The organism is Amycolatopsis sp. NPDC052450 (genome assembly GCF_044547565.1).
In the GTDB taxonomy this organism is placed as follows: domain Bacteria; phylum Actinomycetota; class Actinomycetes; order Mycobacteriales; family Pseudonocardiaceae; genus Amycolatopsis.
This window is the reverse complement of the sequence record NZ_JBIUAQ010000002.1, coordinates 1-114,953: the sequence shown is the minus strand read 5'-3', so window position 1 is coordinate 114,953 and position 114,953 is coordinate 1. Positions and strand designations below refer to the sequence as shown.

Here is a 114,953-nt window from a genome sequence, read left to right as displayed (position 1 = left end):
AGCAGTACACCGATGAGAAGCAGTTCTGGGTCGACGCGGCCTTCGCGCGGGCAGACGCCTGGGCCGAGTCGACCGGCTGGACTCCGTAAGCCCTGGTCAAACCCGGAATTCCCGCAGGCCCGGCCACGCCGTCGCCCAGGCTTCGGTGTGGCCGGTGACCAGCCAAATCGGCATCCCGCGGCTCACGTTGCGGACACCGGCGGCGTTGTCCACGCGGGCGACGATGCGGGCGTCGGTGAACGAACGCAGCAGCCGCGCCGGATCGGGCCCGACGAACAGGACGCTGTCCGCGGTCTCCGGCGGATGCCCGAAGTACCAGAAACCCCGGCTGGGGCTGTACACGGCGGGCAGCCCGTAGTCGGCGCCGTACCGGTCCAGCGCTCCGGCCTGCCAGTACCCGGCCGTGACGAGTGTGGTGCGCTCCCGCTGTTCCGGCGGGAGCCGGTGATAGGCGTCCGCGACCGAACGGGCGAGATCCGGCCAGCCGATCTCCTCCAGCGCGTACGCCGGGCGCGGTACGTTCCTGCCTTCCGCGAGCCAGGCTGCGGGCCACACCGGCAACGCGTAGGGGAGGGTGTACAGCGCGGAAAGCAGGAACACCGGCCAGGTCGGGACCCAGCGGAACCATCGGGACGGCGTCAACTGTCCGAAATGGACGGCCGCACCCGCCCAGAGGACGCCGAACATGCCCGCCGCGTAGTAGTACCGGCCGTTGGACAGGATGAAGAGCGCGATCACGCCGACGGCGGTCCAGCCGAGGAAACGGAACTCGCGCATCCTCGCCGAGAACAGCAGGACCCAGAGTCCATAAAGGACGCCGACGACGCCGATGCCGAGCCCGGCGCCGGTCAGCAGGGCGGGCAGGAAGCCGGCGCGGCCGCTCCAGCCGCCGGTGGTCTCGTGGGCGATGACGTCGCCCATCTCCAGTTGCGGCCAGCCGTTCGCGGCCTGCCACCAGAGGGTCGGTACGAGGGAGAGCGCGGCGATACCCGCGCCGATCCAGAGTTTGGGCCTGCGCAAGAAATCCCGCGGTCCGAAGAGCAGGATCGCGATCCCGGCGGCGACCCAGAACGTCGCGACGAGGAGCTTGACGTTGAGCGCGACGGCGGTCGCGACGCCCAGCCACAGCAACAGGTTGTCGTCGCGCGTCCGCATCCACCGCACCAGCAGCCACACGATCAGCGCCCACAGGGCCGGGTCGATCGTCGAGGTGGCCAGGTAGTGCCCGCTGCCGAGGAACTGTCCGCAGATCGCGTACGCGGCGGCGGCGCGGGTCTGCGCCCGGCGGTCCCCGCCCATCTCGTAGGCGATGAGCCCGGTGAACACCACACCGGCGGCCGTCGCGAGGACAGCGGGGAGCCGGAAGACGAAGACGTTGCCCGATGCGAGCGAATCCATCGCCAGCGCCAGGAACGGGAGCACCGGCGGCTGGTCGGCGTAACCCCAAGCCAGCCTCTTGCCGGCCGAGAGGAAGTACAGTTCGTCGCCGAAGTAGCCGTATCGCCACGCCGTCGCCAGCAGGGCGGCCGCGGCCGCGGCGGCGAGCAACGCCACCGGGAGCCGGGCGAACGCCGCGCCGGACACGGTCGGTGTTTCGGCCGCGTGGGCGGCTTCCATCCAGTCCTCGCAGATCACTCGGGTGCCGGTCCTCTCGCACCTTACGTGCCACCGACGTGGCGCGTCGGTCGCGAGAGGACCGGCGAGGCTCAGAAGCCCCAGTCCGCGAGCTTCGGCCATATCGTGTCCCATGGCCCGTTCCGGCCGGTGGCCAGCCAGATCTTCATGCCCTGGCTCACGTTCCGGATCCCGGCCCGGTTGTCGAGCGCGCCGACCTCGCGCACTCGCGTGAAGTACGGCACAAGTCCCGAAGGGTCGTTCCCGACGAACAGGATGTCGCGTGCCGATTCCGGCGGCCCCGGCAGCGTCACGTAGCCGCGGTTCGGACTCGACGGCGATGGAAGTCCGAGCTCCGGTCCATAGTGGTCGATCGCACTGGCCTGCCAGTACCTCGCCGCGATGATGCCCGTATGGGGTGGATCGGGAACGGCCCGGTACGCCTGTGCCACCGACTCCGTGATCTCCCGCCAGCCGATCTCCTCGTCGGCGAAGACCGGCCGCACCCATTCCGGTGCGGTCGCCATGGCCGACCGCGGGAGGATCGGAAGCGCCTGTGGGATCGCGATCACCGCCGCCACCAGATACACCGGCCAGGTGGCGATCCAGCGCCAGTACTTCGACGCGCGGCCCGCTTCGATCTCCACCGCCGCGGCGGCGAACAGCGGGGCGAACATCCCCGCCGCGTAGTAGTAACGGCCGTTCGCCACCAGGAACACCGCGAGTACGCCGAGCGCCGTCCACCCCAGGAACCGGTACGGCCGCAGGCGTTCGGAGCGCAGCAGCCTCCACAGCCCGTAGCAGACCAGGACCATCCCGATCGGCACTCCCGCGCTCATCACCAGGGTCGGGACGAACGTGGCCCGCCCGCCCCAGCCTGCCGAGACCTCTCGGGAGATCGCCGCGCCCATCGTCAGCTGTGGCCAGCCGTTGGCCGCCTGCCACACGAGGGTGGGCGCGATCATCGCGGCGGCGATCAGCGCTCCGAGCCAGAGCGCCGGACGGCGGAGGAGATCGCGGGGACCGAACGCCACCGCGGCGACCAGCGCGACGGCCCAGAACGCCCCGATGAGGAACTTCGTGTTGAGTGCGAATCCGGTCGCCACGCCGCTCCAGACCAGGAGCCCGTCCGCGCGGATCCGTACCCATCGGACGAGCAGCCACAGCAGCAGCGTCCACAGGAACGGGTCGATCGTGCTGGTCGCCAGGTAGTGCCCGGTGCCCAGCATCTGGAGGGACACCGCGAAGGCCGCCGCCGCGATCATCTGCGCCTTGCGTCCGCCGCCGAGTTCCCTGGCGATCAAGGCGGTGAGCACGACGCCGGCGACCATCGCCAGCATCGCCGGGATCCGCAGGACGAAGGGCGAATCGGCGCCGAACGTGTCCATCAGTCGCGCCAGGAGCGGCAACAACGGCGGCTGGTCGGCATACCCCCAGTCCAGATGCCTGCCGGCCGCCAGGAAGTACAGTTCGTCGCCGAAGTAGCCGTAGCGGCCGGCCGTCGCCGCGAGTACCGCCCCCATCGCCCCGGCGATCGCCAGCACCGGTGCCCTGGCGAACGGCGCGACTTCCGCGCGTTCCCGCTCACCGGACCGTTCCCGGAGTCCCTCGGTCTCGATGACCACGGGTATCCGCCCCCTCTCGATCGGTTTCACCCGTGATCGAGAGTCCCGCGTGGGCGGCTTCCCGGGAATCCGCCGGCCGGTCGGGATCCGCTCACCGAAGGGATGAGGCGGAATCAACCGAACGATGGATGACGGCCGGTCAGTGCCGTCGCCAGCCGAGCGTGATGTCCTTTGTGGACAGCCAGTCGCGCAGGTCGTGGCCGTGGGTGGCCAGCCCGTCGACGGTCGTGTGACTGACCCCGAGCGCGCGTTCGCCGTCGGCGGGGGAGAGCAGCCCGCCGGTGACCGCGGCGAGGAGTTCGTCGGTGTCGATCACCTGGACGGATTTCTTGTCCCGCAGGACGAGGTCCAGATAGAGATCGGTGGCGACCCAGACGCCGCCCTCGCGGCGGACGTCGACGACGTCGAGATAGAAGTCCTGATCGCGTTCGTGGCCGGGGTTGAACCAGAAATCGGTGATCCGGAGGCCGAGTTCCGGCAGCAGCCAGGACTCGATGTAGTGGAACTGCCGCCGCCCAGGGGCAGGCCGCGCCATATAGAGGCCGAAGGGCTCTTCGCGGTATTCATCGACGTCCCTCACGACGCCCTTGGGGTCGGTGTTGGTCTTCGCGGCCGGGTCGAAGTACTCGACCTTGGGCGGGTGCAGCGCGGTCATGCGCCCATCTTGGAAGGCGCCGACGCCCGCGAACACCGCCCAACCGGGTGGACGATCACGGTTTCGCGGTTCCGGGGGAGTAGCGCCGCACGGCCGGATAAGGTGCGCTGGTTCCGCCATAAGGGTGAGTGGGAGTCAAAGTATGTTCGGGATCATCAGGCCGTGCCGCCACCGGCTTTCCGCGGGTCTGCACGCGGACTGGCTCGCCCACCTGTGCGGCCTTTGCCTGGCGCTGCGCGACGAACACGGACAACTCGCCCGAATGGTGACGAACTATGACGGCTTGATCATCTCGGCGCTCGTCGAAGCCCAGTCGCCGCGTGCGGAGGGACGGCGCGACGCCGGCCCTTGCCCGCTTCGCGCGATGAAGGGGACGTCGGTCGCGAAGGGCGGCGGAGCCCAGCTCGCGGCGGCGGTCTCCCTGGTGTTGGCGTCGGCCAAGATCAGTGACCACGTCGAGGACCGTGACGGTGCCTTCGCGCGGCGTTCCGTCGCCCTCGCCGCGAGGCGAGTCGCGACGCGATGGGCGGATCAGGGGAGCCGCACGGGCATCCGGGTCGGATTCGACACGGCGGTCCTGACCGAGGCGGTCGACCGGCAGGCCGAGATCGAAAACGCCGTCCGCCTCGGTGATTCGGCCGTCCTCGCCACCGAACCCGCCGAACTGGCGACGGCGGCCGCGTTCGCCCACACCGCCGTGCTGGCGGGCCGCCCGGAGAACGCCGCGCCGCTGGCCGAGGCCGGACGCCTGTTCGGCAGGGCCGCGCATCTGCTCGACGCCGTCGAGGACCTCGCCGAGGACGAGGCCGCCGGCGCGTGGAACCCGCTGACGGCCACCGGGACCGGGCTCGCCGAGGCTCGGCGGCTGTGCGACGACGCCGTGCTCGGCGTCGAACTCGCCCTTCGCGAGGTGAGGTTCGATCAGCCCAAGCTGGTGCACGCGCTGCTGGTGCACGAACTGCGGCAGGCGGTGCGGCGCGCTTTCGGGCACAACCTCACCGGCCACGGCCACGGTCCGCAGCAGCCGCCGCCGGGCTGGATCGGGCCCGGCCCCCAGCCTCAGCAGCACCCCCACCAGCCCTATCCGCCCCAGCAGTACCCGCAGGGCGGCTACCAGCCGCCGCCTCCGCCGCCGGGCGCTCCCGGTGGTGGAGGCCCGCCGCAGGAACCGCCGAAGAAGAAGCGGAAGCACGGCGGCGCCCCGACCGACGGTCAGGGCGGTTGCTGCTGGACGCCGAAGTTCCGGGTGCCCGCTCAGCCGAGGGGGTTCTTCTTCGGTTGCGCGGTGGCGACCTACATGTGCTGTTCGTGCCAGTTCTGCTGCCGGGACCCGTTCCCCGGGGCGTGGAGCGGGAAGCCACACGAGGCCTGGTGCAACAACTGTGACGGTTGTGACTGCTGCAACTGCTGTGACTGTTCCTGCTGATCCGACCAGGCGAAACGAAAACTGTCGGACCCAGCGCCTACTCTTGAGGACGTGGCTTTCGCAACCGAACACCCCGTACTCGCCCACTCGGACCACCGGCCTGTCACCGACATCCCCCGGACCGGCGGCCGGTTCGAGGTCGTCAGTGACTACAAGCCCGCCGGTGACCAGCCGGCGGCCATCGACGAGCTCGAACGCCGGGTCAACGCGGGCGAGAAGGACATCGTCCTGCTCGGCGCCACGGGTACCGGCAAGTCGGCGACGACGGCCTGGCTGATCGAGCGCGTCCAGCGTCCGACGCTGGTGATGGCGCCGAACAAGACGCTGGCCGCGCAGCTGGCGAACGAACTGAGGGAGTTGTTCCCGCACAACGCGGTCGAATACTTCGTCAGCTATTACGACTACTACCAGCCCGAGGCGTACATCGCGCAGACGGACACCTACATCGAGAAGGACTCGTCGATCAACGACGACGTCGAGCGGCTGCGGCACTCGGCGACGATGAACCTGCTGTCGCGGCGCGACGTCATCGTGGTCGCGAGTGTCTCGTGCATCTACGGCCTCGGCACGCCCCAGTCGTATCTGGACCGGTCCTCGAAGCTGAAGGTCGGCGAACAGCTCGACCGGGACGTCTTCCTCCGCGCGCTGGTGGACGTGCAGTACACCCGCAACGACATCGCCTTCGCGCGCGGCACCTTCCGCGCCCGCGGCGACACGGTCGAGATCATCCCGGCGTACGAGGAGCTGGCGATCCGCGTCGAGTTCTTCGGCGACGAGATCGAGAAGCTGTACTACCTGCACCCGCTCACCGGCGACATCGTGAAAGAGGTCGACGAGGTCCGCATCTTCCCGGCCACGCACTACGTCGCGGGCCCGGAGCGGATGGAGAAGGCCATCCACGGCATCGAAGCCGAGCTGGAACAGCGGCTGGCCGAGCTGGAGAAGCAGGGCAAGCTGCTCGAGGCCCAGCGGCTGCGGATGCGCACCGCGTACGACATCGAGATGATGCGCCAGGTCGGCTTCTGCTCCGGGATCGAGAACTATTCGCGGCATATCGACGGCCGCGGCGCGGGGACCGCGCCGGCCACCCTCATCGACTACTTCCCGGACGACTTCCTGCTGGTCATCGACGAATCGCACCAGACCGTCCCGCAGATCGGCGGCATGTACGAAGGCGACATGTCACGGAAGCGGAACCTGGTCGAGTTCGGGTTCCGGCTGCCCAGCGCGGTCGACAACCGGCCGCTGACCTGGGAGGAGTTCAGCGACCGGATCGGGCAGACGGTGTACCTGTCGGCGACGCCGGGGCCGTACGAGATGGGGCAGGCCGGTGGCGAGTTCGTCGAGCAGGTCATCCGGCCCACCGGCCTGATCGACCCGAAGGTGGTCGTGAAGCCCACCGAAGGCCAGATCGACGACCTGGTGCACGAGATCCGCGACCGGGCGGAGAAGGACGAGCGCGTCCTGGTCACCACGCTCACCAAGAAGATGTCCGAGGACCTCACCGACTACCTGCTGGAGCTGGGCATCCGGGTGCGGTACCTGCACTCCGAGGTCGACACGTTGCGCCGGATCGAGCTGCTGCGGCAGCTGCGCGCGGGCGATTACGACGTGCTGGTCGGCATCAACCTGCTCCGTGAAGGTCTCGACCTGCCCGAGGTCTCGCTGGTCGCGATCCTCGACGCGGACAAGGAGGGCTTCCTCCGCAGCGGCACGTCGCTGATCCAGACGATCGGCCGCGCGGCGCGAAACGTGTCGGGCGAGGTGCACATGTACGCGGACAAGATCACCGACTCGATGCAGCACGCCATCGACGAGACCGATCGCCGCCGCGCCAAGCAGGTCGCCTACAACGAGGAGCGCGGTGTCGATCCGCAGCCGCTGCGGAAGAAGATCGCCGACATCCTCGACCGCGTTTACAGCGAAGCCGAGGACACGGAATCCGTCGCCGTCGGCGGTTCGGGCCGGAACGCCTCACGCGGCAAGAAGCCTGAGCAGGGCGATCGCGTGCGCAGCTCCGGGATGCTCGCCGACAAGAACGTCGCCGGGATGCCGCGCGCCGAACTGGCCGACCTCATCCAGCAGATGACCGACCAGATGATGCAGGCCGCACGCGACCTGCAGTTCGAACTGGCCGCCCGGCTGCGTGACGAGGTCTCCGACCTCAAGAAGGAACTGCGCGGGATGGACGCGGCCGGCATCAAGTAGCCGCACGGCTCGTGAGTGGTAGGGACGGTTAGGGCCAGATGTCTTAGGTATCTACGTGGTTGAGGCTGCGGTTGATGCCGGGCCCGGTCCGTGAAGGTCTCCAGTCGGGCGCTCACGTGAGTTTTCGCGATCGCGGGGATGTCGTGAAGGGTCTCTTTGAGACGTTGAAGGTCTCAAAGGGACCCTTCACGACATGAGAGTTCGACGTCGGGCGGTCGGGAGCGCTGAAGTAGCCGCCCGCTCCTCCTCGTGTCTCGTGGGTGGCGATTCGAGTTCAGGTGTTTACGGCGGGTGGACCGGGTTCACGGCCCGGCTGCCGCGGGCTGGCCGGAACGCCACCGTGAGCCTTGGCCGCTACAACGACAGCGCGTGAAGCCCAGTACATGAAGGACCCCTTCCTTGCGCCTAGCGCAGTGAAGGGGTCCTTCATGTACTTCAAACCTGGCATCACGCAAGAAGCGCCGCAGGTCACGCAGTAGGTACCTACGAGGAGGCTCGCCAGAACCGTCCCTGTCACTCACGAGACTTGACCGGCGATGTCACGTGACTGACCGGCCGACACGCGTGATCCGGCGGACGACACGTGTGACTGGACGGACGACACGACCGCGGCAGGGTTTCGCCACGAGTCGTCTGTCCGATCACGCGTGTCGTCCGTCTGATCACGCGTGTCGTCCGTCCAGTCACGCGAAACCGCCGCCCGCGCACCGGCAGTAGGTACCTAAGCCACCTTGGTTCTAACCGTCCTTACCGCTCACGACGGCCGGTCAGAGGCGGCGGCGTTCCAGCATGGTCAGGTCGGCGTCGAAGTCCGGGAAGCCGGCGGGCGCCGAACGGGTGGTCACGCCGGGCGAAACCGGAGGCAGTCCGGCCCAGCGCCGTACGGTGTTCGTCGCCTCCGCGGCCTGAGCCGCGGGAAGCTGCGAGATCCGGGCGCCGTGGTTCCCGCCCTCCACCGTGTAGCTGTAGGAATCCTTCGTGCCGAAGCCGAGCCGGAACGGTTCGGCACCCCACGGGTCGTTCCCGCCGTAGACGAACATCAGCCGCTTTCCCTGCGACTTCACCCAGAAGTCGATGTCCGGCATCGCCAGGTGGTCGAACCGCGGGATGTCGACGGACTTCGGCACGAACGTCCGTGACACGTTGGAGCCCGGGTAGCGCAGCAGATCCCGGAGATAGCCTTCATAGGACTCGGGGGCGCCGAGCTGGTAGGAAGCCTGGAAGTAATAGGGGATATAGATTTCGAGGTTCTGGTCGGAGTAGGTGTTGAGACTCTCGACGCGCTCGAACCAGGCGTAGACCTCGGCCGCCGGAGCCCCGGCCTTCGGGATCGCCGCGCAGTCCGCCTGCTTCTGGTACTGCCAGAAGGCGAAGTACGAGTCGATCACCGAGATCTCCAGCGACACATCGGCCGAGCCGACGGTCTTGAACGTGTAGCCGTTCTTGGCCGCGTCGGCGGCGGCGAGTGCCGCGAACTCCGAACGCCGGGTCAGCACGTCACGCTGGATCGCCTTCAGCGCCGAACGGCAGGCCGGATCGTCGCCGACGCCTGCCAGGAACCGGTTGTAGCGATCGTGCGAGTTGATGACGTCGTTGGGTGCGACGTACGGGATCGTCGCGTCGACGTCGTCCGGGAAAAACCTACGGAAGTAGGTCGCCGTCATGCCGCCCTTGCTGCCGCCGGTCGCGAGCCACTTGCCCGGATAGATCCGCTTGAACGCCTCGACGGCGCGGTGCTGGTCGGCGGCGGCCTGCCAGATCGTCAGCTGCTTGCCCCAGTCCGGATGTTCCGGTCGCGAGGGGGTGAAGAACCGGTATTCCATCGACAGCTGGTTGCCGTCGACGAGCTGGGTCGGCTCCGAGCGGTTGGGCGATTGCGAGACGTTGTACCCGCTCGTGTACACCACGGTCGGCGAGCGGAATTCCTTGTGCAGCAAGGTGAATCGCTGCTGGAAGCTGCCGCGGCCGGGCTTGCGGTGGTCGACCGGCTGGGTGTAGGTGAGTTTGAAGAACCGGTACCCGGTCGGCGCCGGATTCTCCGAGACGACGGTCAGGCCGGGGATCCGGCCCAACGCGTCTTTGACGTCCTCGGGTGCCGCCTGCGCGGCCGGGGTGAGCCCGGCCAGTGCGAGAACGGTGATCGCCAGAACCGACCACGCGGCCGTGAGCTTCCGCATCCATGCCCTCCCCATCGGGACCTGTTGAGCGGTCGGATACTCACAGAGTCGCCGCCGGTGGGCAATCGCCTATCCGGTCGAGCCTGAAGATCAGGCCCGGCCGCCGAGCACCCGGTCCACGTAGGCCTTGATGGCCGCGAGCGCTTCGGGGGAGCTCCACAGTTCGAGGACGTGGGCGTCGTCGCCGGTGCGGTGTTCGGCGATCCGCTCGTGGAACGGCCGGTGCAGCTGCGCCTTCGTGTGCGCGTACGCGGCCGCGGGGATCTCGGCGAGCTTCTTGGCCACCTCCACCGCCCGCTCGACGACGTTCTCGGGCGCGGTCACCTCGTTCACCAGGCCGAGCCGGAGCGCGTCCTCGGGAAGGTGTGTTTCGCCGAGGAACGCGAGTTCGGCGAGGACGTCCGCGCCGAACCCGGAGCGCAGGATCTCCAGCGCCGCCAACGGGAACGGCACACCGACCAGCAACTCGGTGATCCCGACCCGGCTCGGACCGTCGGCGAGGATCCGGCGGTCGCAGGCGGCGGCGAGCACCGCCCCGCCGGCGATCGCGTGGCCGTTGACGGCCGCGACCACCGGACCGGGGAAGCCGAACACCGAGAGGAAGGCGTCCGACAGCGCGGGCAGGAAGGCTTCGAGATAGTGCGCGCCGCCGTCGTGCACTCGCCGCAGGTCGACCCCCGCCGAGAAGATGCCGCCGGTACCGGTCAAGACGACACCGCGATACCCGCCGAGCTGTACGTCTTCGAGCCGGAGGGCCAGTTCCTGGCAGAACTCGGTGTCGAGGGTGTTCGCCTTGCCGTGCCGCAGGGTGACGACGGCGATCCCGCCTTCGTCGTCCACTTGGATCGAGGAGGTGACCATGGGCCGACCGTACCGGAGCGGGCGGAGATCTACAGTGGACCCGTTCTCAGTCTGTGTCTCTCAGGCGCGCTTTCGGGTTTCCGCAGCCGGGCAGCGGCCCGCCTCCGCAAACCCGAGGCCTCCGGCCGAAGAGAAACGCGCGCGCGTGCCCTCACCTGACCGGCCAACCCAGTTCGAGGACCCGTTCTCAGTCCGCGAGGCGCACGGTGATGGTCGGGCTGTAGGACCGCTTGCGGTTCCAGCCGGTCTCGGCGCCGATGCTCAGCTGGATGGCCCGGTCCGCGGGCGCCCAGTAGCCGGTGCGGACGAAGTACGCGTCCATCGCGCAGAGCCTGCTGCTGGACTTGCGGTTGCAGATGGTCTCCCAGCCCCACTGCCTGCCGCTCTCCTCGACGCCGTTGCGGCGCACGAACAGATGCGGGTTGCCGATGTCGCGGCAGTAGGCGCTGCCCTCGGAGATGTAGAGGACCCCGTCGATCTTGTAGAACCGCTTGTTGTCGAGGAGTGTCACCTGGCCCGAGACGGCGAAGCCGACCCGGCCGCCCTTGCCGGAGCTCATCGTCCAATCAAGAGAGAATTCCTGGACCGGGATCTCGATCGACTGGGTCATGGCGTGAGTCCCCGCTTTCTTCTCGCGTCGGCACCTTTCACTGAAGATAAGGATTTCCCGGAGGTCTCCGAAGATGAAAGCGAGGTTTTCACCCAATGAGTCGATGATCGGAAAATCGATGTTCTCATGCGCATGAAACACCGGTTACCGGCGCTAATGGGTGAAGGTCGCCACGGCCAGTGAAAACCGGGGCCCACCTGGGAAGAGGTTTTCGTCTTCCCGGTGGACCCCGGTGCTTTTCCGGTGCGGAAACGCTCTCAGCTGGTGATGTCCTTCGTCGCGAACCGGCGGCCGGCGAGGAGGAAGAACACCGTGCCGTACAACGCCGCCGACAACATGCCGTTGGCCATGTTCGTCCAGTCGATGTCGGTCGAGATCAGGTCCATCCACGAGAACGCGAAATGCGTCGGCAGATAGTCTCGCAGCCCTTCGAGGGCGGTGATCTGGTCGAGGATCTGCGAAACGATCGCCACGATCACCGCACCGCCGACGGCGCCCAGCGGGGCGTCGGTGGCGACCGAGAGCAGCATCGCCAGCCCGGCCACCCACGCCAGCTGCAGGATGATGTAGATCGTCGCCAGCCCCATGGCCACGAGGCTGTCGCCGAACGACACCGCGTCGCCGGTCGGGCTGATCGCGTCGCCCGCGCCGTACCAGACGACGCCGACCACCAGCGACACCAGCGGCAACAGGATCAGCGCGACCGCGGAGAGGATGCCGGAGACGATCGCCTTCTGCCGCAGCACCCGATGCCGGGGGACCGGCATCGCGAGCAGGTACTTCAGGCTCGACCACGACGCCTCGCTCGCGATCGTGTCGCCGTAGAACAACGCCACGATCATCGGGAGCAGGAACGTCCCGGAGACGAACAGCGCGAGCACCACGAAGTTCGGCGCGCTCGCGGTGGCGAGGTCGACGAAGCCGCCGCTGCGGCGGTTCGGGTTGGCCTGCCCGATCTCGAACGCGATCACCAGGATGAACGGCAGCAGCGCGACGAACCCGAGCATGAACTGGGTCCGGCGGCGTTTGAGCTGACGTTTCAGTTCGACGCCGAGCCGCAGCGTCCGGTCGGCGCGGTAACCCGCCACCGCCCCGTCCGGCCCGACCTCGGTCGGTTCGTGCGACGCGACCTCGGTCAGCTCCAGCAGTGCCGCCGGATCGGTGTGCACGCCGTGATCCACCCGGGTCGCCGGGCCGGAACCATTGGTCTTACTCACCCTTCGAGTCCTCTCCGACCAGCTGCAGGAACGCGTCTTCCAGACGGCGCCGGGGTCCGGCCTGCTCGACCGCGACGCCGGCCCGCACCAGGGCGGCGACCGCCTCGGCGCGCGCGAAACCGTCGAGATCCGCGTGGACCAGTTCGCCGTCGACGTCGACACCGGAAACACCGCCGACCTTCCGCAGCGCTTCGGCCGCTTCGGCGGGCTTGTCGACGCGGAACGTCGCTTCACCGCTGGACGCGGCCAGTTCGCCGACCTCACCCGAGGCGACCAGCATGCCGCGGTGCATCACGACCACGTGCGTACAGGTCTGCTCGACTTCGGCCAGCAGGTGGCTCGAGACCACCACGGTGCGTCCGGTCGCCGCGTAGCGCTGGAGCACCTCGCGCATCTGGTGGATCTGTGGCGGGTCGAGTCCGTTGGTCGGTTCGTCGAGCACCATGAGCTCCGGCAGGCCGAGCATCGCCTGCGCGATCGCGAGCCGCTGCCGCATGCCCTGGCTGTAGGTGCGGACCCGCCGGTTCACCGCGTCACCGAGCCCGGCGATCTCCAGTGCCTCGGCGAAGTGCGCCTTCTCCCTCGGCCTGCCCGTGCTCGCCCAGTACAGCTCCAGGTTCTCCTTGCCGGACAGATGCGGCAGGAAACCCGAACCCTCCACAAAGGACCCGATCCGGGACAGCACCGGCGCGCCGGGCGCGATCAGGTGGCCGAAGACGCGGATGGTGCCCGCGGTCGGCGTGATGAGCCCCATCAGCATGCGCAGGGTCGTCGTCTTGCCCGCGCCGTTCGGCCCGAGCAGGCCGAGCACCTGGCCGGGTTCGACCCGGAAGGACAGATCCTTCACCGCGACGAAACCGCCCGCGTAGGCCTTGTGGAGACCTTCGATCACCAGCGGCGTCTTCGCCAGGCTCTCGTCGACGTCGTGGGCACGGCGGCGGCGGAACGCGGCGATCACCGTGATCGCGATGCCCGCGAGCAGTGCGCCGCCGATCCCGAGCAGTTGTGCGACGGGAGCCGGCGCACCGACCGAGTTGCCGGGGACGACCGGGACGCCGAGCTGCCCGCCGTCCGCCAGTTCGATGCGGAACACAGCGGGCTCGACCGGTGTCGAGAACGCCTGGTCCGTCGTGCCGACGACCAACCGGAGCGTGTGCCCGGCTTCGAGCGGCCGCACGATGCCCGGCAGGGTCACCGTCACCTCGACCGGACTGCCGTCGGCGGGCAACCCCGAAACGCGGAAGGGTGCGACGGCGTTGGCCGGAAGCGCGCGGACGCCTTCCGAGTTGACGTCGTAGAGCTTCGCGAACAGGACGGCTTCCTTCTGCGGTGCCGCGGCGGACGGGTCCGCGGAGACCCGCAGCCGGACCGTGGACGAACCGGCCACGATCGTCTGCGCGTCGAGCGGCGGCGTCGCGAACTGCGCGGCCTGGCCCGGCGGGTCCAGGCTGAACAGTCCGGACAGCCGGGACGAACCCGCCACCGCCCCGTTCAGTCCGGGGATCCCGCTGACCGCGGCGGGATTCCCTCCGGCGGGCCGGACGACCGGCTGGGCCGGGCCGGCCAAGGTGAACGGCCGCCGTTCGGTGGCTTCGCCGGTGGCTCCCGGGTACGCCGGGGCGGTGACGGTCCGGACCGAAGGGGCGCCGTTGGCCCGCAGGGTCCCCTGGATGTCGTAGCTGAACCCGGTGCCGGGGTCGGTGCCCTGGCCGGTGAGCGAGAACTTGAGGAAGTCGGCGATCTGCGCGCGCAGCTTCTGTCCCGGTTTCCCGCCGTCGTGGCCACCGGTGTACCAGATCGTGCGGACCTTGCCGCCGGCCGCGCTGATCTGCCGGGCGGTCGCGTCGGACTGGTCCAACCCGAACAAGGTGTCGCTTTCGCCCTGCACCAGCAGGGTCGGCACGGTGATCTTGTCCGTCACGGACGCGGGGGAGACGCGGCGGAGCAGGTCGACGGTCTTTTGGCTCGCTTTGCCGGTGGTGGCGAGCTCGGTGTAGGCCTGGCAGACGTCGGCGGTGAACCGTCCACAAGGGTCGGCGGGGCCGGACGGCGGCCGCTGGCCGTTCGGGCCGCCGAGCGGCAGGGACTGCGCCGCGGCAGCCGCCGCGCCCGTGCCCTGTGCCGCGCCGGATTCACTCGTCTCGTCACCGGCTTCCGGGGCGTCGTTCGCGGGGGAGCCGCTCTGCGCCGCGCCGGAACCGGCGGAGAAGAAGATGCCAGCCCACGACTTCTTGAAGACGCCGTCGGCGGTGAACGCGCCGGCGGCCGGGGTGGTGGCGGCCGGCGGCGAGGCCGAGGCGGCGTTCGGGAAGAGTCCCTGCGCGAGATCGTTGTAGGTGATCACCGGCGCGATCGCGTCGACCCGCTTGTCGGTCCCGGCGAGCAGCAGCGAAAGCGCGCCGCCGTACGAAGCGCCGGACACGGCCACCTTCGGGTCGCCGTTCTCGCTGAGGACCTCGGGCCGCGCGGCCAGGCTGTCGATCAGCTTCCTGGCGTCGGCGACCTCACGGTCGGGGTCGTTCAGCGCGATCTTCCCGGTGCTGCGGCCGAAGCCGCGCGCGGACCAGGCGAGCACGACGAAGCCCTTTTCGGCGAGTTCGCGGGCCTCGGTGGCGACACTGTTCTTGTCACCGCCGAAACCGTGGGCGAGCAGGACGGCAGGGGCGGGTGTCTGCTCGGGGAGGTACATGGTCGTGTCGATCTTGACGACTTCGGACGAACCCGGGGTTTCGGGCAGGTCGAGGGTCGCTTCCTGGGTTTTGACCGCGGACGGGGCGGGTTCGCTGTTCGTCCACACGACGGCCGCGGCGGCCAGGACCACCACGACCGCGGCGAGCGCGATGAGCTTCGCGCCTCGCGTACGAGGGAGCGGGATTCGGGGCACGGAATGACCGTATTTCACCGAACCTGAGAGTCGCTTCCCCGGCACACACGGACCACACAAGCGTGACGTTAGGTCGTCACCAGAACGGGTATCCGAGGTGGGAGAAGAGATGGATGTGACGGGAGTTACGCCATCATCTTGGTGACAAGGGCAACCTTAACTGGCGTCATGCGTACAGACAGGTCAAACTAGACCGGCTGTGAGGGGAGTATTCCTTCGCGGCGGTGTCGTCAGCACGGTGGTCTTCATAGGCCCCCGGCACCGTCGGCCGGTTTCACACCGGCGGAAGAGACCTCCGGTTAGTTGCTGCTGTGCACTTTCCGGAGGGTTGGTTACATGTCTGTTCCCCTGTGGCTATGGATCGCCACGGTCGGCGGTCTGCTCGCGTTGATCGCACTCGACCTGGTCATCGTCGATCGCAAGCCGCATGAGGTCACCACGGGCGAAGCCGCCCGGTGGGTCATCTTCTACATCGCCGTCGCCGTCGCGTTCGGCATCGGTGTCTGGGTCTTCGCGGGGCACGACTCGGGTGTCGAGTTCTTCACCGGGTACATCACCGAGTACTCGCTGAGCGTCGACAACCTGTTCATCTTCATGATCATCATGACGTCGTTCAAGGTACCCGCGATCCACCAGCACCGGGTGCTGCTGATCGGCATCCTGCTCGCGCTCGCCATGCGCAGTGTGTTCATCGCCGTGGGCGCCGCGCTGATCGCGCAGTTCGTCTGGGTCTTCTTCCTCTTCGGCGCCATCCTCATCTGGACCGCGATCAGCATGGTCCGCAACAAGGACGAAGAAGAGGAATACGAGGAGAACGCGCTCACCCGCTGGGTACGCAAGCTCTTCCCGGTCACCAACGAGTGGCACGGGCACAAGTCCTTCGTGAAGAAGGACGGCAAGCGCTGGATCACCCCGATGTTCCTGGTGATCGTCGCGATCGGCAGCGCGGACCTGCTGTTCGCCGTCGACTCGATCCCGGCGATCTTCGGCATCACGCAGGAGGCATTCCTGGTCTTCACCGCCAACGCGTTCGCGCTGATGGGCCTGCGCCAGCTGTACTTCCTGCTCGGTGGCCTGGTCACCAAGCTGGTGTACCTGTCCTACGGCCTCGCGGTGATCCTCGCCTTCATCGGCGCCAAGCTGTTCCTGCACGCGCTGCACGAGTACCACGTGGTGCCGGACTGGCTGGACATCAACAACTGGGTCTCGCTGGGCGTCATCGTCGTGGTCCTGACGGTGACCACGGTGGCCAGCCTCTCGAAGGCGAAGAAGCTGGAAGCCGCTGAGCAGGACTCTTCAATCAGTAGTTAGAGCTGCTAAGGATCGGGTACCGTCGGGGCCGTGCGTCCCGTTGACATCGAAGCCCTGACGGTCCCCGGCATCCCCGCGTTGCGCGGCGACCTGCTGCTCACCGCGGTGAGCAGGCCTGATCTGAAGACGAACAGCTACCGCGGCGGCCTGCGCAGGGTCGACCAGGGCGGCGGCGGGGAAGGGCCTTGGACCCACGGGACCAAGGACTCCGCACCCGCCATCTCCCCGGACGGCCGGTGGGTCGCCTTCCTCCGCGCGGGGGAGGGGTCCGGGCGCGCTGCCAAGCCGCAGGTGCACGTGATCCCCGCGGCCGGGGGTGACGCGAAGCGGATCACCGACCTTCCCCTCAGCGCGAGTGCCCCGGTCTGGGCACCCGATTCCCGCCGGATCGCCTTCGTGGCCCGCGTGCCAGAGCCGGGCCGCTACGGCACGGAGAACGCGGACGGCGAAACGCCGGAGCCGGGCGAAGAAGCGCCGCGGCACATCACGAATCTCTTCTACCGGGTCGACGACGCCGGCTTCCTCAACGACCGTCCACAGCGTCTGTTCGTCGTGGACGCGGTCGCCGCGTTGGACGAGGAGGCGCCCGCCGAGCTCACCCCGCTGACCGACGACCGCGCCGACGTCGACCATCCCTCGTGGACGGTCGACGGCGAGCACGTCCTGATCACCGCGCCGCGCGACTGGGCCGCCGAAGACACCGTTCGTACGGACGTCTACGCCGTGCCCGCCGGTGGTGGTGAACCCCGGCTGCTGGTCCGGACCCCAGGCACCGCGGACCGGCCGGTCGTCGCCCCGGACGGTTCGATCCTGTTCTACGGCACCGAATTCCCCGGTCTGGAGGACGTCGCCCGCAACACCGGGCTCTGGCACGCGCCGTGGCCTTCCGGTGCTGAGCCCTCGCCCGCGCGGCGGCTGACCGACGTCGAAACGGTGGACTGCGACAGCGCGGCCAGCCCTCCGGTCGTCCTCGGTGACGAGGTCCTCGTCGTGGTCCGCACCCGTGGCGCCGCCGAACTGCACGCCGTTCCCCTTGACGCCGAGCTCGCCGAGCTGAAGTCGTTGCGCTACCTGGCGGGCGAGCGCGCTGCGGTGAAATCGTTCGCCGTCGACGGCACGCGGATCGTCGCGGTGATCGGGACTCCCGAGAGCTCCGGTGACGTCGTGCTGCTGTCGGACGAGGGCCCCCGCGTGCTCACCGACTACTCGAAGACGTTGCGGGACACCGGGATCCTGCCGCTGGAGGAACTGGACACCACCGCGCCCGACGGCTACCCGGTGCACGGCTGGATCGTCCGGCCCGAGGGCGACGGGCCGCATCCCGTGGTCCTCATGGTCCACGGTGGACCGTTCGCGCCCTACGAATGGAAGGTCTTCGACGAGGCACAGGTGCTCGCGGAAGCGGGCTACGCCGTCGTCCTGGGGAACCCGCGCGGTTCCGCGGGCTACGGCGAAAGCCACGGCCGGAGCATCGTCCACGGCTTCGGCACCGTGGACGCCGACGATCTGCTGGCACTGCTGGACGAAGCGCTGAAGATGTCCAATCTGGACAGTGATCGCGTCGGCGTCATGGGCGGCTCGTACGGCGGTTTCATGACCAGCTGGCTCGCCGCGCACCACGGCGGCCGGTTCCGCGCCGCGTGGAGCGAGCGCGCGGTCAACGCCTGGGACTCGTTCGTCGGCAGTTCCGACATCGGCTGGTTCTTCGCCGGGGGTTACGTCGGCGACGACCTCGACGAGCAGCGCAAGCGCAGCCCGCTGACCTACGCGGGGAAGATCGACATCCCGTTCATGGTCGCGCACTCCGAGCAGGACTGGCGATGCCCGCTGGAGCAGGCGCAGCGGATGTACGTGGCACTGCGGCAGAACGGCGTCCCGGCCGAGTTCCTGCTGTTCCCCGGCGAGGGGCACGAACTCACGCGTTCGGGGCTGCCGCGGCACCGGGTGCAGCGGTTCGACGCCGTACTGGAGTGGTGGGGGCGGCACCTCTGATCTTTCGGTCCCTGTAGTGCAATGAAGGGGCCTTTCATAGCAAAATTTGCTATGAAAGGCCCCTTCATTGCAGTGGGGTCGGCCAGGGGTCTGCAAAGTCGCGTGACCGGGTCTCTGTTGCGAGGCCAGCTTCGCTGGCTCGGTGGCAGGGGACCTTCGCGGTGCGAGTACGGGCTGGTTGACGAAGCCCAGCCACTCCTCGACTATCCACAAAGGATGCCCGCCGGTAGGCGAGTGTCCGATCAGGGCCTATATGTGCGGTTGGGTGAGGGGTCGTGAGTGGCAATGAGGATTCTGGCGAGCGTCCTTTAGGTACCTACTGTGTGACCTGCGACGTTTCTTGCGTGATGCCGGGTTTGAAGTACATGAAGGACCCCTTCCTGTACCTAGGCGCAAGAATGGGGTCCTTCATGTACTGGGGTTCTGCGCGTGAAGGCCCCCTTCCCTGCTCTTCGGCGCTTCCCACGGCCCTTCACGACATACCCACGAACTGCGACAACTCACGCGAGCGCCTGACTGGAGTCCTTCAGGTACTGGGAGAAGGTGTGAAGGTCGAGTTTCCTCGGCTCAGCCGAGGAAAGGGGGCCCTTCACGCGCAGTCGCTGTGACTGCTGGTGTCTGTGGGGCGTACGTGGCGATTACCGAGTCCGAGGCCTGGCATCAACCGCAGCCTCAACCACGTAGGAACCTAAGACATGTTCGGGCTCTAACCCCGAAACACCACTCGCGACCCCCTCTCGAAATCGCGCACCTAGCCCAATTCGGGCACCCGCGTCTCGGGAAGCGTCCTTTGTGGATAGTCAAGGAGGGTCGTGGCTCACTCACGAGTCGCCGCCGTCGAACCTGGCAAGCCATGTTCGACTTGCCCTCAATAGCCGTCATGCGAGTCATGGCCGGCGTCCAAGCAGGTCCGAATCGTCACTCGCCACATACTTGACCACCGAGACCACGAGGGGTCAGCTGAGAAGCGTGTAGTTCAGCTCTTCGCACACCCGGCCCAGCGGGACGTCGAGCCCCGGATGGTCCAGCGGGAGCAGCACGTCCGGCGCGACCGGCAGCGAGTTCCCGGCGGGCGGGTCCCACAGCGCGAGCGCGGGGCCGCCGGAGTCCATGGACGATCGGTACCAGACACCGTCGAGGTCGCCGAAGGCGGCGCGGATGGCACGCGCCCAGGCTTGGGTGATCTTCTTCGGGCCGCTGGAGATCTCCTGTGAGGCGCCGACGCGGGTCGGCCACAGGCCGGCGAGGTCGAGCAGCCGCAGCGTGCGGGTCGGCCGCACGACGACCAGGCGCGGGCCGCGGGATTTGCGGTCGACCGTCGACGTGGTCTGGAAGACCTCCGCGATGCTCGTGCGCACGGTGAGGCCGAAGTACAGGACGCCGTTCCCGGGGTCGGTGACCGGGCGACCGCCGCGACCGGGGGTCTGCGGGTCGAAGCGGCCGTGCGGGAGCGGGCCGCTGTAGCGGAACGAGTTCCACTGCTGGGGGTGGTTGCCGTGCGCGGTGAAGATCCTGACCAGCCTGGTGCCGGGGTGCACCGTCACCACGTCGTTGGTGCGGTGCAGCTCCTTGACCAGGACAGAGCGTGCGGGCGGCAGGGGGAGCCGGGCCATACCTCGGGAGTCGTCCGTCCTTGTCGGGTGATCTTGCTCGGTGGGGTCAGCCTACGGCCTACCCCCGACTGAAATTTTCCGTCGTCGGGCAAAACACCTTAGAACGGCGACCCCAGCATGGCCACCAGCTTGGCGACGTGCTCGGGATCGCCACCGGAGAGGAGCCATTGGCGCGGGGTGGCGGGATGGTCGTTGATCACCAGATCGGCCTGCGGGGTGCTCATGAACGCGGCGACGACGAGCGCGGGCTGGTCCTCGGGGACGGCGCGCAGCACGACCTCCAGGCCGGGCAGCACCCCGGAGCCGGCGAACTGCCAGGCGGGCAAACGCCAGCCCTGGTCCTTCCAGCCGGTGAGCCTGCCCTCCTTCAGACGGTGCCTGATGCGGCTGTCGTCCACGCCGAGTGCTTTCGCCGCCTCCAGCACGCTCAGCGCCGAATCGGCGAGCACGGCGTGCGCGGCGACCGTGCGGGCGCGGAAGTCCGGCTCGGCCTCGTCGCGCGGGGAGAGGTCCAGTCCGACGTCGGTGAGCGCGGCACGCTGGTCTGCCGAGAAATAGTGCGACGGATCGGGGTTCGGTGGGGTCAGCCTCCGCGCCGCGTCCTCGACGAGGGTCAGGAACTCGTTGGCGTCGACCTTGAGGCCCGCCTTGGCGAGAACGTTCTCGAGCGCTATCGACATAGCGCCTAGGGTAACGCGTCTGTGCGGGTTCGTGCGGTCTCATCTCGGTTTCGTGGGGGAATTCACCAGAGATGAACACAGAGTGCACGGAATCAAACACGCGCAGTAGGCAATGTCGCCATAGTCTGCCCGGGTCGGGTGAGCTTGTCCAGGGCTTCGGCTTGACAGGTCGTAAGTAGGAATTTACCGTCCGGAAGGTAAACGATTTCTTCCCACCGCTTCGGAGAACCCGGCTGGTGTGGGGCCGGCTTGGGGGAACAAGGGGGTGGGGCGTTCCTGGGCGGCCGGTGCGAACCGGTCGCCCAGGCACGTCGTGCAGCGGGATCTCCGGTCTCAGTCGCGCCGTGAACTCCGGCGCACGATCAGCTTCGCCTGCAGCGTGGTCGTCGTGGCCTTGCGCGTGCTGTCGCCGATCCGGGCGAGCAGCAGTTCGGCGGCGACCTTGCCCACCTCGTTCGCGGGCTGGGCGACCACCGTCAGCGGCGGGTCGATCAGGGTCGTCCACGGAGCGTCGTCGAACGACACGATCCCCACGTCCTGTCCCGAGCGCAGGCCGCGTGCGGCCAACGCCTCGAGAACACCGATCGCCATCGTGCTGTTGCCGACCAGCAGCGCGTCCGGCGGCTCGGGTTCGTCGAGCAGGCTGAGCGCGGCGAGCCTGCCGCCCTCGGCGCGGAATTCGGCCCGCCGGGTGAGGGCGTTCTCCTCGCCGACGGCGTCGGTGTAGCCCGCCAGCCGGTCTTCGGCCGTGCGCACCCCGGCCGGTCCGCTGACACAGGCGACGCGCCGGTACCCGCCGTCGATCAGGTGTCGCGTGGCGTCGCGGGCGGCCAGCCGGGTGTCGACCAGTACCTGGTCGCCGGTGTTCTTCAGCAGCGGCCGGTCGACGGCGACCACGGGCGTGCCGCGCTCGGTCAGCCGGTCGACGTTGGTGGCCCGGCCGGTGGGGGAGAGCACCACGCCGGCGACCCGCTCCTGGAGGGCGACGTCGATGTAGCGACGCTCCTTCTCCTCGTTGTCGTCGGCGTTGCACAGCACCACCGAATAGCCCGCGGTCTGCGCGATGTCCTCCACGCCGCGGGCGATCGCGGTGAAGAACGGGTTCTCCACGTCGGAGATGATGAGCGCGAGCACCGCGGTCTCCTGACGGCGCAGATTCCTCGCGAGCCCGTTCGGGTGATAGCCCAATTCCGCGGCGGCCGCCTGCACCCGTGCCGCGAGCACCGGGTCCACAGTGGACTTCCCGTTGAGCGTTCTCGACACGGTCGCCGTCGAAACCCCGGCCTTCGCCGCCACGTCGTTGATGGTGGCCACCGTGACCTCCCCTTCTGCAGGTGTGTTGACACCTTCGCACGGGAAGAATAGCTTGGCCGACAATCGTTACCATCCGCTGATCGCGCTACTCGCGCGGAGGAGTGAGGACGTGCCGTGAGGGATCCGGGCCTGGTGCTCGGCATCGACATCGGCACTTCGAGCGCCAAGGGTGTCCTCGTCGATTCCCGGGGCACCGTGGTGGCACGGGCTTCCAAACCGCACGACACTTCCCGGCCCCGGCCAGGCTGGTCCGAACACGACGCCGAAACCGTGTGGTGGCAGGACTTCCTGGCGCTGACAAGAGAACTTTCCGCGGGCGCCGGGGATCATCCCATCATCGGAGTGTCGGTCAGCGGGATCGGGCCGGTGCTGTTGCCTGCCGACGCTTCCGGGAAACCGTTGCGCCCGGCGATCCTTTACGGCGTCGACACCCGCGCATTCGACGAAATCCGCGAACTGAACCGGGAATTCGGCGAAGAATCCATTGTGGAACGCGGCGGGAGCGCACTCGGCTCACAGGCCGTCGGGCCGAAATGGCGCTGGCTCGCCAAGAACGAGCCGGAGGTGTTCGAACGGGCGGAACTCTTCCTGATGGCGAGTTCGTTCCTCGTGCTGCGGCTGACCGGTGAATACGTCCTCGACCACCATTCCGCGAGCCAATGCGACCCGATGTACGACCTGCGCGAGGCCCGCTGGGCGCCGGACCGGGTCGCCGCGATCGCCCCCGGCATCGAGCTGCCCCGGCTCGCGTGGCCGACCGAGGTGGTCGGCTCGGTCACCGCCGAAGCGGCCGCGGAAACCGGCCTGCCGCGAGGAATCCCGGTGACGGCGGGCACGGTGGACGCCTGGGCCGAAGCGACCAGCGTCGGTGTCACCGCGCCCGGGGACACGATGCTCATGTACGGCACCACGATGTTCCTCATCCAGACGCTCGCCGATCCCCGTCCCGCGCCGGGGCTGTGGACGACCCGCGGTGCCTTTCCCGGCACCTATTCGCTCGCGGCGGGGATGGCCACCTCCGGAGCGATCACCGACTGGCTGCGGGACCTTGTCGGCGGCGACTTCGGGGAACTGGCCGCGGCGGCGGGCGAGGTCCCGGCGGGAAGCCGCGGTTTGCTGTTGCTGCCGTACTTCGCGGGAGAACGGACACCCGTGCCGGATCCGGACGCGAGGGGCATCATCGCCGGGCTCACGACTTCCCACGATCGCGCTGATCTGTATCGCGCGGCGCTGGAAGGCACGGCGTACGGGGTGCGGCACAACCTCGAAGCCATGCGGGAAGCCGGTGGCGGCACGCGCCGCTTCGTCGCCGTCGGCGGTGGGACACGGGGCGGTGTGTGGACGCGGATCGTCAGCGACGTCGCGCGGATCGAGCAGGAGATCCCCGCGGAGACCATCGGTGCCGCGTTCGGTGACGCAGTCCTCGCGTCCTTCGCCCTCGGGCGCGAACCGGATATCGAAGCCTGGAACCCCGTCGCCGAGATCGTCCGCCCGAGCGCGGACGCCGATGTCTACGACGAGTTCTACCCGCACTACCGAGCCCTGTACCAGTCCACAGTGGACACCGCTCACTTCCTGGCGCGGAAGAATTCGCTCGCCTTCACCCCGGAGAATTCCCGGCAATCCCGGCTCAAATGAGCTTGATCGGCGTAGCCCGCCGAGTACGCCAGCGAGGCGAGATCCGGCGCCGTTTCCGCGAGGCCGACGGCGCGTTGGAACCGGCTGACGCGCAGGTACGTCGCCGGGCCGTAGCCGACCGCGAGAGTGAACCGCCGCCGCAGCTGCCGTTCGCCGGTGGTGAAGCGCTCCAGCGCGGCCGAAACGCGGGGAACGCCGTTGTCCAGCCTGGCGATCAACGCCGCGACCTCCCGATCGGCTCGGCCTGCCCGGCGTTCCCTGACGACGTCGGTCAGCGAAGCGGCGCCGGAGAGCACTCGCTCGGCCAGCAGTTCGCCTTCCCCGCCCCACAGGTCGCCGAGGGGGACACGCTGATCGCGCAGCTCGTCGGCGCCCAGCCCGAGGACGTCGCCCGCCCTGCCGGGCGTGAACCGTACGCCGCGAGCCTTGGCGCCGGGCTGCGTCTCCCAGGTCCAGGCCGTGGTGTCCGGCCCGGCGACGAAGACCTCGCCGCCGCATTCCACGAGGTCCACGCAGCCGTCGGGCACGATTCGCTTCGGTGCCTCACCCGCGTCCTCCCAGAGGCAGCGCGCCACGCCGCCCAGCTCGCCGGGTGCCGTCGTCTCCCGATACACGGTTGCCATGATGCACCCGGGCTACGACAGAATCGGGCCGTGTCCGAAGGAGAGATCGATTCACTGGCCTGGATCCACGTCCGCGACCGCCGCCTGCTGTCGGTGCGGACCGAGGGAAAGGCCAAGTTCTACCTGCCAGGAGGCAAACGTGAGCCGGGGGAGGGCGACGTCGCCGGACTGTGCCGGGAGATCAGGGAGGAACTCGGCGTCGAGCTCGACCCGCTGAGCTTCCGCTTCTTCGCGGTGCTGAACGAGCAGGCCGACGGCTACGCGGACGGCCGCCGCGTCCGCATGACCTGTTACACCGCCGACCATCGCGGGGAGCCCGCGCCCGGCCGTGAGATCGCGGAGTCCGCCTGGCTGTCCTCGGCCGACGCGAACCGCTGCCCGCCGGCGGGGCGGCGGATGCTCGGGCTGCTCGCCGACGCGGGCCTCGTCGACTAGCCGGGTCACTCAAAGTGAGCTGTTCGGCTCACTGCGTTTACGCTGATCGCCCCATGACCAGCGACTCTCCACTCACTGGGACACCCAAAAGGGTGAATATCGGGTTTCTTCCCGATAACGGCTAACGCGGAGTCACCTTCGTGCGAGAAGTAGTCGACGCACTCGACGGGAGTGCGCTCGGACGAGAGAAGACCTCTCCATGGGTGTTCCCACCGTGACCCCTCCGGCATCGGCGCCGGGGCAGGGTGCCCCCGGCAGGCTGAAGCCGCTGGGGACGGTCGTGGTCGTGCTGGGGGTGATGGCCGTCGCCGTCACGCTGACCGGGTACGTACTGCCGAAGGCATCCTCGCGGCCGGTGCAGAGCCCACCCGCGCCGCAGGTCGAACAGGCCGCGGCCGCCGTGCGCACCGTGCTCCACTCCGTCGTCTACGAACTTTCCGGCGCGAAGGGCGCCCAGAACGTCACCTACGTCGCGCAGGGCTCGGAACTCATGCAGAAGACCGAGGTGACGGCGCCGTGGAGCACCACCTTCGAACGCGAGAGCCAGGAAGGCCGCGACGAGTTCTACAGCGTCTCCGCGCAGGGGTCGGGCAGCGGCGCGCTGCGATGCCGGATCCTCGTCGACGGTGAGGTCCTCAGCGACCGCACCGCCCCCGCCGCGGGCGCTTCGGTGACCTGCACGGCCTGACCCGGCCCTGCGGCAGGATCATCCGCATGACGGATGGTGCGATCGCGTTCGGCCCGGTGCTCGCCGTGGTACTGGCCGTGCTGGCGATCTTCGGCGCGGCCGTGGTGCGGTTCGGCCGATTGGGACAGGGCAAGGCGGTGCTGTTCGCGGCCGCGCGCGCCGTCGTGCAGCTCGCCGCCGTGTCGCTGGTGATCGTCGGGATCCTGGAATCGGGCTGGTTGACCGGCGGTTTCGTACTGCTGATGTTCGCGATCGCGGCGGTCACCTCGGCACGCCGGATCGGGGTGGCGAAGGATCTGGCGTGGGTCGCGCTCGCCATCGCCTCCGGGGTGGTGCCGGTGCTGACGCTCGTACTCGCGACCGGGGTGGTCCCGTGGCGGCCCATCGCGGTCGTGCCGATCGCCGGGATCGTCATCGGCGGCGCGATGTCCGCGACCTCCCAGGCGGCCAGGCGCGCCCTGGACGAACTCGTGTCCCGGCACGGCGAGTACGAAGCCGCGCTGGCGCTGGGATTCCTGCGCCGCCCGGCCGCGCTGGAGATCTGCCGCCCCTCGGCGGGGCAGGCGCTGATCCCGGCCCTCGACCAGACCCGGACGGTCGGCCTGGTGACCTTGCCCGGCGCCTACGTCGGAGTCCTCCTCGGTGGCGCCGGGCCGGTGCAGGCCGGGGTGACCCAGGTGCTGGTGCTCATCGGGCTACTCGCCGCGGAGGCCGTGGCGGTGCTGGTCGTCGTGCACCTCGTCGCGGCCGGCCTGATCAGCCGAAAGGCGACTGAAGATGCGACGTGTCGTTGAACCGCCGCACCATCCAGTCGTCGCCCGACACCACCAGATGGGAGATCGAGCCGTTGTCCACACCGAGGAACGCGAACCGGTTCTTCGCGGCGCTGGCCTGCGCGAAGACCTCGCCGATGACGCCGCCGTGGGTGAACACGGCGATCCTCCGGTCCGGGTTGGCCGCCGCGAGCCTGCCGATGGCGCCCCTGATCCGGCCGCCGAACGACTCCATCGTCTCCGCGGCGGGGATGACGTCCCAGCGCTGCTCGCGCCACAGCTGCTCGACGATCGGGTGGCCTTCGTGGGTGTAGCGCCGGAAAAGCCCGTTCTCCCAGTCGCCGAGGTGGATCTCCCGCAGGTCGGCTTCGAGTTCCGGGGTGAGCCCGAGTTTCGCCGCCAGCGGCGCCGCGGTCTGCGACGTCCGGCGCAGTGTCGTCACGTACAGAGCGGAGATCCGCTCGTCCGCCAGACGGCGGCCCACCCGCTCGGCGTGGTCCCTGCCCTCCGGCGCGAGGTCCGGATCGGCCTGCCCGTCGACGAGGTCGAACGGCGTGCTGCCCTTCGCGGGAGCCGATTCCCCGTGGCGGACAAGGAAGATCTCGGTCGCTCCGGGCGGGGGTGAGAACCGGTGCTGGCGGTATTCGACTTCCTGCTCAGGCGTGCTCATACTCCGGACCCTACCGAGCTATCCCAGCTGTTTGTCCACGAAGCACCAGCGCCAGGTCTCGCCGGGTTCGTGGCTGCGCATCACCGGGTGCAGGCTGTCGTGGAAGTGCTCGGTCGCGTGCTTGCCCGGCGAGGAGTCGCAGCAGGCGACGTTCCCGCATTTGACGCATTCGCGCAGATGCACCCAGGTCATCCCCTTCTCGACGCAGACGGCGCATTCGTCAGGTGAGCTGGGTTCGACCGCGGGCCACTTCTTGGTCAGATGCTTGCAGGATCCCGCCGTCGCGGCGGGGGTGCGCAGTTCCCGATCGGAGTCCGGCACGGCCTCCTCCTCCCTGTCCAGCATGGATTCCTCGATGTCGAGGCGTTCGAGGATCCGGCGCAGGACATCATCATCGGCCATCCCGGAGTCACGCGCCTCCAGGAACTTCTCCCGTTCGACCTCGAGCAGCCGCAACCGCAGGCGCCGATACGCGTCGCTCGGGGTTTCGGACAGCGCGCTCTGCCTGCCGAGTTCCTCCCAAGCCGAGTCCGAGCGGTGCTGGAGCCGGCTGCGCAGGCGTTCGACGATGTCTTCCGGGTCTTCGGGAGTCCGGATCTTCTCCAGCTCTTCGAGTGCGGCCCTGGTCATGTCGTGGAGCACGGCAGCCTCCTGCAACGCGTCCTCGGCCGGGTCGGGCGGCGGCAGTTTCAGGCGGCGCACCAGCACCGGCAGCGTCGTCCCGTGCAGCAGCAGCGTTCCCGCCACCACGACGAACGCGACCAGCACCAGCACGGCTCGTTGCGGGGTGTCCGCGGGCAGCACGAACGCGGCCGCGAGCGTGACGACCCCGCGCATCCCCGCCCAGGCGATCACGGCCGAGTACCGCCACGGCCAGGCGTGACGGCCGAACAGCCGCCGCGCGAGGCCGATGCCCGCCATCCAGATGATCCGGGTGACGATGGTCGCGGCGAGGGTGGCGGCACAGATCAGGACCAGTTCCAGCGCGGTCAGCCCGCTGTCGCCGACCTCGGACATGATCCGGCGGACCTGCAAGCCGATCAGCAGGAAGACGATGTTCTCCAGCAGGAACTGGATGGTCTGCCAGTTCAGCCTGCTGGCCAGCCGGGAGCGGCCCGAAAGCATGCTCGGCGCCTTGTGCCCGAGGATCAGCCCCGCGACGACCACGGCGATCACGCCGGAACCGTGGATCGCCTCGGCGGCCAGATAGGCGACGAACGGGACCACCAGCGAGAGCGCGGTGTCGGTGACCGGATCTTCGAGCCGGGTGCGGATCAGCGCGGCGAGCGCGCCGACGGCGAACCCGATCACCAGCCCGCCACCGGCGGCGAGCAGGAAATCCCCGCCGACCTGCAGCAGGCTCACCGAGCCCGCGATGGCCGCGATGGCGGTCCGCAAGGCGACCAGCGCGGCCGCGTCGTTGAACAGGCTTTCGCCCTCCAGCAGCCGGGTGAGCTTGCGCGGCATCCCGACCTTGCGGGCGACGGCGGTGGCGGCGACCGCGTCGGGCGGCGCGACCACCGCGCCGATCGCGAGCCCGGCGGCCAGCGGCAGACCGGGGATCACCAGCCACGCCACGACCCCGACCGCGGCCGTGGTGAAGATGACGAGCCCCACCGAAAGCAGCAGGATCGGCCCGCGGTTGCGCCGGAAGTCGATCAGCGAGGTGCGGATCGCGGTGGCGTACAGCAGCGGGGGCAGCAGCCCCAGCAGCACGACCTCCGGATCCAGTTCGTACTCCGGGACGCCCGGCACGTACGAGGCGACGACCCCGACCGCGATCAGGCACAGGGGCGCCGACCAGTCGAGTTTCCGCGCCGCGGCGGTGACCAGGAGGACGGCCACGACCAGTGCCACGAGTTCTACCGCGATCTCCACGCCGTTCATCATCACCCGGGAGCCTCGGTGCGCGCGCACCGAGGCCGCGCTACCGCTCCTCGAACCGCACCAGGTTGCCCGCCGGGTCGCGGAAAGAGCAGTCGAAGGCGCCGTAGGACTGCTTCTTGGGTTCCTGGACGACGTCCGCGCCCGCAGCCTGGACCCGGTCGAAGGTCCCGATCAGATCCGGGGTGGACAGCACGATGATCCCGTGGACGCCCTTGGCCATCAGTTCGGCGATCGTGGCGCGTTCCTCGCCGGTGATCTCCGGGCCCTCGGCCGGGGGATGGAGCACGAGCGACGTCTCCGGCTGCCCTGGCGGGCCGACCGTGGCCTGGAGCGGGCTTTCGGCACGCACTTCGAAGCCCAGGATGTCGCGATAGAAGGAAAGTGAAGCCTCGAGATCGTCCGCGGGGAGGTAGGACGCTCGAATCGAGAGGGTCATGCGACTCAAGGTAGGTCGGCGCGCGGCGGCGTCGCTTCTCGATTCCTGATCGGTCGCATGACCTGTTTGACGACGCAGCCGGGCATGCCGCGACCGTCTTCCGCCGCCTGTTTGCGGTACGCGCTCGGTGAGACGCCGACCAGTTCGGAGAACCGCGTGCTGAAGGTTCCCAGCGACGAGAAACCGACGTCGAAGCAGACCTCGGTGACCGACATGTCCCCGCGCCGCAGCAGCATCATGGCCCGCTCGATCCGGCGGGTCATCAGGTAGCTGTAGGGCGATTCGCCGTACGCGGCCCGGAATTCACGGCTCAGGTGCCCGGCTGAGACGTGCACGCCGCGGGCGAGCGCCTCGACGTCCAAGGGCTGCGCGTAGTCGCGATCGATCCGGTCGCGGACGCGGCGCAGCATCGCGAGGTCCCGCAGGCGCGGGTCGGGTTTGCCGGTCACCCGGAAAGCGTAACCCACGCGAGTACGGGAAAGGCCCCCTTCGCCAGGCGGCGAAGGGGGCCTCAGGCGACTCCCCGGGCTAGAGGGTGATCTTGTCGACGTTGGGACCGCCGTTCGCCGTGGTGGCGACCGCCCTGATCTTGTTGACACCCGCCGCCAGTGTCACCTTGACGGTTCTGGTCGTCCAGTTCGGCCAGGCCCCGGTGCCGCCGAAGCCGACACCGGAAGCACTGATCGTGCCGTTGACCGAGAAGTCGAGCGGCCGGTTCGCCGTGGTGCCGTTGGCGTACCGGACGACGACGTCGTAGGTGCCCGCCGCCGGGGCGTCGACCGTCCACTCGACCGAGCTGCCCGCGACGTTGTCGTAGTTGACGAACCCGGTGCCGGTGAACCCGGCGTGGTTGGACTCCACCGCGCCCTGGGCGATCGTGGCGTCCTCGGCCTGGTAGTCGACCGGGTTTCCGGGGCCGGAGCCGTCGGCCGGAACGGTCTGCGTGCCGGTGTTCCAGCCCGAGACCCGCACCGAAGGCTTGGAGCCCTTGAGGTCGGCCGTGCGGTACTTCGCGGTCAGCGTGGTCGTTTCACCCGGCCACAGGCTCACCGCGTTGTCGTTCCACTCGACCGGGAGCACCGGCTTGCCCGCGGCGTCCACGACCTTCGAGTCGACGTAGAACGCCGGGAGCTTGCCGCCCGAGGTGTTCTTCAGCGTCACGGTGGTCGAGGTGGTGCCGTCGCCACCGGCGACCGACTTCGCCGTCGCGCTGACCGCGGACTGCCCGAGGTTCTTCAGCCCGGACAGATCGGCGTAGGCCGACTGGGGTGTGTAGTACCAGTCGCTGCCGGCCCAGTTCAGCGTGTCGGCCTTGGTGGAGAGCCAGTACACGTTCCGGCTGACCTCCTTGCCGGAGGAGTCGGTGAGCACCAGCTTCGCCAGGTAGGTCGTCGAAAGCCCGCTCACCGCCGGGACGGTGACCGCGGTGGCCTTGGCGCCCAGCGCGCCGACGGACAGCCCGGTCTTGGTGTTGCTGTACTTCTCGGTGCCGTCGAGGTTGTACAGCTTCGTGGTCGCCGTCAGCCCGCTGGCCGCGTTCGACGTCTGGTTGATCACCACGACCGACCGATTGTCGTGCGAGTACTGGATGTGCAGTGGCTCGTTGGCCTTCTTGGCCCCGTAGTAGGCGCCGTTCTGGTCCATGTAGGCGTCGAACAGCTGCCAGTGCAGCGAAGTCCACGGGCTGTTGAGCATCCAGTAGATCAACCCGGTCGACGGGTTGGTCGAGTCGGTGTAGTTGCGCGAGTGCGACTCGAACTCCGCGCGGACGTTCTCGTACTGGGCGAGCTGCGCCTTCCGGACGAAGTCGTCCAGGTCGGCCGGCGCGCCGTAGCGCTTGGTGAGCGCGTTGGCGAACAGCTTCAGATTCGCGAACGTCGTCGACGAAGAGCGGTGGTACTGGGGCGCCGACGGGTCCTTCCACATCGTTTCCAGCTCGCTCGCCGACATCATCCGCTTCAACGTGTCCATTGTCGGGATGTCGACGCCGGCGCTGGTCTCCGAGTTGAAGTTCCACGCGCCGCCGCGGTCTTTCTGCGACTTGTCGTACCAGTAGACCGGCGGCACGTAGTCGTACGGGCCGTTCATCTTCATGCCGGAAGCGCCCGTGATCGGGGACGGCCTCTTCGACGCCGACGGGATCACGGGGAGGGTGAAGTCCGCGGCCTTCATCGCGTCGAGGTAGCCCTGCTCGATCCGCCTGTCCGGCGCGAAGTCGCTGCCGATGTGGAACGAGATGACACTCGGGTGGTCACGCAGGCGCTCGGCCTCCGAGAACATCGAAGCCTTGGCGATCGGGTAGTCCGACTCGACCCATGGCTCGCCCTTCTCCTCGCCGTTGACGTGCCCTTCCCATTTGTCGCAGCATTCCCAGCCCGGCATGGTCAGCACGCCGAGGTCGTCGGCGATGTCGAAGAACTCGTCCGGTTCGATGTGACCTTCCAGCCGGACCGTGTTGAGCCCGAGGTTCAGCACGTACTTGAGCTTGTCGGCCGCCGCGGTCTCGCTCCAGCGCAGGAAGAGGTCCGGGGTGTAGCCGCCGCCGCGGATCAGCAGCGGTTTGCCGTTGACGCTGTACTGCCGTCCGCCGCTGGAGTTCAACGGCGCCTTGACGTCACGGACGCCGAACTTCGACTTCGAGGTGTCCGACGGCGTGCCGCCGACACTCGCGGTCAGGTCGAGTTCGTACCGGTGCTGGCCGCCCATCCCGGCCGGCCACCAGAGATTCGGCTTGTCGAGGCCGACCAGGCCGAAGGTGACCGTCTTGCGTTCCTTGGCGGCCAGCGAGACCGTCTGGGTGATCGGCTTGCCCGCGACCGTGCCGGCGACGGTGGCCTGCACCGCGTTCGCCGAGTCGTTGCGGACGTCGGCCTTCACCGTGAGGTCGGCGTGGTCGAGCGAGGAGTTCAGCTTCTGGACCACGTGCGCGCTGCGCAGCGCGACCGGCCCGCTGCGGCGGACGAGGACGTCGCGCACGATGCCCATGTTCTGGTCCGGCGGGGTCTGCGCCCAGTCGATCCAGCCCATCGAGAGGTCGTTGTTGGGATCGTTGGGGTAGACCTTGAACGCGACGCTGTTGACGCCCTGGCGCACGTGCGCGGTGATGTCGAGGTCGTGGCGGGTGTAGGCGCCGTTGACCTGGTCCTTCGTCGCGATCTTGGTGCCGTTGACCCAGACGTCGGCCTTGGAGAGTACGCCGCTGAAGTCGAGGTACGTGCGCTTCGAGGTGTCGTCGACGTTCAGATCCGTGCGGTACCACCACGGCACCGAGAACTGCGCGGCCGGGACGTTCTTCATGTTCGTCGAGTAGAACGGGTCGGCGTACTTGCCGTTCTGCAGTAATCCGGCGTAGACCGTCGAGCGCGACGACACCGGATACCAGCCAGTGATGGGGAAGCCCGGCTTCGAGACCGCCGAGTCGTCGCTGACCTGTGCCGAGGACTGGATCACGTAGCCGGGGATCGGGGTGGCGTTGCCCGCGGCGGCGCCGACGGACAGCGGCACGGCCACCTCCGCGCCGGTGGCGGCGGGAGCGGTGGTCACCCCGCAGACCGCGGCGGCCAGCGCGGTGACGGTCAAGGCCAGTAACGGGATCCGGGTTCTCTTCTGCCGAAAACTCACGAGCGCGCCTCCTTGGGCACACGGCGGCGGACCTGGGCGGAAATCGTTAAGAAAGTTCCCTAACAATGTTGGGGGAGATAGTAGCGGTCACTTCACGCCGGGAACAGACCCTTGCACCGGGTTCGTCAGCCGGGGAAGGCCGGCCGGAGGGCGGCCGCGCGCAGGCAGAGCAGGAGAGGCAGTGACGCGTCGTCACGTAATCTCGCCGGCAGTGATGCCGCGTCGGCCAGGTCCGAACCGGCGGAGAGATCTTCGCCGAGTGCGGCGAGATCGACGTCGAGCAGGGTCGTACCCGCGCTGTACAGCTTTTCGGCGCCGCGTGTACGACGCGTCAGCAGGGTGGCGCCGTCCACGGAAAGTTCCGTGATCCCCAGGAACTCCGGCTTCGCGCCGCGCTCCATCCATCGCGCGAACCCGGTCAGCCGCGTGGAGGTGATCTCGCCGGGCAGAAGCCCGGTCTCCTCGCGGAGTTCCCGCTCCATCCCGGCGATCACCGCGGTGTGCAGCATCCGGCGGCGTCCGCCGTCGGGGGTGTCGAGATCCTGGGGTTCCAGTGAGCCGCTGCCCGACGGAGCGAGCAGTAATGCGCTGGCGGAGTTCCGGCCGGACTGGCGTACCACGACCAGCTTGCCGTCGGAGGTGAACGCGATGGTCGAGACGCCGACCAGCTCGGCCAGTTCGCTGCTCGCGAGCGTGCGCAGGCTGCCAGAGGAATCGGCGAGTTCCTCACGGCGGAGGTCGTACTCCTCGCCGGTGTCCGTCTTGGTGATCCGCAGGGTCGAAAGTTCGTTGGAGCACACGGCGTCGAAGAACCGCGCCCGATGCAGCCGGATCGGGGCAGGTGCGGAGCCGGCGGCGGGGAGCGGTTCGCCGCGCATGCCGATGATGGCGCCGTTGAACAGCAAACGTCCCTTCGCGCGCAAGGGGAGGACGTGTGGTGCGGTCGCCTTGAGCTTGGGAGGCAAGCGGTACGGCTCCTCGGCGACGACGATCCGGAAGTTCCCCGCCGACAGTGCCTCGTCGATCGCGCCCGAAGCAGCCGCAGATCCCGGACGAAGGTGGTGGTGCCCAAAGCCAGCGCCAGCACCGAAAGCAGGATGCCGACGGCGCTGGGCAGGATCGTCACCACGCCGAGGACGACGCCGACTCCGGACGCCGCGACCGGCCATTCACGAGCGGCCGAGTAGGCGCGGCGATCGGCCTTCGCCCTGACCCGGCGGGTCAGTTTTCCCATCGCCACCTTGTTTATCACGGGAGGGGCGCGTGATCCGCCGGGTTGGCGGAAGTGGGACTCAGTCGACGGGCGCCACGTAGATCCACTGCCCGTCGACGCGGACGAAGCGGCTGTTCTCGTGCATGCTGTCCGCCCGGCGATCCTGCCGGTAGTGGGCCCGGAACTCCACGGTGCCCTCGTTCTCCAGCAGCCCGCCGCCGGTCTTGCCGAGGATCTCCAGGAACGTCCAGCGCTGTCCCGGATCGAGCTCGAGGTCGACGGGCCGGGTCTTCGGATGCCAGGTCTTCGTGAGATACGCGGTGTCGCCGACGGCGAACGCGCTGAACCGCGACCGCATCAGGAGTTCGGCGGTCGGCGCGGTCGCGGCTCCCCGGTGGAAGCGGCCGCAGCAAACGCCATACGGCTCGCCAAGGCCGCACGGGCAGCGGGATTCGTCGGTGATCACAGGCACGCCGCCGATTGTGTCATCGCGCTGCCGCGGTGATTTCGAGGTCTCGTGCCTGCTTGAGCCAACCGGTGAACAAGGCGGCGTCGATGTCCTCGACCGAGCGCAGCTTGACGTGCGCCATTTCCCGCGCGCTCGCCTCCAGCCTGCCGGACTCGTCGTCGACGAGCTGCCCCTTCCACAGGGCGAAGGTGACGTACGACGAGTACGCCTTAATCAGGCAGACGAGGTTCTTCCCCACGGCTTCACCGGCGCTCCAAGTCGGGGAGGCGTGGTACATCGCCTCGATGGAGCCCGGGAGGGCGGCGTTGACGATCGGGCGCAGCGCGGTGGCGACTTCGCGCAGGTTTTCGGGCAGGGCGGCGATGTAGTCGTCGACGTTCGCGAACTTGGCCATGACTCGTTCTCCTTCGGTCGGTGTGCTGTGCCCAGCTAACCGTCCGAAGGTCGAAGTTGTCAAGACAAAAAAATTAGTCGGTGCGTTTGAATGTCTGACCTCGTGTTTCCAGCGCCTCACGGATGATGCGGAGCGCTTTGGGGCCGACGCCGTGCAGGCTCGCGAGTTCGGCTTCGGTGGCGCGGGTGAAGTGCTCCAGGCGCGTGTAACCGGCCGCGGTGAAGGCCCGCGTCGCCGGTTTGCCGATGCCGGGCGGCAGGTCGGTCTGAGCGTCCATGGGTGTCCTTTTCGGTCAGTGGCCGTGTCGCCTCCATTGTGGTCGCTGGAGCGGGGTCAAGGTGCGGGAAACTGGACGGCCACTTCGACAGCGGTCTCCAGCGTCGCCTCGCTCGGCCGACCGGCCTCGGGAGCGGACTCGGCGATCACTACCAGCTTCTTGGCCAGACGAGAGTCGTAGTTCTCGCCGGTGAAGCGGCTACCGTGCCGCACCTCGCCGAAAAGCGCGACGTTGCCGGTGTCGTTCCTGTCGACGAGCCTTTTCAGGTCGCTCGCCTCGCTCGCCACCGGCATCTTCACCCACGCGACGGACACGATGATGGTGTTCCCGGCGCCGTCGTCGACGGTGACCGCCATGCGATCGAGATCGACGCAAGGGTGGCGCAGGAAGAAACGCTGGACGTCGCCGAAGGAATGCGGACCGCATTTCAGTTCCCGTTTCGCGGTTTTCTTGAGCTGGCGCCAGCCCAGGCGCTGCCATGCTTCGGAGTGACGGCCTTTTTGTGCGGACTTCTTGCTGGAGCTCTTGCCTTTGAGGGCCTGGCCCGCGGCGGAATCCAGGGAGGCCGCTGTGCCTCCGCCTATTCCGCTGGTGGCGGCCGCGACCACTCCCGCGGTGGCCAGCGCGCCCGCACCGTACTTGTATTTGATCCAACGACCGTCCGGGCCACGTGGTTGATTCACCATGATGTACTCCGTCCCCTCCCAAGTCCGGAACGGCCGATCCTTCTCCGGGTTTTGCGGAGGAATCGAGGATTCTTTCGCCAATACGCCCGAACGGCGTAGCCGGTCTTCGGGATCCCGCCGGTACTGAACAGTTTTCAGGGGCGTGTCTCTCGCGCTCGGCTCAGCTGCCGTGGGCTCGTTGCCTGAACGAACAGAGGGTGTGAGTGGCGACTGTGTGGATTTTCATGCGTTGCGAGCGGGCAGAGGCGGGCCTCGCGCGGAAGGCTCGCCATCTCCAGCGCGGCGCTCGCGAACTTTCTGTCGTGAGATGAGGGCCCGCGGGCCGCCAGAACACGCTCTCTTGGCTCAGTGTTGCTCGCTGGGCAGGCCAAGGGGCCCGTCGTCGGCGTGCCCGACGGGCTCCTCGGATCAAGCGGTGATGCGGTGCACGGTGCGCCGGGATCTTCGTAACGGATCCAGATACTGCGGCGGGATGAATTCCGGTAACCCATCGCCCGCCATCCGTACTTCCCAATCACCGTGATGGATCAGTCGATGGTGGAAACCGCACAGCAGCACGAGGTTCCGGAGATCCGTAGGGCCTCCGTCTGCCCAGTGATGAATATGGTGGGCGTGGCAGTTCTTCGGCCTGCGGTGACAGCCGGGGAAGGCGCAGCCACCGTCGCGAATGTTGAGGGCTCGGCGTTGGCCGGGGGTGACGAACCGTCGCAGCCGCCCCACGTCGAGGGGCTCTCCAGCGGCGCTCATCACCACGGGGAGCATGAGGCAGTCGCAGGCGGCGAGGCGAGCTTCGCGGGCGGTCATCGTTCCGACATAGTCGAGGCAGGCGGTCCCGAGGCCGGTTTTGAGTTCGTCGAGCCCGATCGTGACATGCAGCAGAGTGCGATACCCGCTGGTACCGGGCTGGTCGGGGCAGGCGACGGCGAGGTCGAGGATGTCGACCCAGGCGTCTCCCATGCGTTCGCATTTCATCCGCAGATCGGCTTGACCGAACTCGTCCACCGGCCGCGGCTGGGCGTAGGCCTCCAGGGCGGCGGCGGTACGGGCACCCGTCTCATCGTCGAGGAGACCGGTGAGTTTCCAGAACCCGTCCTTGCGGCGCTCCAGGGTGATCTCCCGGCGCGGCTGAGCGGGTTCGGGATCCTTCGGTTCGTTGCCGTCGGGATCCAGCAACGCGAGCAGGTTCGCCTCGGCTTCCGCGAGTTGCCGGGGACCGGCACTCGGAGCGAGGTTGGCCAAGATCTTCTCCGCACCGGCCCGATCCTCAACCGAGGTATCGGCGGGAAGCTTCTTCAAGAACTCCAAGATCTGATCGATCCGCTCATCCCCGACCAGCCCCTCCGCAGCCACAGCGGCAGTAGCGGGCGCGACAGGAGGAACCTCCGTGCCATCCAAAGCCCGGGTCGGGTTCAGGGCGATGGCCCGGTTCACCACCGCACCCGCCTCACCGACTGATAGTCCCGCTATATCGGCGAACCAGTTGGCCGTGCGGCCATACCCGTACAGATCCTTGACGCCACGAGACTCGATCTCCGCCAAGAATTTCCCGAGTCCGGCGGTCGCCATCCTGATCACCTGCAAGGACTGCTGCACACCATGGGCAAGCTCCAGCTTGCCGGCGCGCCACAGTTCCTGCGGCAACTCGGGAAGGAAAGTCTCGGACACCCCACAACAATACCCCAAAACAATCGAACAGGCGTTCGTAATTTTAAGCAACAAGCGAAACGTCCGAACAACACTGAAGTGTGATTTCGCCTCGCGTGGCGACCACGCAAAGAAAGGGTGACGCAATTAGTCGACTAAATGCGGCCCCGACTGCGAAGTCCGGTGTAGCCGACAAGGGGCGGTCGCCTAGCATCGGCCTCATGACGACAGTGGAACTGACCCGCTTCAAGGTCCCGGCCGACCGCGCGGACGAACTGCTCCAGGCCCGCTCCGCGATGCTCGCCGACTTCCGGGCCGACCGGGAGGGATTCCTCGACGCCCAGCTGATCCGGGTCGACGACGAGACGTGGCTCGACGTCGTGTGGTGGCGTTCCTCCGGGGACTTCGCCGCGTCGCGGGAGAAGGGGGCGAATCTGCCGGGAATCAAGGCATTCTTCGCGCCCATCACCGAGCTGGTCTCCGCCGAGGAGGGCACCACGGCGGACTACCGGGCATAGCCCACATGCCGGGACGGGAAATATCGTCGCCGTCGAGCCGTTGACCTGGGAGAACGAGCAAGGTTACGGAAGGGATCGGCGATGAGCACAAGCCTGGACACGTTCACGCGGGACTGGCAGGGCTGGAAGACCGAACGCGAGCGCGATCTCGCCGATCCGCTCGGCTGGCTCGCTCTGGTCTCGCTCGACTGGCTCGAGGACAAGCCGCGCGCGTACGAGGGGCTGCCCGGCGTGTGGTGGCAGGACGCCGACGCGGCGTACCTCGATCCGCAGGGCGCGGATCTCTCGCACGACGGCGAACGGGTCACCGGAGTTCGTCGTTTCGAGCTGGTCAACAGTGGTGCGACCACCCGGGTCGTCGCCGGCGGCATCGAGATCGAGGTGGCGCGTCGCGGCGGGTACCTGATCCGGACGCATGACCCGAAGGCGCCGGTGCTGAACGCTTTCCGCGGTGTCCCGGCGTACGAGCCCGACGCGGCCTGGGTGCTGTCCGGGACCTTCGAGCCCTTCGACGAGCCGCGGCCGACCACGGTCGGCGCGGTCGTCGAAGGGCTCAGCCACGTCTATGTCTCGCCGGGCATCGTGCGGTTCGAGCACGACGGCGTGGAGCACACGCTCACCGCGTTCAACGGCAAGAAGGACGGCCTGCTCATCCTGTTCACCGACGCCACGAGCGGCGTCACCACTTACGCGGCGAACCGGTCGCTCGCGGTGCCGCCGCCCGCCGAGGACGGAACCGTCGTCCTCGACTTCACCCGCGCGACGAATCTGCCGTGCGCCTTCACCGACTTCGCCACCTGCCCGTTGCCGCCGGCGGGCAACGATCTGCCCTTCGCGGTGGAGGCGGGGGAGAAGCTGCCTTACGAGCGCCCACGCTGAACCGTCGCGAGCGCCGTCATCGCCTCCTGTTCGCGCTGAGCCAGCTCGGACAGGACGGCGGACGCGTCGGCCAGGTGCCGGGCGTCGCCGGTTTCCCCTGCCCGTGTGAACAAGTGCGCGAGTTCGGTCCACAGTGGAGTGATCTCGCGGTACTTCTCATACGCGGTGCGGAGACCGGCGTCGTCGACGAAGGCTGTGCATTCTTCGAGGAAGTCGCGGTAGATCCGGCGGAAGAGCGCGCCGCCGGTCCCAGCCCGTTCCATCAGGACGGCGGCCTGCGGCAGGTCGCGTGCCGGATCGCTGCTGCGGTCCAGCCACTTCCGCACCTGGACGGCGGCTTTGCCGATCCCACGGTAGCCGAGGTTCGCGATGGGTGGGTCGAGGAACTCCGCCGCATTGGCCCGCACCGCATCCCGGATGACGCCCGAAAGTGGCTTAGGAGGCGCGTCCGCGCCGAGAGTGAACGAGCGGTTCTTAGCCGTCATGGGGCCTTTCTCCCCGCGGGCGCGTTCCAGGCTCTCAAGTGAGGTCGATACGGAGCCACCCTGCTGGGCCGTGTCGACCAGGAAGGCGTTTTCCTCGTCGTAGCCATATAGGGCGGCGAAGTGCCCTCCGAAGTGGACTTTCGACGTGAAGTACTCCAGGTGGTATGAGTCGAGTTGCAGGCCGACCGGCGCACCGGCGTCGATCTCCTCGGCCACGTTCCGCCACGCCGTGCGCGCCGACGTCGTTTCCTTGGCCCGCAAGGTCAAGCCGAGACGGTCGGTCAGCCTTCGGGTGATCTCGAAGGGTTTGCTACGCCCTCCGAGGAAGGGAAACGGCAGGTTCTTCCCGTCCCAATAGATGAAGCCGAGGCCTTCACCGAGTCCGAACAGCATCGGTTCGGACAGTTCGACCCCGGCGTGCCGCAGGAGGACGTGGAGTGTGCTGGTCTCGCAGTGCTCTCCGCCCGCGGTGTCGACGCCGTCGAGGATCACGAGGTCACCGGCCAGGCGATCTCGGTGCGGTAGGACTCGGGCGCGACCGACGGCCCGGGCGCCACGAGGTACAGCTCCTCGGCGGGTCCGGCCGGGACGTGGTCGCGTTCGGCGATCCAGCGGCCGAGTGATCGGTACGCGGTCTCGACGTCGTCGTAGTCACCCTCGTGGATCGTCGCGACGAGCAGGCCCCCGGGAAGCTCGCCCGCGCCGATCTCGCCGTCCTCCCGCACCGGCCCGTCCACCGGGACGAACAGTTCGACGGTCAGCTCATCGGGATCATCGGTGAGGTAGCGGGTTCCTGGCGGGCCGGACGGCACGAGTCCTTGTGCGGCGAGCGCCGCGAACAGCCGCCCGTACGCGGGGCCGATCAGTTCGGCCAGGCCGCTCAGCGGCGTCCGGATCGACAGGCGGGCGATCGGCCGCGGCGTGCGCACGCGTTCATAGACATGCAGCCACCGTGCCGGCTCGGCGAGCACGGAGTCGAGCCTGCCGCTGATCGCCGCGAGCTCCGCGGCCCGCGCCGCCACCCGGTCGTGATGCCGTTTGATCGCGGCCTTCACCTCGTCCGGCGTACCCGCGTCGAGGATCTCGGCGATCTCGGCCAGCGGCACTTCCAGCTCCCGCAGCCGCCGGATCAGGCCCGCGCGAGCGAACTGGTCGAGCGAATACCGGCGGTACCCGGTGCCGGGGTCGATCTCGGCGGGCACCAGCAACCCGATCCGGTCGTAGTTCCGCAGCGCGCGGACCGACAGCCTCGTGGCGTGCGCGAACACGCCGATCGGCATCAAGGTCGTCATGGGGAACAGCCTGAACCCTCTCCCGGGGAGAGGGTCAAGCCGGTACCTCACCCCAGTGACAGCCGATCGAGATCCGGGGCGGAAGCGTGGTCGTTGTGCAGCTTGATCGTGTTCGCCCCCGCTCGCAGTTCGACCGGCACCGACGTCGTGAGCCGGGTGTTGTTGCCGGCGCCGTCGACTTTCACTTCGATCGGCGTGCCGCCGTTGACCGTGACGAAGTACGAGCGCGGCCCGTTGACGGTGAAGTCGATGTACAGGGTGTAGCGCCTGGTCTCGGGCACGATGACGTCGTCGAACCGCACCGACGAGCCCGGATCGCCGCCGATGTTGCGGACCTTCTGCCCGCCCGAGCACACCCCGCAGTTCGTGACGCCCGCGTCACCGACATCGTTCGCCGAGTCTTCGGCCTCCCGCATGAAGACCCGGTCCGCGGGCCGTGGGCTCACCCGCACCGGCTTGCTCACCGTTTTCGCCCGCCCGAGCAGGTCGAACGACGCGGTGACCGGGATGTCGGCCGCGGTGACGCCTTCGGGGGAGACCAGGGTCCACGAGGCTTCGAGCTCGTCCCCGACCCGCATGGACGCCGCCGCGGCCGGAGCACCCTGAAGGGTCCAGCCCGCCGGGACAATCGGCGCCACGGTGATCTTCCCGATCGTGTCGTCGGCGTCCAGCCGCAGTTTCGCGGTCACGCGCAGGGACTGCCGTCCCGGTGAAAGCCATTGGGCACCACCGGGTTCGACGGTCAGGGTCGTCCTCGGCGTGTAGGACGGCGGCGGGAGGGGAGCGATCGCGATCCGGTCGAGGCCCGGCCCCGTGGGGGCGTTGCTGAACACCTTGACGGTGTTGGCGCCGGCCTTCAGTGCGACGGGGATCGCCGCCGAGGTCGCGACTCCCGGTGTGCCTGCGTCGATCACGGTCTCGACGGGAGCACCGCCGTTGACGCTCACCGCCGCCGAAGTGGCGGGACCGCCTGTGGTGTCGAGCTGGAGCCGGTAGCCGCCGTCTTCCGCGACCGTCACGCCCGGATAGGTGACCGAGTTGCGCGCGCCGCCACCGAGCCCGGTGACCTGGAACGACCCGGAGCAGGTCGAACACCGGCCGAGGCGGGCGCGGCCGTCGTGGTCGTTGCGGAAGGACTCGGCCTCCAGCGGAACCCGCGCGCCCAAGACCGAATTCGGGTAGCCGTAGGCCACCTTGATCTCGTCGATCGCCAATTGCCGGTAAAAGGGTTTCGCCTGCGGCCCGGACCAGGTGTTCAGCACCTCGAGTTTGATGAACCGGGTCTGCCGTTCGCCGAAGTCGATGAACTGCACGCCGCGGGCGCTCGGCATCGCACCGGTGCGGACCGGCTCGCCCCAGTTCCGTCCGTCGTCGCTGACGTAGACGCGATAGTCCTTGATCCGCGACGAATCCTCCGGCCTGCCGAACGATTCGCGCGCGTGCGTCGGTGACATCTCACGCTGATTCACCGCGAGGTAGGTCGCCGGCCGCCGCTTGCCGAGGTCCAAGGTCAGCGAGACCGGCTGCTTGCCGTCGGCGTCCCAGTAGTTCTCGAAGTTCCCGTCGACGACATTCGACGCCGGATGTCCGGCGCGCGAAGACGAAGCGGTCGCCTTGATCGTGCCGGAATCGTGGAAGTACCGCTGCCCGGCCGTCTCCACCTTGAACACCGTGTCGTAGGTGTCCCAGTCCTTGATGTCCACAAGGGTCAGATAGCCGCCGGATTGACTGAAGCGCAGAGGTTTCCCGGTGCGTACGTCGGACACTCCGGTCACCTTGTAGCCGTTGTCGCGCAAGCGGAGCAGGTCGGTGCTCGGCCGGGTGACCACGTGAAGGTACTGCGTGCGGGCGCCGGGCTCGACGGTGATGACGCCGTGTGCGCCGTCGTTCCAGAACCCGGGCTGCATGCCACCGTACATGTACCCGCCGCCCTCTTTGCCCTGCAGGGAGGACTTGATCGGCGGCACCCAACTCGCCATGAAGTTGTTGTACGCCTCCTGCCGCGGCGGGAACTTCCCGTTCACCATCGGGGTTTCGGCCATCAAGGACTTCATCGACGAACCCGCGTTGGCGATGTAGCGCCCGGTGGACAGCCGGAAGTCGACGGCCTGATCGGTGCCGTCGTACCACCAGGCACCGTTGGTCGGCAGTTTGTAGTCGGCTTCGGTCAGCCGTGGCATCGGGGTGAACGCCGCCTGCGGGTAGTCGTACGGCGGGGTGATACCGGTCTTCTGCTCGTTGCTGACCGTGTCCATGATCGGGGTGTCCTCGTTGTTGTTGCTCAGCAACCAGGACGGCCGCTTCTGCCGGATCTGTTCGTAGAGCTTGTTCTTCTCCCAGTAGTCGTTGTCGTTGTCGATCCAGAACCCGGAGAGATCCGTGTAACGGTCCATGACCTCGTGGAAGAGGTCGTAGCTGTATTCGCCGAAGCCGGGACGGGTGGTCAGGTCGACCTGCTTGCCCTTGTAGGCGGAGTACGCGGCCGAATCGAGCGACTCGACGCCGGTTTCCTTGTGCCACTGGGGATCGTCGGTCATGTAGAGGATCGTCCGGACCCCCTTGGCGTTGCCCGCTTTGACGAGTTCGCCGAGGAGGTCGCGCCGTGTGGCGCAGCTGCCGGGGATCGCCGACGGCCACGGCCGCGCGTAGCCCAGCCTGCTGTGGAAAGTGGCGAGCACGATGTAGGAGGCGCCGAGCTTGCGGGCCTCGTCCACCCAGTAGTCCGCGCTCCAGCCGCCGTCGGTGACGGCGCGTTCCCAAGCGGCGCAGTCGGTCTGGCGTGGCGCGGTGAACATGCCCCAGTGGAGGAAGAGTCCCGCGGTGGCCTCGCGCAGCCACTGCTGGCGGGGATGGTGCACCTCCGCGCTCGCGGCCGTCGTGGTGAACAGGCCCGCCACCAGGGCGAGGACGACGGCGAGCCAGGCGGTGCGGTGCGCTCGAACTCTCATGACCATCCGCTCTCATCCAGGGCGTGGTAACCGAGAGATCCGATGATTGCGCCAGATATGTCGATGGTCAAGCCCCGTTGAGCGGGACACGAGTTAAGTCATCGGAGGTATCGCAGGCTCAGGCCCTCTCGTCTGCAGTACGAGAGGGCCTGCCGGTCGTGCTTCAGATGGTGAAGCCGGGGTGGGTCGCGAAGGCGTTGTCGATCACGAGATTCCCGCGCTGGCGGGCCCGTTCACGCAGTGCCGTCGTCGTGCGGGCGCCCTGGGCGTAGAACCACCACAGGTAGAGCGCGCCGTACATCCAAGCGCCCTCATAACCCCAGGTGGAGTCGGCGCCGCTCTTGCCGGCGCCGAACACCGAACCCGCCGGGAAGTTCGCGTTGTGCGGCTTCCCGCCCTGGTGCCGTGATTCGTGGATCAGCGTCTCGGCCCGGCCGGGAACGTCCTTGGAGTACCAGAAACCCAGGTACACCTCGATCCGGTCGTCGACGAACGCCCCGCTGAACGAGCGCGCGATGGCACTGCCGTCGCCGCACAGTGAACGGAGGTCGTCACAGTTGTCGCGGACGTAGCGGCGTGCCCAGTTCAGCATCGCCCCGGAATAGGCGTCGTTCGCGTAGTCCTGTGCCGAATAGGTCAGCAGGTAGCACGCGTTGAACGTCCGGGCGAGCGGCTTGTCGGTGTTGCACGCGTCTTCCCAGCCGAAGCCGTCGTCCCAGTAGTCCTTGTTGCCCGCGAAGCCGTAAGTGTTCCAGAAATAGTCGATGTAGGTCTGATTGCAGATCGAGGCACCGTAGAAATTGTCCCCGGTCACGTTCTTGTCCGGCACGGTGTAACTGCAAGTGGCCATCGGAGATCACCTGTCCGTAGAAGGAATTCGTTCGATTCAGGAGCGCGGGGGCTCCGGCGGTGGCACGTCGTCGGTCCGCGAGTCCTTCACGTACCGTCCGCCGACGGCCTGCGGGACACCGCGGACGTCGACCCGCCGGATGTTCAGCAACCGCTCGTCCTCGGTGCCGCTGAGCGCCTCGCGCACCCGGGCGGTGAGGTCGGTGTCACCGGTCTCGGCGATGGCCTGGACGGCCGCGCGCCGTACCGTGAACACCTCGTGCCGGACCTGCCGCAGCAGCAGGTCCTTGGCCGCGTCGTCCCCGGCGGATGCCAGCCGTGCCAACGCTTCCACGGCGGTGGTGCGGATGATCACCTCTTCACCGACGGTGCTGATCCCGTGTGCCGGGTCGTCGGAACGCTCCGGCGGGATCGGCTGGCGCAGCACGTTTTCGAGCGCCGGCACGGCGGCAGCGTGCCGCAGGTCGGTGAGCAACTGGACCAGCCCCCAGCGCTCCAGATACTGCTCCTCGGACAGGTCGTCGTACTGCGCGCCGAGCGCGGGGACGACGTCGTCCGCCCGCTCGCGAAGCCTGTCGAGGCTGCGCTGATAATTGCGTTCGGCGTCCTCGCCGGACGCGGCCATGGTTTCGGCGGCCTGGGTGACCAGTTCGCCGATTTCGCTGTTCGAGAAGCTTCCCAGGCCCGAACTGCCCGGGCCCGCTTCGAGATTGTCGCCACCCGAACCCAAGGACGGGGTATCGGGATTGCGTGGGGTCGGCATGAGGTTCTCCTTCGCAGCGGCGTTGATGCTGACGGAAGGAAGGAACGCGATACCGGACGGCAGATACGTGATTTTTCGAAAATTCGCCCGTTGGGGCGGCCCGGGTTTTTCACCGCGGGAATCCGAAAAGGATTTTGATCACCGGAAAGCAAGCGACCGGCGAAAAGCATTCACGGATTCCCGCCCGTGATCAATGACGGACGTCGATGACGACCCGGTTCGGCGACGTCAAGGTGAACACCGTGACCGGTGTCCTCGACCGGACGCCGAGACCGATCGACAAGGTACCTTCGTAGTCGCCGGTGACCGCGACCGCCATGACATTGCGCAGGGCACGGGTCCGGAACTTCTGCGGCCCGGGATAGGTCGGATTCCCGGCGTCGTCGTGCGCGGCCGCCGGAGTCGCGGTGACCGCGATGAAGTATTCCCCGGTCAGCCAGACGATTTCGCCCGAACCGTCGGCGATCAACTCGTCGACGAGTTCGTACCGGACGGCGGGAGCCGGACCCGCGGTCAGGTCGAGCACGATCCGGTCGAACCCGGGGTTCTGGCCGGTGCGGATGTTCGTCATCGTGGGGATCTGTTGCGCCGTCGCGGAAACGGGTGCGACCGCGGCGAGGGCGCCGGCCAACATCAGCGCGGTGGCGGCGAGTGCGCGTCGTAGGGTGATGGTCATGGCGATGACCTCCTGCCGGAGAGTTGATTCCTTGAAGACGTCCTTGGTGTCGGAGAGGTTGTATTCCTCGCGCTATCGTTACTGATCGCCGAATGCGCGTCGAACGATCTCGAAGTCGGCGGGAGAATGGTTTTTAACGCTCTCCGCGAGCTGGTCGATGTATCGGAGATCGCTTTTCGCGCGTCCGTGGTGTCACCGCCCCAGTAGCGTGCGCCGGGAAGGTACCGTCGACCGCGAGGTTGTAGTCCTCGAGCGGCGCGAGCCGTTGCCAGGCCGGTGTCTTCCGTGCCTGCGCCGGTACGGGACGCTCCAGAACGACCAGACCGCCCGGTGGATCGTCGCGCGCCCTGTAACCCGGGCGGACCATGCCGACCGGCGGAGGACGCCAAGCCGGTTCGCTGATCTCGCCGTATCCGCTGTGCCGGGGTCGTATCCGTAGGACGGCATCGCGCTGTGGTTCGGGCCGTGGTGGCGGAACGTTGCGACGGCCATTTCTCGAACCCGCCGGATGTGGTGTACTAGTACACCTTGAGTGCGACGGTCGGCGAAAGCCTTCGCCGGTTCTGATCTTTCACGGTCAGGAGGAGTTTCTTGTCGTCAAGCGTGGGGGCGCCGAGCCGGTTCTCGGAGCATCGGGCCTTCGTCTGTCAGCCGGTGTTCCTGGAACGCCTGCTCGTGAACGTGGAAATGCGGTATGGAAGGGCATATCGCCGGTTGGCGGTGCGAACTGTCGTCGCCTGCGAGAACGACGTCGACGGCTACACGACGCGGGCTCCCGCCGAAGTGTCGGGTCCCGTCAAAGCGATCTTGGGATGCCGCGTCGAGACCTCGGCGGATGCTGTGGATCTGCGCTTCCCGAAACCGCTGCGCAAAGGCGAGCGGCACGAGTTCGTCTCCCTCGTGTGCGATGACGATCTGGACGGCGAGAGGCGGTGGATCAACATCGACGTCGACCATCACGGGATTGCGCCAGGTGTCGTCGACAACGAAGGCAAGGTCAAGGCGGGACTCAACGTCAGCGTCACGTTCGATGACCACGTTCCCGACGCCTGCTGGTGGTATACGGAACAAACCGAGTGCGAGCGCGTGATCCGGCCGCCGGACGGTGATCGGCGTCTGCTCGAAATCCGGCGTGGCGTCGTCGAGCACACGTTCGCGGGGCCTTGCCGGCCGCGGGAGCAGTACGGCATCGCTTTTTCACTGATGGGCCAGGGGAGTGAACATGGCCGATGACCTGGGCTTGGAGTCGCTGCTCGACTACGCGCGAGAAGATCGGGTCGGACTCTCGGTCGTGGTCGCCGTGGCGGGAGCGAAGGTGGGCGAAGGCGCGACCATCGCGGAGAGAACCACAGCGCTGCTCTCGGTGGTGGAGGCCTTGATGGACCGAGGCGCGCTTCCCGGCGACCTGGTGGGTACGGATCGCGACTTCGTGGCGTGGCCGGGGTCGAAGGCCGAGGTTCTCTCGCGCCTGGCCTGCGAGGTCAAGGCGCTGGGGGACCTTCCGGCGACAGGGGAGCTTTGCTGGATCCATGATCCGGCCGCCACTGGGTGACGTTGCTCGAGTCGAGTCAGAGATCGGTGGCGGATCTCCGTGCCACATGTTCGATGTGGTGGGAGGTAGCCATGGCGACCCAGCGAGAGACTGACCCGGCGGTTCTCCCTCCTGTGCGTCGGCATCGCGCCAGTTCCCCGTCGCCCCATGAGTAGTCCGGCCCGGCGAAATCGTTTCGTTCGGCCAGCTCCTCGACCAGATCTGTGAATCGCTCGGCGGGATCGTCGCCTTCTTCGACTTTGCGGCGCAACAGCACGGTCTTTCCCGGCACGGTGTAACAGAGGTACGGATTCGGGGTTCTCGGGTTGCCATCGGACCTCGGCGGCAGCGGATGCGTCACGCCGTAGTCGCCGTAGCTGACCCCGTTCGCACTGGCGTGGTGTGTTTCGTTCCAGAGGGTGACTTCCGGGCGATCGCGTTCGGTCGTCACGTAGGTGGTTCGCCGGGCTGGGATGGATCCGGCCAGAAGCGTGGTCGTGGCGGGGCCGAGCAGGTCGGACAACGCCGAGGCCGTTTCGGCTGCCGCGGTGGCTTGGCCCGGGCGGACGGTCTCGACGAAGCCGGCGTCGAGGATCGTATGGACCTGCCCCGGTCGCGTGCCCGTCGACTTCATGATCGAGTCGATCCGCCCGAGGAGTTCGCGTAGCGGTCCACCCGAGTGAGGGAGCCGGATGGCGATGTCGCGATCCTGGTGTTCGAGCAGCAGACGCACTCTGCGTAACTCGTACTCCGAGGCGTCAAGAGCGACGACAGGAATCAAGTAGGCGACGTCAGGTGCGAAGAGCCCGAGCTCGGCCTGCGCGGCGAACTCGATGGCATGGTCGAGAAACTCGAATACCCCTCCTGGCTGCTGTGCCAGCGGGCTGCCGGCTGTCAGCCAGGTGGTGTCGATCCACAAGGGGCGGCCGTGAGACGCGGCCCGCACGGCCGCCCGAACGAGCGCGGGGAGGATCCGGCCTCCGGTCGGCGCCACGGAATCGAGCAGTTCGACCAGCACGCTCACCTGCGCGTCTTGAGGGGATCGCAGGTTGCTCAGAGCGCTCAACTCTCCGACCTTGGCCTTGACCGCGACCAGCGGACGAACGGGGTGCATCCGCCTTCCTCCCCGTGGGCGGCGACATTGTTTGAACTCTTTCAGTATCAAGCAACGTGGCGGCGGAAGCCGTCCTCCGAGCAGGTGGCAGGCGCTGCCCTTTGTGAGTGATCAGGTTCGCGGCGTCAATCAGTTCGGCGGTGTAGCTCATCGGGCTACGCCGGCTTCGTGAAGGTGATCACCCAGCGCGAGTTCCGAAATAGTTCCGCTGCCGCTATCGCATCCTCACGCGGACTGTTGCGCTGCACCCGCAACGAGGACGGCTTCAAAGGCCCGGGCAACGTGGTCGAAGTAGTCGGCGTCTGAACGGCTTCGTTCCAGCCCGCCGAACTGGCGCTGCAGAATGCACCTCGTTCGAGCTTGCGAGGGCGACTGGATCTTGACGCTGTGATAGTCGTGCGGCGAACGTTGTCTGGGCGTCGATGACACGCCCGGCCAGTTCACCAGCCGCGTTCGCGCCACTCCTCGACCTGCGGGCGCTGCTCACCCAGCGTCGAGTCGTCCCCGTGGCCAGGGTAGAACCAAGTCTCGTCCGGCAGTTCGCCGAAGATCCGCGACTCGACGTCGTCGATCAGCGACTTGAATTCCTCCGGCGACCCAGTCTTGCCGACGCCGCCGGGGAACAGCGAGTCGCCGGTGAACAGGTGCGGGTGCCCGGCCGGGTCGCGGTACAGCAGCGCGATGGAGCCGGGGGTGTGGCCGCGCAGGTGGATCACCTCGAGGGTGACCTGCCCGACCTTGACCGTGTCGCCGTGTTCGACGAGGAAGTCCGGCGGGATCGGCAGCGGCCCGGCGTCCAGCGGGTGGGCGGCGGTGTTCGCGCCGTTCGCGCCGGCGACGGCGCCGAGGGCCTGCCAGTGGTCCTGGTGCTGGTGGGTGGTCACGACGGTCTTCAGCGCGGGCCGGTCGGGGCCGTGGCCGATGAGGTCGGAGATCCGTTCCGGGTCGTTCGCGGCGTCGATCAGCAGCGCCTCGTTCTCGGCGCGGCAGACGAGCAGATACGCGTTGTTGTCCATCGGGCCGACCGACAGCTTCGTGATGGTGAGCGCGTCCAGGGTGCGGCGGGCGGCGTCGCCGCCGGGGTCGACATGCCCGGTGTAGGTCTCGACGATGTTCACACCGCACACGGTAGTCGTTCGCCTGCAAGCGGTTCCACCCGCACAGGTGGCGCACAGGGGCAGGACGTAGGCTCGCGTCGCCCCGCCAGCCGAACCACAGGACGCTCGTGCCCGACGCCTCGCCACGCGCCTCGCGCAAGATCAGCTGGGACGTCCTTCGCGTTGTCGCCGTCTTCGCGGTCATGCTCGGGCATGTCACCCATCAGGGGGCACTTCTGCATCCGGAACTGGTGGGCTACCCCTTTCGGGTGACCGCTCAGTTCGGCGCGGCCATCCTTTTGGTGATTTCCGCGTTCTTCGTCTGCGCGAGCCTCCGGAAGGGGAGGCCGGGGCGGTGGCTGTGGAACCGGGTCGCACGGCTGGTGCCCGCGTATCTGGTGGCGGTGCTCGTCACCTACGTCGTCGCCCGGTACGCGACGATCCGGTTCAGCGGCCTGTCGTTCCCGCCGGGCCTCACCGGTTTCCTGTTCGGCGTGCCGCACGGTCCGCCGTCCGATCCGTCGCCCTGGTACGTCCCCACCGGCGCCGATCTGCTCGCCAACCTGGGCATGGTCCAGGAATGGGGCTGGCGTTACGAACTCTTCTACTACCTCGACGGCGCCTATTGGACGCTGCCGGTCCAGCTTGTCGCGTTCACCGCCGCGGCGCTGCTGTGGCCGCGCCGGTGGCGCACCCATCGGCTCACCGTCGGGCTGCTGTGGGCGCTGATCCTGGTCCCGCTGGTCCTCCGGTTCGTCGTGTTCGACCCGGTTTCCACGCCGAAGCTCGTCGAGACCTTCTACTACGGGCTCGGCCTGCATCGTGTGCATGTCTTCGCGATCGGGATCGCGATCTGGCTGTGGGCGAAACGACGGCTGGCGCACTGGCATCTCGCGCTGTTCCTGCTCGCCGCCTGCGCGGCGCAGGATCTGCAGGTCTTCCCGTTCCACCAGACCCTGCCGAACGATCCCGAGCGCTGGCCGTCGGCCGCCGGGTTCGCGATCATGCTGGTGCTGGTGTGCCTGGCCGCGCGCGGGCCGGACTGGCGGTTCCCCGGTCTGTCCCGGATCGCCCCGGCTGTCACCTGGCTCGCGGGCATCTCGTATGGTCTTTATCTGGTGCACCAGGAACTCGGTTACATCCTGGCCCGTGCCCTGCTGAACGTCGGCGTCCCCGGCTGGCTGCGTCTCCCCATCGTGCTGGCCGCCGCCGTATTCGGGGGCTGGGCGGTCACCGCGGGCGTGGAACGACCGGTTCACCGGTGGCTCACCGCTCGCCGGGATCGACGCGATAAGCCCGGAAAACCGCAGGTCAAAGACTCGGAACCAGTTTCTGTCGGTGGTGCCTCGTAGCATGGAGGCGGCCGCCCGTGCAGCTATCGACCGGGTCGGCGACCGCAGCTGAGAATGAAACCTGAAGGGACCCTGGCGTGGCTGATCGCCTCGTTGTTCGCGGCGCCCGCGAGCACAACCTCCGCGGTGTGGATCTCGACCTGCCCCGCGACAGCCTGATCGTGTTCACCGGTCTGTCCGGGTCCGGGAAGTCGAGCCTCGCCTTCGACACCATCTTCGCCGAAGGGCAGCGCCGGTACGTCGAGTCGCTGTCGGCGTACGCGCGCCAGTTCCTCGGCCAGATGGACAAGCCGGACGTCGACTTCATCGAGGGCCTGTCGCCCGCGGTGTCGATCGACCAGAAGTCCACCTCGCGCAACCCGCGTTCGACCGTCGGCACCATCACCGAGGTCTACGACTACCTGCGTCTGCTCTACGCCCGCGCCGGCAAGGCGCACTGCCCGCAGTGCGGCGAGGCGATCAGCAAGCAGACCCCGCAGCAGATCGTCGACCAGGTGCTCGCGATGGAAGAGGGCACTCGCTTCCAGGTGCTCGCGCCGGTCGTGCGCGGGCGCAAGGGGGAGTACCTCGACCTCTTCGAGAACCTGCAGCAGCAGGGCTACGCGCGAGTCGTGGTCGACGGGACGATCCACCCGCTCACCGACCCGCCGAAGCTGAAGAAGCAGGAAAAGCACCAGATCGCCGTCATCATCGACAGGCTCTCGGTGAAGACCAGCTCGCGGCAGCGGCTCACCGACTCGGTCGAGACGGCGCTGCGGCTGGCCGACGGCCTGATCGAGCTGGAGTTCGTCGACCTGCCGGAGAACGACCCGCATCGCGTGCGCGGCTTCTCCGAGAACCTGGCCTGCCCCAACGGCCACCCGCTGGCGATCGAGGACCTCGAGCCGCGGTCGTTCTCCTTCAACGCGCCGTACGGCGCCTGCCCCGACTGCACCGGTATCGGCGTCCGCAAGGAGGTCGACCCGGAACTCGTGGTCCCGGACGACGAGATGTCCCTGGGTGAGGGCGCCATCGCGCCGTGGGCGGGCGGCCAGAGCGCGGACTACTTCATCCGCCTGCTCGAATCGCTTTCGGAGACCATCGGCTTCCGGATGGACACCCCGTGGCGCAAGCTGCCGGCGAAGGTGCAGAAGGCCGTTCTGCACGGTGTCGACGAGCAGGTCCACGTCCGCTACAAGAACCGCTACGGCCGCCAGCGTTCGTACTACGCGGCCTTCGAGGGTGTCATCCCGTTCCTCGAGCGGCGCCAGGAGCAGACAGAGTCCGAGTACATGCGTGAGCGGTACGAGGGCTACATGCGCGAGGTGCCGTGCCCGGCCTGTCAGGGCACGCGGCTCAAGCCGGAGATCCTCGCCGTCACCCTGGAGCACAAGACACAGGGCGACCGGTCGATCGCCGAGGTCTGCGCGCTCTCGATCGCGGAGGCGTCGCAGTTCCTCGACGAGCTGGAGCTCGGCAAACGCGAGACGGTGATCGCCGGCGCGGTGCTGAAGGAGATCCAGGCGCGGCTGCGCTTCCTCCTCGACGTCGGGCTCAACTACCTCTCGCTCGATCGCGCTTCCGGGACGCTGTCCGGCGGCGAGGCGCAGCGCATCCGGCTCGCCACGCAGATCGGTTCCGGTCTGGTCGGCGTGCTGTACGTGCTGGACGAGCCGTCGATCGGGCTGCACCAGCGGGACAACCACCGGTTGATCGAGACGCTGGTCCGACTGCGTGACCTCGGCAACACGCTGATCGTCGTCGAGCACGACGAGGACACCATCCGCTCCAGCGACTGGGTGGTCGACATCGGCCCGGGCGCCGGTGAGCACGGTGGCCACATCGTCCACAGTGGACCGTACAAGAAGATCCTGCGGAACAAGGACTCGATCACCGGCGCGTACCTTTCGGGCCGCAGCAAGATCGAGGTCCCGGCGATCCGGCGCCCGATCGACAAGAAGCGTCAGCTGACCGTTGTCGGCGCGCGCGAGCACAACCTGCGCGGTCTCGACGTGTCGTTCCCGCTCGGCTGCCTCGTGTCGGTCACCGGTGTCTCGGGTTCCGGGAAGTCCACGCTGGTCAACGACATCCTCGCGACCGTGCTCGCGAACAAGCTCAACGGCGCGCGTCAGGTCCCGGGCCGTCACACCCGGGTGAACGGGCTGGCGGGCGTCGACAAGCTGGTCCGCGTCGACCAGTCGCCGATCGGCCGCACCCCGCGGTCCAACCCGGCGACGTACACCGGCGTCTGGGACCACGTGCGCAAGCTGTTCGCCGCGACCACCGAGGCGAAGGTGCGCGGCTACCAGCAGGGCCGGTTCTCCTTCAACGTCAAGGGCGGCCGGTGCGAGGCCTGCGCCGGTGACGGCACGATCAAGATCGAGATGAACTTCCTGCCGGACGTCTACGTCCCGTGTGAGGTCTGCAAGGGCGACCGGTACAACCGCGAAACCCTCGAGGTGCACTACAAGGGCAAGACCGTCGCGGACGTGCTGAACATGCCGATCGAGGAGGCGGCCGAGTTCTTCGAGCCGATCAAGGCGATCCACCGGCACCTCGCGACCCTCGTCGACGTCGGCCTCGGCTACGTCCGGCTCGGGCAGCCCGCGCCGACGCTGTCGGGCGGTGAGGCGCAGCGCGTCAAACTCGCCAGCGAGCTGCAGAAGCGGTCCACCGGCAAGACGGTGTACATCCTCGACGAGCCGACCACCGGTCTGCACTTCGAGGACATCAGCAAGCTGATCGGCGTGATCAACGGCCTGGTGGACAAGGGCAACACGGTGATCGTCATCGAGCACAACCTCGACGTCATCAAAACCTCGGACTGGATCATCGACATGGGTCCCGAGGGCGGTTCCGGCGGTGGCACCGTGATCGCGGAGGGCACGCCGGAGTACGTCGCTTCGGTCGAAGAGAGCTACACCGGGCAGTTCTTGAAGACCGTTCTCGCCTGAGTCACCTAGTGCAATGAAGGGGCCTTTCATAGCAAAATTTGCTATGAAAGGCCCCTTCATTGCACGCGGGAACTAGGCAGGTGCCTTCCCCGTGGTCCGGTCCAGCACCGGCGAGGCGGGCCCGTAGTAGAACGCGCGCAGCCGGTACGAAGCGCCCTCCTCGCCCGGCATCGAAGCGAGCCCGGCCGACGTCGTCCCCGGATCCGAGACCTCGACCGGCACGAACTCGGCCGCGCCGGGTTTCTTGATCTCCACGAGGAAACCGTCCTCGTCGGTGGAGTGGTCCGTCCAGCTGAACCGCACCATGTCCTCCGGCGCGGGCTCGGCCCGGAACGAGGCCGGAGCGGCTGATCGGTCGCCGGTCCGCAGTGACCCGGCGGGTCCGGGCGCGGCAGGAGCAGCGGGGCCGGAGACGGTGACAGGATCTGACGCGGCGCCGTAGAACGGCCGGACCCGGTAGTAGAACCGCGTTTCCGGCATCAGGTCCGGATGCCGGTAGGTCGTCTGCCGCGGCGGCACGAACCGCAGGATCGTGTACTCGCCGTGCGGATCGGTGGTGTACTCGACGATCCGCCCCGCGACGTTCGGATCGTCGTCGGGCCAGCTCAGGTCGACGTTCACCGGATCGGTCAGCGTCGCGGTGAAACCGGGTTCCCCACCGCATCCCGACATGAAAGCGACGGCCAGCAGAACGGCCGCGAGTTTCCTTGGCACGCCTCGAACCCTCCCGGGAATCAGGCGGCGGCGGAATCCGGAGGCGTCAGCATACGAGCGCGTCCGGTGATCGACAAGGCCCTGGGTGAACCGTTCCGCGACGCCGTCCGTGTGGGAGGCAAGAGGAGGCGGCCATGGAGAACCGAGGAGAGGCCGGTGCCGATGCACAGTTCGATCGCGGCGCGCGCCGAACGATCCACTCTGCCCCTGCGGGTTGCAGTACTGTCCTCGCCGACCCAGAAGACCGTCGGGAGGACGCGAGTGGCGATCGGAGGCTGGCGGCCCAAAAAGGCCAAAGGCGAGGACTTGGTCCGGCACTTGTACGCCGAACACGGGCGAAGCCTGCTGGCGTACGCGACGAGGCTGACCGGGGACCGCGCGGCCGCGGAGGACGTCGTGCAGGAAACCCTGGTCCGGGCCTGGAAACACGCCGAAGACCTGCAGAACGACGCGAAGGGATCGGTGCGGGGCTGGCTGCTCACGGTCGCCCGGAACATCATCACCGACCGCGCGCGGGCCAGGGCGGCACGGCCGCCGGAAGTCGCGGAGCCGGAGGAAGGCGTGCCCACCCCGGCGGTGGAGCGGGACCACGCGCAGAGCGTCGTGGACTCCATGGCCGTGCTCGGGGCGATGGACGGCCTCTCCACGGAACATCGTGAGGTACTGGTGGAGATCTACTACCGGGGCCGCACGGTGGCCGAAGCGGCGAGATCCCTGGGCGTGGCCCCGGGTACCGTTAAGTCGAGATCTTATTACGCGTTACGGGCGCTCAGAGCCGTCATGTCGGGACCAGGGAAGGAGGTGGCGCGATGAGCGCGGTCGGACATGACCAGGGCCAGCTCGCCGCCTACGTCCTCGGTGGGCTGACCCCGGCGGAAGCGGCCACTTTCGAGACCCATCTGGCGAACTGCGCGACGTGCCGTCGTGAGGTTCGCGAGCTGTCGGAGCTGCGGTATCACCTCGACGAAGTGCCGCCGGAGGCATTCCTCGAAGGTCCTCCCGACGGCGGTGATCTGCTGCTGCAGCGCACGTTGCGTCAGGTCCGCGACGAAGAAGGCACGCAGGAGCGGAAGCCTCGCCGGTTCCTCGCCGTGGCCGGCGCTGCCGTACTGGTCGTCGTCGCGCTGGGCGCCGGGGTGCTGGTCGGCAGGCAGAGCACACCGGAGCCGTCGACGGTGGCCCTGCCGGTGCCCGCGGTGACGGCCCCGGTGCCGGGCACCCGCGATCTCGCGGCCACCAACCGGGTCACCGGAGTGCAGCTGGCGGTCCGGGTGGTTCCGGCCGCGGGCTGGGTACGGCTCCACGCCAAGGCGACAGGGGTCCGCGAAGGCGAGAAATGTGCGCTCGTCGTGGTGACCAGGAGCGGCGAGCGGGTCAACGCCGGCAGCTGGCTCGTTTCGGAGAAGGGACAGCGCGAGGGCACCGGCGTCGACGGTTCGGCACTGGTCGCCCCCGACGACGTGGCCTCGGTCGAGGTCGTGACCATGGACGGCCGGAACCTGGTGTCGGCGGAGGTATGACGGGCTCGCTCACGGGTCGCGGAGGCGGTTGGTACCGCTTCCGCGACACGTGGCTGCTCCCCGCTTCGCCCCAAGCGGTGTTCGACGCCGTCGTCGACCTGGCCGCCTATCCGCTGTGGTGGCGTGACGTCCGTTCGGTCAGCCAGGTCGACGAGGACACCGCCGAACTCGTCTGCCGGTCCAGGCTGCCGTACGCGTTGACCGTGCGGATGCACCGAGACCGGCAGGACGAACGGGCGGGCCGGGTCCGGGTCCTGCTCAGCGGTGATCTGGAAGGGACGCTGGCCGGCGCTCTCGTCGCGGTGGAAAGCGGCACCAGGCTGGACATCACACAGGAGGTCGAGGCGCGGAAACCGTTGCTGCGCAAGCTCGACCGTGTCGCGAGGCCGGTTTTCCGGATCAACCACGCGCTCATGATGCGGCGGGGGCAGAACGGATTACGGGGGTATCTGGGAGCGGCCACAGGTTAGGCTCCCGCCATGCGTGTCGCGACCGTGCAGCCGTTCACCGTCCCCGCAGACCTTTCCGCGAACATCGCCGAACACACGAGGCTCCTCCGGATCGCGGAAGCCGATCTCTGCGTCTTCCCCGAACTTTCCTTGACTGGCTTGGAGTTCGAGGCGCTCGCCGCCGACCCCGGCCTGTGGCTGACCCAGGAAGATCCCCGCCTCGATCCGCTTCGGGAGGCGTGCCGGGCCAGCGGTGTCCACGCCGTCATCGGGCTCCCACTCGTGGAGGACGGGCGGCGGTACATCGGTTCGCTCGTCCTCGGGACGGACGGGGAAACCGTTGCCACCTATGCGAAACGCAATCTGCACAACAGCGAGGAAGAGCTGTTCGCACCGGGCGATCGCCAGGTGATCGTCGAGGCCGGCGGCAGGCGCCTCGGTCTCGCGATCTGTCTCGACGCCGCGAATCCGGATCACGCCAGGGAGCTCGCCGAAGCCGGCGCCGAGGTCTACGTCCTCAGCGCGCTCTTCGGTGAGGGACAGGAACAGCGGCTGCTCGACCAGGTCGGCGTCGCGGCCGGGTATGGGATGTGGGTCGTGCTTTCCCAGTATTCCGGCAAAACCGGCGGGATGGCCGCGTTCGGCGGCAGCGGGGTCTGGAAACCCGGAGGCGCCGCCGAGGTGCGGCTCGGCGGCGAGGTCTCCGAATGGGCTTACGCGACGATCAGTTCCTGAGCCTTCCGAGTACGCAAAGCCACGGCCTCGACGAAGACCGCGAGAGCGAGCAGCCCGGCGCTCAACGCGTACGCGGTCCTGTAGCCGCTTGTGAGCGCTTCGGCCACCGCGGTGCCTTCGGCCAGTAGCGATCCGGTGCGGGACGCGGCGGCGGTCGCGAGCACCGCCGTCCCGATCGCCGCGCCGATCTGCTGCGTGGTGTTGATCAGTCCCGAAGCGACCCCGGTGTCGGCGGGGGTGACGCCGGACATCGCCTGTCCCATCAGCGCCGGCATCGCCGCGCCGAACCCGATCCCCATCAGGACGAGCGCGGGCAGGACGTCCGTCGCGTAGTTCCCGTCCGCCTCGACGGTGGCGAGGAAGCCCAGCGCCAGCGCGACCAGTGAAAGCCCGGTGACGAGCACCGTTCTTGCCCCGAAGCGGTGATTCAGCCGCTCGGCGAAGACCAGCGACATCACCGCGATCGAGAGCGGGGCCGGCAGGAAGGCGAACCCGGTGCTCAGCGCGTCGAGCCGGAGCACGCGCTGCAGGTAGAGCGCGGTGATGAACTGGAAGCCGAACAGCCCGGCGACCATCAGGACCATCACCGTGTTCGCCCCGGACACCGCCCGGAGCCGGAAGATCCGCAGCGGCAGCAACGGTTGACGCGCCTTGGCCTGCCGGAGCACGAATCCGGCGAGCAGCAGCAGCGACGCCGCGAACAGCCCGAGCGTGCGGGCGTCGGCCCAGGTGTACTCCTCGGCCTTGACGATCGTGTAGATCAGCAGCATCAGTCCGCCGGTGACCAGTCCGGCGCCGGTGACGTCGGTCCCGCCGCGCAGACCGGGGCCTCGGTCGTCCGCGAGCAGCCGGACGGCCAGCACGAGCGCGGCCGCGCCGATCGGCAGGTTGATGAAGAACGTCCAGTGCCAGTCGAGCAGCTGGGTGAGCGTGCCGCCCGCGATGAGCCCGATCGACGAGCCCGCGGCCTGGGTGAAGCTGTAGACGCCGATGGCCTTCGCCCGTGCCCGCGGTTCCGGGTAGAGGGTGGTGATCATGCCGAGCACCACGGCCGACGCGAGCGCGCCGCCCGCACCCTGGAGGAAACGGAACACGATGAGCTGCGTTTGGTCCTGTGCGATTCCGCAGAGCAGCGAAGCGAGGGTGAACACGCCGAGTCCGGCCAGGAAGACCCGTTTCCGGCCCAGCAGGTCGCCCAGTCTGCCGGACAACAGGAGAAGCCCGGCGAACGCGATCAGGTAGGCGTTCACCACCCAGGCCAGCGTGGACGGTGTGAAGCCGAGGTCGTTCTGGATCGCGGGCAGCGCGACGGCGACGATCGAGCCGTCGAGGACGACCATCAGCGAGACGGCGCAAAGGACGGCGAGGGCGAGAGCGCGCTGTGGCATGAAGAATCCCTTGAAATTCCCAGGTGATGCCTTGGTGCATCACTTGTAACAGCGCCCATCTTGTGTGACTCTCTTCCTTGCCGGAAGGAGGCACTTTCATGTCCCAGGGGAACACCGATGTGACCGCGCAGGCCAGGGTCGTCGACCCGGAAAAACTCGAGGTGTGCACCGTGCTCGAGGTGATCAACCGGATCAGCGGGAAGTGGGCGATCGGCATCCTGCTGGAGGCCACGCGCGGTCCGGTGCGGTTCACCGAACTGGAGCGGTCGGTGGAGGGGATCAGCAGGCGGATGCTCACGCTGACGTTGCGGAACCTCGAACGCGACGGGCTGCTCGTGCGCACCGTGTATCCGACAGTGCCGCCGAAGGTGGAGTACGAGGCCACAGCGATGGCGAAAGAACTCTATGCGTCGTTGAGCGGCTTGCTGACCTGGGCCGAGCGCCACCGCGACTCGATCGCCGCGTCCCGCGTCGTCTACGACGAGAAGGTCAGCGCCTGACGCCTGCCGTGTGCACGGCGCGCTGGACGTGCGAGCACAACAGGTCGAAGTACATCTTGTGGAAGGGCAGGTCCGTGCTGTTCTTCGCGGACCAGCTTTCCCAGAGGCCGCCCGGACGCAGATAGCGTGACGTGTACGCGGTCGTGAGGTCGGCGTCGATGTGGTGCAGGGCCGCGAGCGCCCATTCCTGGTCGTAGCGCAGGTCCGGCCGGGCGAGGTAATGGTCCAGATAGGACACGAGGATCTCGGCGTCGGCGAGGGTGCCGAATCTCGCCAGCGCGAAGCAGTAGCCCTGCCCGGCGAACACCAAGCCGCTTTCCAGGAACAGTTCCCGGATGCGGCCGCGCCACGCGGTACGGCGGCCGACGCCGATGAGCCACGCCGCGGTGATCCGCGGCCGCCAGTCCGCCGCGAACAGCTCTTCGAGTTCGTCGTCGGTGATCCGCGCGGCGTCCTCGACGAGGTCTCGCAGGAATATCTCGCGTTCGGGTCCGCTCATCATCCCGGCGAAGTTGCCGTTCAGCAGCTTCGAGTACCGCGTGAGCACGTAGCGGTCGATGGCGTCCGGCATGCGTTCAGTTTGCCGGAACGAAGAAACCGCGGTGCGAGGACGGGGGACCCTCGCACCGCGGTTTCGTTCTCGCCGTGCGCTACACGCGCGCCACGGCTTTCTCCCTGTCTCCGTCACTGTCCTCGTGGGGATCCGAGACGTGATCGTCGATCAGGGTGGCTTCGTCGAACGGTGCCTGCCCGCTGAAGACCTGATTGGCCCGTTCGCGGTCGAACTCCTTGGTCCAGGTTCCGACCAGGACGGTGGCGACGGCGTTGCCCGCGAAGTTGGTCAGCGCGCGAGCCTCGGACATGAACCGGTCGATGCCGAGGATGAAGCCGACGCCGTCGACCAGTTCCGGCCGGTGCGACTGGAGCCCGCCGGCGAGGGTGGCGATCCCGGCGCCACTGACGCCCGCGGCGCCCTTCGACGCGATGATCATGAACAGCAGCAAGGAGATCTGCTCGCCGAGCGACAGCGGCTGGTCCTGCGCGGTCGCGATGAACAGCGTCGCCATGGTCAGGTAGATGGCCGTGCCGTCGAGGTTGAACGAGTACCCGGTGGGCACGGTGATCCCGACGACCGGCTTGGAGACCCCGAGGTGCTCCATCTTCGCGATCAGGCGCGGCAGGGCCGATTCGGACGACGAGGTCGACAGGATCAGCAGGAATTCACGGCCGAGATAGCGGAGCAGGGTGAAGATGTTGATCCGCGCGCCGAGCCACAGCACCGAACCGAGCACGCCGAACACGAACACCAGGCAGGTCAGGTAGAAGCCGATCATGATGACGGCGAGGCTGCGCAGCGCGCCCCAGCCGGTCTCTCCGACCACGGCGGCGATCGCGCCGAACGCGCCGACCGGGGCGGCCCACATGATCATCGCGAGGATCCGGAAGACGAGCCGCTGGATGTGCTCGATGCCGCGGCGGATCGGCTCGCCCTTCGTGCCCAGCTTCTGGACGGCGAACCCGGCGAGCAGGGCGACCAGCAGCGTCTGCAGCACCTGGCCTTCGGTGAACGCGGAGCCGAAGCTGGTCGGGATGATGCCGAGCAGGAAGTCGACGGAGCCTTCGCCGCCTTCGGCCTGTGTGTGCGCCTTCGCGGCGGCGGCCGGGTCGAGATGCAGGCCCTCGCCCGGGTGCAGGAGGTTGCCGACGACGAGGCCGATCGCGAGCGCGAACGTCGACATCATCAGGAAGTAGCCGAGCGACAGCAACCCGACCTTGCCGACCTTCGCGGCCTTCGCCACCGATCCGATGCCGAGCACGATGGTGCAGAAGATGATGGGGGAGATCATCATCTTGATCAGGTTGACGAAGCCGGTGCCGAGTGGCTTGAGTTCCTTGGCCAGACCCGGCGCGGCGAACCCGACGATGACGCCGAGGACGACCGCCGCGATCACGGCCAGGTACAGGTAGTGCATCTTGTCTCGGCGACGCGGCGCCGCTTCGGGCGTTGTAGGCACCTTTGCCTCCAGCTCAGGGGGTGTTCGTGGGATTGCCGGTCACTATCACCCGGGCAGGTGAGCTGGGTCACGGTTGTGTTCATTGAGTTCGCGCGAGTGGTTTCCGGGGAATTCCGGCCGGGCGCGGTGGGCGGCGCCGGTGGCGGTGTGCTGGTATGAGCGGGTGCCCTCGACGACGCGGAACCGGACCAGACGCGGCAGTCTCGCCCGCCAGCTGCTGATTCTCCAGCTCGTCGTGCTCTTCGTCCTCGTCGCGGCGGGGGTGGCCTTCGCCTATCTCGATTCCGTCCGCGCCACCGAAGACCGGGCGGAAGACAAGGTGATCGCGGTCGCCGAAGCGGTCGCGGACGCGCCAGGGGTGCTGGCGGCATTGTCCACATCGGACCCCACTTCCACGTTGCAGCCGTTCGCGCAGAGTGTCCGCGCGGACACGGACGTGGATTTCGTGACCATCATGGACAAGAACGGAATCCGCTACACGCACCCGAATCCGGAGCTGATCGGCAGGCCGTTCATCGGGAACATCGGCGAGGCGCAACGCGGCGGCCGGGTACTGGAGACCTACGCCGGTTCGCTCGGCCCGTCCGAACGTGTCGTGGTCCCGGTGCGCGGCGCCGCGGGGCAGGTCGTCGCGCTGGTGTCGGTCGGCATCACCGTCGAAGCGATCGACGCCGAACTGCGGGAACGGCTGTGGCCGCTGCTCGGGGTCGCGGTGGCGGTGCTGGTGGTCGGCGGGATCGGCAGTTACCTGGTCAGCGCCCGGCTCCGGCGGCAGACCAGGGGGATCGCGCCCGAGGAACTGAGCAACCTGTTCGAGTACCACGAAGCCGTCCTGCATTCCGTGCGCGAAGGCCTGCTGCTCGTCGGCGGCGACGGGCGAGTGGTGCTGTGCAACGACGGTGCCCGCGCGCTGCTGGGGGTCGACGACGATCCGGTCGGCCGGGCACTGTCCTCATTGGACGTTCCGGAAGACCTCGTCGAAGCGTTCACCTCCGGGGAGGAGCGCACCGACGAACTCCACCTCACCGAGGCCAGGGTGCTCGTCGTCAGCACGGCGCCGGTGCGCGCGCGGGGAAAGGCGATGGGCACCGTCGTGATCCTGCGCGATCACACGGAACTCCAGGCGCTGACCGGGGAACTGACCACGGTGCGCGGACTGGCCGAGGCGCTGCGGTCGCAGGCGCACGAGGCGGCGAACCGGCTCCACACCGTCGTTTCGCTGGTCGAGATCGGCCGCCCCGAACAGGCCGTCGAGTTCGCCACCGAGGAACTCGCGCTGGCGCAGGAACTCACCGACCGCGTGGTCGGCGCGGTCGCCGAACCGGTGCTCGCGGCGTTGCTGCTCGGCAAGGCGGCGGAGGCGAGCGAGCGTGGCGTCGAGTTCACGATCACGCCCGACACGGTCATGGAAGACTCGGACACCGGCGTCCCGCCGCGAGACCTGGTGACCATCCTCGGGAACCTGATCGACAACGGGATCGACGCCGCGGCGGGGAACGCCGGCGACGGCGGACGGCCCGGGGTCGAGGTCACCGTGCGAGCCGACGACGGCGAACTGCTGCTGCGGGTCGCCGACACCGGCCCGGGGGTGGACGACGTCGAGGACGTCTTCCGGCGCGGCTGGTCGACCAAACCGGAGGACGGGCACGGACTCGGCTTGGCACTGGTGGGTCAGGCGGTGCGGCGGCACAGTGGGACGATCGACGTCGGCCGCGAAGAGGGCGCGGTGTTCACCGTGCGCTTGCCGCTGAAAATCCCGCCGAAGGAGCCGACACGATGATCAAGGTGCTGGTCGTCGAGGACGAACCGGTGGCCGCCGACGCGCATCGGGTGTACGTCGAGCGAATGCCCGGTTTCACCGTGTCCGGTGTCGTCCATTCCGGCGGCGACGCGTTGCGGTTCTGCGAACGCGAACCGGTCGACCTGGTACTGCTGGACTTCTACCTGCCGGATACGCACGGGCTCGCGGTCTGCCGGTCGCTGCGCGCGGCCGGTCTCCCGATCGACGTCATCGCGGTGACCTCGGCGCGGGACTTGGCGCTGGTCAAGGCCGCCGTGTCGGTCGGCGTGGTGCAGTACCTGCTGAAGCCGTTCACTTTCGCTTCGCTGCGGGAAAAACTGGAGCGCTACGCCGAGTTCCACGGCGCTTCGGGCGAGGTCACCGGCCAGGCCGAGATCGACCGCGCGCTCGGCACCCTGCGCACCACCGAGCGGCAGATGCTGCCGAAGGGGATGAGCTCGCAGACCCTGGAGGCGATCACCGAGGTCCTCGCCTCGGCCGCGGACGGCCTCTCCGCCGGGGCGGCCGCGACCGCGATCGGCGCCTCCCGCGTCACCGCGCGCCGCTACCTCGAATACCTCGCCGACAACGGCCTGGCCCAGCGCGAGCCCCGCTACGGCCAGGTCGGCCGCCCCGAGGTCTGGTACAAGCCGAAAACCGTATAACGACCTATACGGCGACTCATGGTCGAATATGGTCGTATGCGAACACGTGCATGTCAATAGGGCGAAAGTGTTGGTAAATCACCAGCTGGCGGAAGCGACGAAAGTCGGTGCCGAGCCGCGGCCGGGACTCCTAAATTCACGAACCATTCCGTTGTCCTCACAAGGAGTGGGTCCATGGCAAGGAAGTTCTTCGTCTCCGCGTCCGTGAGCTTGGCGCTGCTGGCCGTCCCGGTCACCGCGGGCCAGGCCACGGCGGCGGCCCAACCTGCTCAGCAGACCGTGGCGGCCACCACGGTCTACTACGACGCCTCGGGCGCCCCCAGCTTCCGCGCCGCCATCCAGGCGGGCGTGGCGAACTGGAACAACTCGGTGTCCAACGTGAAGCTGCAGGAGAGCTCGTCGGGCGCCACCCTGCGCTACACCGAAGGCAACGACCCCTCGGGTTCGTACGCCGAGACCGACGGCCACGGCCGCGGCACCATTTTCATCGACTACACGCAGGCGCAGCAGTACAACCAGACGCGGATCGCCGCGCACGAGACCGGCCACGCGCTCGGCCTGCCGGACAACTATCAGGGCCCGTGCTCCGAACTGATGTCCGGCGGCGGCCCCGGCCCGTCCTGCACCAACGCGACGCCGAACGCCCAGGAGATCTCGCGGGTGAACTCGCTGTGGGCCAACGGGCTCGTCGCGGCGGGCGCCATGCAGCGCATCTACAACTGACGCCTCGGAATTCCGTGAAGGCCTCCTTCCCTACGCTCAAGGTAGGGAAGGAGGCCTTCACGGCGTTCTAGCCCTGGAACTCGTAAGCGCCTGCGTCGACCCGCGCGCCGGCGAAGACCGGGTTCCCGTCGACGTCGCGGTCGTCGTACTTCGTGGTGCCGAGGTCGATCGCCGGGCTTCCCGCCTGGAGGATCAGGTTCGTGGCCGAGGTGAACTTCGGATCCGCGACCTTGTCCGTCGAGCCGGCGGTGAACTGCCGGAGCCCGCCGAAGTACACGTTGTGGTCGGTCGCGGTGAAGGTCGCGTCCGCGTAGCCGACCTTGTACGCCGCCTGGACGACGTTCTGCGTCATCGTCAGCATCTGGTTCGTGCAGCCGCCGTAGCAGACGAAGCCCTCCGCCTCGGCGTTCGGGAGCCGGAGCGAGTTGTTGCGGAACACCGTGCCGAGCACCGGCCCGTTGCCGTCCTCGGCGCCGCGCGTGATGATCCCGCCGCGCGTCTTGGCGCCGAAGATCGCGTTGTACTCGAAAACGTTGCCGGTCGAGACGCCGTCGGGGTCCTTCGCGTCCGTGCCGAGTTCGGTGAAGGTCTCGTTGTCCTCGGAGATGTTGTGGTGGATGACGTTGCGGGAGCCGTAGAAGATCTCGACCGCGGCGCCGTCGAGGCCGCCGAAGTCGTCGGCCTTCGCGATCGAGCCGCTGATCCGGTTCCAGCCGATGTCGGATCCGTTGCCCTGGACCAGGATGGCGAACGCGCCGGAGTCGTCGTTGCCGCCAGGGGTCACGACGGTCATGTGGTTGTTGTCGACGAGGTCGTTCTGCGTGACCTCGGTGCCGTCGGCCGACGGCGCGATGTACACGCCCGCGCCGGCGCCGGTGATCAGGTTCGACAGCACCTTGTCGCGGTCGCCGGACACCTTCACCCCGGCCCACGAGCAGCGTCCCGCGTCGGCCGCGACGCCGACTTGGAGGTCCTTCACCACGATGTCGTCACCGGCGAGGTCGACACACGCTTCGGCGTTGCCCTTGACGATCGGCCGCGCGCCCGTGCCGTACGCGCCGATCGTGACGCCCGAGCTCTTGACGGTGAGGCCGCCGGACCAGGCACCTCCGCGACGCAACAGGACGGTGTCGCCCGCGCCGAAAGTGGTGGCGGAGACTTTCGACAGTGACTTCCACGGGGCCTGCTGTGAAGTGCCGCTCGCGGTGTCGCTGCCGGAGACCTGGTCGACGTAGTAGGTCCTCGGGGCGGCTTCGGCCGTCGTGAATCCGGTGCACGCGAGAGCGGCGAGCACGCTCACGGAAAGCAGTTTCCAGGACATGCCGCGGACCGTAACCATCCGCCGCACAAGGCTCGTACAAAGACCACGGTGGCTTTAACATGGTCCGATGCGTCGGGCGCCGCGGATTCTCGTAGCGGCCGCGCTGCTGTTCAGTGCCGTCGTGGCGAGCAGCGGGATCATGCCGGCGCCGCGGCCCGTGGTGCCCCTCGCGGGGCTGAACGAGCTCTGGAACAGCTACGGCGATCAGGGCGGCCACTGGACCGGCGGGGATCGCACGGTGTCGGTGCCGCTACCGGACGGACGCACCGTGTGGTTGTTCTCGGACACGTTCCTCGGCACGGTGAACCCGGATCACAGCCGCCCGTCCGACAGCCCGATCGCCCGCAACACCCTGGTCGTCCAGCGGCCAGACGGCTCGCTGGGGGAGACGCTGCACGGCGGCACCGCCGACGACCCGGAGGCCTTGATCGGGCTCGCGGGCTCGGACGAGCATTACTGGGTCGGCGACGGAGCCGTCCAAGGCGACGTCCTGCGGGTGCTCTACAACCGCTACCGGACGACGGGGTCCGGCGGCCTCGACTTCCGGAGCACCGGCACGTCGCTGGCCACCTTCCGGTTGCCCGAGCTGACACCGTCCGAGCTGCTGGTGATTCCGGTGAGCGACAAGGTCGCGTGGGGATCGGAGCTGCTCGAAGACGGCGGGTACACCTACATTTACGGTGCCGAACAGGGACACCTCCGGCTCGCACGCGTGCCCGTCGGGGGGCTTCGCGGACCTTGGCAGTTCTGGACCGGCATCGGTTGGTCATCACACGAGGAGGACTCCGCCCGGATGCTCGCCGGGATCGGGACGGCGTTCTCGGTGACCCGCGTCGGCGGCGAATACGTGCTGATCACCATGGATACCAGCCCCGGCTTCAGCCCGGTGATGCTCGCCCATACCGCGAGTTCGCCGACCGGCCCGTTCCGGAATCCAGTCGTTCTCCACCGGGCGTCCGAAGCGAGTGACCGGCGCATCGTCTACGACGCGACAGCACATCCCCAGCTGAGCCGTCCGGGAAAGCTCGTGGTGTCGTACAACGTGAACAGCCTGGATCACGCCGACAACATCGCGGACGCGCGGATTTACCGGCCGCGGTTCGTGGAGGTCGACTGGCCGCCAGGATCGTCCGGTGGCCCTTTCACGACCCGCTAGCCATCTCGGCAGCTTTGGCGACCGCATCCTGAAAGTCTGAGATTTCCTTTTGTGGGAAGGCTTTGAGATCAAGCGCCCGATGGCGATCCTTGGCTGCTTCCGCCACCAAGGGATCGAGTCGCCACAGATTGTCGTCGCGGGTGGCAACCGAGCGGCTGAGCAAACTGCACAGGACCGCGATGACGTCGACGGTGGCGAAGCTCGGCGTCGCCGCGATCACACTGCTGGGGAACTCGTACTGGTCGACGCGAGATATGAAGGCGAGAAGCTCTATCTCGTCACTCTTCATGAGGTCGATGATCCGCCGTGCGTTCTCGAATACGTTGTCGCGCAATGACTGCTTGGTGGCGAGCTCGTGCCCGGCTGTCCGGTACGAGGAAATTCCTTGACGGTGCCGCAGATATTTGCCGACCGCGATCAACGATCCTGGATTGCCGCCCAGCTTCAGGATGAGGTCCTCGCGGCTTTTCCCGTCTACTTCGTCGTCGGGCATCCGATACGAATCCAGTAACTCTCCGGCTTCGACCGAAGACAGCGGCCCTACTCTGAGGACAGGAAGATGGCCTTGGAAGGCGTCATCGTGTCCGACGAGTACCGTATGCGCTCCGCAACCGCCGGGCAGCACCAGATGATCAAGGTGCTGGGGACCGCAGCCATGGGGCAGGTCGTCGACTATCCACAGACTCGCTTCCCCGGACTCGCCGAGTGTTCGCGCCACGGTCGAGGCAAGCAGCTCGTCCGGAACGGAGTCCAAGTCCATGCCGAGCTCACGGCCGGAGCGCCGGAGCTCGCCGCAATAGACGGAGCGAAGCCGATCAGGTCGTGAGGCGGCTCCTGCCAAGCTCAGCCAGTGGACCCCGCCGGGGAACGCGTCCCCGAATCGCCACGCGTAGTTCACGACGAGTGCGGTCTTCCCCGAGCCGGGAGAACCCCAGACCGACGCGAAGGAGCCGTAGGCGCGTTCTCTGACGACAGGGTATTTGCTGGCGTGGAGTTCTGTATGGAGGCGCCAGAGTTCGCGGTGCCGTCCGAGGAAGCCATGGACGTGACGAGCCAGCCAAACGGGCCACAGTTGTCCCTCGAAAGAGGGAGGAGGGCCGATGGGGCCTTCCATCTCGCGCGCGCTCCCGGCGATCCAGTGGGCAAGGTCGACAACGCCCACTCGAGCGTGGGCGAACTTGGTGTCGGCCAGTTCGATCGGGTGAATGTGATCCGTTCCAGGCTCCGGATTGATCACCAGGATCCGCCGTCGGACGGTGCCTTCCCGCTGAGCGGCCAGGAAGGCCGTCATGAGTTCATGCTGGCACGCGGGCCTGCTGGCGTAGCCCGTCGAGTAGTACGCCACCAGCGTTTTCGACCTCTGCACCGCGAGTCCGATACGTTCCGTGAGGCTCTCCTTGCGGGCGATCCCGTCTTCGTCGAGGAAGACTCGCATGCCCTCCGCGCGCAACTGCTCCGCGAGGGCGCGCCCATGTTCCCGATCGTCGCCGGAGAACGACAGGAAGACGTCGTAGATCGCATCGGACAAGTTCGTAGGATCCTCTCAGCAGGCACTGGCGCAGGTGGCATCCAGCAAGTGTTCACCCATGATCAGGCAAGACACCTCCGCAGGGGGCTATCCCGTGTTGGTCAGCCGTTACAAAACCCGATGGGAACGATGGAACGCCATGGCAGGTCGCGGTGACCGCTGCATATGGTGAAGCCTTTGATGAGAAGAACTCGGGTAGGACGAGTGACCGCGAAGGGGGCGGTGGTGGACCGTAAGGACTTCGGGGCGCGAGTGCAAAGTCTGCGAACCGGTGCCGGCTTGTCCTTGAAGACATTCGGGGATCTGATCCACTACAGCAAGGCGCAGATCAGCCGCGTGGAGCACGGCGTGGCACCGCCGACGACCACCTTTGCCGCCGCTTGCGATCGCGTGCTGGGCACCGGTGACGAACTGGCGCGGGCGGCCGCGGTTCTGGCCGTCGATGAACGGCGTGCCCGTGCCGAACCACCGTGCGACCTTCCGTCCGGACCGCGCAAGCTGATCGGTCGTGATGTCGAGGCGTCGGTGCTCGAACGGCATCTCAGTCCCGCCGAGCCGAGCCGCCTGCCGCGTGTCTGCGTGCTCTACGGCATGGCGGGGGCCGGCAAGACGGCGATCGCGTTATGGGTCGCCGAGCGGCTCCATCATGACTACCCGGACGGCTGCATCTATCTCGACATGCAGGGCTACAACCCGGACAGTAAACCCTTGGGGAAGGACGAGGCGCTCGTCCGCGTCCTGCGAAGGCTGGGAGTACCCGGTGAGCTGGTGCCGCCGAGCGAGGAGGATCGGACCGCTCTTCTCCGGCAGAAGCTGGCCGGGCGCCGGGTGCTGGTCATGCTCGACAACGTCTCGAGCGCGCAGCAAGTACATGCATTGCGTCCGCCCAACGGCAGGTCCGCGGTCATCATCGTCAGCCGTCAGCCACTGACCGTTTTGGACGCCGCTTTGCACCAGCACGTCCGTGCGCTGGAACCAGCCGACGCGGTGGCTTTGTTCACCTCGGTCGCCGAACTGGGGAAGACGGAACGGGGTGATCCGACGGTTGTCCGGAAGATCACCGAGATGTGCTATCGGCTTCCTCTCGCGGTGTGCATCGTCGCGTCGCGTTTCCGGGACAACCCGGCTCGGCGGTTGGAGGACGTGGCAGCCCGGCTAGCCGATCAAGCTGCTCGCCATCACGAGTTCACCGATGGGCTGCGAAGCGTGACCGCGGTTTTGGAGGCCTCCTGCGCCACGCTGTCCGATCCGCAACTGGCGATGCTGCAACTCATGGCGGCGCATCCGGGCCCACGGGTGGACGCGTGGGCGGCCGGAGCGCTGGCGGGAATTTCACCCACCGCGGCCGAAGGCCTGCTGGACGAGCTGATCAGGGCCGGGATGCTCGAACATCATTCCCATAACGCATACCGACTGCATGACGTGTTGCGGGACCATCTGCGCCGTCCTGACGCCGAATTGCTGTCCGGTCCGGAGGAGGATTCGGCGAGGGGCAGGCTCTTCGAATACTTTCTGCACGCCGCCGCGGCGGCGGATTCCCATATCGACGAGCACCGCTATCGACTGGAGCTCGATCTGATGTCGCCGTCGGTGGAGACTCCGTTGTTTCCGGACCCTTATTCGGCGGGCAAGTGGATGGAAAGTGAAGTCGACAACTTCCTTCCACTGCTCCAAGAAATGGCCTTGCGGCGTGAGGACAAGGCCTGCTGGCAATTCGCATACTGCCTTCGCGGCTACTTTTACGCCACCAAGCAGTGGGAATTGATGACAGCTTGCTACGGGCAGGCGATGGAGGCGGCGACACGAACCGGTGACCATCGAGCGGTCGCCATCGTGCTCAACAATCTGGGCCTGGCGAGTATGCAACTCGGCCGTAAGGACGAGGCGATGGAGCTGTACGCGCGCGCCCAGAAGGAATTCTCCGCCGTCGATGACCGGTTCGGCGAGATGAACGTCGGGGCGAACCGGGCCTGGCTCGCCTATGAGAGAGGTGATTTCAGTCAGGGATTGGACCTGTCGCGACGCGCCTGGGTCTTCTACTGTGATCAAGCGCAGCTCGCGAACGCGGCGATCGCGCTCGACTGCATAGCGCGTTGCGAGCTTCGGCTCGGCGGGTTCGCCGCCGCGAAGGCGAACTTCGAGAAGGTGCTGGTCGACTACCAGAAACTCCTCTTTCGCGACGGTGATATCGCGCAGCTCGTTTCGCACCTCGCTGAAACGGAATTTCGCTTGGGTGACTTCGCTGCGTCTGCGAACCATTACCGGGCCGCGATCGACCGTGCTCGGTCAGGCAAAGCGCAGCGAGAAGAGGCAGTGGCCTACGAGGGGCTCGGCCGCGCGGCGGCCGCGCAAGGTCGCCAGGTCGACGCCGACGCGCATCGTGCGGCGGCGATCGCCTTGTACAACGAAGTCGGCGCGGTCGCGGACGTCGAGCGGCTCCGTGGCGAGCAGCTGGCCCAAGTGGAGCAGGACCGCGAAGAGGTGCGAGGGAACGAGCCCCGGCCCGAGGTGACCGTCGCCGACCCCGGGCGGGTTTGTGTGCTGGCGGTCAACACCGAGTGGTCGTCACGGCACGGTGGCGGTATCAGCACCATCAACCGCGAGCTCTGCAAAGCCCTCGCGGCCCAGGGAGCGGAGGTGTACTGCTCGGTGCCGAGCGCCAGTGACGAGGAGCGGCGCGACGCGGCCGCGGCGGGTGTCCACCTGGTGCATCCGCCCTTCGCACTGGGAGCGCCGGAAAGCGCGTTGTCCCGCCCCCCGGTCGTTTCTCCGCCGATCAGTCCCGATTTCGTCATCGGGCACGGTCGTAAGACCGGCGAGGCGGCCTTGTGGCTGGTCGAAGACCACTACCGGGACGCCAAGCTCCTGCATTTCCTGCACGTCGTCTCCGACCGGGTCGAAGTCGACAAACGGCGGAGGGACGGAGATCCGGCCGCCCGTGCCGACGAGCGCAGCAGGCACGAGATCGAGATCGCGAAGAAGGCGCATCTGGCGATCGGCGTCGGGCCGGCGCTGAGCAACAACCTGCGGGACCATCTGCGGGGCTCCGCGGGCCCGGAGGTGGTGCGACTCGACCCCGGTTTCGACGTCTCCGAGGACGTGGCGGAAACGCCGATTCTCAGCGATACGGTTCGCGTGCTGCTGACGGGACGGCTGGGGGAGCAAGAAGCTCGAATCAAAGGTGTGGACATCGCCGCCAGGGCTTTGGGGCATGTGCTGTCGCAGAGAGGCGCGAACGAACCTGAAGTCGAGCTGGTGCTTCGCGGGGCCGAAAAAGACGATTCGGAGCGGCTCATCCACGAAGTCAAATCCTGGGCAGGCACCGATTCCTTGCGGGTGGTCCCACGGCCTTACTCTTCGGACAGCCAGGATCTTCGGCAGGATCTGCACCGTGCGAACGTCGTCATCATGCCCTCTCGCTCCGAGGGTTTCGGGCTGGTCGGGCTGGAGGCGATCAAGCTGGGAGTGCCGACGCTGATCAGCAAGCGAAGTGGGCTGGGCCTCCTGCTTTCCGAAGAGCAAGCCGAGTTGTCGGTGGATCTGTCGAACAAGCTGATCCCGGTCACCGAGGAGGAGTACAAGGACACGTTGCGATGGGGGGACGCGATCGCCGCGGTCCTCGCGAATCCCAAGCCCTCTTTCTGGGCGGCGCGACGGCTGCGAGACGAGATGGCGGAGAAGCGAACCTGGGCGATGGCCGCCGAAACACTCCTGAAATCGATGCGTGAAATCGGGGCATGAAGACGTCGGTACGGCATCGGGTGGGTCGCTTTCACCGGCGGCCCACCCGATGTCCGTTCACCGCTGTCGCGGCCGCCCCGGAACTCCGGGCCGCGTCTGCCAGGGGAGCGGCCCGTCCAGCGGCCGGTACTCGACGCCCAGCGCGTCCAGCCGGGGCAGGTGGTGGTCCCGCAAACGCGGCAGGAACTCCGCGTAGTCCCGGCCCTCCGGGCTGCTCCACGCCACCTCGGCGAAAGCGCACAGCCGTGGGAAGGCGACGTAGTCCACCCGCCGCGCGGTGTCGAGATGCTCCGACCACACCTGCGCCTGCGCGCCGAGAATCGTCTTGCCCTCGGGGAAGTCCGCGGGCACCGGCTCGTAGCCGTAGAAGCTCTCCAGCGTGCTCAGGTAGCCGACGGGGATCGGTTCGTCGGGATGGTCGGACTGCCGGTGGTCCAGGTAGACGTGGTCCTCGGGGCACATGACGACGTCGTGTCCCGCGGCCGCCGCGCGGGCCCCGGCCGCCTCGCTCTGCCACGAGCCGATGACCATCGGCGGCAGGTCTCCGGCCTCGAGTACCTCGTCCCAGCCGAGCGGACGGCGTCCTCGTTCGACCAGGTGCCGCGCGATCTCGCGGACGAACCAGCCGTGCTCCTCGGTCGCGCCGGGCACCTCGTCGCCGCCGAGCGCGATGACCTCGGACGGGAAGATGTCCAGCACGTGGTCGAAGACGCTCTTGAAGAAGTCCACTGTGGACTTCTTCGTGTTCAGCAGGGACGTGCTGATGCCCCAGCTCGTCCAGACCTCCCACGGTTCGGCGGTCTCCGGCCCGAGTTCGGGATAGGCGGCGATCGCGGCCCGGGCGTGCCCGGGGATGTCGACCTCCGGGACCACCGTCACCGAACGCGCGGCGGCGTACGCGACGATCTCGCGGAGGTCGTCGGTCGTGTAGAACCCGCCGTGCGGCCGTCCGTCCCGTTCCGGCCCGTCGTGCCGTCCGACCATGGACGACTTCCGCCAGCCGCCGACCTCGGTCAGCCTGGGGAACTCGGGGACCTCGATCCGCCAGCCCTGATCGTCGGTCAGGTGGAGATTGAGCACGTTGAGCTTGTGCGCCGCGATCAGGTCGACGAACCGCAGCACCTCGGCCTTGGTCCGGAAATGCCTCGCCACGTCGAGCAGACAGCCGCGCCACGCGAACCGAGGGTGGTCGGTCACCACCCCGCACGGGATCGTCCGCTGTCCACTGTGGATCGACACGGTCCGGAACGCGTCCGGTCCGACGAGCTGTCGGAGCGTCTGACGGCCGTAGAACTCACCCGCCGCGTCGGCGGCGTGCAGGGTCACGCCCGACGGGTCGATCTCCAGCCGGTAGCCCTCGGCGGGCAGCGTGGCGTCGGTACGGACGTCCACTTCGGACGGTACTGGGCATTGTCCCGGCAAGGGTTCCACCGAGACGGGACGGGGGAGCAAGGTTTCGAAGCCAGGCATGTCAGCCCTTCACCGCGCCGCCCATGACGGACACGAGTCGTCGTTGCACGAGAATGAAGAACACCAGCACCGGGATGGTCATCAAGGTCGAACCCGCCATCACCGCGCCCCAGTCGGTGTCCTCCGGTTTGAAGAACACCAGGATCGCGAGCGGGAGCGTCTGGTTCTCGGTGTTGGAGATGATGAACGTCTTGGCGAACAGGAAGTCGTTCCAGGCGTGGATGAACGCCAGCACACTGATCGCCACCAGCCCGGGCGCCACCAGCGGGAAGAGGATCTGCCAGGTGAACCGCATGCGGCTCGCGCCGTCGATCTTCGAGGCCTCTTCCAGTTCCTGCGGCACCGCGGCGACGAAGCCGCGCAGCATCCAGATCGCGAACGGCAGGCTGAACGCCAGGTGCACCAGGATCAGCGAGCCGAGGTGGTTGGTGCCGAACGCCGGCGCCACGTCGCCGACCGACCGCATCAGGAAGAACAGCGGAATGGTCAGCGCCTCGACCGGCACCATCTGCGCCACCAGCACCATCACCAGCAGGACGGTCTTGCCCTTGAAGTTGAACCGCGTCAGCGCGACGGCCGAAAGGAACGAAAGCAGCAGCGACAACGCCACCACCACGACGGCCACGATCACGCTGTTCAGGAAGAACAACGCGAACCCTTCGCCGCTCAGCACCCGTTCGAAATGCTCCAGGGTCGGCGTGAGCGTCCAGGGGCGGGGGTTCTCCGCCTGGATCTGCCCGGTGGGTTTGAACGCCGAAAGCACCATCCAGTACACCGGGAAGGCGACCATCCCCGCGATCACCACGCAGACGATCTCGGCGATCAGCCTCCCAGGGCGCTTCACCCGCCGGTTCTTCGGCGCCGTCGTCACACCCATCCCGCGCTCCGGCGTTGCGACCGGACGTACAGCCCGGTGATGGACAGCAGCAGCAAGGTCATCACGACTCCGAGCGCCGCGCCGAGACCGTATTCCTGCCCGGCGAAGGCCTGTTGATAGGCGAAGACGTTTAGCACGAGGTTGCGCCCGGCCACGCCGCCGCCGTTGGTCATCACGTAGATCTGCGTGAAGATCTTGAAGTCCCAGATGATCGACTGGATCGTGGCGATGGTCAGCAGCGGGCGCACCATCGGCAGCGTGATCGACCACGTGGTGCGCCAGGTCGACGCGCCGTCGAGGTACGCGGCCTCGATGACCTCCTCCGGCACTCCCTTGAGCCCCGCGTACATCGTCACCATGACGAACGGGAACGAACACCAGATGACCTCGGCGGCCACCAGCCCGAACGTGCTGTAGGTGTCGAAGGTCCAGGAATGGTTCGCCATCCCGGTGAACCCGAGGCCCGAGAGCACCTCGTTGACCAGGCCGAAGTCGGCGTCGAACAGGAACAGCCAGACGTACGAGCCCGCCATCGCCGGCGTCGCCCACGCGGCCAGTGCCGCCAGGAACAGCGGGACCCGTGCCCAGGCGCGGACCCGGGTCGCCAGCACGGCGAGCCCCGTCCCGAGCGCGAGACTGCCGACGACACAGACCGCGGTGAAGCCGAGGGTCTTGGCCAGCACCTCCCAGAACTGGACGTTCTCCAGCAGGTCGACGTAGTTCTGGAAGCCGAGGAAGACCAGCGGTGCGTTGCCGACCGCCTGCGGCTGGCCGTAGTCGTAGAACGAGATCAGGACGAGCTGGTAGATCGGGTACACCAGCATCGCCAGCAGCAGGATGCCGCCGGGCGCCAGATAGAGCAGGGCCGCCCGCCCGTCCCGGCGACGGCGGGGCGACCGCCGTGCCGGGACGGCCGGAGCCGTGGTGCGGGGGATGTCCTTGGTGACCACTTAGCCGAACGCCTTGTTCATCTCGGCGGACGCGGTGGCCAGCGCGGCGGCGGGATCCTTGCCGCCGGTCGCGATCTGCTGGATCGCGGTCGGCAGCACGTTCTGCGCGTCGATCTTCGACCACGCCGCGGTGGCGGGGACGAACTTCGTGCCCGCGGTGAGCGTGTCGACGAACGGCTTGACCGACGGGTCGCTCGCGGCGAGTTTCTGCTGGACGCTGCCGAGCGTGGGCAGGTTGCCCATGGCGACGTACATCTTCTCCTGGTACTTGGCGCCACCGAGCAGCTGGGTGAACTCGACCGCGAGACTCTTGCGCTTGGTCGCGTTGAACACGCCGAGCAGGTTGCCGCCCGCGAACGCCGGGGCGATCTTGCCCGCCTCGGTGCCCGGGAGCGGGATGATCGCGTACTTGCCCTTCACCTGGCCGGCTTCGACGGCCTTGCGGTTGAAGTCACCACCGATCGACATGCCGGCCTTGCCACCCGCGAAAGCCGTGATGCTCTGCGTTCCGGTCAGGTTGGCGCACTGTTCCGGCGGGCAGATGTCCGCCTTCAGCAGGTTCGCGTATGCGGTGACACCGGCCTTGGCCTGCTCGGAGTCCATAGTGGACTTCCACTTGTCGCCGTCCTGTTTGGCGATCTCGCCGCCGTGTGCCCACAGGAAGGGCAGCATCGCGTAGGTGTACTTGCCGCCGACGGAGATGCCGTACAGCTCCGGCTTCTTGGCGCGGATCGTCTTCGCGGTCTCGGTCAGCTCCGCCAGCGTCGCAGGCGGCTTGAGACCGAGTTCGGCGAAAAGGTCCGTGCGGTAGTACAACGCGCGGATGCCGGTGAACCACGGAAGCCCGTAGGTCTTGCCGCCGGACTTCGCCGTCTCCAGCACCGCGGGCAGGATGTCCGCGCCTTCCTTCCACGACGACAGGTCGCCGGTCAGGTCGGCCAGCGCGCCGGTGGCGGCGTAGCTGGACACGTCGGTGTTGCCGAACTCGGCGACGTCCGGCGCGCTCGCCGGATCGTTGAAGGCGCCGGAGAACTTGTCCGCGCGGCCTTCCACCGGAATCCACTGGACGTCGACCTCGACGCCCGAGTGCGCCGTCTTGAACTCGGCGATCGCCTCCTTGACCGCGGCCTCCTTGGGTGCGCGGTTGGCTTCGTCGAACAGCCAGACCCGGACGGTGCCGGTCTTCTCGTCACCGCCGCCCGCGGCGGGGGTGTTCTGCGCCGGTGCGCAGCCCGCGACGAGGCCGACAGCCGCGAGGCCCGCGATGAGTACGCGAGTTCTCATGGGATTTTCTCCTTAAGCGAAAAAGACGGAATTGACCTGGGGGAGCGCGAGCTTCCCGGCGACGGCCCCGGGGAGGCCGGTGCCGGGATCGCGCGGCAGCCAGCTGAGCGTGCCGGACTTGTCGCTCGAGACGTAGAACCAGCGCTCGGTCGGGTCGAGCGTGAAGTGGCGCGGGTACACCCCGCCGACGGGCGCGTTGTTCAGCAGCTTCAAGGACTTCCCGTCCTCGCTGACGCCGAACGACGCGATCGTGTCGGAACCACGCACCGAGGCGTAGACGAACTTCCCGTCCTTGGACGTGGCGATCTCGCCGGGGTACTGCTCGCCGGGGGTGCCGGCGGGAACGGCCGGGATCACCTGTCCGGCGGTGAGCTTCCCGGTGACCGGGTTCCAGGCCGCGACGGTCACCTCGGCACGCAGCTCGCCGAGGATATACGCGTACTTGCCGTTCGGGTGGAACGCCAGATGCCGGGGCCCGGCGCCCGATGGGAGCTTCAGCTGCTGGTTCAGCTTGAGCTTCCCGGTCGCGGTGTCGAGTTTGTAGACATAGACCGAATCCGCGCCGAGATCGACCGCGAGCACCCACTTGCCGGTCGGATCGTTGACGACCTGGTGCGCGTGCGCCTGGCGTTCGGCGCCCTTGTGCTGGGCGACATCGACGACGTCGCCGAGTTTCCCGCCCGCGAGGATCGGGAGGACGACGACGCTGCCACTGCTGTAGTTCGCGGCCAGCACGTACTTCTGGCTGGAGTGGACGCTCAGATGTGTCGGGTGCTGCCCCTTGGCCGATTTCTTGTTGAGCAGCTTGGGTTTCACCGGATCGGCCAGGCTGAACGCGGAGATCTGGCCGTTCTCGTCCTCGTTGGTCACATAGAGCGTCTTGCGGTCGGCGCTGATGTCGAACCAGGAAGCGTTGCTGACTCCCGGGATCGTCCGGTCGACGACGAGCGCGTTGGTCGCCGCGTCCCGGTGAGCGACATCGAGCCCGTGCCCGGAACTGGTGTAGCTGCTGAGGTAGATGGCCCCGGTTCCCTTCGGTCCGCAGGATTGTTCGGAAGCATTCGCGAGGTGGGAACCGAGAACGGTGGTGAGTCCAGCCGCTCCGGCGGCGCCGAGGAAGGTGCGTCGATCCAGTCCGGTCATCGTGATCTCTCCCAGTCGTCAGGTGGTTTAAACCACTGCCATCAGCAATGCTGCCACGCCGAAACCGGAAACGGAAAGGACGGTTTCCAGGACGGTCCAGGTTTTCAGGGTCTGGGGCACGGTCATGTTGAAGTACCGCGAGATGATCCAGAAACCGCCGTCGTTCACGTGCGAGGCGATGATCGAGCCCGCCGAAATCGCGACGACCAGCAGCGCGAGCTGCATCTGCGAGTAGCCCAGCGTCGCCACCGTCGGCGCGACGATGCCGCTGGTGGTCACGATCGCGACGGTCGCCGAACCCTGCGCGATCCGCATCCCGCAACTGATCACGTACGCGGCCAGGATGACCGGGAGACCGGCGTTGTCCAGCGACCCCGCGACGGCCTTGCCGATCCCCGTGGCGGACAGCACGGCGCCGAAGAACGCGCCCGCGCCGACCACCAGCAGGATCATCGCGACCGGGCGGAGCGACTTCGCCGAAAGCTCGCTCAAATCCTTGCCTGTCAAGCCTCGGCGCAGGCCGAGCAGCCAGGACGCGAGCAGCACCGAGATCGTCAGCGCGACCGCCGGGGTGCCGATGAACGCGGCGACGCCGGCGGGCGCGGAGTTCTTGGGGAGCCAGATGCTGCCGAAGGTCCCGGCGAGGATCAGCACCAGCGGGACCGCGATGATCGCCAGCACCAGCCCGAGCGGCGGCGGGTTCTCCTCCTTTTCGCCTTCTTCCTCCGCGACCAGGAATTCCGCGGGAACCGGAACATCGACGCGTTTGCCGATCCACGTCGAGTACGCGACACCGCCGACGAGGAACGCCGGGATACCGCAGACCAGGCCCATCAGGATGATCCAGCCGAGTTCCACGTGCAGCAGGCCGGCCGCGGCGACCGGGCCGGGGTGCGGCGGAAGGAACGCGTGCGTGATGGAAAGACCGGCGAGCAGCGGCAACGCGTACAGCACCAGCGACCGGCCGCCCTGTTTGGCGGCGACGTAAACCAGCGGGGCCAGCACGAAGATGCCGATGTCGAAGAAGACCGGGATACCGAAGACGAAACCCGCGAGACCCATCGCCAACGGGGCCCGCTTCTCACCGATTGCCCGCAGCAGCGCACCGGTGAGCACCCTCGCTCCGCCGGAACGCTCCAAAATGGACCCGAGAATGGTGCCGAGTCCGATGATGGCGGCGATATGGCCGAGGATCCCGCCGAAGCCCTTCTCCAGAAGGGAATCCGACGCCTTCTGCGCGGAGCCGACGATCTGGCCGACCGGCAGGCCCGCGGCCAGCGCGGTCAGCAGGCCGACCACGATCAAGGCGATGAAGGGTTCCAGCTTGACCTTGATGATGAGGAACAGCAAGACCGCGATCGAGACGGCGGCGAGGGTCAGGAGACCTCCCGTCGAATGTTGGAGCCAGTCGATCATCGGGCACTCCCGGGATTCCGCAGTGAATGGCCGGCGAGGGCGCCGGTCGGTTGACCATCGTCGATGGCGGCGACACCGTTGACGAAGACATAGGGGATACCGGCGGCCTGCTGCCGCGGTTCGTCGAACGTGGCGGTGTCGGCGACGGTTTCCGGGTCGAACAGCACGAGGTCCGCCGCGTATCCGGCGCGGACGAGACCCCGGTCGGTCAGCCGCAGGCGGTCCGCCGCGCGGCCGGTGAGGTGGGCGACGCATTCGGCGAGGTCGAGGACGCCGAGTTCGCGGACGTAGCGCGCGAGGTAACGCGGGAACGTGCCCCAGGCACGCGGATGTGGCCGCGCGCCGACGAGCAGCCCGTCGCTGCCGCCGGTGTGCGTGCGGTGGCGCATGATCGCCTGGACGTTCTCCTCGTGCCCGACGTGCATCAGACAGGACGTGCCGAGTTTCTCCGAGATCAGGACGTCGAAGTACAGCTCCGCGGCCGGCTTCCCGGCACGCTGCGCCGAAGCGGCGACGGAATGCCCGACGAGAGGGGAATTCTCGTCTCGGCGGACACCGTTGATCTCGATGGCCTCCCAATCGATCGGCACCCCGTGGGCGCCGTCGGAGCCGGTTTCCTCGATCTCGGCGCGGATCCGCTCACGAGTGTCCACATCGGACAGGCGGGCCAGCGTGGCGTCGAGCCCGCCTTCGGTGGACCAGCTCGGCAACAACGCGGAGAGGTAGGTGGCGCCGGGAAGATAGGGGTAGGTGTCCAGCGTGATGTCGCAGCCGTCGTCGAGCGCCCGGTCGAGCAACTCCAGCAGATCCGGCGCCTTGCCCTTGTTCACCGAGAAGTTCATCGTGGCGTGGGCGAGATGCAACGGGCAGCCCGACCGGCGGGAGACGTCGACCATCTCGCCGAACGCCTCGAGCGCGCCCTTGCCGTAGCTGCGGTGGTGCGGGCTGTAGAAGCCGCCGTTCTCCCCGACGACCCGGCACAGCTCGACGAGTTCCTCGGTGGTCGCGTACATGCCCGGCGTGTAGGTGAGCCCGGACGACATGCCCATCGCGCCCTCGGCCAGCCCGGTCGCGATGAGTTCCTTCATCGCGTTCATCTCGGCTTCCGTCGCGGGCCGGTCGTCCCAGCCGACGGTGAGCATGCGGACGGTGCCCTGCGGCACCAGGTAGGCCGCGTTGACCGCGACCCCGGCGTCGAGCCGGTCGAGGTATTCGCCGACCGAGCGCCAGTTCCAGTCGAATCCGGCCGGATCGTCGTTCCAGCCGGCGAGCTGCTGGCGCAGCGCGGCGAGGACGTCGTCGTTCACGGGCGCGTAGGAGAGCCCGTCCTGGCCGAGCACCTCGGTCGTGACGCCCTGGGAGAGCTTCGCGAGGTGATCCGGGTTGGCGAGCAGCTGGAGGTCGGAATGCGAATGCATGTCGATGAACCCGGGCGCGAGCACGAGTCCTTCGGCGTCGATGGTGCGGCGGCCCGCGAGCGAGCCGGATTCGGCGACACTGGCGATCCGGCCGTCGGTGATGCCCACGTCGTGCCTGGTGAGCGGATCCCCGGTGCCGTCGGCGACCAGTGCGGAGCGGACAACGATGTCCATGGCGATTCTTCCTCTGCGGCGGTGGAGGACGGATCAGAAGTGGGTGCGGACGAAATCGAGCACGGTCTCGCCGTCGGGGCCGACGACCGGGATCAGGGGCCATTTGTCGAAAACGGTGCACGGATGCGACAGACCGAGGGCGATCCAGTCGCCGACCTCGACCGGCGACGACGCGGGCAGCGTCAGAAAGGCGTGCTGGTCGTTCATCTTCTGGATGGAATGACCTTCGAGTGCGGACGTCTGCCCATCGCCCTTGCGGATCAGGCGCGGCTCGGGCATGCCTTCGTCGAAGGAGGCGTCCCGTTTGCCGATGGTGAGCAGCGCGAGTTCGTCCGTCGGCTTCGACGTGACCTGCGCCCAGGCGCGCAGCGCGGAGCGGAACGAGGCGACGCCACCGATGCGCGGGTGCTCGCCCAGCGGCGAGATCACGCGGTAGAAGCCGTCGTCGTGGGTCACGTAGGCGCCGCTGCGCAGGATCGGCAGGACGTCCAGGTCGCCCCAGTCCTTGGTGAGCTCGTCGGCGACGCGGTCGAAGTACGCGCTGCCGCCGCCGGTGACGATGATCTGACCGGCGTCGTCGAGCAGGCCCTTGGCGTGGAAGGCGAAGACGAGTTCCCGCAGACCGTCCACATAGGAGCTGATCAGCTGGAGCGACTTTTCGTCCGTGTGGTGGGAAAGTGCGCCTTCGTAGCCGCCGGATCCGCGTAGCCGCAGAGCCGGGCTCGCGTGCGCGGCTTCGGCGACGGCGAGCGCGGTCTCAGTGTCGCGAACACCGGTGCGGCCACCTTCGGCACCGAGTTCGACCAGGACGTCGACCTTGCGGCGAGCTCCGCGCAAGGCCTCGGTCATCAGCTCGACGCCGCGGACCGAATCGACCCAGCAGACGAACTCGAAGTCGTCGTCGGCGTCGAGTTCCGCGGCGAGCCACTTCAGCCCCGAAGGGTCGAGCAGCTGGTTCGCCAGCAGGATCCGGGACACGCCGAACGCGCGGTAGATCCGCAGGTGGCCGGCGTTCGCGCAGGTGATACCCCACGAGCCGTGCTGGAGCTGCCGCTCGAACAGCTGCGGCGCCATCGTCGTCTTGCCGTGCGGAGCCAGCGCGACCCCGCGTTCGGCGCACCAATCCGCCATCGTGCGGAGGTTGTGCTCGACGGCTTCCTCGTCGAGCACCACGAACGGGCCGAGAAAGCCGTCTTCGAACAGCTTCGCGCCGCGGGCGGCGGCCTCGCCGATCGTGAGACCGGACAGCGAAGGCGCGACCGAGCGGAAGCGCCAGTCGACGCGCTCCTCCCGGACGGCCGCGACCGCGGCGGAATCGATGGTGCCGGCTTCGAACATGAGGTTCACCTCGGTTGCGTATGTTGCAACGGACGTTGCGCATATTGCGTGGGATAGGTGTAGCATCCGGTCCGCTAGAGGTCAACGGGGTGACGACGAGGAGACGCGGAAGTGACAAGCGCGCCCGACGTTATTTGCATCGGGGAGTCGATGGCCTTGTTCGTACCGGCCGAATCCGGGCCGCCCGACGAGGTACGGAAGTGGGTACGCAGCATCGGCGGAGCCGAATCGAACGTCGCCTGCCATCTCCCCGCGCTGGGCTTCGCCAGCGCGTGGGTGAGCGCCGTCGGCGACGATCCGTTCGGCCGCGCGCTCGTGCGCGAGATCGGCGCGGCGGGGGTGGACGTCAGCGCGGTGGTGGTCGACCCGACGCGCCCGACCGGGCTCTACATCAAGGAAAGCGGAGCGGACGGCAGCCCCGTGCGCTACTACCGCAAAGGCTCGGCCGCGTCCGGAATGGACGCCGGTCTGCTGGGGAAACTCGATCTCGACCGGGTGCGCGTGATCCACCTGTCCGGGATCACGCCCGCCCTGTCGGACGGTTGTCTCGATCTGGTGCGGGCGCTGATGGAACGGCCGCGTGGCGACACGCTGGTGTCGTTCGACGTGAACTTCCGGCCCGCGCTGTGGACCGGGCGCGACCCGTCGGTGCTGGCCGGACTGGCCGCCCGCGCCGACATCGTGCTGGCAGGCGAGGACGAGGCCGAACGGGTGTGGGGGACCGGCGACCCGGAGCGGCTGCGCGCGGCAGTGCCCGGGCCGAAGACGCTGGTCGTCAAGCACGGGGCACGCGGGGTGACGCTGATCGACGGCGACGAGGCACCGCTGTTCTCGCCCGCCCTCCAGGTCGACGTCGTGGAACCGGTCGGCGCCGGTGACGCTTTCGCCGCCGGTTTCCTCGCCGCCACACTGCGCGGCGACGACCCCGCGACCCGGCTGCGGCGCGGTCACCTGCAGGCCGCGGCCACGTTGCTGACCCACGACGACGTGGGAACGCCGCTGCCCGGATCCGTCGTCGAAGCACTCCTCGGGGCGGATGAGGCAGCATGGGCGGCGGCGAAGCTGACGGACAAGGGATTGGTGGGCGGATGAGCCAGAGCCTGGACAGGGCGCTCACGTTGCTGAGCGGGCTCGCCCGCGAGGCGAAGACGCTGGACCAGCTCGCCGAGGAGATCGGTGTGCACAAGTCGACCGTGCTGCGGTTGCTGCGCACCCTGGAGACGCATCACTTCGTGCGCCGGGAGGGGCAGCGGTACTACCGGCTCGGCAGCGCGCTCTTCGACCTCGCGCAGCAGGCGCTGGAAGACCGCGACGTCCGCCGCACCGCGCAATCGGCGCTCGCCGGGCTCAACGCGCGCACCGGGCACACCGTGCACCTCGCGTCCTATGAGGACGGAGAGGTCGTCTACATCGACAAGTTCGAGGGCAGGCATTCGGTGCGGATGTACTCCCGCATCGGGAAACGCGCCCCGCTGCACTGCACCGCCGTCGGCAAGGTGCTGGTGGCGGCGATGACGCCGGAAAAGCAGGCGGACGTGGTCTCGCGGATCGACTTCTTCGTCCGCACCCCGAACACGATCACCACGCCCGAGGCCTACGGGAAGGAACTCGCGCTCGTCGCCGACCGCGGCTACGCGGTGGACAACGCCGAGCACGAGGACTTCATCCACTGCGTCGCCGCGCCCGTCCGCGGCCCCGGCGGCGTGGTACTCGCCGCCGCGTCGGTGTCGGTGCCGAAGGTGCTGCTGGACTACGACGGCCTGATGGCGCTCGTCCCGGAACTGATCGCCGCCGCCGAAGAAGCTTCCGTCCACAGTGGATGGACGGGGAACCGAAAGGGGAAGTTGGAATGAGCAAGACCGCGATCAGCACGGAGAACGCGCCGAAGCCGGTGGCCGCGTTCTCGCAGGCGGTCCGCAAGGGCAACATCCTGCAGGTGGCCGGCCAGGTCGCCTTCGACCCGGCCACCGGCGCCATCGTCGGCGAGACCGTCGGTGAGCAGACCGAGCAGACCTTCAAGAACATCGAGGCGGTGCTCGAGGCCGCCGGTTCGAGCCTGGCCGACGCGATGATGGTGCGCGTGTACCTGACCGACGTCGACCACTTCGGCGCGTTCAACGAGGTCTACAACAAGCTGATCGGCGAGGCGCCGCACCCCGCCCGCACCACCGTGTACGTCGGCCTGCCCGCCGGGCTGCTGGTGGAGATCGACGTCCTGGCCGTCACGGACTAGTCGCGCGCGCAATGAAAGGCCCCTTCATTGCAAATTTTGCAATGAAGGGGCCTTTCATTGCAGCCGCTAAAGCACGCTCGTGTAGCCGTTCAGCGCGGGCTGCCCGCCCAGGTGCGCGAAGAGCACATTCGAGTCCCGCGCGATCTCACCGCGGGAAACGAGGTCGATCAGGCCCGCCATGGACTTGCCCTCGTACACCGGATCGGTGAGCACGCCCTCCAAGCGCGCCAGCGTGCGGATCGCGTCGAGGGTGGACTCGTCAGGGATGCCGTAGATCCCGGCGTGGTAGCGCTCGTCCAGTTCGACCTCGCCGATCTCACCGGCACCGATCAGCTCCGCGGTCGCGCGGGCGATGCGGGTGATCTGATCGCGCGTCTCGGCCGGTTTGGCAGACCCGTCGATGCCGAGGATCCGTCGCGGCTTCCCGGAAAGCGCGGCCCCGGCGACCATCCCGGCCTGAGTGCTGCCGGTGACCGAGCAGACGATCACCGTGTCGAAGAAGACGCCGAGCTCCGCCTCCTGCTCTTCGAGTTCGACGATCCAGTTCGCGAAACCGAGCCCGCCGAGCCGGTGGTCCGAGCCGCCCGCCGGGATCGCGTACGGCTTTCCGCCGCCGGCCTCGATCTCCTTGACCGCGTTCTCCCAGCTTTCCTTGAAGCCGACGCCGAATCCGGCCTCGACCATCCGGATGTCCGCGCCGAGGATGCGCGAAAGCTGGATGTTGCCGACCTTGTCGTACATCGGGTCGTTCCAGTCGACCCAGCTCTCCTGCACCAGCACGGCCTTGAGCCCGGCCCGCGCGGCGGCCGCGGCGACCTGGCGGGTGTGGTTCGACTGCACGCCGCCGATCGAGATCAGCGTGTCCGCGCCCGAGGCGAGCGCGTCTGCGACCAGGTACTCGAGCTTCCGGGTCTTGTTGCCGCCGAACGCGATCCCGGAGTTGACGTCCTCGCGTTTCGCCCAGACCTTCGCGCCGCCGAGATGGGCGGTGAGCCGTTCGAGCGGGTGTACGGGGGAGGGGCCGAACAGCAGCGGGTAGCGCGGGAAATCGGCGAGGGTCATGGCGTCTCCAGGAGGTCTTCGAGTTCGGTCCAGATCGTGGCGGTGATCGCGCAGGCCGCGTCGACGTCGCCCGCTTCGATGGCGTCGGCCAGTTCCGCGTGACGCTGGACCGACCGGTGCGCGGGCAGGGAGCCGAAGCGGGCGTATTCGAGACGGCGCAGCAGCGGCGTGTAGCGGGCCAGCGTCGCGGCGATCGCCCGGTTGCGCGCGGCGGCGACCGGGACGTCGTGGAGTTCGTCGTCGGCGGCGATCGCGGCCGCGATGTCACCGGCGGCGATCGCGTCGGCGAACCGGGTGTTGGCCGCGCGCATCGCGGCGACCTCCGCCGGCCCCATCCGCGGCGCGCCGGCCCGGACGGCGAACTCGTGCAGTGCCCGGACCAGCTCCAGTGCGTCACGGACGTCGTCGGGAACGAAACCGGCCACGCGCGTGTAGCTCTGTGGCTTCGACTCGACGAGGCCGTCCTCGATCAGCCGCAGCAGCGCCTGGCGCACCGGCGCCCGGGAGAGCCCCAGCTGCTCGGCGAGGTCGCCGTCGCGCAGGTTCGTCCCCGGCGGCAGCGTCCCGTCGATGATCGCCCGGCGGATGTTCTCGTACGCCTCGTCCCTGAGAAGGGATCTCGGCACCTTCGCTAACCCACTCACATCTAAAATGTTAGTTGTCTCGGCGCCGATTCGGTAGCCCGGATGTCAGGAAAGGGTCGTTCCTGACGAAAGACGTCCTGAACGACCCTTTCCTGACACTTTGAGGAAGGTAAGGCCTAGTAGACCGGTCCCGTGTACTTCTCGCCCGGTCCCTGGCCGGGCGCGTCGGGCACGGCCGAAGCCTCGCGGAACGCCTTCTGCAGCGACTGGAGGCCGTCGCGCAACGGGCCCGCGTGCAGGCCGAGGTACTCTGCCGAGGCGGTGACCAGCCCGGCGAGGGCGGTGATCAGGCGGCGGGCTTCGTCGAGGTCGCGGTGCGGTGAGCTGGCCGGGTCCTCGTCCGCGAGGCCGAGGCGTTCGGCGCCGGCGGAGAGCAGCATGACGGCCGCCCTGCTGATCACCTCGACGCTCGGGATGTCCTCCAGGTCGCGGACGTCCGGGGAATACGGGGGCTGCTGAACGGGTTCATCTGACACGTCTGGTACCCTTCCACGAGCGACCAGCCCCCGAGTGATCGGGGGCGGCAAGTGGAGCCCCGCTCCCACCCGTGTCACCGCTGTAGCACCAGGTGTCCGGGTCCGGTCTCGCCAAGACGATTTCGGGCGTCGAGGCGGTGTGTTCGGTTCTGGAGATCGAACACGATCGGAAAGAGTGGGCCCCGCGTACCGCACGGTACCGGGGCCTTAGGTATGTGGGCACCAGGTCGAAACGGTAGAAGAATTTACCTCGAACCAGGGAGGCCCCATCAGCGCCGAGACACGCATCAACGACCGAATCCGGGTACCGGAGGTCCGCCTCGTCGGACCGGCCGGTGAACAGGTCGGCATCGTCCGGATCGAAGATGCGCTGCGGCTGGCACAGGAGAACGATCTCGATCTTGTCGAGGTCGCCCCGCAGGCCCGCCCGCCCGTATGCAAGCTCATGGACTTCGGCAAGTTCAAGTACGAGAGCGCGCAGAAGGCCCGCGAGTCCCGCCGCAACCAGCAGCTCACCGTCATCAAAGAGCAGAAGCTGCGGCCGAAGATCGACCAGCACGACTACGAGACCAAGAAGGGTCACGTGTCGCGGTTCCTGGCCGCCGGCAACAAGGTCAAGGTCACGATCATGTTCCGCGGTCGCGAGCAGTCCCGGCCGGAACTCGGTTTCCGCCTGCTGCAGAAGCTCGCCGACGAGGTGACCGAGCTCGGTTTCGTCGAGTCGTCGCCGAAGCAGGACGGTCGCAACATGATCATGGTGTTGGCCCCGCACAAGAACGTGAAGCCGCAGAAGGCCGCGAAGGCAGCCAAGGACGAGTCGTCCGAGCCGCCCGCCGACGCGTAGCGCCGACCAGCACATGTCAGCGGCACACCGGGCACAGCCGGTGTGCCGCCGCACGGAAGAGGACAACGTAATGCCGAAGATGAAGACGCACAGCGGGACGTCCAAGCGTGTCCGCGTCACGGGTTCGGGCAAGCTGCGCCGCCAGAAGGCCGGCCGCCGCCACCTGATGGAGAAGAAGTCCAACAGGCTCACCCGTCGCCTCGAAGGCACGACCGAGATCGCCAAGAACGACGTCGGCCGCGTCAAGCGCCTTCTCGGCCGCTGACACCCCGCACTTTGTAAACGCCGGGCGCGCCAGCGCGCCCCCAGATCGACAGGATGGACCCAGTGGCACGCGTCAAGAGGGCTGTCAACGCCCAGAAGAAGCGTCGCGCGACTCTCGAGCTCGCCAGCGGCTACCGCGGCCAGCGTTCGCGGCTGTACCGCAAGGCGAAGGAGCAGACGCTTCACTCGCTGAACTACGCCTACCGGGACCGTCGTGCCCGCAAGGGTGACTTCCGCCAGCTGTGGATCACCCGTATCAACGCGGCGGCCCGCGCCAACGGCGTGACCTACAACCGGTTCATCCAGGGCCTCAAGGCCGCGGGTGTCGAGGTCGACCGCAAGATCCTCGCGGACCTCGCCGTCAACGACGCCGCCGCGTTCACCGCGCTGGCCGAGCTGGCCAAGGCGAACGTGAACACCGAAGAGAAGAAGTCGGCCTGACCGGCGACAGCGCTCTCCACCGACCCGGGGCCGCTCCGTTCACCGAACGGACGCCCCGGGTCGTTGCTGCGCGCAAGCTCACCCGCCGGGCCGAGCGCGACAAGACCAGCCGGTTCCTCGCCGAGGGCGCGAACGCGGTCGAAGCCGCGCTCGAACACGGCGGCACGGTGTACGAGCTGTTCGTGACCGAACGCGCCGCCGCGCAGCACGAGCGCCTGGTCGCCGTCGCGCGCGAGGCGGGCGTCCCCGTCTCGCCGATCACCGATCGCGCGGCCGACGGGTTGTCCGAGACCGTGACGCCGCAAGGCATCGTCGCGGTCTGCGCACTCATCGACCGTCCACAAGAGACCGTCCTGAAGCCGGACGTGAAGCTCGTCGTCGTTCTCGTCGACGTCGCGGACCCCGGTAACGCGGGCACCGTGATCCGGGTCGCGGACGCCGCCGGTGCCGACGCGGTCGTTCTCGCGGGGGACAGTGTCGACCCGCACAACGGCAAATGCGTCCGCGCGGCCGCCGGCAGCCTGTTCCACCCCGCCATCACCCGGATCCGGGACGTCGACGCGGCCTTGAAGGCCTGCTCCGCCGCCGGACTCCGCACCTTCGGCGCGCACGGCTACGCCGACACCGAGCTCGATCAGGTCACCTTCGACGAGCCCACCGCGTGGGTCTTCGGCAACGAGGCGCACGGACTGCCGCAGGGCGTCCTGGAGACGGTCGATCTCGCGGTCAAGATCCCGATGTACGGCCGGGCGGAGAGCCTGAACCTCGCGACGGCCGCCGCGATCTGCGTGTACACGAATGCGATGGCCTCGCGGGCCGCGACCACGTAGAGTCGCGGGCATCACGCCGTTCGCACCACGACGCCAAGGGAGCTCTCATGGAACGCACTGTTCGTTCCAGCACCTTGTTTACGGCGTAGAGCGCGTTTTTCGCACTTCCGAGTGACGGTGTGTCCAGCCCGAGGGTGATCGGGGGCCGCCGTTCGCTGTCCCATAGAATTCAGCAGCTGCTAAACCCATGTGTGCGCTCGCGTGCACCGGACCAGTCCCAGCGGACGCCGAGGAGTTATGTCCGAAGCCAACGACAAGCAGGACCCCCAGGCGGGAACGCTCGCGCCGGAAACGTTGACGGCCGCCGTCAAACAGGCCGAGAACGACTTCGCGGCCGCGGCGGATCTCGACGCGCTGGCCGCGGTCAAACCCGCCCACCTCGGGGACCAGTCTCCGCTGCTGCTCGCCCGCCGCGAGATCGGCGCCCTGCCGAAGCAGGAGAAGGCCGAGGCGGGAAAGCGGGTCAACGAAGCGCGCCAAGCCATCCAGGCCGCCTTCGACGCCCGCCGTGCCGTGCTCCAGGTCGAGCGTGACGAAAAGGTGCTCCGCGAGGAGACCGTCGACGTCACGCTCCCGTGGGACCGCGTGCCCCGTGGCGCCCGGCATCCGATCGCGACCCTGTCGGATCGGATCGCCGACGCGTTCATCGCGATGGGCTACGAGGTCGCCGACGGTCCGGAACTCGAGGCCGAGTGGTTCAACTTCGACGCGCTGAACTTCGGCAAGGACCACCCCGCGCGCCAGCTGCAGGACACGTTCTACCTGGGCGAGGAGGACTCCGGCCTGGTGCTGCGGACCCACACCTCGCCGGTGCAGGCCCGCACGCTGCTGCACCGTGACCTGCCCGTGTACGTCGTCTGCCCCGGCCGCACCTACCGGACCGACGAGCTCGACGCCACGCACACCCCGGTGTTCTCGCAGGTCGAAGGCCTGGCGGTGGACAAGGGCCTGACGATGGCGCATCTCAAGGGCACCCTCGACGCCTTCGCCCGCGCGATGTTCGGCGAGAGCTCGAAGACTCGCCTTCGCCCGCACTTCTTCCCGTTCACCGAGCCGTCGGCCGAGGTCGACGTCTGGTTCGAGGAGAAGAAGGGCGGCGCCGGCTGGGTCGAATGGGGCGGCTGCGGCATGGTCAACCCCAACGTCCTGCGTGCCTGCGGCGTCGACCCCGAGGTCTACTCGGGCTTCGCCTTCGGCATGGGTATCGAGCGCACCCTGCAGTTCCGCAACGGAATCCCGGACATGCGCGACATGGTGGAGGGCGACATCAGGTTCACCCTGCCCTTCGGAACGGAGGCCTGAGTGAAGGTCCCAGCCAGCTGGCTGACCGAACACCTCGACGTCGACGAGGAGGTCACGGCCCAGGATCTGGCCGACGCCTTCGTGCGCATCGGCATCGAGGTCGACGACGTCCGGAAGCTCGAACCGGTCACCGGCCCGCTCGTGGTCGGCCGTGTCGCCGAGATCGAGGAGCTCACCGAGTTCAAGAAGCCGGTGCGCTTCTGCCGCGTCGACGTCGGTGAGCCCGAGAGCGACGCGAAGCCTGACGAGAACGTCGACGCCGATGACGATGACGACGAAGGTCCCTTCGAGGACGACGGTCCCACCGGGATCAGGACACGCGGGATCATCTGCGGCGCCACGAACTTCGCCGAGGGCGACCTGGTCGTCGTCGCGCTGCCCGGGACGGTGCTGCCCGGTGGTTTCGAGATCGGTTCGCGCAAGACCTACGGCAGGCTCAGCGACGGCATGATCTGCTCGGCGAGCGAACTCGGCATCGGTGACGACCACTCCGGAATCCTGGTGCTGCCGCCGAGCACGGCCAGCCCCGGCGAGGACGCGAACAAGCTGCTCGGCCTCGAAGACACCGTCCTCGAGGTGACGCCGACCCCGGATCGCGGGTACACCCTGTCGGTCCGCGGCTTGGCCCGCGAGCTGTCCAACGCGCTCGACGTCCCGTTCGGCGACCCGGCGTCCCTCGAAGTCCCCGAGGCCGAGAGCGACGTCTGGCCGGTGCACCTCGAAGACACCGAGGGCTGCAAGCGGTTCGTGCTGCGCCGGGTCAAGAACCTCGACGCGACCGCGCCGACGCCGTGGTGGATTCGCCGTCGCCTGATGCTGTCGGGTATCCGCTCGATCTCCCTCGCGGTCGACGTGACCAACTACGTGATGCTCGAACTCGGGCATCCGCTGCATGCGTTCGCGACCGGTTCGGTCAAGGGCGATCTGGTGGTGCGCAAGGCGAAGCCGGGCGAGAAACTGACCACTTTGGACGATGTTGAGCGCACGCTCGACCCGGACGACGTGGTGATCGCCGACGACAGCGGGGTCATCTCGCTGGCGGGCACGATGGGTGGCGCGTCGACGGAGATCACGCCGGAGAGCACCGACGTGCTGCTCGAGGCGGCGCACTGGGATCCGTCGTCGATCAGCCGGACGGCCCGCCGTCACAAGCTGTTCTCCGAGGCCGCCAAGCGGTTCGAGCGCTACACCGACCCGCAGCTGTGCGCGGTGGCCGTCGAACTCGCGGCGCGTCTGCTCCGTCAGTACGGCGAAGGCTCGATCCTGCCCGGCCGCACCGACGAGGGCGGCGTCGAGCCGAACCCGCCGGTGACCATGCCGATCAGCCTGCCCGACCAGGTGGCCGGAGTGCGCTACCAGCGCGGTGTCACGGTCAAACGGCTCTCGCAGATCGGGTGCAAGGTCAACGTGGGCACGTCCGAGGACGGCACCGCGCTGGTGACCGCGGTCCCGCCGAGCTGGCGCGGTGACCTGGTGCAGCCCGCCGACCTGGTCGAGGAAGTCCTTCGGCTCGAGGGCTACGACAGCATCCCGTCGGTGCTGCCCGAGGCCCCGGCCGGCCGGGGCCTCACCGACACACAGCGCCGTCGCCGCTCGGTCGCTCGCGCGCTGGCGGAGAACGGCTACGTCGAGGTGCTGCCCTTCCCGTTCATCTCGGACTCGGTCTGGGACGCGTTCGGGCTGCCCGAAGACGACGTCCGCCGCAGCACGGTGAAGGTCCGCAACCCGCTGGAGGCGGACAAGGACCGGATGGCGAGCAGCCTGCTGCCGGGGTTGCTGGAGATCCTCCAGCGCAACATTTCCCGTGGCTTCAAGGATGTCTCGCTGTTCCACATCGGACAGGTCGTGCTGCCCGGGCCGAACCCGATCCCGATGCCTTCGCTCGGGGTGGACCGGCGGCCGACCGACGAGGAGCTCGCGGTGCTGGAGGCGGCGGTCCCGCCGCAGCCGCTGCACGTCGCCGTCGTGCTCGCGGGCCAGCGTGGCCGCGCGGGCTGGTGGGGCGAGGGCGAGCAGGCGAACTGGGCCGACGCGGTGCAGGCCGCGCGGCTGGTGGCGCAGGCCGCCGGCGTCGAGCTGACCACGGCCGCGGCGGACCAGCCGCCGTGGCACCCCGGCCGTTGCGCGCAGCTGCGGGTGGGGCAGTGGCCCGTCGGCTACGCCGGTGAGCTGCACCCGAAGGTCGTCGAGGCGCTCGGCTTGCCGCCGCGCACCGTCGCGATGGAACTCGACCTGGACGCGATCCCGATTCCGGACAGCCGTCCGGCGCCGCGGATCTCGGCGTACCCGCCGGTGCTGCTCGACGTCGCGCTCGTCGCGGAGACGGGTGTGCCGTCGGCCGACCTCGCCGAGGCGCTGCGCGAAGGCGCGGGCGAACTGCTCGAGGACATCACGCTGTTCGACTCGTACCAGGGCGAGCAGCTGGGCGAGGGCAAGCGTTCGGTGGCGTACAAGCTGCGGTTCCGCGCCGCGGACCGCACGCTGACCGTCGACGAGGCCACCAAAGCCCGCGACGCCGCCGTCGCGGTCGCCGGTGAACGCTTCGGCGCCGGCCTGCGGACCTGATCCGAAAGTCCCGTGAAGGCCCCCTTCCCTCGGCTGAGCCCAGGGAAGGGGGCCTTCACGCGCTTCAGATGTGGCAAAGTGAGGACTTGTGTCACGTCCAGACGGTCGGTCCAGTATCCAAGACATCGCCCGTGCCCGGCTGAGCGACGGTTTCGTCGGCAGGGTCGGGGAACGCGAGGACTTCCGGGGGAATCTGGGGCTGCCCGGTAGCGACCGGCGCCGCCGGTACCTGTACTCGGTGCACGGTCTCGCCGGGGTCGGCAAGTCGTTCCTCCTCGAACAGCTTCGCGGGATCGCCGAGGAAGCCCGCGCCGCCGTCGGGTTCGCGGACGACCGGCAGCAGGATCTGCCCGCGACACTGCTCAAACTGGCGAAGGACCTCGCTCGCGGCGGGCACGAGATGCGCCGGTTCGAGAAGCGGTACGAGTCGTACCTCAAGGCGAGAGAACGGCTCCACAACGATCCGCAGGCGCCGGCGGCGGGCCGCGAGCTCGTGACGAAGGCCGTGGTCAAGGCAGGCCTCGGCGTGGCGAAGACCCTGCCCGGCGGAAGCATCGCCGCCGACGCGATCGACGCGGACGCGACGGCGAAACAGCTGGAACAGTTGCAGGTCTACCTCGCGGCGAAGTTCAAGCGGAAGGCCGATGTCCAGCTGCTCCTGGAACCGGCGGAGGAGCTGACCAAACCGTTCGTCGAGGATCTCTGGCGCATTCCGGAGACCCGGCAGATCGCGCTGTTCTTCGACACTTTCGAACGGACCGCGCCGGTACTGGAGACCTGGCTGCTCGACCTGTTCGGCGGACTGTACGGCGATCTCCCGCAGAACCTCGTGCTCACCGTGGCGGGCCAGTTCCCGCTGGACGAGGCGAAATGGAACCGGCACGCGCCACTGGTTCGCGAGATCGAACTCCGGCCCTTCACCGAGCCGGAGGCACGTCACCTGCTCGCCGAGCACGGGATCACCGACGAGCAGGTGGTCGAGACCGTGCTGCGGCTGACCGACGGGCTGCCCGTCCTGGTCGCCATGCTGGCACAGGGAAACCCCACGGAGGCGGACGCCGTCGGCGATCCCAGCGATGACGCGGTCAAGCGTTTCCTCCACTGGGTTCCCGACAAGACCAAGCAGAAGATGGCCGCCACGGCGTCGCTGCCCCGCGTCCTGGACGAGGACGTCATCGGCGTGCTGACAGGGAAGGAGACCGCGGGGGAGACCTTCCGCTGGTTGCGGGAGCTACCGTTCGTCGGTCGCCGCGAACTCCCGGTGCGCTATCACCCGGTGGTCCGCGGTCCCATGGTGCGGTTGGAGCGCGGTAGTTCGCCCGCCGCGTTCGCCGAGCAGCACCGCAAGCTGAGCGAGTACTACGAAGGCCGGTGCGCCGAACTCGGTCTCAGCAGCCACCGCGATGCCTGGAACGACGAGCGCTGGCAGCGAAGGAAACTCGAGCACACCTACCACCGGTTGTGCGGGAGCCCGGCCGAAGCGCTGCCGGACGCGCTGCTCGGCGCCGCCGAGATGATCACCACCGGGACCGCTGCCGCCCGTGCCTGGGCGCGCATGATGGAGCAGGCGGGGGTCGACGCGGACGCGCCCGCGGTACTGGGCTGGGGGCAGCGCCTGGCCGCCGCGGTCGGCGACGGAGACGGCCCGCGGGAGATCCAGGTGCTCGACCTGCTCGCCGGTGCGGCCGAGCTCGACGCGGCTCGCCTTTCCACGGTGCTCCGCCGTCGCGCGTGGGCCTACGAAGGCCAGGACGACGTCGAGGCGGCGAAACGGGATTTCGACCGGGCTCTCGACCTGAACCCCGCCGACCCCTACGTCTGGAGTGACCGGGGCAACCTGTTCCGCGACGAAGGCGAGTGGGAGCGGGCGTTGTCGGATCTGAACCGGGCGATCGAACTCGATCCCACCTACGCCTACTCGTGGCGCGGGCGAGGGTCGGCCCGTGCCCGGCTGGGCGACCTCGAGGGTGCGATGGCCGACCTCGACGAGGCCGTCCGCCTCCAGCCGGAGCACCGGTGGGCGTACACCATCCGCAGCGAGGTGCACTTCAAACGCGGCGACGTCCGGAAAGCGATCGACGAGATCGACATCGCGATCCGGCTCGATCCCGACTATGCCTGGGCCGTCCACTACCGGGCGACGCTGTTCGCGGAGCTGGGGGACAAGGACGAAGCACTCGCCGGTCACCGCGCGGCCGTCGCCCTCCGTCCCAAGGAGGTGTACTACCTGACCGAGCTCGCGTCGTTCCTTGAGCAGACCGGAGACGTGGAGGCCGCCTCGGCGACGTTCGACGCGATCGTCGCGGCGGATCCGGAAAGCGCCAGCGCCCACGCGATCCGGGCGGCGTTCCACCGCCGCAACGAGCGAAGCAGGCTCGCGGTCGACGGTTTCACCGCCGCGCTCCGGATCGACCCGGACTACGAGTGGGCCTACTACATGCGCGGTCTGGCGCACGACGATCTGAAAGATCGCGTGACGGCGCTCGCCGACTTCGAAAAGGCGGTCGAACTGGCCCCCGAAGACGCCGAGAACCATCTGCAGCGGGGGATCATGCTCAGCCAGCTGAAGAAGTACGGCGAAGCGGTGGGATCCTTGGACCGCGCGATCGAACTCGATCCCGGCAACGAGTGGGCGCACACCTGGCGCGCGTTGGCACACCAGCGGTCCCGCGATCATCGGGCCGCCCTCGCCGACATCGACGCCGCGGTCGCGGCGAACCCGGAGATGGCCTTCTTCCACAGCACCCGGGGCGACATCCTCAGAGACCTCGACCGGCACGAGGAAGCCCGCGCCGCGTTGGACGAGGGGGTCCGGCTGGGACAGGACGGGGGATACGCCTTCTACCGGCGTGCCCGCCATCGTCTCCTCTTCGAGGACTTCGCGGGTGCCTTGTCCGATGTAGACAGTGCGCTGGCCGCCGGGCACGGCGAGAGTGGCCGCGCCCTGCGCGCGGAGATCCGCCGTCAGGCGGGCGAGTACGGCGAAGCGATCCGGGACCTGCGCGAACTGGTCGCCGCGGATCCCGAGGACGCCGATCACCGCGAGAACCTCGGGGAGGCTCTGCTGTTCGCGGGGGAGACGGACGAGGCGATGGAGATCCTGCGTCCGCTCGCGCCGGACTCCGTTTGGGCTCGTGACCTCCTCTCCCTCGCCTGGCTGAAGACCGGACGAACGGGCGAAGCCCACCAGGCCCTCACCGCCGGCCTCGACGAAGCGGTCGCGCGAAACACGGACGGCGACTTCGAATGGGAGAACGAGGTGCAGCCGCTCTTCTATCTCCTCGCCCTCGGACGTCACGCCGAAGCGACACGTGAGCTCATGGCGCTGCTCGAAAAGGCTCCGCCCCAGGAGACGCGACTCATCCTGCTCCGTGACTTGAAAGACCTTCGAGAGCTGGTGCCCGAACTCGGCGGCGTGATCGAGGAGCTCGTCGCCCTAGTCCCGCGGCCGGTGCTCAACCGCCCAGGTGCTTGAGCGCCTCCTTCCTGGACAGAGTGGACAGTGCCGGATGCGCGGCGACGAAGGCGCGCACCCAGTCCGGCTCGGTCTTCGCGTACTCGCGCAGGGCCCAGCCGATTCCCTTGCGCAGGAAGAAGTCCTTGTCGTCGAGGTTGGCTTCGACCGCGCGGGTGAGCAGATCGGTGTCCGTTCCGCCCTTGGCACCGATCTGGCAGATGACCGAGGTGCGGCGGCGCCACCGGTCCTCGTCGTAGGCCCAGGTCAGCATCAGCGTGGTCACCGTCTCCGGCTCCGCCCGCAGGATCGGCCCGACCCGGCGGATGGCGACCTCGTCCACGTAGTCCCACCAAGCGCCCGTCACGATCATCTCCTCGTACAGGCCGAGCAGATCGCTGTCCTGCCAGCGGGCATAGGCGCGGTGGCCGGAAAGGGCGATCGCCGCATAACGCTCTTCCCGGAATTCCGCTTCGCGCCACAGGGTGAGCGCGGCCGTCGTGAAGCTCACTCGATCGGGTAAGGGATGTTCGGCGTAAATTCGTTTCAGCAAGGCCGTCCGAGGCGGGGAAGCCACACCGAGGAACGGCATCTCCGACTTCATGTACGCCCGCATCGACGGAGCCCTCCCCGGATCGGCCAGTCCGGCCAAACCGTTGCGAACCGCCGAAACCAGGCCTTTCACCTCATCCACGCGTTCTCCTTCCCCAGTCTCCGCCGCGAGCGTACGACAGGGGACCGACAAGACGGATATGCCCGGATCGAGGCGCGGATACCGACTAAAGAGGGATGGCGGTCAACGTGTCGGTCAGCGAGATTGAAGCCGGTTCTCGGTAGCTTCGGCCCGACCGGGTCGAACGCGGACGAAAAGGAACACAGTGAAGAAATTCGTTGCCGCCCTGGCGGTCGCGGGGATCGGCGTCGGCACCATGGCGCTCGCTCCCTCAGCCACGGCCGCCTCGGCGTCGGACTTCGATCCGAAGCCCATCTCCTGGGGAGCGTGTACGCGCCCGAGCCTGGTCAAGGCCGGCGCGGAATGCGGCTTCCTCGAGGTCCCGCTGGATTACGCGAAGCCCGGCGGGGAGAAGATCTCGATCGCCGTCTCGCGTGTGAAGCACAAGTCCGCCCAGTCGCAGGGCGTCATGGTGGTCAACCCGGGCGGACCGGGCGGATCGGGCCTCGGCCTGTCGACCCTCGGCCGGGCCGTCCCCAAGAAGGCGGGTGAGGAGTACGACTGGATCGGCTTCGACCCGCGCGGCGTCGGCGAGAGCAAGCCGTCGCTGACCTGCGACGGGAACTACGCCTCCTACAACCGCCCGCAGTACGTGCCGACCACGCGCGCCATCGAGACGGCGTGGCGCGAGAAGGCGAAGGGCTACGCGAAGGCGTGCGCCAAGAACGGCGCGATCCTCGACCACATCAAGACCATCGACGTCGCGAAGGACGTCGACAGCCTGCGCAAGGCGCTGGGCGAGAAGCAGATCAACTACTACGGCTTCTCCTACGGCACCTACCTCGGGCAGGTCTACAGCACGCTGTTCCCGCAGAACGTGCGGCGGATGGTGTTCGACGGCACCGTCGACCCCCGCGACGTCTGGTACAAGGCGAACCTGAACCAGGACATCGCCTTCGACAAGAACATCAAGACCTACTTCGGCTGGCTCGCGAAGTACGACGACGTCTACCACCTCGGCAAGACCGCGTCCGCGGTCGAGAAGCTGTGGTACGCCGAGCAGAAGAAGCTGTACGACAAGCCCGCGGGCGGCGTCATCGGCGGTTCCGAGTGGACGGACATCTTCCTGCAGGCCGGCTACTACGTCTTCGGCTGGGAGGACATCGCGAACGCCTTCTCGAGCTGGGTGCACAAGGGTGACTGGCAGACCTTGAAGGGCCTGTACGACGACTCCAACCCGCCGGGCCAGGACAACGGCTACGCGGTGTACGCGGCCGTGCAGTGCACCGACGTGGCGTGGCCGCAGAGCTGGACCCGCTGGAAGTTCGACAACTGGGTCACGCACTTCCGGGCGCCGTTCGAAACCTGGGGCAACGCCTGGTTCAACGCGCCGTGCCTCGACTGGCCCGCGAAGCCGGGCAAGCCGGTGGAAATCGACGGAAGCAAGGTCCCGGGCATCCTCCTGGTCAATGAGGAGAAGGACGCCGCGACGCCGTATCCCGGCAGCCTCGAGGTCCGCAAGCGCTACCCGAACTCGAGCCTGATCAGCGCTCCGGGCGGCACGACGCACTCGGGTTCGCTGTCCGGTGTGTCCTGTGTGGACGACAAGATCGCGGACTACCTGCTGACCGGGAAGCTGCCCGTGCGCAAGCCGGGCAACGGTTCGGACGTGCAGTGCACGCCGGTCCCGCAGCCGGTGCCCGCCGGTGCTTCCGCGGCACCCAAGTCCGAGGTGCCGTCTTCGGTGGCGGAAGTGAAGAAGGAGGCGCTGGCTCAGGCGCTGCCTTTCTGAACCTTTCTCGGGAAGTTCCGCCCCGGTCCGGTTTTCCGGACCGGGGCTTTCCTTTGGTCCGGGTGGGCCTGCCGGGCGTTGCGAAAGCCACTTTCGCAACGTTGAAGGTTGCGAAAGTGGCTTTCGCAACATCCTTTGGCCCGGTCCCGCGGTAGTGAGGGCTAAGGCAAGTCAGCATGCCAAGTGGGCTGAAGGCGTCCTTCGCCGCATCAGACGCGGCGAAGGACGCCTTCAGCCCAGATCGGCACGGGTCGCTCGTGCCCTCACCGAGCGCCCGCCCGCAATTCGCCACCTACTTGCGCCCGAAACGCGCCATGACCGGCACCCTCTCGTACCCAAAAGCGATGAAAGTACCGGTCATCCACCGCCCCCGGCCGAATTCCCCTCGCCGCGCCGCGGAATTGTCGGGGCCGCCCGTTAGCGTCCCCGGCATGACCATCGTCGAAGAGCACCGGACCGAGATCCGCGTGCAGGACACCGTTTATCGCATCGAGGTCGCCGCCCGTGAGGGTGGCGGCGCGGCCGGGGAAGACCGCTGGGTGACCGTAATGGTCGGCGGAGCCGGACCGCAGGAGGAGCCTGTCGCCGAAGGCAGGCTCGACATGGACGCCGAAGCCATACCGGCCTTGGCGACCGTCCTTTCCGACACGCTGCTGGCGTTCGCCGGGCGGGGCAACGGCAGGAACGGCCGCCGAAGATCGGCGGATCGCCCCGCGCATCAGGGCTCACCGTGGTCCGACGAGCTCGACGCGGAACTGGAAAGCCGTTGGCTGGCCGGGGAAAGCGTCGAGGAGATCGCGCGACGGTTCGAACGGACACCGGGCGGGATCCGGGCCAGGCTGCCGAGGGTCGGTTGCGACCCGGAGCGCCGCGGCGCGTACCTCCCGATCCCGCCGAGCCAGCGAGAGGTGGGTGAACTCGTCTGAATCCCGGCGGCCGCGAGGGTCAGCAGGCCCTCGCGGCCGCCGTCAGTCCACTGTGGACGCCGTGCCGCGATTCGCGCGCGCCGCCATCTCCTGGAGGTGGCCGATCAGTTCCGGCGGCTCGTGCACGGTGAATTCGCAGCCGAGCCCGAGGATCCGGAACGCGAGCCAGTCAAGGGTGTCCGTGCCCGCGTGGAAAACGCAGGTCTCGTCGTCGATCGGTTCCAGGTCGCCGAAACCCTCGCCGATCGCGGAGGCGACCTGGCTGACCGGCGCGTGCAACGTCACGCGTGCGCTGTAGGTGGGAAGGAGGCTGTACATCCTGTCGGTGACGTAGGCCGCCACGTCTTCCGCGGGTGGCTGCCTCGGGGTCGCCCGGCCGCCGGTCGCCCGCGGTTCCGAGACGCGATCCGCGCGGAAGATCCGCCAGTCGTCCCGGTCGAGGTCGTAGCCGAGCAGGTACCAGCGGCGTCCTGCCGAGACGAGCCGGTGCGGTTCGACGTGCCGCCGGGATTCGGTCCCGTCCCCGGTGCGGTAGGTGAACCGGGTCCGCTCGGTGTTGGCGATCGCGCCGGCGAAGACGGTGAGGTGCTCCGGGTCCACCGCCGGGCCGGTGCCGGGCAGCGGCACGGTCGCGGCGCCCAGCGCGCCGACGCGATAACGGAGCCGCGAGGGCAGCACCTGCTCGAGTTTCGCGAGCGCCCGCACCGAAGACTCCTCGATACCCGAGATCGCCTGTCCGGCGGCGCCGCGGAGACCGACCGCGATCGCGACGGCCTCCTCGTCGTCGAGCAGCAGCGGCGGCATCGCCGTGCCGGCGCCCAGCCGGTAGCCGCCCTCCGAGCCTCGACTCGCCTCGACGGGGTAACCGAGCTCACGCAGCCGGTCGATGTCGCGCCGGATGGTCCGCGGGCTGACCTCCAGGCGATCCGCGAGCTCGCTGCCGGGCCACTCACGCGGGGTTTGCAGGAGTGACAGCAGGCTGAGCAGCCGGGCGGGCGTGTCGGTCATGCGGTCAAGGATGCCCGTGGACGAGCCCGTATCGGGTGAGCCACACGACTTTGTTTGATTGAACTTGCATGGGAGTGCATAATCATGCGTATGACGGTGAAGATCGCGGTGGCCGGAGCCAGCGGGTACGCGGGCGGCGAACTCCTGCGCCTGCTGCTGACCCATCCCGAAATCCAGATCGGCGCGCTGACCGCGGCCAGTTCCGCGGGCACGCCGCTGATCCAGCACCAGCCGCACCTCGCGCCGCTGGCGGACCGTGTCCTGCTGGAGACGACGCCGGAAACCCTGGCCGGGCACGACGTCGTCTTTCTCGCCCTCCCGCACGGCCACTCCGGCGCCATCGCCGCGCGGCTCGGCCCGGACGTTCTGGTGATCGACCTCGGCGCGGACCACCGACTGTCCGACGCGGCCGACTGGCAGCGCTGGTACGGCGGGGACCACGCCGGGCAATGGCCGTACGGGCTCCCCGAGCTCCCCGGCGCCCGAGAGCGCCTCGCCGGGACCAAGCGCATCGCGGTCCCCGGCTGCTTCCCGACCGGCGGCTCGATCGCCCTCGCCCCGGCGCTCGCCGCGGGTTTGGTCGAGCCGGAGGTCAACGTCGTCGCCGTCACCGGGACCTCCGGCGCGGGCAAGAGCCTCAAGCCGAACCTCCTCGGTTCGGAGGTGATGGGTTCGGCCACCGCGTACGGCGTCGGCGGCGCCCATCGGCACACCCCCGAATTCGCGCAGAACCTCTCGGCGGTCTCGGGCGAGCGGGTCAAGGTCTCCTTCACCCCCGTGCTGGCCCCGATGCCGCGCGGGATCCTCACCACCGCCAGCGCCCCGCTGAAGACCGACTTGGACGCCGACGGCGCCCGCGAGGTCTATGAAAAGGCGTACGCCACCGAGCCGTTCGTGCAACTGCTGCCCGCGGGCCAGTGGCCGTCTTCGGCATCGGTCGTCGGCTCGAACAACGTCCAGCTGCAGGTCACCGTCGACGCCGACACCCGGCGCCTGATCGTGGTCGCGGCCATCGACAACCTGACCAAGGGCACCGCCGGAGGTGCCGTCCAGTCGATGAACATCGCACTGGGCCTCCCGGAAACCACCGGACTACCGACCGTAGGAGTCGCTCCGTGACCGTCACCCAGCCGAAGGGATTCCGAGCCGCGGGCGTCGCCGCCGGGATCAAGGCCGAGGGCAAGCTCGACCTCGCGCTCGTCGTCAACGACGGGCCGCTGCAGGTCGCGGCCGGCGTTTTCACGCGCAACGTGATCAAGGCCGCGCCCGTCCTGTGGTCGCAAGAGGTGCTCAAGCAGCAGCGGCTCAAGGCCGTCGTCCTCAACTCGGGCGGCGCGAACGCCGCCACCGGCCCCGGCGGTTTCCAGGACACCCACCAGACCGCCGAGAAGGTCGCCGGACTGTTCGAAGCCGGGGCGATCGAGGTCGCGGTCTGCTCGACCGGCCTGATCGGTGAGCGGCTGCCGATGGACGCGCTGCTTTCCGGCGTGGACACCGCCTTCGGGCGGCTCGCCACCGGCGCCGAAGCCGGTCTCGATGCCGCCACCGCGGTCATGACCACCGACAGCAAGCCGAAGCAGGCGGCCGCGGAACACGAAAGCGGCTGGAGTGTCGGCGGCTTCGCCAAGGGCGCGGGCATGCTCGCCCCGAATCTCGCGACGATGCTCTCCGTCCTCACCACCGACGCGGTCGTCACACCCGAAGTCCTGGACAGGGCTTTGCGCGCCGCCACCGGCGTGACCTTCGACAGGCTCGACGTCGACGGCGGGACTTCCACCAACGACACGGTCCTCGTCCTCGCGTCCGGCGCCAGCGGCGTCGAACCGACCGAGGCCGAACTGACCGAACTGCTCACCACGGTCAGCCTCGACCTCGTGCTGCAACTGCGCGCGGACTCCGAAGGCGCGACCAAGTACGTCGACGTCACGGTCGCCGGCGCGGCGAGCGAGGCCGACGCCATCGCCGTCGGCCGGACGATCGCCGAGGACAACCTGGTCAAGACCGCGCTGTTCGGTTCGGACCCGAACTGGGGCCGCATCGCCATGGCGCTGGGCCGGGTGCCCGCGAAGATCGACCCGGAGAAGGTCGCCATCGCGATCAACGGCGTCACCCTGTTCGCCGACGGCACTCCCGCGGCGGACCGCTCCGAGGCGGATCTCTCGGGGCGTGACATCAAGATCGTCGTCGACCTCGGCCTCGGCGAGGGCGGAGCGACGATCTACACGACCGACCTCTCGCACGCGTACGTCGAAGAGAACAGCGCGTACTCGTCATGAGCCCTTCCGAATCCACCGTCCCCGCGGACGAGCGGCTCGCGACGGCCGCCGAGAAGGCCGCGATCCTGATCGAAGCCCTGCCATGGCTGCAGCGTTTCCACGGCGCGACCGTCGTGATCAAGTACGGCGGCAACGCCATGATCGACGAGAGCCTCAAACAGGCCTTCGCCGAGGACATGGTCTTCCTGCGCATGGCCGGGCTGCGCCCCGTGGTGGTGCACGGCGGCGGCCCGCAGATCACCGCGATGCTCAATCGGCTCGGCGTCGAAGGCGAGTTCAAGGGCGGCCTCCGGGTCACCACGCCCGAGACGATGGACATCGTCCGCATGGTGCTGACCGGCCAGGTCAGCCGCGAACTGGTCGGCCTGATCAACGCGCACGGCCCGTACGCGGTCGGGATCTCCGGCGAGGACGCGCGGCTGTTCACCGCCGAGCGCAAACAGGCCACTGTGGACGGTGTGCCGGTCGACATCGGGCTCGTCGGCGAGGTTTCCGAGGTCAACCCGGACGCGGTGCTCGACATCGTCAACGCCGGCCGGATCCCGGTGGTGTCCACCGTGGCCCCGGATGTCGACGGCGTCGTGCACAACATCAACGCCGACACCGCCGCCGGTGCGCTGGCGGCCGCGCTCGGCGCGGAAAAGCTCGTTGTGCTCACCGACGTCGAAGGCCTCTACGCCAACTGGCCGGACCGCGGTTCGCTGGTCGACCGGATCCGTGTGGATCGCCTCGAAACCCTGCTTCCCGGCCTCGCCAGCGGCATGATCCCGAAGATGGAGGCCTGCGTGCGCGCCATCCGCGGCGGCGTCCGCCGCGCGCACGTGATCGACGGCCGCATCGCCCACTCGGTACTGCTGGAGGTCTTCACCTCCCGTGGCATCGGTACCATGGTCTTCCCCGAAACGGAGCTTCCGTGACGTCCCTCAAGTCCAATGTAGACGGCCAGGAGCACTGGACGTCGTCCCTCATGGACAACTACGGCACCCCGGCGCTGACCCTGGTCCGCGGTGAGGGTGCGAAGGTCTGGGACGCCGACGGCAAGCCGTATGTCGACCTGCTGGGCGGGATCGCGGTCAACGCGCTGGGGCACGCCCATCCCGCCGTGGTCGCCGCGGTCACCGAACAGGTCGCGAAACTCGGGCACACCTCGAACCTGTACGTGAACCCGGTCGCCGTCGAATTGGCCGAGACCCTCCTGGACGTCGCAGGCCTGTCCGGTAACGCGAAGGTCCTGTTCGTCAACTCCGGCGCGGAGGCCAACGAGGCCGCGCTGAAGATCAGCAGGCTCACCGGGCGGACCAAGATCGTCGCCTGTGAGGGGGCCTTCCACGGCCGCACCATGGGCGCCTTGTCGCTGACCGGTCAGCCGTCGAAACGGGACGCGTTCGCGCCGCTGGTCCCGGGCGTCACCCACGTTCCCTATGGTGACGTCGACGCGCTTCGCGCCGCGGTGGACACCGAAACCGCGGCGGTGTTCCTCGAGCCGATCCTCGGGGAGGCGGGTGTCGTCCCGGCGCCGGACGGCTATCTCCAGGCCGCGCGGGAGATCACCAAGGCGACCGGGACCTTGCTGGTCCTCGACGAGGTGCAGACCGGCATCGGCCGCACCGGCGCGTGGTTCGCCTTCCAGCACACCGGCATCGTCCCGGACGTCATCACACTGGCGAAGGGGCTCGGCGGCGGTCTGCCGATCGGCGCGGTGATCGGCGTCGGCGAAGCGGGGGAGCTGATGAAGCCGGGCCAGCACGGCACCACCTTCGGCGGCAACCCGATCTGCTGCGCCGCCGGGCTCGCCGTGCTCAAGACCATCGCCAAGGAGAACCTGAACGACCACGTTTCCGCTCTGGGCAAGGACATCGTCTCCCGCGTCGAGGAGCTCGGCCATCCGCTGGTGGCGGGGGTCCGCGGTGCCGGGCTGCTGCTCGGCATCGCGTTGCGCGAACCGGTCTCGGCCACGGTCGCCAAGGCCGCGCAGGACGCGGGGTACCTGGTCAACCCGATCGCCCCGGACACCATCCGGCTGGCACCGCCGCTGATCCTGAGCGCCGACGAGGCCGCGGGATTCCTCGAAGCCCTTCCCGGGGCACTCGATTCCACCACCACCTAGGACAGAGACCAAACGCATGCTCCGCAACTTCCTCCGTGACGACGATCTCAGCCCCACCGAACAGGCCGAGATCCTGGACCTCGCCGACCAGCTGAAAGCAGAGCCGCTGAGCTCGCGCGCGCTGGAGGGCAAGTCCGTCGCGGCGATCTTCGAGAAGAACTCCACCCGGACCAGGTTCTCCTTCGAGGTGGGCATCGCCCAGCTCGGCGGGAACCCGGTCATCGTCGACGGACGCTCCATGCAGCTCGGCCGCGAAGAGACCATCGAAGACACTTCGCGGGTGCTTTCGCGGTACCTGGACGCGATCGTCTGGCGGACCTTCGCCCAGAAGCGCATCGACGCGATGGCGTCGGCGGCGAGCATCCCGGTGATCAACGCGCTCACCGACGAGTTCCACCCTTGCCAGGTGCTCACCGACCTGATGACCATCCGCGAGCGCAAGGGCAAGCTCGCCGGGCTCACCCTGGTCTACCTCGGCGACGGCGCCAACAACATGGCGCATTCGCTGCTGCTGGGCGGGACCACGGCCGGAATGCACGTCCGAGTCGTCTCGCCGGAAGGCTTCCAGCCCGATCAGCAGGTCATGCTCGACGCCAAGCACCGATCGAGTGAAACCGGCGGCAGCACCACGGTCTTCACCGATCCGTACGCCGCCGTCGAAGGCGCGGACGTCGTCGTCACCGACACCTGGACCTCGATGGGCCAGGAGAACGACGGCCTCGACCGCGTCGGCCCGTTCCGCGAACTGCAGGTCAACGCCGCGCTGATGCGCCGCGCCGCGGACGAGGCGATCGTGCTGCACTGCCTGCCCGCGCACCGCGGCTGGGAGATCACCGACGAGGTCATCGACGGACCGGCGAGCGCGGTCTGGGACGAGGCCGAGAACCGGCTGCACGCGCAGAAGGCGCTGCTCGTATGGCTGATGGACGAGAAGCGACGATGACCGGCAGCAGGGTCACCCGGCAGGCCCGGATCACCGAACTCGTGTCCACGATGGCCATCCGCAGCCAGACGGAGCTCGCGAAGCTCCTGGCGGCGGAAGGCATCGACGTCACGCAGGCGACGCTGTCGCGGGACCTCGACGAGTTGGGCGCGGTGAAGCTCCGAGGTGCCGATTCCGGCGCGCCGGTGTATGTCATACCGGAGGACGGCAGCCCGGTACGCGGAGTGCAGGGTGGCACGTCGAGGCTTTCGCGGTTGCTCGCCGAACTGCTCGTTTCGGCGGACTCGTCCGGGAACCTGACGGTGCTGCGCACCCCGCCGGGCGCGGCGCAGTTCCTGGCCAGCGCCATCGACAGGGCGGCGCTGGAGGAGGTCGTCGGTTCCATCGCGGGCGACGACACGGTCGCGGTGATCGCGAGGGAGCCGTTGTCCGGCAAAGACCTGGCCGAGCGGTTCATGGCGCTGGCCCGACGGTCGTCCACAGTGGACGGCGGTGAGGAGACCGAAGGTGACGCCTGACGGGTTCGCCTTCCCGGATGACCCGGAGAAGCTGGTCATCACCTTCGACGAAGGTGTGCCGGTGGCCATCGACGGGGAGACCGTGACGCTGCTGGAGGCCTTCCAGCAGCTGAACCGACGTGTCGGCGCCTTCGGGCTCAGAGGACGCGAAATCTACGAGGGGCCCGGCGCGTTCGCGCTGGTCACCGCGCACGAGGAACTGCAAAAAGTCAGTTCCGGGCGGGTGTCCGGCGAAGTCCGCCTGGTCCTGCACCGCGGGAACGCGGTCGTGAACTCGGCGCGCGACGAGCGCGCGCTGTACGACTTCGGCACAGGCGCTACCTTCGACCGGTCAGTCGCCTGAAGTAACCATAGAATTCGAGGAGTGTCGTGAGCGGGAATGAGCAGCCGGTGCAGCTGTGGGGCGGCCGGTTCGCCAGCGGGCCGGCGGAGGCGATGGCGGCGCTGAGCGCGTCGACCCATTTCGACTGGCGGCTGGCGCCGTACGACATCGCCGGGTCGCGGGCCCACGCGCGAGTGCTGCGGAAGGCGGGACTGCTCACCGATGACGAGCTGACCGGCATGCTCGCCGCGCTGGACACCCTGGCGCAGGACGTCGAGTCGGGCGCGTTCACCCCGACCGTCGCCGACGAGGACGTCCACACCGCGCTCGAACGCGGTCTGCTGGAGCGAGCGGGCACCGAACTCGGCGGCAAGCTGCGGGCGGGACGTTCGCGCAACGACCAGGTCGCGACGCTGTTCCGGATGTGGCTGCGCGACGCCGCCCGCCGAGTGGTCGCGGGCACCCTCGGGGTGGTGGACGCGCTCGTTTCGCAGGCGAAACGGCATCCGGACGCGATCCTCCCCGGTCGCACGCACCTGCAGCACGCCCAGCCTGTCCTGCTGGCGCACCACCTGCTCGCGCACGGCCAGTCGCTGCTGCGCGACGTCACCCGGCTGCGTGACTGGGACGCTCGCACCGCCGAGTCGCCCTATGGCTCCGGCGCGCTCGCGGGTTCCTCGCTGGGGCTCGACCCCGAGGCCGTCGCCGCGGAACTGGGCTTCGACACCAGCGTCGAGAACTCCATCGACGGCACCGCCTCGCGGGACTTCGTCGCCGAGTTCGCCTTCGACGTCGCGATGCTCGCGGTCAACCTGTCCAGGATCGCCGAAGAGGTGATCATCTGGAACACCGCCGAATTCGGCTACGTCACCCTCGACGACGCCTGGGCGACCGGCAGTTCGATCATGCCGCAGAAGAAGAACCCGGACGTCGCCGAGCTGACCCGCGGCAAGGCCGGGCGGCTCATCGGCAATCTGACCGGTCTGCTCGCGACGCTCAAGGCGCAGCCGCTCGCGTACAACCGTGACCTGCAGGAGGACAAGGAGCCGGTCTTCGACTCCGTCGAGCAGCTGGAACTGCTGTTCCCGGCGATCGCGGGCATGCTCGAGACGCTGACCTTCCATACCGACCGGCTCGCCGAACTGGCGCCCGCGGGGTTCACCCTCGCCACGGACATCGCCGAATGGCTTGTGCGCCAAGGGGTTCCGTTCCGTGTCGCGCATGAAGCGGCGGGGGAGAGCGTCCGTGTCGCCGAAGCCCGCGGTGTCGGACTGGACGAACTGACCGACGAAGAGTTCGAGAAGATCAACCCGGCCCTGACGCCCGCCGTGCGTGAAGTGCTGACCGTCGAGGGCTCGGTGAGTTCACGCGACGCACGTGGCGGTACCGCTCCGGAGCGCGTCGCCGAGCAGCGGGACCGGCTGGTCGCGCGGGTCGCCGAACACCGCGCCTGGCTGAGCTGACCTCTCGTGTGAAGGCCCCTTCCCTCGGCTCAGCCGAGGGAAGGGGCCTTCACACGCTTCAGGGAAGTCTCGTCGCCAGCCCGTCGAGGACGCAGCCGAGGCCGCGCTCGAAGTCGTCGTCGTTGGTCTCGCCCGGTTTCTGATTTCGTTGTGCTGCGTAGAGCTTCTTCAGCCGCGGATGGTCCCGCACCGCTTGCTCGGCCGCGGGCCACAAACGGTCTTTCCATTCCTGCTCGCTCTGCCCGCTGCGTTTGAGCGTCGTGAGCCACGCGGCTTCGCTGGTGGCTCTCCCGACGACGAACGCCATGATCGTGTTCCACGCCAGATCGGCGTCGTCCAGCGAGAACCCGGCGTCTTCGAACAGAGCCAGCGCCGCTTCCGACAGCTTCAGGACGTTCGGCCCCAGATACGCCACCCCGGCCTCGCCGAGCAGCGAGCCGATCCAAGGATGGCGGAGGAACACCGAACGCAGGTCGTGCGCGAACTTCGTCGCCGCCGTTCGCCACGGACCCGGCTCCGGGAGCGCGACCTCGCCGTAGACCTCGTCGACGACCAGTTCGGACAGCTCGTCCTTGCCTGCCACGTGCGTGTACATCGACGCGGCGGCCACGTCGAGCCGGGTTCCGAGTTTTCGCATGCTCAGCGCGTCGATGCCTTCGGCGTCGAGAAGCTCGATCGCCGCGGAAACGATCTGCTCCCGGCTCAGCGACGGCTGTTCGCGCTTGCGTTTCGGGGGCCGCATCCACACCGACATCCGCATTCCCCTCATTTTCCGTACAGTGTTCAGTATGCCTAACAGTGTACGGACAACGCTCGACCATGACCACTGGCAGTCCCGCCTCGACGACCTGCGGGCCGAACACCGCGTACCGGGAGCGACCCTCGCGGTGCTGAAGGACGGCGAGATCCACGAATTCGCGAGCGGGATCCTGCATCGGGGGACCGGTGTGGAGGCGACCACCGGCTCGGTCTTCCAGCTCGGCTCGATCGCGAAGGTCTACACGGCTTCGCTGGTGATGGGGCTAGCCGAGGAAGGGCGGCTCGATCTCGACGCGCCGGTCGTCGAGGTGCTCCCGGAGTTCGCGACGGTCGATCCGGACGCGACGAAGACGATCACCGCCCGGCAGCTGCTCAGTCACACCGGCGGCCTCACCTGTGACTTCATCGAAGACACCGGCCGCGGCGACGACTGCCTCGCCAAGTACGTCGAAGCGGCGAGGGGAGTGGCGCTCGACTGCCCGCCGGGGACGGCCGCGTCCTACAGCAGCGTCGGGTACAACGTGCTCGGCCGGATCGCCGAAGTACTCACCGGCCTGAGCTGGGACGACGCCCTGCGGGCACGGATCGTCACCCCGCTCGGGCTCACCGAGACCATGACCCTGCCCGAAGAGGCACTGCGCTTTCGCGTCGCGATGGGACACCTCGGGAAGGACCCGGAGCCGACCGCCGCCTGGGATCTCCTGCCGCGCTCCGCCGGACCGTACGGCCGCGTTCTGGCCACGGCCGGCGACGTGGTGCGCTTCGCGCGGATGCTGCTGGACGGCACCGCCGCCGACGGCACGCGCGTGCTCGCCGAGGAGACGGTGACCGCGATGCGGCGGCGCGAGGTCGAGGTACCCGACAAATGGACGCTCGGTTCCGACGGCTGGGGCCTCGGCCTGTCGACCTACGACTGGGACGGCGTCGCGGGCTTCGGGCACAACGGGTCTTCGATCGGGCAGCGCTCGTACCTGCGGGTAGTGCCGGAGGCGGGGTTCGCCTTCGCCTTGCTCACGAATCACGGCACGACCGATCGGCTGTACACCGGACTGTCACGGGAACTGCTCGGTGAACTCGCTGGGGTCCGGGTGCCCGACGATTTCGCTCCGCCGCCGTCGCCGCCTTCGGTGGACGTCGCGCCTTTCGCGGGTACCTATCGCCGTGAAGGCGTCGTCATCACCGTCACCGAGAAGGACGGGAAGCTGCACTTCGTCTACGAATTCGCCGATGGCCTCGAAGGCATCGCTCCGCCGATCGAGGCGGAACTGGTGCCGGTGTCGGAAAACGTCTTCGCCGGGATGAACTCGATGTTCGGCGACGACTGGATGCCGGTGCTGTTCACGAAACTGCCCGACGGCACCGCCTGCTGCTACACCAGCATGCGAGTGGCGCCGAAGATCATGTAGTTACTTCTTCGCGGTCTTTCGGAGCTTCGCGCGCACCGCACGGGTCGCGACCGGGCCGAGTCCTTCGAGGACGTCGACCAGGACAGCCAGCTGCCCCAGCGCTGCCAGCGCCTGTTCGGCGCCTTCCGGATTGACCGTCTCGAACAAGGTCAGGCCGAGGAAACCGGCGGAGACCGCGTGGGCGAGCCCCTCGGTCTCCGCCAGTTCGAGTACCGGTGAACCGGTCAGGACGCGGTCGAGCGCGCCCTGGACTTCGCGAACCCATTTGTCGAGCGCCTGCCGGGTCGCCTCGGCCAGCCGTCCGCCTGCCTGGGCGCCGGCGAGCGTCTGGGCGAGGACCGCCATGTTCCCCTCGGCCCGTTCCTCCGCGTGGATCCTCCGGCCCAGTTCCAGAAGTTCGCCCAGCGTGCTCACTCCGGCGAACCGATCGCGGTAATGGGAGACGCGGCTTTCGGTCGCCGTCACGCAGGCCTGCGCGAGCAACTCCTCGACACTGCCGAAGTGGTAGAAGATGAGGGCTTGATTGGTGCCGGCCGCCGCGGCGACGGTCCTGGCCGAAACCGCGGTGATCCCGCTGGTGCGGATCGTCTCCAGCGCGCCGTCGATCAACCGCTGTTTCGTGCTGCGCCCGTTCATCAGTCCAGGACTTTCTCACGCAACGGCTTCACCGCCCCGCTCACCCCCGCCCGCAGGTCGACGAACCGCGCCTCGAACGCGCCCCGGTAGCCGAACAGCGGGCCGAACCGCCGGTTCGTCACCTGGATCTCGATCCGGAACAGGCCGCTCTCCTCGTCGAACCACTCATCGACCTCAGTCACTCCGACGACGGATCGCGGCACCACGCACCGAAGCGGGCCTTCACAGAGCCGGAACTCCTCCGAACGGAAGTGGAAGCCACCGTCCGGCCGCACCGTCAGGTCGAGATCGACGGCGATGTGCTGATGTGTGCCCAAGTAGTCGACGATCGTCCCGCGCTCGGCGCTGTAGATCATCTGCGCGTCGAACCGCCGCCGCCTCCCGGGGAGTTCGAAGGTGCGGACGAACGAGACCGTCTCCCTGCCGAGGGAATCGACGTACGGGTAGTTCTCGATGGTGAAGGGGACGTTGCGGCCCCGTTCGGGGAACAGGATGTGCCTCGACGCGCCCAGCCGCAGGAACGGTGTGGTGAACGCGGCTCCGCGCCAAATCTCGTCCATCACGCCGACGCCGATCATCCCGACGCCGTTCTCCGTGCTCAGCGACAGTCGTTCGCGCATGCGCGGATGCAGTGAAGCGAACTGCTCGCCCAGTGCTTCTCGGAAGATCATGCCTGCTCCAGGGTGTCGAGAACGCGAGGTGCCACGCCGTCCTTGCCCGGCCGCGGGCTCCGGCGGCAGCGGCCCGCCGCGGGCGAGAGCAAGGGGAGCTCTTCCGGCGGGGCACCGGTTTCGAGCCACAGCCTGAGCCTGTCGAACGACCAGGCCGTCATCCACCCGAAAAGCGGTCGGAACAGCAGATCGGCGAACCTGCCGAAGACACCCCACCGGGTGGTGTAGTCGAAGCCGGTGACGAAGCGGACGCCGTCGTCGGCCGGGGTGTAGCGCCAGTACCCCGAACCCGACCTGATGAGGGACAGCGGATCCGCGGAGGTGAACCGCAACGCCGACGTCCTCCCGCCGTCGGGCCGTTCGCTCTCGCCGGCGTGAATCCCGGTCCCGCTGATGGTGAGTCCCAGGAACTTCGTCGCGTAGTGGAACCGTCCCGGTGAACCCGCGACCGGCTCGATCCGCGCGAAGCGAAGATCCCACCGTTCGTGCAGATCCGGCTCCTGCGTGTACCGCCACAGCGTTTCGAGGTCCGTGCGGATCACCGTTTCGACGTACAGCGCTCTTCGGCTCATCGAGCTTCCTTCCCCAGTTTTGAGCGATCGCTCAACAGCACTGTAGACCAGTATTGAGCGATCGCTCAATACTGAACCTGTCGGAGCCTGCGGTTAAGGTCGAGGCGTGTGGAACGTGGCGACCGGGAGACAGTTCACCCGGCGGGAGCTGGCGCTGGATCCGGTGGAGCTGTCCACGCTCCTGCTCGGGGCGGTGATCGAGTCGACCGGTCCCGACGGCACGGTCGCCGTCCGCCTGGTGGAGGTCGAGGCCTATCGCGGCCTCGACGATCCCGCGTCGCACTGCTATCGCGGCAAGACCCCGCGCAACGAGGTCATGTGGGGGCCGGCAGGGCATCTGTACGTGTACTTCGTCTACGGGATGCACTTCTGCGCCAACGTCGTCGGCACTGAGGACGGGCAGCCGGGCGCCGTGCTGCTGCGGGCCGGGGAAGTGGTGTCCGGTGCGGACATCGCCCGTGCGCGGAGGCCGACCGCTCGGGGCAACGGCGAACTCGCCAAAGGCCCCGCCATCCTCACCTCGGTGCTCGGCATCGCCCGGCCGGAGAACGGCGTCGATCTGACCGACCCCGCGTCACCCGTCCGGCTGTTCACCGGCGACCGCGTCCCCGAAGCGGACATCCGCACCGGGCCGCGCGTCGGCGTCGCGATGGCGATGGACACCCCATGGCGGTTCTGGATCGACGGCTCTCCCGCGGTCTCGACCTATCGCCGGGGCGGCAAGCGAAGGGCGGCGGCCCCCGGCCGATAGTCGGTTGACCTGGTGCGGGAGGATCTACAGGCGTGAGCGAGCACATCCTTGACGAGCTGACCTGGCGCGGCCTGATCGCGCAATCCACCGACACCGACGCACTGCGGCGAGACCTCGACCAAGGACCCCTCACGCTCTATTGCGGATTCGACCCGACCGCGCCGAGCCTGCACGCCGGCAACCTGGTCCCGCTGCTGATGCTCTCGCGCTTCCAGCGCGCCGGACACCGGCCGATCGTGCTGGCCGGCGTCGCCACCGGGATGATCGGCGACCCGCGCGACACCGGTGAACGCACCCTCAACACGGTGGACACCGTCTCCGAGTGGGCCGACCGGATCCGCGGTCAGCTGGAGCGCTTCGTCGACTTCGACGACTCGCCGACCGGCGCGGTCATCGAGAACAACCTGAACTGGACCGCGAAGCAGAGCGTGGTCGAGTTCCTGCGCGACGTCGGCAAGCACTTCCCGGTCAACATGATGCTGAACCGGGAGACGGTGAAGCGCCGCCTCGAAACCGACGGCATCTCCTACACCGAGTTCAGCTACCTGCTGCTGCAGTCGCAGGACTACCTGCACCTCTACCGCGAGTACGGCTGCAAGCTGCAGATCGGCGGCTCCGACCAGTGGGGCAACCTCGTCGGCGGTGTCGACCTGATCCGCCGGACCGACGGCGGGCACACCCACGCGCTGACCGCGCCGCTGGTCACCGACTCCGAGGGACGCAAGTTCGGGAAGTCCACCGGCGGCGGCAGCGTCTGGCTCGACCCGGAGATGACCTCGCCGTACGCGTGGTTCCAGTACTTCCTGAACGTCGCCGACGCCGACGTCATCCGCTACCTGAAGATGTTCTCCTTCCTCGGGCAGGAGGAGATCGCGGCGCTGGCCGAGGACACCGAACAGCGCCCCCACCTGCGGTCCGCGCAGCGGAAGCTCGCGGAAGACTTCACGACCCTGGTGCACGGCGAAGCGGCGACCCGGCAGGTCCTCGCCGCGAGCCAGGCGCTCTTCGGCAGGGGAGAGCTGCGCGAGCTCGACTCGCCGACCCTCGACGCCGCCATGGCCGAGGTGCCCAACGGCAAGATCGACCCGAACGGCGAGTCGACGATCGTCGACCTGCTTATCGCCGCCGGGCTCGTCGACAGCAAGGGCGCCGCGCGCCGCACCGTCAAGGAAGGCGGCGCGTACGTCAACAACACGAAGATCGCCGACGAGGAGTGGAAGCCGTCCGCGGCCGACGCTCTGCACGGCCGCTGGCTCGTGGTCCGCAAGGGCAAGCGCAACGTCGCCGGCGTCCGCGTCGGGGGCTGATCGCGGCCCTGGCCCGAAACAGGGGCCTTGACCTGCGGAAACGCAGTTAAGGTACCCCCCTGTTTCGGGCCCCTGGAGGCCATGTAAAGTTCTCCAAGTCGCCAGGGAAACCGGGTGGCCGCGGGACACGAACCAAGCTCTCACCTCAGGGTGATTGAGTGGGTGTCTCACCAAAAACTGCTAGGAATGACTGCTTCGGATAAGGCCGCGTGAGTGGTGCGATTCGGGGTGTGTTGCTTGAGAACTCAACAGTGTGCTAGTGAACTAAGCCAGTAGAGCTTATGTATTTGAACCTCGTTTGAGGTTCCTTTGAGAGCATTATTTT

At 68.2% G+C, this 114,953-nt stretch carries 103 protein-coding genes (1 of these 103 running past the window's edge); 49 read left to right on the top strand and 54 right to left on the bottom strand.

Translation table 11 applies throughout. The features are described 5' to 3' along the window. Window positions 1-89, top strand: the final stretch of a protein-coding gene (gene coaE / locus ACIHAO_RS05375; RefSeq protein WP_396554891.1) for a dephospho-CoA kinase. It extends 1,096 nt beyond the left edge of the window; only the last 89 of its 1,185 coding nucleotides appear in the window; its start codon lies off the left edge, out of view; it ends in the stop codon at window positions 87-89. A gap of 7 nt (window positions 90-96) precedes the next feature. On the opposite strand, the gene ACIHAO_RS05370 is transcribed toward coaE, so the two are convergent. The 3 genes from ACIHAO_RS05370 to ACIHAO_RS05360 all read right to left on the bottom strand — a co-directional run bounded on the left by ACIHAO_RS05370 (window position 97) and on the right by ACIHAO_RS05360 (window position 3,894). Beyond that, window positions 97-1,617 carry an ArnT family glycosyltransferase gene (locus ACIHAO_RS05370; protein WP_396555374.1) on the bottom strand — a complete coding sequence of 507 codons (1,521 nt, stop codon included), beginning with the start codon at window positions 1,615-1,617 and terminating at the stop codon, window positions 97-99. 89 nt (window positions 1,618-1,706) lie between these two features. After that, a complete protein-coding gene (locus ACIHAO_RS05365) occupies window positions 1,707-3,239 on the bottom strand; it encodes a glycosyltransferase family 39 protein (RefSeq protein ID WP_396554890.1) in 1,533 nt (510 codons plus the stop codon). Between the two features lie 139 nt (window positions 3,240-3,378). After that, a complete protein-coding gene (locus tag ACIHAO_RS05360) occupies window positions 3,379-3,894 on the bottom strand; it encodes a DUF402 domain-containing protein (protein WP_396554889.1) in 516 nt (171 codons plus the stop codon). Window positions 3,895-4,036: 142 nt separating this feature from the next. Between ACIHAO_RS05360 and ACIHAO_RS05355 the strand changes: the two genes are divergently transcribed. Then, on the top strand, window positions 4,037-5,320 hold the full coding sequence (locus tag ACIHAO_RS05355; RefSeq protein WP_396554888.1) for a DUF5685 family protein: 1,284 nt from the start codon (window positions 4,037-4,039) through the stop codon (window positions 5,318-5,320). A gap of 51 nt (window positions 5,321-5,371) precedes the next feature. Then, complete coding sequence (gene uvrB, locus ACIHAO_RS05350; protein ID WP_396554887.1) at window positions 5,372-7,528, top strand: excinuclease ABC subunit UvrB; 2,157 nt, start codon at window positions 5,372-5,374, stop codon at window positions 7,526-7,528. A 767-nt stretch (window positions 7,529-8,295) separates the two neighbouring features. On the opposite strand, the gene ACIHAO_RS05345 is transcribed toward uvrB, so the two are convergent. The 5 genes from ACIHAO_RS05345 to ACIHAO_RS05325 form a co-directional block, all read right to left on the bottom strand. Beyond that, window positions 8,296-9,705, bottom strand: coding sequence for a S28 family serine protease (locus tag ACIHAO_RS05345; RefSeq protein WP_396554886.1), 1,410 nt, complete (start codon window positions 9,703-9,705; stop codon window positions 8,296-8,298). A 90-nt stretch (window positions 9,706-9,795) separates the two neighbouring features. After that, window positions 9,796-10,566: an enoyl-CoA hydratase/isomerase family protein gene (locus ACIHAO_RS05340; protein ID WP_396554885.1), complete on the bottom strand. Its 771-nt coding sequence runs from the start codon at window positions 10,564-10,566 to the stop codon at window positions 9,796-9,798. 187 nt (window positions 10,567-10,753) lie between these two features. Then, window positions 10,754-11,176 (bottom strand): hypothetical protein, encoded by a 423-nt coding sequence (locus ACIHAO_RS05335; protein WP_125783180.1) that lies wholly within the window; start codon window positions 11,174-11,176, stop codon window positions 10,754-10,756. Window positions 11,177-11,433: 257 nt separating this feature from the next. Next, the gene (locus ACIHAO_RS05330) at window positions 11,434-12,393 is read right to left on the bottom strand and encodes an ABC transporter permease (protein ID WP_199746595.1); all 960 of its coding nucleotides are present in this window, start codon (window positions 12,391-12,393) and stop codon (window positions 11,434-11,436) included. Continuing rightward, on the bottom strand, window positions 12,386-15,295 hold the full coding sequence (locus ACIHAO_RS05325) for an alpha/beta fold hydrolase (protein ID WP_396554884.1): 2,910 nt from the start codon (window positions 15,293-15,295) through the stop codon (window positions 12,386-12,388). The genes ACIHAO_RS05330 and ACIHAO_RS05325 overlap by 8 nt, the downstream gene beginning before the upstream one ends. A gap of 318 nt (window positions 15,296-15,613) precedes the next feature. On the opposite strand from ACIHAO_RS05325, the gene ACIHAO_RS05320 reads away from it, so the two are divergent. Next, the gene (locus ACIHAO_RS05320; RefSeq protein WP_125795347.1) at window positions 15,614-16,588 is read left to right on the top strand and encodes a TerC family protein; all 975 of its coding nucleotides are present in this window, start codon (window positions 15,614-15,616) and stop codon (window positions 16,586-16,588) included. A gap of 30 nt (window positions 16,589-16,618) precedes the next feature. Then, window positions 16,619-18,580: a S9 family peptidase gene (locus tag ACIHAO_RS05315; protein WP_396554883.1), complete on the top strand. Its 1,962-nt coding sequence runs from the start codon at window positions 16,619-16,621 to the stop codon at window positions 18,578-18,580. Between the two features lie 956 nt (window positions 18,581-19,536). Here the strand turns inward: ACIHAO_RS05315 and ACIHAO_RS05310 are convergent. From ACIHAO_RS05310 to ACIHAO_RS05300, 3 genes are all read right to left on the bottom strand, one after another. Next, on the bottom strand, window positions 19,537-20,193 hold the full coding sequence (locus ACIHAO_RS05310; RefSeq protein ID WP_007028108.1) for an RES family NAD+ phosphorylase: 657 nt from the start codon (window positions 20,191-20,193) through the stop codon (window positions 19,537-19,539). 98 nt (window positions 20,194-20,291) lie between these two features. After that, entirely contained in the window at window positions 20,292-20,873 is a 582-nt protein-coding gene (locus ACIHAO_RS05305; protein WP_396554882.1) for a DNA-binding protein, read from the bottom strand. 333 nt (window positions 20,874-21,206) lie between these two features. Next, complete coding sequence (locus ACIHAO_RS05300; RefSeq protein ID WP_396554881.1) at window positions 21,207-22,187, bottom strand: LacI family DNA-binding transcriptional regulator; 981 nt, start codon at window positions 22,185-22,187, stop codon at window positions 21,207-21,209. A gap of 114 nt (window positions 22,188-22,301) precedes the next feature. Here ACIHAO_RS05300 and ACIHAO_RS05295 point away from each other — a divergent pair, with 114 nt between their 5' ends. Further along, window positions 22,302-23,825 carry an FGGY-family carbohydrate kinase gene (locus ACIHAO_RS05295; protein ID WP_396554880.1) on the top strand — a complete coding sequence of 508 codons (1,524 nt, stop codon included), beginning with the start codon at window positions 22,302-22,304 and terminating at the stop codon, window positions 23,823-23,825. Here the strand turns inward: ACIHAO_RS05295 and ACIHAO_RS05290 are convergent. Beyond that, the gene (locus tag ACIHAO_RS05290; protein ID WP_396554879.1) at window positions 23,756-24,448 is read right to left on the bottom strand and encodes a helix-turn-helix domain-containing protein; all 693 of its coding nucleotides are present in this window, start codon (window positions 24,446-24,448) and stop codon (window positions 23,756-23,758) included. The genes ACIHAO_RS05295 and ACIHAO_RS05290 overlap by 70 nt on opposite strands. Window positions 24,449-24,478: 30 nt before the next feature. Here ACIHAO_RS05290 and ACIHAO_RS05285 point away from each other — a divergent pair, with 30 nt between their 5' ends. From ACIHAO_RS05285 to ACIHAO_RS05275, 3 genes are all read left to right on the top strand, one after another. Further along, on the top strand, window positions 24,479-24,883 hold the full coding sequence (locus tag ACIHAO_RS05285) for an NUDIX domain-containing protein (protein WP_396554878.1): 405 nt from the start codon (window positions 24,479-24,481) through the stop codon (window positions 24,881-24,883). Window positions 24,884-25,082: 199 nt separating this feature from the next. Beyond that, on the top strand, window positions 25,083-25,571 hold the full coding sequence (locus ACIHAO_RS05280) for an MmpS family transport accessory protein (protein ID WP_396554877.1): 489 nt from the start codon (window positions 25,083-25,085) through the stop codon (window positions 25,569-25,571). 26 nt (window positions 25,572-25,597) lie between these two features. After that, the gene (locus ACIHAO_RS05275) at window positions 25,598-26,365 is read left to right on the top strand and encodes an ABC transporter permease (protein ID WP_396554876.1); all 768 of its coding nucleotides are present in this window, start codon (window positions 25,598-25,600) and stop codon (window positions 26,363-26,365) included. Here ACIHAO_RS05275 and ACIHAO_RS05270 read toward each other — a convergent pair. The 6 genes from ACIHAO_RS05270 to ACIHAO_RS05245 form a co-directional block, all read right to left on the bottom strand. After that, window positions 26,328-27,014, bottom strand: coding sequence for a histidine phosphatase family protein (locus ACIHAO_RS05270; RefSeq protein ID WP_396554875.1), 687 nt, complete (start codon window positions 27,012-27,014; stop codon window positions 26,328-26,330). The two genes, ACIHAO_RS05275 and ACIHAO_RS05270, sit on opposite strands and share 38 nt — an antisense overlap. An 18-nt stretch (window positions 27,015-27,032) precedes the next feature. Further along, complete coding sequence (locus ACIHAO_RS05265) at window positions 27,033-28,901, bottom strand: Na+/H+ antiporter (RefSeq protein WP_396555372.1); 1,869 nt, start codon at window positions 28,899-28,901, stop codon at window positions 27,033-27,035. A 40-nt stretch (window positions 28,902-28,941) separates the two neighbouring features. Beyond that, entirely contained in the window at window positions 28,942-29,337 is a 396-nt protein-coding gene (locus ACIHAO_RS05260) for a VOC family protein (protein ID WP_396554874.1), read from the bottom strand. Window positions 29,338-29,342: 5 nt separating this feature from the next. Then, window positions 29,343-29,747: a helix-turn-helix transcriptional regulator gene (locus ACIHAO_RS05255; protein ID WP_396555370.1), complete on the bottom strand. Its 405-nt coding sequence runs from the start codon at window positions 29,745-29,747 to the stop codon at window positions 29,343-29,345. Between the two features lie 118 nt (window positions 29,748-29,865). Continuing rightward, window positions 29,866-32,958, bottom strand: a complete 3,093-nt coding sequence (locus tag ACIHAO_RS05250) for a glycosyl hydrolase 2 galactose-binding domain-containing protein (protein ID WP_396554873.1) — start codon at window positions 32,956-32,958, stop codon at window positions 29,866-29,868. A 125-nt stretch (window positions 32,959-33,083) separates the two neighbouring features. Next, window positions 33,084-33,923: a hypothetical protein gene (locus ACIHAO_RS05245; RefSeq protein WP_396554872.1), complete on the bottom strand. Its 840-nt coding sequence runs from the start codon at window positions 33,921-33,923 to the stop codon at window positions 33,084-33,086. A 99-nt stretch (window positions 33,924-34,022) separates the two neighbouring features. Here ACIHAO_RS05245 and ACIHAO_RS05240 point away from each other — a divergent pair, with 99 nt between their 5' ends. Next, complete coding sequence (locus ACIHAO_RS05240; RefSeq protein WP_396554871.1) at window positions 34,023-34,145, top strand: hypothetical protein; 123 nt, start codon at window positions 34,023-34,025, stop codon at window positions 34,143-34,145. Between the two features lie 105 nt (window positions 34,146-34,250). Here the strand turns inward: ACIHAO_RS05240 and ACIHAO_RS05235 are convergent, their stop codons facing one another. The 5 genes from ACIHAO_RS05235 to ACIHAO_RS05215 form a co-directional block, all read right to left on the bottom strand. After that, entirely contained in the window at window positions 34,251-34,637 is a 387-nt protein-coding gene (locus ACIHAO_RS05235; RefSeq protein WP_396555368.1) for a YchJ family protein, read from the bottom strand. Between the two features lie 19 nt (window positions 34,638-34,656). After that, window positions 34,657-35,034 carry a DUF1801 domain-containing protein gene (locus ACIHAO_RS05230; RefSeq protein WP_396554870.1) on the bottom strand — a complete coding sequence of 126 codons (378 nt, stop codon included), beginning with the start codon at window positions 35,032-35,034 and terminating at the stop codon, window positions 34,657-34,659. A gap of 73 nt (window positions 35,035-35,107) precedes the next feature. Continuing rightward, window positions 35,108-35,311: a DNA-binding protein gene (locus tag ACIHAO_RS05225; protein ID WP_396554869.1), complete on the bottom strand. Its 204-nt coding sequence runs from the start codon at window positions 35,309-35,311 to the stop codon at window positions 35,108-35,110. A 56-nt stretch (window positions 35,312-35,367) separates the two neighbouring features. Continuing rightward, window positions 35,368-36,078, bottom strand: a complete 711-nt coding sequence (locus tag ACIHAO_RS05220) for a hypothetical protein (protein WP_396554868.1) — start codon at window positions 36,076-36,078, stop codon at window positions 35,368-35,370. A 327-nt stretch (window positions 36,079-36,405) separates the two neighbouring features. Then, the gene (locus tag ACIHAO_RS05215; RefSeq protein WP_396554867.1) at window positions 36,406-37,662 is read right to left on the bottom strand and encodes a DUF222 domain-containing protein; all 1,257 of its coding nucleotides are present in this window, start codon (window positions 37,660-37,662) and stop codon (window positions 36,406-36,408) included. A 200-nt stretch (window positions 37,663-37,862) separates the two neighbouring features. On the opposite strand from ACIHAO_RS05215, the gene ACIHAO_RS05210 reads away from it, so the two are divergent. Both ACIHAO_RS05210 and ACIHAO_RS05205 read left to right on the top strand, forming a co-directional pair. Next, window positions 37,863-38,159, top strand: coding sequence for an antibiotic biosynthesis monooxygenase (locus ACIHAO_RS05210; RefSeq protein ID WP_396554866.1), 297 nt, complete (start codon window positions 37,863-37,865; stop codon window positions 38,157-38,159). Window positions 38,160-38,240: 81 nt separating this feature from the next. Next, on the top strand, window positions 38,241-39,038 hold the full coding sequence (locus ACIHAO_RS05205; protein ID WP_396554865.1) for a DUF1684 domain-containing protein: 798 nt from the start codon (window positions 38,241-38,243) through the stop codon (window positions 39,036-39,038). On the opposite strand, the gene ACIHAO_RS05200 is transcribed toward ACIHAO_RS05205, so the two are convergent. From ACIHAO_RS05200 to ACIHAO_RS05175, 6 genes are all read right to left on the bottom strand, one after another. After that, complete coding sequence (locus ACIHAO_RS05200) at window positions 39,020-40,015, bottom strand: BtrH N-terminal domain-containing protein (protein ID WP_396554864.1); 996 nt, start codon at window positions 40,013-40,015, stop codon at window positions 39,020-39,022. The genes ACIHAO_RS05205 and ACIHAO_RS05200 overlap by 19 nt on opposite strands. Then, window positions 40,012-40,815, bottom strand: a complete 804-nt coding sequence (locus ACIHAO_RS05195; RefSeq protein ID WP_396554863.1) for a MerR family transcriptional regulator — start codon at window positions 40,813-40,815, stop codon at window positions 40,012-40,014. Before ACIHAO_RS05195 ends, ACIHAO_RS05200 begins: the two co-directional genes overlap by 4 nt. A 47-nt stretch (window positions 40,816-40,862) precedes the next feature. Continuing rightward, complete coding sequence (locus tag ACIHAO_RS05190; RefSeq protein ID WP_396554862.1) at window positions 40,863-43,769, bottom strand: alpha-L-fucosidase; 2,907 nt, start codon at window positions 43,767-43,769, stop codon at window positions 40,863-40,865. A gap of 157 nt (window positions 43,770-43,926) precedes the next feature. Continuing rightward, window positions 43,927-44,613, bottom strand: coding sequence for a hypothetical protein (locus ACIHAO_RS05185; protein WP_396554861.1), 687 nt, complete (start codon window positions 44,611-44,613; stop codon window positions 43,927-43,929). A 36-nt stretch (window positions 44,614-44,649) separates the two neighbouring features. Beyond that, entirely contained in the window at window positions 44,650-45,375 is a 726-nt protein-coding gene (locus tag ACIHAO_RS05180) for a HEAT repeat domain-containing protein (RefSeq protein WP_396554860.1), read from the bottom strand. Window positions 45,376-45,565: 190 nt separating this feature from the next. Beyond that, window positions 45,566-46,051, bottom strand: a complete 486-nt coding sequence (locus ACIHAO_RS05175) for a hypothetical protein (RefSeq protein WP_396554859.1) — start codon at window positions 46,049-46,051, stop codon at window positions 45,566-45,568. A gap of 654 nt (window positions 46,052-46,705) precedes the next feature. Between ACIHAO_RS05175 and ACIHAO_RS05170 the strand changes: the two genes are divergently transcribed. Both ACIHAO_RS05170 and ACIHAO_RS05165 read left to right on the top strand, forming a co-directional pair. Then, a complete protein-coding gene (locus tag ACIHAO_RS05170) occupies window positions 46,706-47,284 on the top strand; it encodes a hypothetical protein (RefSeq protein ID WP_396554858.1) in 579 nt (192 codons plus the stop codon). Then, window positions 47,274-47,603, top strand: a complete 330-nt coding sequence (locus ACIHAO_RS05165) for a hypothetical protein (protein WP_396554857.1) — start codon at window positions 47,274-47,276, stop codon at window positions 47,601-47,603. The genes ACIHAO_RS05170 and ACIHAO_RS05165 overlap by 11 nt, the downstream gene beginning before the upstream one ends. 16 nt (window positions 47,604-47,619) lie before the next feature. Here the strand turns inward: ACIHAO_RS05165 and ACIHAO_RS05160 are convergent, their stop codons facing one another. Together ACIHAO_RS05160 and ACIHAO_RS05155 are read right to left on the bottom strand one after the other, a co-directional pair. Continuing rightward, window positions 47,620-48,696 carry a hypothetical protein gene (locus ACIHAO_RS05160; RefSeq protein WP_396554856.1) on the bottom strand — a complete coding sequence of 359 codons (1,077 nt, stop codon included), beginning with the start codon at window positions 48,694-48,696 and terminating at the stop codon, window positions 47,620-47,622. A 440-nt stretch (window positions 48,697-49,136) separates the two neighbouring features. Further along, on the bottom strand, window positions 49,137-49,814 hold the full coding sequence (locus tag ACIHAO_RS05155; protein WP_396554855.1) for an MBL fold metallo-hydrolase: 678 nt from the start codon (window positions 49,812-49,814) through the stop codon (window positions 49,137-49,139). A 107-nt stretch (window positions 49,815-49,921) separates the two neighbouring features. On the opposite strand from ACIHAO_RS05155, the gene ACIHAO_RS05150 reads away from it, so the two are divergent. Both ACIHAO_RS05150 and uvrA read left to right on the top strand, forming a co-directional pair. Next, on the top strand, window positions 49,922-51,145 hold the full coding sequence (locus tag ACIHAO_RS05150) for an acyltransferase family protein (protein ID WP_396554854.1): 1,224 nt from the start codon (window positions 49,922-49,924) through the stop codon (window positions 51,143-51,145). A 77-nt stretch (window positions 51,146-51,222) separates the two neighbouring features. Next, complete coding sequence (uvrA, locus tag ACIHAO_RS05145) at window positions 51,223-54,078, top strand: excinuclease ABC subunit UvrA (RefSeq protein WP_396554853.1); 2,856 nt, start codon at window positions 51,223-51,225, stop codon at window positions 54,076-54,078. Between the two features lie 72 nt (window positions 54,079-54,150). On the opposite strand, the gene ACIHAO_RS05140 is transcribed toward uvrA, so the two are convergent. Further along, a complete protein-coding gene (locus tag ACIHAO_RS05140; protein ID WP_396554852.1) occupies window positions 54,151-54,792 on the bottom strand; it encodes a fibronectin type III domain-containing protein in 642 nt (213 codons plus the stop codon). A 261-nt stretch (window positions 54,793-55,053) separates the two neighbouring features. Here ACIHAO_RS05140 and ACIHAO_RS05135 point away from each other — a divergent pair, with 261 nt between their 5' ends. Genes ACIHAO_RS05135 through ACIHAO_RS05120 form a run of 4 tightly spaced genes read left to right on the top strand, consistent with a single transcriptional unit; the run spans window position 55,054 to window position 57,496 of the window. Beyond that, entirely contained in the window at window positions 55,054-55,605 is a 552-nt protein-coding gene (locus ACIHAO_RS05135; protein WP_199746609.1) for a sigma-70 family RNA polymerase sigma factor, read from the top strand. Further along, window positions 55,602-56,312: an anti-sigma factor family protein gene (locus ACIHAO_RS05130; RefSeq protein WP_396554851.1), complete on the top strand. Its 711-nt coding sequence runs from the start codon at window positions 55,602-55,604 to the stop codon at window positions 56,310-56,312. Before ACIHAO_RS05135 ends, ACIHAO_RS05130 begins: the two co-directional genes overlap by 4 nt. Continuing rightward, window positions 56,309-56,782: an SRPBCC family protein gene (locus tag ACIHAO_RS05125; RefSeq protein WP_396554850.1), complete on the top strand. Its 474-nt coding sequence runs from the start codon at window positions 56,309-56,311 to the stop codon at window positions 56,780-56,782. The genes ACIHAO_RS05130 and ACIHAO_RS05125 overlap by 4 nt, the downstream gene beginning before the upstream one ends. Before the next feature lie 9 nt (window positions 56,783-56,791). Then, on the top strand, window positions 56,792-57,496 hold the full coding sequence (locus tag ACIHAO_RS05120) for a carbon-nitrogen hydrolase family protein (protein ID WP_396554849.1): 705 nt from the start codon (window positions 56,792-56,794) through the stop codon (window positions 57,494-57,496). Here the strand turns inward: ACIHAO_RS05120 and ACIHAO_RS05115 are convergent. After that, window positions 57,475-58,884, bottom strand: coding sequence for an MFS transporter (locus ACIHAO_RS05115; protein WP_396554848.1), 1,410 nt, complete (start codon window positions 58,882-58,884; stop codon window positions 57,475-57,477). The genes ACIHAO_RS05120 and ACIHAO_RS05115 overlap by 22 nt on opposite strands. Window positions 58,885-58,982: 98 nt before the next feature. On the opposite strand from ACIHAO_RS05115, the gene ACIHAO_RS05110 reads away from it, so the two are divergent. Then, on the top strand, window positions 58,983-59,384 hold the full coding sequence (locus tag ACIHAO_RS05110) for a winged helix-turn-helix transcriptional regulator (protein ID WP_396554847.1): 402 nt from the start codon (window positions 58,983-58,985) through the stop codon (window positions 59,382-59,384). Here ACIHAO_RS05110 and ACIHAO_RS05105 read toward each other — a convergent pair. Together ACIHAO_RS05105 and ACIHAO_RS05100 are read right to left on the bottom strand one after the other, a co-directional pair. Next, window positions 59,374-59,955, bottom strand: coding sequence for a DUF6000 family protein (locus tag ACIHAO_RS05105; RefSeq protein ID WP_396554846.1), 582 nt, complete (start codon window positions 59,953-59,955; stop codon window positions 59,374-59,376). The two genes, ACIHAO_RS05110 and ACIHAO_RS05105, sit on opposite strands and share 11 nt — an antisense overlap. 79 nt (window positions 59,956-60,034) lie before the next feature. Next, window positions 60,035-61,357, bottom strand: a complete 1,323-nt coding sequence (locus ACIHAO_RS05100) for a cation:dicarboxylate symporter family transporter (protein ID WP_125789895.1) — start codon at window positions 61,355-61,357, stop codon at window positions 60,035-60,037. Between the two features lie 205 nt (window positions 61,358-61,562). Between ACIHAO_RS05100 and ACIHAO_RS05095 the strand changes: the two genes are divergently transcribed. The 3 genes from ACIHAO_RS05095 (at window position 61,563) to ACIHAO_RS05085 (ending at window position 64,567) form a co-directional block, all read left to right on the top strand. Further along, window positions 61,563-63,179: an ATP-binding protein gene (locus tag ACIHAO_RS05095; protein ID WP_396554845.1), complete on the top strand. Its 1,617-nt coding sequence runs from the start codon at window positions 61,563-61,565 to the stop codon at window positions 63,177-63,179. Continuing rightward, window positions 63,176-63,844: a response regulator gene (locus ACIHAO_RS05090; RefSeq protein ID WP_396554844.1), complete on the top strand. Its 669-nt coding sequence runs from the start codon at window positions 63,176-63,178 to the stop codon at window positions 63,842-63,844. Before ACIHAO_RS05095 ends, ACIHAO_RS05090 begins: the two co-directional genes overlap by 4 nt. A 174-nt stretch (window positions 63,845-64,018) precedes the next feature. Beyond that, complete coding sequence (locus ACIHAO_RS05085; RefSeq protein WP_396554843.1) at window positions 64,019-64,567, top strand: snapalysin family zinc-dependent metalloprotease; 549 nt, start codon at window positions 64,019-64,021, stop codon at window positions 64,565-64,567. Window positions 64,568-64,634: 67 nt separating this feature from the next. Here ACIHAO_RS05085 and ACIHAO_RS05080 read toward each other — a convergent pair whose 3' ends face one another. Then, window positions 64,635-65,888 carry a choice-of-anchor Q domain-containing protein gene (locus ACIHAO_RS05080; RefSeq protein ID WP_396554842.1) on the bottom strand — a complete coding sequence of 418 codons (1,254 nt, stop codon included), beginning with the start codon at window positions 65,886-65,888 and terminating at the stop codon, window positions 64,635-64,637. Window positions 65,889-65,955: 67 nt separating this feature from the next. Between ACIHAO_RS05080 and ACIHAO_RS05075 the strand changes: the two genes are divergently transcribed. Beyond that, a complete protein-coding gene (locus ACIHAO_RS05075) occupies window positions 65,956-67,044 on the top strand; it encodes a DUF5005 domain-containing protein (RefSeq protein WP_396554841.1) in 1,089 nt (362 codons plus the stop codon). Here ACIHAO_RS05075 and ACIHAO_RS05070 read toward each other — a convergent pair. Further along, window positions 67,031-68,572: a TIR domain-containing protein gene (locus tag ACIHAO_RS05070; protein ID WP_396554840.1), complete on the bottom strand. Its 1,542-nt coding sequence runs from the start codon at window positions 68,570-68,572 to the stop codon at window positions 67,031-67,033. The genes ACIHAO_RS05075 and ACIHAO_RS05070 overlap by 14 nt on opposite strands. Window positions 68,573-68,752: 180 nt before the next feature. On the opposite strand from ACIHAO_RS05070, the gene ACIHAO_RS05065 reads away from it, so the two are divergent. Further along, on the top strand, window positions 68,753-72,313 hold the full coding sequence (locus ACIHAO_RS05065) for a glycosyltransferase (RefSeq protein ID WP_396554839.1): 3,561 nt from the start codon (window positions 68,753-68,755) through the stop codon (window positions 72,311-72,313). A gap of 57 nt (window positions 72,314-72,370) precedes the next feature. On the opposite strand, the gene ACIHAO_RS05060 is transcribed toward ACIHAO_RS05065, so the two are convergent. The 8 genes from ACIHAO_RS05060 to ACIHAO_RS05025 are packed head-to-tail and all read right to left on the bottom strand — an operon-like array spanning window position 72,371 to window position 82,383. After that, entirely contained in the window at window positions 72,371-73,783 is a 1,413-nt protein-coding gene (locus ACIHAO_RS05060; protein ID WP_396554838.1) for a beta-N-acetylhexosaminidase, read from the bottom strand. 1 nt (window position 73,784) lies between these two features. Then, a complete protein-coding gene (locus ACIHAO_RS05055) occupies window positions 73,785-74,660 on the bottom strand; it encodes a carbohydrate ABC transporter permease (protein ID WP_396554837.1) in 876 nt (291 codons plus the stop codon). Continuing rightward, the gene (locus ACIHAO_RS05050; RefSeq protein ID WP_396554836.1) at window positions 74,651-75,610 is read right to left on the bottom strand and encodes a carbohydrate ABC transporter permease; all 960 of its coding nucleotides are present in this window, start codon (window positions 75,608-75,610) and stop codon (window positions 74,651-74,653) included. The genes ACIHAO_RS05055 and ACIHAO_RS05050 overlap by 10 nt, the downstream gene beginning before the upstream one ends. Next, on the bottom strand, window positions 75,611-76,894 hold the full coding sequence (locus ACIHAO_RS05045; RefSeq protein WP_396554835.1) for an extracellular solute-binding protein: 1,284 nt from the start codon (window positions 76,892-76,894) through the stop codon (window positions 75,611-75,613). A 12-nt stretch (window positions 76,895-76,906) separates the two neighbouring features. Further along, window positions 76,907-78,037 carry a lactonase family protein gene (locus ACIHAO_RS05040; RefSeq protein ID WP_396554834.1) on the bottom strand — a complete coding sequence of 377 codons (1,131 nt, stop codon included), beginning with the start codon at window positions 78,035-78,037 and terminating at the stop codon, window positions 76,907-76,909. Between the two features lie 27 nt (window positions 78,038-78,064). Then, a complete protein-coding gene (locus ACIHAO_RS05035; protein WP_125789876.1) occupies window positions 78,065-79,453 on the bottom strand; it encodes a GntP family permease in 1,389 nt (462 codons plus the stop codon). Further along, window positions 79,450-81,045, bottom strand: coding sequence for an amidohydrolase family protein (locus tag ACIHAO_RS05030; RefSeq protein WP_396554833.1), 1,596 nt, complete (start codon window positions 81,043-81,045; stop codon window positions 79,450-79,452). Before ACIHAO_RS05030 ends, ACIHAO_RS05035 begins: the two co-directional genes overlap by 4 nt. 33 nt (window positions 81,046-81,078) lie before the next feature. Then, window positions 81,079-82,383 (bottom strand): amino acid deaminase, encoded by a 1,305-nt coding sequence (locus tag ACIHAO_RS05025; RefSeq protein ID WP_396554832.1) that lies wholly within the window; start codon window positions 82,381-82,383, stop codon window positions 81,079-81,081. A gap of 150 nt (window positions 82,384-82,533) precedes the next feature. Here ACIHAO_RS05025 and ACIHAO_RS05020 point away from each other — a divergent pair, with 150 nt between their 5' ends. From ACIHAO_RS05020 to ACIHAO_RS05010, 3 genes are read left to right on the top strand one after another with little or no spacing between them, the layout of a single operon-like run. Then, window positions 82,534-83,475 (top strand): sugar kinase, encoded by a 942-nt coding sequence (locus ACIHAO_RS05020; RefSeq protein ID WP_396554831.1) that lies wholly within the window; start codon window positions 82,534-82,536, stop codon window positions 83,473-83,475. After that, a complete protein-coding gene (locus tag ACIHAO_RS05015; RefSeq protein ID WP_125795396.1) occupies window positions 83,472-84,236 on the top strand; it encodes an IclR family transcriptional regulator in 765 nt (254 codons plus the stop codon). The genes ACIHAO_RS05020 and ACIHAO_RS05015 overlap by 4 nt, the downstream gene beginning before the upstream one ends. After that, window positions 84,233-84,616 carry a RidA family protein gene (locus ACIHAO_RS05010; RefSeq protein ID WP_034321592.1) on the top strand — a complete coding sequence of 128 codons (384 nt, stop codon included), beginning with the start codon at window positions 84,233-84,235 and terminating at the stop codon, window positions 84,614-84,616. Before ACIHAO_RS05015 ends, ACIHAO_RS05010 begins: the two co-directional genes overlap by 4 nt. A 66-nt stretch (window positions 84,617-84,682) precedes the next feature. Here ACIHAO_RS05010 and ACIHAO_RS05005 read toward each other — a convergent pair whose 3' ends face one another. The 3 genes from ACIHAO_RS05005 to ACIHAO_RS04995 form a co-directional block, all read right to left on the bottom strand. Continuing rightward, the gene (locus ACIHAO_RS05005) at window positions 84,683-85,678 is read right to left on the bottom strand and encodes a 1-aminocyclopropane-1-carboxylate deaminase (RefSeq protein WP_396554830.1); all 996 of its coding nucleotides are present in this window, start codon (window positions 85,676-85,678) and stop codon (window positions 84,683-84,685) included. Further along, window positions 85,675-86,322 (bottom strand): GntR family transcriptional regulator, encoded by a 648-nt coding sequence (locus ACIHAO_RS05000; RefSeq protein ID WP_396554829.1) that lies wholly within the window; start codon window positions 86,320-86,322, stop codon window positions 85,675-85,677. Before ACIHAO_RS05000 ends, ACIHAO_RS05005 begins: the two co-directional genes overlap by 4 nt. Window positions 86,323-86,438: 116 nt before the next feature. After that, entirely contained in the window at window positions 86,439-86,798 is a 360-nt protein-coding gene (locus ACIHAO_RS04995; RefSeq protein ID WP_005163289.1) for a DUF1844 domain-containing protein, read from the bottom strand. A 268-nt stretch (window positions 86,799-87,066) separates the two neighbouring features. Between ACIHAO_RS04995 and infC the strand changes: the two genes are divergently transcribed. The 7 genes from infC (at window position 87,067) to ACIHAO_RS04960 (ending at window position 96,519) form a co-directional block, all read left to right on the top strand. Beyond that, a complete protein-coding gene (infC, locus tag ACIHAO_RS04990; protein ID WP_125789870.1) occupies window positions 87,067-87,642 on the top strand; it encodes a translation initiation factor IF-3 in 576 nt (191 codons plus the stop codon). 70 nt (window positions 87,643-87,712) lie between these two features. Then, the gene (gene rpmI, locus ACIHAO_RS04985; RefSeq protein WP_007028043.1) at window positions 87,713-87,907 is read left to right on the top strand and encodes a 50S ribosomal protein L35; all 195 of its coding nucleotides are present in this window, start codon (window positions 87,713-87,715) and stop codon (window positions 87,905-87,907) included. A gap of 62 nt (window positions 87,908-87,969) precedes the next feature. Next, a complete protein-coding gene (gene rplT / locus ACIHAO_RS04980) occupies window positions 87,970-88,347 on the top strand; it encodes a 50S ribosomal protein L20 (protein ID WP_005163284.1) in 378 nt (125 codons plus the stop codon). Beyond that, a complete protein-coding gene (locus ACIHAO_RS04975; protein ID WP_396555365.1) occupies window positions 88,344-89,177 on the top strand; it encodes a TrmH family RNA methyltransferase in 834 nt (277 codons plus the stop codon). The genes rplT and ACIHAO_RS04975 overlap by 4 nt, the downstream gene beginning before the upstream one ends. A 237-nt stretch (window positions 89,178-89,414) precedes the next feature. After that, window positions 89,415-90,479 (top strand): phenylalanine--tRNA ligase subunit alpha, encoded by a 1,065-nt coding sequence (gene pheS / locus ACIHAO_RS04970; RefSeq protein ID WP_396554828.1) that lies wholly within the window; start codon window positions 89,415-89,417, stop codon window positions 90,477-90,479. Then, a complete protein-coding gene (pheT, locus tag ACIHAO_RS04965; protein ID WP_396554827.1) occupies window positions 90,480-93,044 on the top strand; it encodes a phenylalanine--tRNA ligase subunit beta in 2,565 nt (854 codons plus the stop codon). It abuts the gene before it with no gap. Between the two features lie 88 nt (window positions 93,045-93,132). Further along, window positions 93,133-96,519 (top strand): tetratricopeptide repeat protein, encoded by a 3,387-nt coding sequence (locus ACIHAO_RS04960; RefSeq protein WP_396554826.1) that lies wholly within the window; start codon window positions 93,133-93,135, stop codon window positions 96,517-96,519. Here ACIHAO_RS04960 and ACIHAO_RS04955 read toward each other — a convergent pair. Beyond that, entirely contained in the window at window positions 96,500-97,192 is a 693-nt protein-coding gene (locus ACIHAO_RS04955; protein WP_396554825.1) for a DNA alkylation repair protein, read from the bottom strand. The genes ACIHAO_RS04960 and ACIHAO_RS04955 overlap by 20 nt on opposite strands. Before the next feature lie 184 nt (window positions 97,193-97,376). On the opposite strand from ACIHAO_RS04955, the gene ACIHAO_RS04950 reads away from it, so the two are divergent. Beyond that, window positions 97,377-98,963, top strand: a complete 1,587-nt coding sequence (locus ACIHAO_RS04950; protein WP_396554824.1) for an alpha/beta hydrolase — start codon at window positions 97,377-97,379, stop codon at window positions 98,961-98,963. A gap of 431 nt (window positions 98,964-99,394) precedes the next feature. Continuing rightward, on the top strand, window positions 99,395-99,889 hold the full coding sequence (locus ACIHAO_RS04945; RefSeq protein ID WP_396554823.1) for a helix-turn-helix domain containing protein: 495 nt from the start codon (window positions 99,395-99,397) through the stop codon (window positions 99,887-99,889). A gap of 42 nt (window positions 99,890-99,931) precedes the next feature. On the opposite strand, the gene ACIHAO_RS04940 is transcribed toward ACIHAO_RS04945, so the two are convergent. Beyond that, window positions 99,932-100,897 carry a helix-turn-helix transcriptional regulator gene (locus ACIHAO_RS04940; protein ID WP_396554822.1) on the bottom strand — a complete coding sequence of 322 codons (966 nt, stop codon included), beginning with the start codon at window positions 100,895-100,897 and terminating at the stop codon, window positions 99,932-99,934. 90 nt (window positions 100,898-100,987) lie between these two features. Here ACIHAO_RS04940 and argC point away from each other — a divergent pair, with 90 nt between their 5' ends. The 8 genes from argC to argH are packed head-to-tail and all read left to right on the top strand — an operon-like array spanning window position 100,988 to window position 108,526. Further along, entirely contained in the window at window positions 100,988-102,016 is a 1,029-nt protein-coding gene (gene argC / locus ACIHAO_RS04935) for an N-acetyl-gamma-glutamyl-phosphate reductase (RefSeq protein WP_396554821.1), read from the top strand. Next, window positions 102,013-103,173, top strand: coding sequence for a bifunctional glutamate N-acetyltransferase/amino-acid acetyltransferase ArgJ (gene argJ / locus ACIHAO_RS04930; RefSeq protein ID WP_396554820.1), 1,161 nt, complete (start codon window positions 102,013-102,015; stop codon window positions 103,171-103,173). Before argC ends, argJ begins: the two co-directional genes overlap by 4 nt. After that, the gene (gene argB / locus ACIHAO_RS04925; protein ID WP_125789860.1) at window positions 103,170-104,090 is read left to right on the top strand and encodes an acetylglutamate kinase; all 921 of its coding nucleotides are present in this window, start codon (window positions 103,170-103,172) and stop codon (window positions 104,088-104,090) included. The genes argJ and argB overlap by 4 nt, the downstream gene beginning before the upstream one ends. Continuing rightward, window positions 104,087-105,280 (top strand): acetylornithine transaminase, encoded by a 1,194-nt coding sequence (locus ACIHAO_RS04920; protein WP_396554819.1) that lies wholly within the window; start codon window positions 104,087-104,089, stop codon window positions 105,278-105,280. Before argB ends, ACIHAO_RS04920 begins: the two co-directional genes overlap by 4 nt. Before the next feature lie 16 nt (window positions 105,281-105,296). Further along, window positions 105,297-106,223 (top strand): ornithine carbamoyltransferase, encoded by a 927-nt coding sequence (gene argF, locus ACIHAO_RS04915; RefSeq protein WP_396554818.1) that lies wholly within the window; start codon window positions 105,297-105,299, stop codon window positions 106,221-106,223. Continuing rightward, a complete protein-coding gene (locus ACIHAO_RS04910) occupies window positions 106,220-106,741 on the top strand; it encodes an arginine repressor (RefSeq protein ID WP_034321647.1) in 522 nt (173 codons plus the stop codon). The genes argF and ACIHAO_RS04910 overlap by 4 nt, the downstream gene beginning before the upstream one ends. Further along, complete coding sequence (locus ACIHAO_RS04905) at window positions 106,731-107,084, top strand: argininosuccinate synthase (RefSeq protein ID WP_396554817.1); 354 nt, start codon at window positions 106,731-106,733, stop codon at window positions 107,082-107,084. The genes ACIHAO_RS04910 and ACIHAO_RS04905 overlap by 11 nt, the downstream gene beginning before the upstream one ends. Window positions 107,085-107,110: 26 nt before the next feature. Continuing rightward, the gene (argH, locus tag ACIHAO_RS04900; protein WP_396554816.1) at window positions 107,111-108,526 is read left to right on the top strand and encodes an argininosuccinate lyase; all 1,416 of its coding nucleotides are present in this window, start codon (window positions 107,111-107,113) and stop codon (window positions 108,524-108,526) included. Window positions 108,527-108,584: 58 nt separating this feature from the next. Here the strand turns inward: argH and ACIHAO_RS04895 are convergent, their stop codons facing one another. Beyond that, the gene (locus ACIHAO_RS04895) at window positions 108,585-109,280 is read right to left on the bottom strand and encodes a TetR/AcrR family transcriptional regulator (RefSeq protein ID WP_396555363.1); all 696 of its coding nucleotides are present in this window, start codon (window positions 109,278-109,280) and stop codon (window positions 108,585-108,587) included. 34 nt (window positions 109,281-109,314) lie between these two features. On the opposite strand from ACIHAO_RS04895, the gene ACIHAO_RS04890 reads away from it, so the two are divergent. Then, a complete protein-coding gene (locus ACIHAO_RS04890; RefSeq protein WP_396554815.1) occupies window positions 109,315-110,691 on the top strand; it encodes a serine hydrolase domain-containing protein in 1,377 nt (458 codons plus the stop codon). Here ACIHAO_RS04890 and ACIHAO_RS04885 read toward each other — a convergent pair whose 3' ends face one another. Genes ACIHAO_RS04885 through ACIHAO_RS04875 form a run of 3 tightly spaced genes read right to left on the bottom strand, consistent with a single transcriptional unit; the run spans window position 110,692 to window position 112,570 of the window. Then, window positions 110,692-111,327: a TetR/AcrR family transcriptional regulator gene (locus ACIHAO_RS04885; RefSeq protein ID WP_396554814.1), complete on the bottom strand. Its 636-nt coding sequence runs from the start codon at window positions 111,325-111,327 to the stop codon at window positions 110,692-110,694. Beyond that, window positions 111,327-111,998, bottom strand: a complete 672-nt coding sequence (locus ACIHAO_RS04880; RefSeq protein ID WP_396554813.1) for a DUF4166 domain-containing protein — start codon at window positions 111,996-111,998, stop codon at window positions 111,327-111,329. Before ACIHAO_RS04880 ends, ACIHAO_RS04885 begins: the two co-directional genes overlap by 1 nt. Then, window positions 111,995-112,570, bottom strand: a complete 576-nt coding sequence (locus ACIHAO_RS04875; protein WP_396554812.1) for an SRPBCC family protein — start codon at window positions 112,568-112,570, stop codon at window positions 111,995-111,997. The genes ACIHAO_RS04880 and ACIHAO_RS04875 overlap by 4 nt, the downstream gene beginning before the upstream one ends. Window positions 112,571-112,685: 115 nt before the next feature. On the opposite strand from ACIHAO_RS04875, the gene ACIHAO_RS04870 reads away from it, so the two are divergent. Beyond that, window positions 112,686-113,321, top strand: coding sequence for a DNA-3-methyladenine glycosylase (locus tag ACIHAO_RS04870; protein WP_396555361.1), 636 nt, complete (start codon window positions 112,686-112,688; stop codon window positions 113,319-113,321). A 32-nt stretch (window positions 113,322-113,353) separates the two neighbouring features. Continuing rightward, window positions 113,354-114,628, top strand: a complete 1,275-nt coding sequence (tyrS, locus tag ACIHAO_RS04865; protein WP_396554811.1) for a tyrosine--tRNA ligase — start codon at window positions 113,354-113,356, stop codon at window positions 114,626-114,628. Window positions 114,629-114,953: the final 325 nt, after the last annotated feature.

Coding starts and splice junctions, on each gene's coding strand:
- ACIHAO_RS05370 (WP_396555374.1), bottom strand. CDS start 1,617: ATGGAAGCCGCCCACGCGGCCGAAACACCGACCGTGTCCGGCGCGGCG.
- ACIHAO_RS05360 (WP_396554889.1), bottom strand. CDS start 3,894: ATGACCGCGCTGCACCCGCCCAAGGTCGAGTACTTCGACCCGGCCGCG.
- ACIHAO_RS05355 (WP_396554888.1), top strand. CDS start 4,037: ATGTTCGGGATCATCAGGCCGTGCCGCCACCGGCTTTCCGCGGGTCTG.
- ACIHAO_RS05345 (WP_396554886.1), bottom strand. CDS start 9,705: ATGCGGAAGCTCACGGCCGCGTGGTCGGTTCTGGCGATCACCGTTCTC.
- ACIHAO_RS05340 (WP_396554885.1), bottom strand. CDS start 10,566: ATGGTCACCTCCTCGATCCAAGTGGACGACGAAGGCGGGATCGCCGTC.
- ACIHAO_RS05335 (WP_125783180.1), bottom strand. CDS start 11,176: ATGACCCAGTCGATCGAGATCCCGGTCCAGGAATTCTCTCTTGATTGG.
- ACIHAO_RS05320 (WP_125795347.1), top strand. CDS start 15,614: ATGTCTGTTCCCCTGTGGCTATGGATCGCCACGGTCGGCGGTCTGCTC.
- ACIHAO_RS05310 (WP_007028108.1), bottom strand. CDS start 20,193: ATGGCCCGGCTCCCCCTGCCGCCCGCACGCTCTGTCCTGGTCAAGGAG.
- ACIHAO_RS05305 (WP_396554882.1), bottom strand. CDS start 20,873: ATGTCGATAGCGCTCGAGAACGTTCTCGCCAAGGCGGGCCTCAAGGTC.
- ACIHAO_RS05290 (WP_396554879.1), bottom strand. CDS start 24,448: ATGGCAACCGTGTATCGGGAGACGACGGCACCCGGCGAGCTGGGCGGC.
- ACIHAO_RS05280 (WP_396554877.1), top strand. CDS start 25,083: ATGGGTGTTCCCACCGTGACCCCTCCGGCATCGGCGCCGGGGCAGGGT.
- ACIHAO_RS05275 (WP_396554876.1), top strand. CDS start 25,598: ATGACGGATGGTGCGATCGCGTTCGGCCCGGTGCTCGCCGTGGTACTG.
- ACIHAO_RS05270 (WP_396554875.1), bottom strand. CDS start 27,014: ATGAGCACGCCTGAGCAGGAAGTCGAATACCGCCAGCACCGGTTCTCA.
- ACIHAO_RS05265 (WP_396555372.1), bottom strand. CDS start 28,901: ATGAACGGCGTGGAGATCGCGGTAGAACTCGTGGCACTGGTCGTGGCC.
- ACIHAO_RS05260 (WP_396554874.1), bottom strand. CDS start 29,337: ATGACCCTCTCGATTCGAGCGTCCTACCTCCCCGCGGACGATCTCGAG.
- ACIHAO_RS05255 (WP_396555370.1), bottom strand. CDS start 29,747: ATGCTGCGCCGCGTCCGCGACCGGATCGATCGCGACTACGCGCAGCCC.
- ACIHAO_RS05230 (WP_396554870.1), bottom strand. CDS start 35,034: ATGGCCAAGTTCGCGAACGTCGACGACTACATCGCCGCCCTGCCCGAA.
- ACIHAO_RS05225 (WP_396554869.1), bottom strand. CDS start 35,311: ATGGACGCTCAGACCGACCTGCCGCCCGGCATCGGCAAACCGGCGACG.
- ACIHAO_RS05210 (WP_396554866.1), top strand. CDS start 37,863: ATGACGACAGTGGAACTGACCCGCTTCAAGGTCCCGGCCGACCGCGCG.
- ACIHAO_RS05205 (WP_396554865.1), top strand. CDS start 38,241: ATGAGCACAAGCCTGGACACGTTCACGCGGGACTGGCAGGGCTGGAAG.
- ACIHAO_RS05195 (WP_396554863.1), bottom strand. CDS start 40,815: ATGACGACCTTGATGCCGATCGGCGTGTTCGCGCACGCCACGAGGCTG.
- ACIHAO_RS05190 (WP_396554862.1), bottom strand. CDS start 43,769: ATGGTCATGAGAGTTCGAGCGCACCGCACCGCCTGGCTCGCCGTCGTC.
- ACIHAO_RS05185 (WP_396554861.1), bottom strand. CDS start 44,613: ATGGCCACTTGCAGTTACACCGTGCCGGACAAGAACGTGACCGGGGAC.
- ACIHAO_RS05180 (WP_396554860.1), bottom strand. CDS start 45,375: ATGCCGACCCCACGCAATCCCGATACCCCGTCCTTGGGTTCGGGTGGC.
- ACIHAO_RS05175 (WP_396554859.1), bottom strand. CDS start 46,051: ATGACCATCACCCTACGACGCGCACTCGCCGCCACCGCGCTGATGTTG.
- ACIHAO_RS05165 (WP_396554857.1), top strand. CDS start 47,274: ATGGCCGATGACCTGGGCTTGGAGTCGCTGCTCGACTACGCGCGAGAA.
- ACIHAO_RS05160 (WP_396554856.1), bottom strand. CDS start 48,696: ATGCACCCCGTTCGTCCGCTGGTCGCGGTCAAGGCCAAGGTCGGAGAG.
- ACIHAO_RS05130 (WP_396554851.1), top strand. CDS start 55,602: ATGAGCGCGGTCGGACATGACCAGGGCCAGCTCGCCGCCTACGTCCTC.
- ACIHAO_RS05125 (WP_396554850.1), top strand. CDS start 56,309: ATGACGGGCTCGCTCACGGGTCGCGGAGGCGGTTGGTACCGCTTCCGC.
- ACIHAO_RS05120 (WP_396554849.1), top strand. CDS start 56,792: ATGCGTGTCGCGACCGTGCAGCCGTTCACCGTCCCCGCAGACCTTTCC.
- ACIHAO_RS05115 (WP_396554848.1), bottom strand. CDS start 58,884: ATGCCACAGCGCGCTCTCGCCCTCGCCGTCCTTTGCGCCGTCTCGCTG.
- ACIHAO_RS05110 (WP_396554847.1), top strand. CDS start 58,983: ATGTCCCAGGGGAACACCGATGTGACCGCGCAGGCCAGGGTCGTCGAC.
- ACIHAO_RS05105 (WP_396554846.1), bottom strand. CDS start 59,955: ATGCCGGACGCCATCGACCGCTACGTGCTCACGCGGTACTCGAAGCTG.
- ACIHAO_RS05100 (WP_125789895.1), bottom strand. CDS start 61,357: ATGCACTACCTGTACCTGGCCGTGATCGCGGCGGTCGTCCTCGGCGTC.
- ACIHAO_RS05090 (WP_396554844.1), top strand. CDS start 63,176: ATGATCAAGGTGCTGGTCGTCGAGGACGAACCGGTGGCCGCCGACGCG.
- ACIHAO_RS05085 (WP_396554843.1), top strand. CDS start 64,019: ATGGCAAGGAAGTTCTTCGTCTCCGCGTCCGTGAGCTTGGCGCTGCTG.
- ACIHAO_RS05080 (WP_396554842.1), bottom strand. CDS start 65,888: ATGTCCTGGAAACTGCTTTCCGTGAGCGTGCTCGCCGCTCTCGCGTGC.
- ACIHAO_RS05075 (WP_396554841.1), top strand. CDS start 65,956: ATGCGTCGGGCGCCGCGGATTCTCGTAGCGGCCGCGCTGCTGTTCAGT.
- ACIHAO_RS05065 (WP_396554839.1), top strand. CDS start 68,753: ATGAGAAGAACTCGGGTAGGACGAGTGACCGCGAAGGGGGCGGTGGTG.
- ACIHAO_RS05060 (WP_396554838.1), bottom strand. CDS start 73,783: ATGCCTGGCTTCGAAACCTTGCTCCCCCGTCCCGTCTCGGTGGAACCC.
- ACIHAO_RS05055 (WP_396554837.1), bottom strand. CDS start 74,660: ATGGGTGTGACGACGGCGCCGAAGAACCGGCGGGTGAAGCGCCCTGGG.
- ACIHAO_RS05045 (WP_396554835.1), bottom strand. CDS start 76,894: ATGAGAACTCGCGTACTCATCGCGGGCCTCGCGGCTGTCGGCCTCGTC.
- ACIHAO_RS05040 (WP_396554834.1), bottom strand. CDS start 78,037: ATGACCGGACTGGATCGACGCACCTTCCTCGGCGCCGCCGGAGCGGCT.
- ACIHAO_RS05035 (WP_125789876.1), bottom strand. CDS start 79,453: ATGATCGACTGGCTCCAACATTCGACGGGAGGTCTCCTGACCCTCGCC.
- ACIHAO_RS05030 (WP_396554833.1), bottom strand. CDS start 81,045: ATGGACATCGTTGTCCGCTCCGCACTGGTCGCCGACGGCACCGGGGAT.
- ACIHAO_RS05025 (WP_396554832.1), bottom strand. CDS start 82,383: ATGTTCGAAGCCGGCACCATCGATTCCGCCGCGGTCGCGGCCGTCCGG.
- ACIHAO_RS05020 (WP_396554831.1), top strand. CDS start 82,534: ATGGCCTTGTTCGTACCGGCCGAATCCGGGCCGCCCGACGAGGTACGG.
- ACIHAO_RS05015 (WP_125795396.1), top strand. CDS start 83,472: ATGAGCCAGAGCCTGGACAGGGCGCTCACGTTGCTGAGCGGGCTCGCC.
- ACIHAO_RS05010 (WP_034321592.1), top strand. CDS start 84,233: ATGAGCAAGACCGCGATCAGCACGGAGAACGCGCCGAAGCCGGTGGCC.
- ACIHAO_RS05005 (WP_396554830.1), bottom strand. CDS start 85,678: ATGACCCTCGCCGATTTCCCGCGCTACCCGCTGCTGTTCGGCCCCTCC.
- rpmI (WP_007028043.1), top strand. CDS start 87,713: ATGCCGAAGATGAAGACGCACAGCGGGACGTCCAAGCGTGTCCGCGTC.
- pheS (WP_396554828.1), top strand. CDS start 89,415: ATGTCCGAAGCCAACGACAAGCAGGACCCCCAGGCGGGAACGCTCGCG.
- ACIHAO_RS04945 (WP_396554823.1), top strand. CDS start 99,395: ATGACCATCGTCGAAGAGCACCGGACCGAGATCCGCGTGCAGGACACC.
- ACIHAO_RS04940 (WP_396554822.1), bottom strand. CDS start 100,897: ATGACCGACACGCCCGCCCGGCTGCTCAGCCTGCTGTCACTCCTGCAA.
- argC (WP_396554821.1), top strand. CDS start 100,988: ATGACGGTGAAGATCGCGGTGGCCGGAGCCAGCGGGTACGCGGGCGGC.
- argB (WP_125789860.1), top strand. CDS start 103,170: ATGAGCCCTTCCGAATCCACCGTCCCCGCGGACGAGCGGCTCGCGACG.
- argF (WP_396554818.1), top strand. CDS start 105,297: ATGCTCCGCAACTTCCTCCGTGACGACGATCTCAGCCCCACCGAACAG.
- ACIHAO_RS04910 (WP_034321647.1), top strand. CDS start 106,220: ATGACCGGCAGCAGGGTCACCCGGCAGGCCCGGATCACCGAACTCGTG.
- ACIHAO_RS04895 (WP_396555363.1), bottom strand. CDS start 109,280: ATGTCGGTGTGGATGCGGCCCCCGAAACGCAAGCGCGAACAGCCGTCG.
- ACIHAO_RS04890 (WP_396554815.1), top strand. CDS start 109,315: ATGCCTAACAGTGTACGGACAACGCTCGACCATGACCACTGGCAGTCC.
- ACIHAO_RS04885 (WP_396554814.1), bottom strand. CDS start 111,327: ATGAACGGGCGCAGCACGAAACAGCGGTTGATCGACGGCGCGCTGGAG.
- ACIHAO_RS04880 (WP_396554813.1), bottom strand. CDS start 111,998: ATGATCTTCCGAGAAGCACTGGGCGAGCAGTTCGCTTCACTGCATCCG.
- ACIHAO_RS04875 (WP_396554812.1), bottom strand. CDS start 112,570: ATGAGCCGAAGAGCGCTGTACGTCGAAACGGTGATCCGCACGGACCTC.